Annotated in this window: 107 protein-coding genes (2 of these 107 cut by a window edge); 39 read left to right on the top strand and 68 right to left on the bottom strand. The window is 71.3% G+C overall.

Features of this window, described 5'->3' with window-relative positions; all coding sequences use genetic code 11:
- Positions 1 to 933, top strand: the end of a protein-coding gene (locus tag ACIQMX_RS22990; protein ID WP_402480646.1) for a carboxypeptidase regulatory-like domain-containing protein. Its footprint begins 3,075 nt before the window's first position; 933 of the gene's 4,008 nt are visible here — the last part of the coding sequence; its start codon lies off the left edge, out of view; the stop codon is at positions 931 to 933.
- 206 nt (positions 934 to 1,139) lie between these two features.
- Here ACIQMX_RS22990 and ACIQMX_RS22985 read toward each other — a convergent pair whose 3' ends face one another.
- Positions 1,140 to 2,210, bottom strand: coding sequence for an alkene reductase (locus ACIQMX_RS22985; protein ID WP_402480644.1), 1,071 nt, complete (start codon positions 2,208 to 2,210; stop codon positions 1,140 to 1,142).
- Positions 2,211 to 2,380: 170 nt separating this feature from the next.
- Between ACIQMX_RS22985 and ACIQMX_RS22980 the strand changes: the two genes are divergently transcribed.
- On the top strand, positions 2,381 to 2,866 hold the full coding sequence (locus tag ACIQMX_RS22980) for a MarR family winged helix-turn-helix transcriptional regulator (protein WP_363075589.1): 486 nt from the start codon (positions 2,381 to 2,383) through the stop codon (positions 2,864 to 2,866).
- A gap of 66 nt (positions 2,867 to 2,932) precedes the next feature.
- On the opposite strand, the gene ACIQMX_RS22975 is transcribed toward ACIQMX_RS22980, so the two are convergent.
- From ACIQMX_RS22975 to ACIQMX_RS22960, 4 genes are all read right to left on the bottom strand, one after another.
- The gene (locus ACIQMX_RS22975) at positions 2,933 to 3,994 is read right to left on the bottom strand and encodes an aminotransferase class V-fold PLP-dependent enzyme (protein WP_363075591.1); all 1,062 of its coding nucleotides are present in this window, start codon (positions 3,992 to 3,994) and stop codon (positions 2,933 to 2,935) included.
- 90 nt (positions 3,995 to 4,084) lie between these two features.
- The gene (locus ACIQMX_RS22970; protein ID WP_402480641.1) at positions 4,085 to 4,804 is read right to left on the bottom strand and encodes a DsbA family oxidoreductase; all 720 of its coding nucleotides are present in this window, start codon (positions 4,802 to 4,804) and stop codon (positions 4,085 to 4,087) included.
- Positions 4,805 to 5,006: 202 nt separating this feature from the next.
- Entirely contained in the window at positions 5,007 to 5,726 is a 720-nt protein-coding gene (locus ACIQMX_RS22965) for a hypothetical protein (protein ID WP_402480639.1), read from the bottom strand.
- Positions 5,723 to 6,718, bottom strand: coding sequence for an AraC family transcriptional regulator (locus ACIQMX_RS22960; RefSeq protein WP_402480636.1), 996 nt, complete (start codon positions 6,716 to 6,718; stop codon positions 5,723 to 5,725). The genes ACIQMX_RS22965 and ACIQMX_RS22960 overlap by 4 nt, the downstream gene beginning before the upstream one ends.
- A gap of 102 nt (positions 6,719 to 6,820) precedes the next feature.
- Between ACIQMX_RS22960 and ACIQMX_RS22955 the strand changes: the two genes are divergently transcribed.
- Positions 6,821 to 7,840, top strand: a complete 1,020-nt coding sequence (locus tag ACIQMX_RS22955) for a zinc-dependent alcohol dehydrogenase family protein (protein WP_402480633.1) — start codon at positions 6,821 to 6,823, stop codon at positions 7,838 to 7,840.
- A 151-nt stretch (positions 7,841 to 7,991) separates the two neighbouring features.
- On the opposite strand, the gene ACIQMX_RS22950 is transcribed toward ACIQMX_RS22955, so the two are convergent.
- Positions 7,992 to 8,717, bottom strand: coding sequence for an MBL fold metallo-hydrolase (locus ACIQMX_RS22950; protein WP_402480630.1), 726 nt, complete (start codon positions 8,715 to 8,717; stop codon positions 7,992 to 7,994).
- Between the two features lie 102 nt (positions 8,718 to 8,819).
- Entirely contained in the window at positions 8,820 to 9,347 is a 528-nt protein-coding gene (locus tag ACIQMX_RS22945) for an isochorismatase family protein (RefSeq protein WP_363075603.1), read from the bottom strand.
- 67 nt (positions 9,348 to 9,414) lie between these two features.
- Between ACIQMX_RS22945 and ACIQMX_RS22940 the strand changes: the two genes are divergently transcribed.
- Together ACIQMX_RS22940 and ACIQMX_RS22935 are read left to right on the top strand one after the other, a co-directional pair.
- Complete coding sequence (locus ACIQMX_RS22940; protein WP_402480627.1) at positions 9,415 to 9,867, top strand: MarR family winged helix-turn-helix transcriptional regulator; 453 nt, start codon at positions 9,415 to 9,417, stop codon at positions 9,865 to 9,867.
- Positions 9,868 to 10,189: 322 nt separating this feature from the next.
- On the top strand, positions 10,190 to 11,008 hold the full coding sequence (locus tag ACIQMX_RS22935; protein ID WP_402480624.1) for a hypothetical protein: 819 nt from the start codon (positions 10,190 to 10,192) through the stop codon (positions 11,006 to 11,008).
- Between the two features lie 121 nt (positions 11,009 to 11,129).
- On the opposite strand, the gene ACIQMX_RS22930 is transcribed toward ACIQMX_RS22935, so the two are convergent.
- Both ACIQMX_RS22930 and ACIQMX_RS22925 read right to left on the bottom strand, forming a co-directional pair.
- Complete coding sequence (locus ACIQMX_RS22930; protein ID WP_402480623.1) at positions 11,130 to 11,741, bottom strand: DUF1349 domain-containing protein; 612 nt, start codon at positions 11,739 to 11,741, stop codon at positions 11,130 to 11,132.
- Entirely contained in the window at positions 11,738 to 13,258 is a 1,521-nt protein-coding gene (locus tag ACIQMX_RS22925) for an aldehyde dehydrogenase (NADP(+)) (protein WP_402480620.1), read from the bottom strand. The genes ACIQMX_RS22930 and ACIQMX_RS22925 overlap by 4 nt, the downstream gene beginning before the upstream one ends.
- A 154-nt stretch (positions 13,259 to 13,412) precedes the next feature.
- On the opposite strand from ACIQMX_RS22925, the gene ACIQMX_RS22920 reads away from it, so the two are divergent.
- From ACIQMX_RS22920 to ACIQMX_RS22875, 10 genes are all read left to right on the top strand, one after another.
- Positions 13,413 to 14,183, top strand: coding sequence for an IclR family transcriptional regulator (locus ACIQMX_RS22920; protein ID WP_219569419.1), 771 nt, complete (start codon positions 13,413 to 13,415; stop codon positions 14,181 to 14,183).
- A gap of 202 nt (positions 14,184 to 14,385) precedes the next feature.
- Positions 14,386 to 14,553: a hypothetical protein gene (locus ACIQMX_RS22915; RefSeq protein WP_363075612.1), complete on the top strand. Its 168-nt coding sequence runs from the start codon at positions 14,386 to 14,388 to the stop codon at positions 14,551 to 14,553.
- Between the two features lie 92 nt (positions 14,554 to 14,645).
- A complete protein-coding gene (locus tag ACIQMX_RS22910) occupies positions 14,646 to 15,962 on the top strand; it encodes a phosphatase PAP2 family protein (protein ID WP_402480766.1) in 1,317 nt (438 codons plus the stop codon).
- A 144-nt stretch (positions 15,963 to 16,106) separates the two neighbouring features.
- Positions 16,107 to 17,129, top strand: coding sequence for a hypothetical protein (locus ACIQMX_RS22905; RefSeq protein ID WP_402480616.1), 1,023 nt, complete (start codon positions 16,107 to 16,109; stop codon positions 17,127 to 17,129).
- Entirely contained in the window at positions 17,129 to 18,391 is a 1,263-nt protein-coding gene (locus ACIQMX_RS22900; RefSeq protein ID WP_402480613.1) for a sensor histidine kinase, read from the top strand. Before ACIQMX_RS22905 ends, ACIQMX_RS22900 begins: the two co-directional genes overlap by 1 nt.
- Positions 18,388 to 19,047, top strand: coding sequence for a response regulator transcription factor (locus tag ACIQMX_RS22895; RefSeq protein WP_363075618.1), 660 nt, complete (start codon positions 18,388 to 18,390; stop codon positions 19,045 to 19,047). Before ACIQMX_RS22900 ends, ACIQMX_RS22895 begins: the two co-directional genes overlap by 4 nt.
- A 151-nt stretch (positions 19,048 to 19,198) precedes the next feature.
- Complete coding sequence (locus ACIQMX_RS22890) at positions 19,199 to 20,650, top strand: penicillin-binding transpeptidase domain-containing protein (RefSeq protein WP_363075620.1); 1,452 nt, start codon at positions 19,199 to 19,201, stop codon at positions 20,648 to 20,650.
- A gap of 235 nt (positions 20,651 to 20,885) precedes the next feature.
- On the top strand, positions 20,886 to 21,461 hold the full coding sequence (locus ACIQMX_RS22885) for a SigE family RNA polymerase sigma factor (RefSeq protein ID WP_363075622.1): 576 nt from the start codon (positions 20,886 to 20,888) through the stop codon (positions 21,459 to 21,461).
- Entirely contained in the window at positions 21,458 to 22,177 is a 720-nt protein-coding gene (locus tag ACIQMX_RS22880) for a hypothetical protein (RefSeq protein WP_363075624.1), read from the top strand. Before ACIQMX_RS22885 ends, ACIQMX_RS22880 begins: the two co-directional genes overlap by 4 nt.
- A gap of 110 nt (positions 22,178 to 22,287) precedes the next feature.
- Complete coding sequence (locus ACIQMX_RS22875) at positions 22,288 to 23,136, top strand: pectate lyase (protein ID WP_363075740.1); 849 nt, start codon at positions 22,288 to 22,290, stop codon at positions 23,134 to 23,136.
- Positions 23,137 to 23,208: 72 nt separating this feature from the next.
- On the opposite strand, the gene ACIQMX_RS22870 is transcribed toward ACIQMX_RS22875, so the two are convergent.
- The 12 genes from ACIQMX_RS22870 to ACIQMX_RS22815 all read right to left on the bottom strand — a co-directional run bounded on the left by ACIQMX_RS22870 (position 23,209) and on the right by ACIQMX_RS22815 (position 37,203).
- A complete protein-coding gene (locus ACIQMX_RS22870) occupies positions 23,209 to 24,318 on the bottom strand; it encodes a pectinesterase family protein (protein ID WP_402480609.1) in 1,110 nt (369 codons plus the stop codon).
- A 105-nt stretch (positions 24,319 to 24,423) separates the two neighbouring features.
- Complete coding sequence (locus ACIQMX_RS22865) at positions 24,424 to 25,767, bottom strand: polysaccharide lyase family 1 protein (RefSeq protein WP_402480606.1); 1,344 nt, start codon at positions 25,765 to 25,767, stop codon at positions 24,424 to 24,426.
- Positions 25,768 to 25,839: 72 nt separating this feature from the next.
- Positions 25,840 to 26,667: a rhamnogalacturonan acetylesterase gene (locus tag ACIQMX_RS22860; protein WP_402480604.1), complete on the bottom strand. Its 828-nt coding sequence runs from the start codon at positions 26,665 to 26,667 to the stop codon at positions 25,840 to 25,842.
- A 225-nt stretch (positions 26,668 to 26,892) separates the two neighbouring features.
- A complete protein-coding gene (locus tag ACIQMX_RS22855; RefSeq protein WP_363075632.1) occupies positions 26,893 to 28,227 on the bottom strand; it encodes a sugar ABC transporter substrate-binding protein in 1,335 nt (444 codons plus the stop codon).
- A 107-nt stretch (positions 28,228 to 28,334) separates the two neighbouring features.
- Entirely contained in the window at positions 28,335 to 29,894 is a 1,560-nt protein-coding gene (locus ACIQMX_RS22850) for a family 43 glycosylhydrolase (protein WP_402480600.1), read from the bottom strand.
- Positions 29,891 to 30,718, bottom strand: coding sequence for a PmoA family protein (locus ACIQMX_RS22845; protein WP_363075635.1), 828 nt, complete (start codon positions 30,716 to 30,718; stop codon positions 29,891 to 29,893). Before ACIQMX_RS22845 ends, ACIQMX_RS22850 begins: the two co-directional genes overlap by 4 nt.
- Positions 30,715 to 31,893 (bottom strand): Gfo/Idh/MocA family oxidoreductase, encoded by a 1,179-nt coding sequence (locus ACIQMX_RS22840; RefSeq protein WP_363075637.1) that lies wholly within the window; start codon positions 31,891 to 31,893, stop codon positions 30,715 to 30,717. The genes ACIQMX_RS22845 and ACIQMX_RS22840 overlap by 4 nt, the downstream gene beginning before the upstream one ends.
- Positions 31,894 to 31,898: 5 nt before the next feature.
- A complete protein-coding gene (locus ACIQMX_RS22835) occupies positions 31,899 to 32,819 on the bottom strand; it encodes a carbohydrate ABC transporter permease (protein WP_363075639.1) in 921 nt (306 codons plus the stop codon).
- Entirely contained in the window at positions 32,816 to 33,745 is a 930-nt protein-coding gene (locus ACIQMX_RS22830; RefSeq protein WP_363075641.1) for a sugar ABC transporter permease, read from the bottom strand. Before ACIQMX_RS22830 ends, ACIQMX_RS22835 begins: the two co-directional genes overlap by 4 nt.
- A gap of 142 nt (positions 33,746 to 33,887) precedes the next feature.
- A complete protein-coding gene (araD, locus tag ACIQMX_RS22825; protein WP_363075643.1) occupies positions 33,888 to 35,615 on the bottom strand; it encodes an L-arabinonate dehydratase in 1,728 nt (575 codons plus the stop codon).
- A complete protein-coding gene (locus ACIQMX_RS22820) occupies positions 35,612 to 36,514 on the bottom strand; it encodes a dihydrodipicolinate synthase family protein (RefSeq protein WP_363075741.1) in 903 nt (300 codons plus the stop codon). The genes araD and ACIQMX_RS22820 overlap by 4 nt, the downstream gene beginning before the upstream one ends.
- A gap of 32 nt (positions 36,515 to 36,546) precedes the next feature.
- On the bottom strand, positions 36,547 to 37,203 hold the full coding sequence (locus ACIQMX_RS22815; RefSeq protein ID WP_363075645.1) for a GntR family transcriptional regulator: 657 nt from the start codon (positions 37,201 to 37,203) through the stop codon (positions 36,547 to 36,549).
- A gap of 257 nt (positions 37,204 to 37,460) precedes the next feature.
- Between ACIQMX_RS22815 and ACIQMX_RS22810 the strand changes: the two genes are divergently transcribed.
- Complete coding sequence (locus ACIQMX_RS22810; protein ID WP_402480596.1) at positions 37,461 to 38,669, top strand: MFS transporter; 1,209 nt, start codon at positions 37,461 to 37,463, stop codon at positions 38,667 to 38,669.
- On the opposite strand, the gene ACIQMX_RS22805 is transcribed toward ACIQMX_RS22810, so the two are convergent.
- Both ACIQMX_RS22805 and ACIQMX_RS22800 read right to left on the bottom strand, forming a co-directional pair.
- The gene (locus ACIQMX_RS22805; protein ID WP_402480594.1) at positions 38,652 to 39,830 is read right to left on the bottom strand and encodes a hypothetical protein; all 1,179 of its coding nucleotides are present in this window, start codon (positions 39,828 to 39,830) and stop codon (positions 38,652 to 38,654) included. The two genes, ACIQMX_RS22810 and ACIQMX_RS22805, sit on opposite strands and share 18 nt — an antisense overlap.
- Complete coding sequence (locus tag ACIQMX_RS22800) at positions 39,827 to 40,780, bottom strand: 5-dehydro-4-deoxyglucarate dehydratase (RefSeq protein WP_363075651.1); 954 nt, start codon at positions 40,778 to 40,780, stop codon at positions 39,827 to 39,829. The genes ACIQMX_RS22805 and ACIQMX_RS22800 overlap by 4 nt, the downstream gene beginning before the upstream one ends.
- Before the next feature lie 941 nt (positions 40,781 to 41,721).
- Here ACIQMX_RS22800 and ACIQMX_RS22795 point away from each other — a divergent pair.
- Together ACIQMX_RS22795 and ACIQMX_RS22790 are read left to right on the top strand one after the other, a co-directional pair.
- On the top strand, positions 41,722 to 42,531 hold the full coding sequence (locus ACIQMX_RS22795; protein WP_402480592.1) for an NAD-dependent epimerase/dehydratase family protein: 810 nt from the start codon (positions 41,722 to 41,724) through the stop codon (positions 42,529 to 42,531).
- Between the two features lie 93 nt (positions 42,532 to 42,624).
- Positions 42,625 to 43,839 (top strand): TerD family protein, encoded by a 1,215-nt coding sequence (locus ACIQMX_RS22790; RefSeq protein WP_402480590.1) that lies wholly within the window; start codon positions 42,625 to 42,627, stop codon positions 43,837 to 43,839.
- Positions 43,840 to 43,966: 127 nt separating this feature from the next.
- Here ACIQMX_RS22790 and ACIQMX_RS22785 read toward each other — a convergent pair whose 3' ends face one another.
- The 4 genes from ACIQMX_RS22785 to ACIQMX_RS22770 all read right to left on the bottom strand — a co-directional run bounded on the left by ACIQMX_RS22785 (position 43,967) and on the right by ACIQMX_RS22770 (position 48,393).
- Positions 43,967 to 44,197, bottom strand: a complete 231-nt coding sequence (locus ACIQMX_RS22785; protein WP_037711258.1) for a hypothetical protein — start codon at positions 44,195 to 44,197, stop codon at positions 43,967 to 43,969.
- 145 nt (positions 44,198 to 44,342) lie between these two features.
- Positions 44,343 to 45,833, bottom strand: coding sequence for an alkaline phosphatase PhoX (locus ACIQMX_RS22780; protein WP_402480587.1), 1,491 nt, complete (start codon positions 45,831 to 45,833; stop codon positions 44,343 to 44,345).
- A gap of 165 nt (positions 45,834 to 45,998) precedes the next feature.
- The gene (locus tag ACIQMX_RS22775) at positions 45,999 to 47,471 is read right to left on the bottom strand and encodes a hypothetical protein (RefSeq protein ID WP_402480584.1); all 1,473 of its coding nucleotides are present in this window, start codon (positions 47,469 to 47,471) and stop codon (positions 45,999 to 46,001) included.
- Between the two features lie 217 nt (positions 47,472 to 47,688).
- A complete protein-coding gene (locus ACIQMX_RS22770; protein ID WP_363075661.1) occupies positions 47,689 to 48,393 on the bottom strand; it encodes an antibiotic biosynthesis monooxygenase in 705 nt (234 codons plus the stop codon).
- Positions 48,394 to 48,528: 135 nt separating this feature from the next.
- Here ACIQMX_RS22770 and ACIQMX_RS22765 point away from each other — a divergent pair, with 135 nt between their 5' ends.
- Positions 48,529 to 49,650 carry a lipid II:glycine glycyltransferase FemX gene (locus ACIQMX_RS22765; RefSeq protein ID WP_402480582.1) on the top strand — a complete coding sequence of 374 codons (1,122 nt, stop codon included), beginning with the start codon at positions 48,529 to 48,531 and terminating at the stop codon, positions 49,648 to 49,650.
- Positions 49,651 to 49,737: 87 nt separating this feature from the next.
- Here ACIQMX_RS22765 and ACIQMX_RS22760 read toward each other — a convergent pair whose 3' ends face one another.
- Positions 49,738 to 50,400 carry a DUF4232 domain-containing protein gene (locus ACIQMX_RS22760; RefSeq protein ID WP_402480580.1) on the bottom strand — a complete coding sequence of 221 codons (663 nt, stop codon included), beginning with the start codon at positions 50,398 to 50,400 and terminating at the stop codon, positions 49,738 to 49,740.
- Between the two features lie 136 nt (positions 50,401 to 50,536).
- Here ACIQMX_RS22760 and dapA point away from each other — a divergent pair, with 136 nt between their 5' ends.
- The gene (dapA, locus tag ACIQMX_RS22755; protein ID WP_402480578.1) at positions 50,537 to 51,427 is read left to right on the top strand and encodes a 4-hydroxy-tetrahydrodipicolinate synthase; all 891 of its coding nucleotides are present in this window, start codon (positions 50,537 to 50,539) and stop codon (positions 51,425 to 51,427) included.
- A gap of 72 nt (positions 51,428 to 51,499) precedes the next feature.
- On the opposite strand, the gene dapD is transcribed toward dapA, so the two are convergent.
- The 5 genes from dapD to ACIQMX_RS22730 form a co-directional block, all read right to left on the bottom strand.
- Positions 51,500 to 52,489: a 2,3,4,5-tetrahydropyridine-2,6-dicarboxylate N-succinyltransferase gene (gene dapD / locus ACIQMX_RS22750; RefSeq protein WP_363075669.1), complete on the bottom strand. Its 990-nt coding sequence runs from the start codon at positions 52,487 to 52,489 to the stop codon at positions 51,500 to 51,502.
- A 170-nt stretch (positions 52,490 to 52,659) separates the two neighbouring features.
- The gene (locus ACIQMX_RS22745; protein WP_402480576.1) at positions 52,660 to 53,604 is read right to left on the bottom strand and encodes a CU044_5270 family protein; all 945 of its coding nucleotides are present in this window, start codon (positions 53,602 to 53,604) and stop codon (positions 52,660 to 52,662) included.
- Positions 53,591 to 54,190, bottom strand: coding sequence for an RNA polymerase sigma factor (locus ACIQMX_RS22740; protein WP_363075673.1), 600 nt, complete (start codon positions 54,188 to 54,190; stop codon positions 53,591 to 53,593). The genes ACIQMX_RS22745 and ACIQMX_RS22740 overlap by 14 nt, the downstream gene beginning before the upstream one ends.
- An 86-nt stretch (positions 54,191 to 54,276) precedes the next feature.
- A complete protein-coding gene (locus tag ACIQMX_RS22735; protein WP_363075675.1) occupies positions 54,277 to 54,813 on the bottom strand; it encodes a TetR family transcriptional regulator in 537 nt (178 codons plus the stop codon).
- Entirely contained in the window at positions 54,813 to 55,133 is a 321-nt protein-coding gene (locus tag ACIQMX_RS22730) for a multidrug efflux SMR transporter (RefSeq protein WP_266777356.1), read from the bottom strand. The genes ACIQMX_RS22735 and ACIQMX_RS22730 overlap by 1 nt, the downstream gene beginning before the upstream one ends.
- A 138-nt stretch (positions 55,134 to 55,271) precedes the next feature.
- Here ACIQMX_RS22730 and ACIQMX_RS22725 point away from each other — a divergent pair, with 138 nt between their 5' ends.
- Positions 55,272 to 56,390, top strand: coding sequence for a hypothetical protein (locus ACIQMX_RS22725; protein ID WP_402480571.1), 1,119 nt, complete (start codon positions 55,272 to 55,274; stop codon positions 56,388 to 56,390).
- A 33-nt stretch (positions 56,391 to 56,423) separates the two neighbouring features.
- On the opposite strand, the gene ACIQMX_RS22720 is transcribed toward ACIQMX_RS22725, so the two are convergent.
- The 9 genes from ACIQMX_RS22720 to ACIQMX_RS22680 all read right to left on the bottom strand — a co-directional run bounded on the left by ACIQMX_RS22720 (position 56,424) and on the right by ACIQMX_RS22680 (position 63,434).
- Positions 56,424 to 56,789: a VOC family protein gene (locus ACIQMX_RS22720; protein ID WP_363075679.1), complete on the bottom strand. Its 366-nt coding sequence runs from the start codon at positions 56,787 to 56,789 to the stop codon at positions 56,424 to 56,426.
- A gap of 88 nt (positions 56,790 to 56,877) precedes the next feature.
- Positions 56,878 to 57,216, bottom strand: a complete 339-nt coding sequence (locus ACIQMX_RS22715) for a metal-sulfur cluster assembly factor (RefSeq protein WP_014156915.1) — start codon at positions 57,214 to 57,216, stop codon at positions 56,878 to 56,880.
- Entirely contained in the window at positions 57,213 to 57,668 is a 456-nt protein-coding gene (sufU, locus tag ACIQMX_RS22710; protein WP_024492621.1) for a Fe-S cluster assembly sulfur transfer protein SufU, read from the bottom strand. Before sufU ends, ACIQMX_RS22715 begins: the two co-directional genes overlap by 4 nt.
- 21 nt (positions 57,669 to 57,689) lie before the next feature.
- Complete coding sequence (locus ACIQMX_RS22705) at positions 57,690 to 58,946, bottom strand: cysteine desulfurase (RefSeq protein WP_363075681.1); 1,257 nt, start codon at positions 58,944 to 58,946, stop codon at positions 57,690 to 57,692.
- Positions 58,943 to 59,707 (bottom strand): Fe-S cluster assembly ATPase SufC, encoded by a 765-nt coding sequence (gene sufC, locus ACIQMX_RS22700; RefSeq protein WP_359132549.1) that lies wholly within the window; start codon positions 59,705 to 59,707, stop codon positions 58,943 to 58,945. Before sufC ends, ACIQMX_RS22705 begins: the two co-directional genes overlap by 4 nt.
- A 7-nt stretch (positions 59,708 to 59,714) precedes the next feature.
- On the bottom strand, positions 59,715 to 60,032 hold the full coding sequence (locus ACIQMX_RS22695) for a bifunctional 3-phenylpropionate/cinnamic acid dioxygenase ferredoxin subunit (protein ID WP_363075683.1): 318 nt from the start codon (positions 60,030 to 60,032) through the stop codon (positions 59,715 to 59,717).
- Positions 60,032 to 61,213, bottom strand: a complete 1,182-nt coding sequence (sufD, locus tag ACIQMX_RS22690) for a Fe-S cluster assembly protein SufD (RefSeq protein WP_363075685.1) — start codon at positions 61,211 to 61,213, stop codon at positions 60,032 to 60,034. The genes ACIQMX_RS22695 and sufD overlap by 1 nt, the downstream gene beginning before the upstream one ends.
- Before the next feature lie 62 nt (positions 61,214 to 61,275).
- Complete coding sequence (gene sufB, locus ACIQMX_RS22685; protein ID WP_031094525.1) at positions 61,276 to 62,697, bottom strand: Fe-S cluster assembly protein SufB; 1,422 nt, start codon at positions 62,695 to 62,697, stop codon at positions 61,276 to 61,278.
- Positions 62,694 to 63,434 carry a metalloregulator ArsR/SmtB family transcription factor gene (locus ACIQMX_RS22680; protein ID WP_363075688.1) on the bottom strand — a complete coding sequence of 247 codons (741 nt, stop codon included), beginning with the start codon at positions 63,432 to 63,434 and terminating at the stop codon, positions 62,694 to 62,696. Before ACIQMX_RS22680 ends, sufB begins: the two co-directional genes overlap by 4 nt.
- Positions 63,435 to 63,570: 136 nt before the next feature.
- Here ACIQMX_RS22680 and ACIQMX_RS22675 point away from each other — a divergent pair, with 136 nt between their 5' ends.
- From ACIQMX_RS22675 to ACIQMX_RS22665, 3 genes are all read left to right on the top strand, one after another.
- Positions 63,571 to 64,518, top strand: coding sequence for an ABC transporter ATP-binding protein (locus tag ACIQMX_RS22675; RefSeq protein WP_363075690.1), 948 nt, complete (start codon positions 63,571 to 63,573; stop codon positions 64,516 to 64,518).
- Positions 64,515 to 65,282, top strand: a complete 768-nt coding sequence (locus tag ACIQMX_RS22670; protein WP_402480565.1) for an ABC transporter permease — start codon at positions 64,515 to 64,517, stop codon at positions 65,280 to 65,282. The genes ACIQMX_RS22675 and ACIQMX_RS22670 overlap by 4 nt, the downstream gene beginning before the upstream one ends.
- Positions 65,283 to 65,357: 75 nt before the next feature.
- Positions 65,358 to 66,371 carry a heme A synthase gene (locus ACIQMX_RS22665; protein WP_402480563.1) on the top strand — a complete coding sequence of 338 codons (1,014 nt, stop codon included), beginning with the start codon at positions 65,358 to 65,360 and terminating at the stop codon, positions 66,369 to 66,371.
- A 100-nt stretch (positions 66,372 to 66,471) separates the two neighbouring features.
- Here the strand turns inward: ACIQMX_RS22665 and ACIQMX_RS22660 are convergent, their stop codons facing one another.
- The gene (locus ACIQMX_RS22660) at positions 66,472 to 66,828 is read right to left on the bottom strand and encodes a hypothetical protein (protein ID WP_363075696.1); all 357 of its coding nucleotides are present in this window, start codon (positions 66,826 to 66,828) and stop codon (positions 66,472 to 66,474) included.
- Between the two features lie 98 nt (positions 66,829 to 66,926).
- On the bottom strand, positions 66,927 to 67,874 hold the full coding sequence (locus ACIQMX_RS22655; protein ID WP_363075698.1) for a heme o synthase: 948 nt from the start codon (positions 67,872 to 67,874) through the stop codon (positions 66,927 to 66,929).
- Positions 67,875 to 68,349: 475 nt separating this feature from the next.
- On the opposite strand from ACIQMX_RS22655, the gene tkt reads away from it, so the two are divergent.
- The 6 genes from tkt (at position 68,350) to ACIQMX_RS22625 (ending at position 75,359) form a co-directional block, all read left to right on the top strand.
- Positions 68,350 to 70,437, top strand: a complete 2,088-nt coding sequence (gene tkt, locus ACIQMX_RS22650; RefSeq protein WP_402480559.1) for a transketolase — start codon at positions 68,350 to 68,352, stop codon at positions 70,435 to 70,437.
- A gap of 34 nt (positions 70,438 to 70,471) precedes the next feature.
- Entirely contained in the window at positions 70,472 to 71,590 is a 1,119-nt protein-coding gene (gene tal, locus ACIQMX_RS22645; RefSeq protein ID WP_219570168.1) for a transaldolase, read from the top strand.
- A gap of 5 nt (positions 71,591 to 71,595) precedes the next feature.
- Positions 71,596 to 73,128 (top strand): glucose-6-phosphate dehydrogenase, encoded by a 1,533-nt coding sequence (gene zwf / locus ACIQMX_RS22640; RefSeq protein ID WP_219570166.1) that lies wholly within the window; start codon positions 71,596 to 71,598, stop codon positions 73,126 to 73,128.
- Positions 73,125 to 74,141 carry a glucose-6-phosphate dehydrogenase assembly protein OpcA gene (opcA, locus tag ACIQMX_RS22635; RefSeq protein WP_363075703.1) on the top strand — a complete coding sequence of 339 codons (1,017 nt, stop codon included), beginning with the start codon at positions 73,125 to 73,127 and terminating at the stop codon, positions 74,139 to 74,141. Before zwf ends, opcA begins: the two co-directional genes overlap by 4 nt.
- Positions 74,138 to 74,923 (top strand): 6-phosphogluconolactonase, encoded by a 786-nt coding sequence (gene pgl, locus ACIQMX_RS22630; protein WP_402480556.1) that lies wholly within the window; start codon positions 74,138 to 74,140, stop codon positions 74,921 to 74,923. The genes opcA and pgl overlap by 4 nt, the downstream gene beginning before the upstream one ends.
- A 79-nt stretch (positions 74,924 to 75,002) precedes the next feature.
- A complete protein-coding gene (locus ACIQMX_RS22625) occupies positions 75,003 to 75,359 on the top strand; it encodes a VOC family protein (protein ID WP_402480553.1) in 357 nt (118 codons plus the stop codon).
- A gap of 53 nt (positions 75,360 to 75,412) precedes the next feature.
- Here ACIQMX_RS22625 and ACIQMX_RS22620 read toward each other — a convergent pair whose 3' ends face one another.
- The 14 genes from ACIQMX_RS22620 to ACIQMX_RS22555 form a co-directional block, all read right to left on the bottom strand.
- On the bottom strand, positions 75,413 to 76,930 hold the full coding sequence (locus ACIQMX_RS22620) for a PH domain-containing protein (protein WP_402480551.1): 1,518 nt from the start codon (positions 76,928 to 76,930) through the stop codon (positions 75,413 to 75,415).
- Positions 76,927 to 77,430 carry a PH domain-containing protein gene (locus ACIQMX_RS22615; protein WP_363075709.1) on the bottom strand — a complete coding sequence of 168 codons (504 nt, stop codon included), beginning with the start codon at positions 77,428 to 77,430 and terminating at the stop codon, positions 76,927 to 76,929. The genes ACIQMX_RS22620 and ACIQMX_RS22615 overlap by 4 nt, the downstream gene beginning before the upstream one ends.
- 4 nt (positions 77,431 to 77,434) lie before the next feature.
- Positions 77,435 to 79,087 (bottom strand): glucose-6-phosphate isomerase, encoded by a 1,653-nt coding sequence (gene pgi, locus ACIQMX_RS22610; RefSeq protein ID WP_363075745.1) that lies wholly within the window; start codon positions 79,085 to 79,087, stop codon positions 77,435 to 77,437.
- A 173-nt stretch (positions 79,088 to 79,260) separates the two neighbouring features.
- Positions 79,261 to 79,596 carry an RNA polymerase-binding protein RbpA gene (locus ACIQMX_RS22605; protein ID WP_363075711.1) on the bottom strand — a complete coding sequence of 112 codons (336 nt, stop codon included), beginning with the start codon at positions 79,594 to 79,596 and terminating at the stop codon, positions 79,261 to 79,263.
- Positions 79,597 to 79,704: 108 nt separating this feature from the next.
- Complete coding sequence (gene secG, locus ACIQMX_RS22600; protein ID WP_018104607.1) at positions 79,705 to 79,941, bottom strand: preprotein translocase subunit SecG; 237 nt, start codon at positions 79,939 to 79,941, stop codon at positions 79,705 to 79,707.
- Positions 79,942 to 80,051: 110 nt separating this feature from the next.
- Positions 80,052 to 80,828: a triose-phosphate isomerase gene (gene tpiA / locus ACIQMX_RS22595; protein ID WP_136328652.1), complete on the bottom strand. Its 777-nt coding sequence runs from the start codon at positions 80,826 to 80,828 to the stop codon at positions 80,052 to 80,054.
- A 6-nt stretch (positions 80,829 to 80,834) separates the two neighbouring features.
- Complete coding sequence (locus ACIQMX_RS22590; RefSeq protein ID WP_363075714.1) at positions 80,835 to 82,046, bottom strand: phosphoglycerate kinase; 1,212 nt, start codon at positions 82,044 to 82,046, stop codon at positions 80,835 to 80,837.
- A 108-nt stretch (positions 82,047 to 82,154) separates the two neighbouring features.
- Positions 82,155 to 83,165 (bottom strand): type I glyceraldehyde-3-phosphate dehydrogenase, encoded by a 1,011-nt coding sequence (gap, locus tag ACIQMX_RS22585; RefSeq protein WP_363075716.1) that lies wholly within the window; start codon positions 83,163 to 83,165, stop codon positions 82,155 to 82,157.
- Positions 83,166 to 83,446: 281 nt separating this feature from the next.
- A complete protein-coding gene (whiA, locus tag ACIQMX_RS22580) occupies positions 83,447 to 84,436 on the bottom strand; it encodes a DNA-binding protein WhiA (RefSeq protein WP_024494235.1) in 990 nt (329 codons plus the stop codon).
- Positions 84,427 to 85,458: a uridine diphosphate-N-acetylglucosamine-binding protein YvcK gene (gene yvcK, locus ACIQMX_RS22575; RefSeq protein ID WP_363075718.1), complete on the bottom strand. Its 1,032-nt coding sequence runs from the start codon at positions 85,456 to 85,458 to the stop codon at positions 84,427 to 84,429. Before yvcK ends, whiA begins: the two co-directional genes overlap by 10 nt.
- A complete protein-coding gene (gene rapZ / locus ACIQMX_RS22570) occupies positions 85,455 to 86,420 on the bottom strand; it encodes an RNase adapter RapZ (protein ID WP_363075720.1) in 966 nt (321 codons plus the stop codon). Before rapZ ends, yvcK begins: the two co-directional genes overlap by 4 nt.
- On the bottom strand, positions 86,417 to 88,495 hold the full coding sequence (gene uvrC / locus ACIQMX_RS22565) for an excinuclease ABC subunit UvrC (protein WP_402480544.1): 2,079 nt from the start codon (positions 88,493 to 88,495) through the stop codon (positions 86,417 to 86,419). Before uvrC ends, rapZ begins: the two co-directional genes overlap by 4 nt.
- A 125-nt stretch (positions 88,496 to 88,620) precedes the next feature.
- Positions 88,621 to 89,490 carry a hypothetical protein gene (locus tag ACIQMX_RS22560; RefSeq protein WP_402480542.1) on the bottom strand — a complete coding sequence of 290 codons (870 nt, stop codon included), beginning with the start codon at positions 89,488 to 89,490 and terminating at the stop codon, positions 88,621 to 88,623.
- A gap of 4 nt (positions 89,491 to 89,494) precedes the next feature.
- Positions 89,495 to 90,172: a papain-like cysteine protease family protein gene (locus tag ACIQMX_RS22555; RefSeq protein ID WP_402480540.1), complete on the bottom strand. Its 678-nt coding sequence runs from the start codon at positions 90,170 to 90,172 to the stop codon at positions 89,495 to 89,497.
- Positions 90,173 to 90,398: 226 nt separating this feature from the next.
- On the opposite strand from ACIQMX_RS22555, the gene ACIQMX_RS22550 reads away from it, so the two are divergent.
- Positions 90,399 to 91,325 (top strand): hypothetical protein, encoded by a 927-nt coding sequence (locus tag ACIQMX_RS22550; RefSeq protein WP_363075728.1) that lies wholly within the window; start codon positions 90,399 to 90,401, stop codon positions 91,323 to 91,325.
- A 147-nt stretch (positions 91,326 to 91,472) separates the two neighbouring features.
- Here ACIQMX_RS22550 and ACIQMX_RS22545 read toward each other — a convergent pair whose 3' ends face one another.
- Both ACIQMX_RS22545 and uvrA read right to left on the bottom strand, forming a co-directional pair.
- The gene (locus ACIQMX_RS22545; RefSeq protein WP_363075730.1) at positions 91,473 to 91,901 is read right to left on the bottom strand and encodes a Rieske 2Fe-2S domain-containing protein; all 429 of its coding nucleotides are present in this window, start codon (positions 91,899 to 91,901) and stop codon (positions 91,473 to 91,475) included.
- 327 nt (positions 91,902 to 92,228) lie between these two features.
- A complete protein-coding gene (uvrA, locus tag ACIQMX_RS22540) occupies positions 92,229 to 95,270 on the bottom strand; it encodes an excinuclease ABC subunit UvrA (RefSeq protein ID WP_402480536.1) in 3,042 nt (1,013 codons plus the stop codon).
- Between the two features lie 175 nt (positions 95,271 to 95,445).
- On the opposite strand from uvrA, the gene ACIQMX_RS22535 reads away from it, so the two are divergent.
- On the top strand, positions 95,446 to 96,135 hold the full coding sequence (locus ACIQMX_RS22535) for a maleylpyruvate isomerase family mycothiol-dependent enzyme (RefSeq protein ID WP_402480533.1): 690 nt from the start codon (positions 95,446 to 95,448) through the stop codon (positions 96,133 to 96,135).
- 10 nt (positions 96,136 to 96,145) lie between these two features.
- A complete protein-coding gene (locus tag ACIQMX_RS22530; protein WP_363075736.1) occupies positions 96,146 to 96,802 on the top strand; it encodes an MBL fold metallo-hydrolase in 657 nt (218 codons plus the stop codon).
- Positions 96,803 to 96,857: 55 nt separating this feature from the next.
- Here ACIQMX_RS22530 and ACIQMX_RS22525 read toward each other — a convergent pair whose 3' ends face one another.
- From ACIQMX_RS22525 to ACIQMX_RS22505, 5 genes are all read right to left on the bottom strand, one after another.
- Complete coding sequence (locus ACIQMX_RS22525; protein ID WP_402480530.1) at positions 96,858 to 97,871, bottom strand: TerC family protein; 1,014 nt, start codon at positions 97,869 to 97,871, stop codon at positions 96,858 to 96,860.
- Between the two features lie 261 nt (positions 97,872 to 98,132).
- Positions 98,133 to 100,097, bottom strand: a complete 1,965-nt coding sequence (locus ACIQMX_RS22520; RefSeq protein ID WP_402480527.1) for a TerD family protein — start codon at positions 100,095 to 100,097, stop codon at positions 98,133 to 98,135.
- A gap of 153 nt (positions 100,098 to 100,250) precedes the next feature.
- Complete coding sequence (locus tag ACIQMX_RS22515) at positions 100,251 to 100,829, bottom strand: TerD family protein (protein ID WP_363078580.1); 579 nt, start codon at positions 100,827 to 100,829, stop codon at positions 100,251 to 100,253.
- 131 nt (positions 100,830 to 100,960) lie between these two features.
- Positions 100,961 to 103,084, bottom strand: coding sequence for an excinuclease ABC subunit UvrB (gene uvrB, locus ACIQMX_RS22510; RefSeq protein ID WP_363078578.1), 2,124 nt, complete (start codon positions 103,082 to 103,084; stop codon positions 100,961 to 100,963).
- Positions 103,085 to 103,147: 63 nt separating this feature from the next.
- Positions 103,148 to 104,041 carry an MHYT domain-containing protein gene (locus ACIQMX_RS22505; protein ID WP_363078576.1) on the bottom strand — a complete coding sequence of 298 codons (894 nt, stop codon included), beginning with the start codon at positions 104,039 to 104,041 and terminating at the stop codon, positions 103,148 to 103,150.
- Between the two features lie 212 nt (positions 104,042 to 104,253).
- On the opposite strand from ACIQMX_RS22505, the gene ACIQMX_RS22500 reads away from it, so the two are divergent.
- The 3 genes from ACIQMX_RS22500 to ACIQMX_RS22490 all read left to right on the top strand — a co-directional run bounded on the left by ACIQMX_RS22500 (position 104,254) and on the right by ACIQMX_RS22490 (position 107,300).
- A complete protein-coding gene (locus ACIQMX_RS22500) occupies positions 104,254 to 105,240 on the top strand; it encodes a glycerophosphodiester phosphodiesterase family protein (protein WP_363078574.1) in 987 nt (328 codons plus the stop codon).
- Between the two features lie 59 nt (positions 105,241 to 105,299).
- Entirely contained in the window at positions 105,300 to 105,842 is a 543-nt protein-coding gene (locus tag ACIQMX_RS22495) for a methylated-DNA--[protein]-cysteine S-methyltransferase (RefSeq protein WP_402480523.1), read from the top strand.
- A 159-nt stretch (positions 105,843 to 106,001) separates the two neighbouring features.
- On the top strand, positions 106,002 to 107,300 hold the full coding sequence (locus tag ACIQMX_RS22490; protein WP_363078570.1) for an MFS transporter: 1,299 nt from the start codon (positions 106,002 to 106,004) through the stop codon (positions 107,298 to 107,300).
- A 157-nt stretch (positions 107,301 to 107,457) separates the two neighbouring features.
- Here ACIQMX_RS22490 and ACIQMX_RS22485 read toward each other — a convergent pair whose 3' ends face one another.
- Entirely contained in the window at positions 107,458 to 107,820 is a 363-nt protein-coding gene (locus tag ACIQMX_RS22485; protein WP_363078568.1) for a cupin domain-containing protein, read from the bottom strand.
- Positions 107,807 to 108,694, bottom strand: coding sequence for a class I SAM-dependent methyltransferase (locus ACIQMX_RS22480; RefSeq protein WP_402480520.1), 888 nt, complete (start codon positions 108,692 to 108,694; stop codon positions 107,807 to 107,809). Before ACIQMX_RS22480 ends, ACIQMX_RS22485 begins: the two co-directional genes overlap by 14 nt.
- An 88-nt stretch (positions 108,695 to 108,782) precedes the next feature.
- On the opposite strand from ACIQMX_RS22480, the gene ACIQMX_RS22475 reads away from it, so the two are divergent.
- Both ACIQMX_RS22475 and ACIQMX_RS22470 read left to right on the top strand, forming a co-directional pair.
- Positions 108,783 to 109,721 (top strand): pseudouridine-5'-phosphate glycosidase, encoded by a 939-nt coding sequence (locus ACIQMX_RS22475; RefSeq protein ID WP_363078564.1) that lies wholly within the window; start codon positions 108,783 to 108,785, stop codon positions 109,719 to 109,721.
- Positions 109,718 to 110,620, top strand: a complete 903-nt coding sequence (locus tag ACIQMX_RS22470; RefSeq protein WP_363078562.1) for a sugar kinase — start codon at positions 109,718 to 109,720, stop codon at positions 110,618 to 110,620. The genes ACIQMX_RS22475 and ACIQMX_RS22470 overlap by 4 nt, the downstream gene beginning before the upstream one ends.
- A gap of 9 nt (positions 110,621 to 110,629) precedes the next feature.
- On the opposite strand, the gene ACIQMX_RS22465 is transcribed toward ACIQMX_RS22470, so the two are convergent.
- Positions 110,630 to 111,280 (bottom strand): uridine kinase, encoded by a 651-nt coding sequence (locus ACIQMX_RS22465; protein ID WP_363078560.1) that lies wholly within the window; start codon positions 111,278 to 111,280, stop codon positions 110,630 to 110,632.
- 67 nt (positions 111,281 to 111,347) lie between these two features.
- Here ACIQMX_RS22465 and ACIQMX_RS22460 point away from each other — a divergent pair, with 67 nt between their 5' ends.
- Positions 111,348 to 111,560 carry the 5' portion of a nuclear transport factor 2 family protein gene (locus tag ACIQMX_RS22460; RefSeq protein ID WP_363078558.1) on the top strand. 153 nt of this gene lie beyond the right edge of the window, so the window shows 213 of its 366 coding nt (coding positions 1-213); its start codon is at positions 111,348 to 111,350; the stop codon falls past the right edge of the window.

Genomic DNA, 111,560 nt, shown 5'->3' with positions numbered 1-111,560 from the left:
TCCACCGCGGTGACGGTGTACGACCCGTCGGACGACTCGTGGTCCACCGCGGCCAACTACCCGGAGAACGTCGCCTGGGAATCCTGCGGCAGCATCAGCGGGCAGCTGTACTGCGCCGGCGGTACCAACAGTGCCGGCGAGCTGAAGTCCGCGTACGCCTACGACCCCGCCGCCGACGCCTGGTCGGCCCTGCCGGACATGCCGGAGACCGTGTGGGCCTCGTCCTACACGTCGGCCAACGGGCTGCTGCTGGTCTCCTCCGGTGTCAGCGGCGGCGCCCTCACCAATGCGGGGTACGCCTACGACCCGGACGCCGGGACCTGGTCGTCCCTGCCCAACGCCGACGTGGCGACCTACCGCGGCGGCGGTGCCCCCGGCTTCTACAAGGTCGGCGGGGCGGACGCTCCCAGCTCCCCGTCCACCGCGGTGGAACTGCTGGCCGGCTACGACCAGGCCGGTGGCTCGGACGTCAGCTGGCTGTCGCTGGACACCTCGGAGGTCAAACTCCACCCGGGTGACACCGTCTCGGTCGCGGTGGCGTTGAACGCCTCGGTCGAGGAGATCACCCAGCCCGGTGAGTTCACGGCCCAGATCGGCATCTCGGCCAGCACCCCCTACCCGGTGGCACCGGTCCCCGTCACCATGACGGTGGCCCCGCCGAACACCTGGGGCAAGATCACCGGAACGGTGCTCGGCAAATCGGCCACCGGCGCCGCGGCACCCCTCAAGGGGGCGACCGTCCAGATCGACTCATGGGCGTCCTCGTACACCCTGATCACGGACAAGGACGGCCACTACTCACTCTGGCTGGACGCCCGCAACAACCCCCTCACCGTGATCGCCGCCAAGGACGGTTACGCCCCGACGGTGGCCACCGTCAAGGTCGTCAGGAAGGGGACGGTGACCACCGACTTCACCCTGAAGAAGGCCTAGGGACCGCGGCGGGCCCGCCCTCGGGCCGGGCCCGCCGCGCACCGAGGTGCCGGAACCGGCAGCCGGCGGTCCACGCCGGCCCGCCGGGACATCGAGTCCGCAGGAACCGCTGGACGGCTGACGCGTCGGGGTGACGGGTCAGCCGTCCGGCGGTGAGGGCGCGCGCAGCGGAACCCGTACCTTCCCGGGGTCCCTGCCGCCCGGCCTCACGCTCCCAGAACCGGGTAGTCCGTGTACCCGCGGTGGTCGCCGCCGTAGAAGGTGGCGGCATCCGGCGTGTTGAACGGACCACCCGCGCGCAGCCGCTCGGGCAGGTCCGGGTTGGCCAGGAACAGCACGCCGTACGAGACGATGTCGGCCACTCCCTCCTCGATCAGGGCGAGCGCCTCGGGTCCGGTCGGGCCCTCGCTCGCCGGGTTGAGGACGAGGGTGCCGTTGAACTGCTTGCGCAGGGACTCGGTCAGCCCACGGTCACCGGCCGCGCCCTCGACGAGGTGGAGGTAGGCGAGCCCGAGCGGCTCGATCGCCTGTACCAGCGCGCTGTACGTGGCTTCGGGCGCGGGCTCGTCGATGTCGTTGTACGCGTTGCCGGGCGAGAGGCGGATCGCGGTGCGGGCGGCACCGATCTCGGCGGCGACGGCGCGCACGGTCTCCAGGGCGAACCGGATCCGGCCCTCCACGGAGCCGCCCCACGCGTCGGTGCGGAGGTTGGAGTTGGGCGCGAGGAACTGGTGGATCAGGTATCCGTTGGCGCCGTGCAGCTCCACCCCGTCGAAGCCGGCGTCCACCGCGTTGCGTGCCGCGGTCGCGAAGTCGGCGATCGTCGCCCGGACCTCGGCGTCGGTCAGCTCGCGCGGGGTGACGAAGTCCTTCGGGCCCTCGTGGGTGAAGACCTGCCCGGTGGCGGCGACCGCGGAGGCGCCGACGGGGACGAGCCCGTCGGGCAGCAGGACCGGGTGGCCGATGCGGCCGGTGTGCATGACCTGCGCGAATATCCTGCCGCCCCGGGCGTGCACGGCGTCGGTGACCTTGCGCCATGCGGCGATCTGCCCGGCGCTGTGCAGCCCGGGGGTGCTCGGGTATCCCTGGCCGACGGCCGACGGCTGGATGCCCTCGGTGATGAGGAGCCCGGCCGAGGCGCGCTGGGCGTAGTACTCCGCGGCCAGTTCGCCCGGCGCCCCGCCCTCTCCCGCCCGGCTTCGGGTCATCGGCGCCAGCGCGATGCGGTTGGCGAGCCGGGTGCCGGCCAGGTCGAACGCGTCGAATGCGGTGGTCATGAGGAGCCCCCAGAGAAGAGATATGTGGTCGGCCAACCAAAACTATGTGGTCGGCCAATCATCTGCGACGCGTGCCACTGTAGCTCATTACTTGGCCGACCAAGGTAAAGTTGGCGGAACCCCGCGCCCGGCGGCCGCGAAGCCGCCCCGCACCACCAGAGGAGCCCCCGATGACCTCCGATCCCGCCTGTACCGAGCTGCCCAGCGCCGCCCGCGGCGGCCCGGTCAGCCATGCCGTGTCCCGGGTCGCACGGCTCCACCGGATCGCGGCGGGCAAGCTGCTCAAAGGGGCCGGCCTCTACCCCGGCCAGGAGTTCCTGATGATGTACCTCTGGGACGCGGGGGCGGTCCGGCAGTCCGAGGTGATCAAGGCGGTCGACCTGGACCCCTCCACGGTCACCAAGATGCTCCAGCGCCTGGAGCAGTCCGGACACGTCCGCCGCAGCCCCGACCCGGCCGACCGCAGGGCCGTCCTGGTCGAGGCCACCGACAACAGCTGCGCACTGCTCTCCGAGGTGGAACGGGCCTGGACGAGCCTGGAGGAGCACACCCTCGCGGGCCTGGACACCGGAGAACGCAAGGAACTGGCCAGGCTGCTGGCCCGCGTCGAGGAGAACCTCTGCCGGGAGACGGCCGACTGCCCGGAGAACCGCTGACGGCGCACGCCGGGAGACGACGGACCGCCCCGGAACCGCTGACGGACTCAGCGGGACACGCCGGACTCAGCCGCCGAGCACGTCCAGCGCCCGGTCCACGTCGGCCTCGGTGTTGTAGAGGTGGAAGGCCGCCCGCAGGTTGCCGGCCCGGTCCGACACCATCACCCCGGCACGCTCCAGGTCCGCGGCCCGGCCGCCGAGGCCGGGCGCGCCGACGACGGCCGTGGACCCCGGCACCGGCTTGTGGCCCAGCCCTTCCAGCCCTTCCCTGAACCGGGCCGCGAGCCCGGTGGCGTGGTCGTGGAGGGCGTCGATGCCGATCTCGTCGAGCAGCGCGAGGGACTGCTCGGCGCCGTGGTACGGGAGGAACGCGGGGGGTTCGTCGTAGCGGCGGGCGTCGGGGGCGAGCGTCCCGACCGGTTCGTAGAGGCTGTTCCATGATTCCGCGGCCGCGACCCAGCCCGCGAAGACCGGCGGCAGCGAGCGCTGGGCGTCCTCGGTGACCGTGAGGAACGACGTGCCCCGCGGGCAGAGCAGGAACTTGAAGCCACCGGTGACCGTGTAGTCGTACGCCCCCGCGTCCAGCGGCAGCCAGCCCGCGGACTGGGTGGCGTCGAGCAGTGTCCGGGCCCCGTGGGCGGCGGCCGCGGCCCGTACCGCGTCCAGGGCGGCGAGCCGGCCGTCGGCGGACTGCACCGAGGAGAAGGCGACGAGCGCGGTCCCGGGGCGCACCGCTTCGGCCAGCTCGGCCAGCGGCACGTACCGCATCCGGAGGTCACCACGGACCGCGAACGGGCTGGTGACCGAGCTGAACTCCCCCTCGGGCGCCAGGACTTCGGCTCCGGCCGGCAGCGAACAGGCGATCAGTCCCACATGGACGGCGACCGAACTGCCGACCGCGACCCGGCCGGCGTCGACCCCGGCGAGCCGCGCGAAACCGGCCCTCGCCCGGTCCACGGCACCGAAGTCGCCCGCGCCGGCCCTGCGGCCGGTGGCGTTCTCCTCGGCGAGCGCCTTCACGGCGTCGACGGTTCGGCGGGGCAGCAGCCCGCAGGAGGAGGTGTTGAGGTAGGCGGTCTCCGGCGCGAACTCGGCGGCCACCGCACGGCTGAGCGAAGAGATCATCATGGGCCCAGCCTGAATCCCCCTTAACTCATAGTCAATCACCACGAGTTAAGGGGTCAATCCAAGCGAACCTTATGGATGCGGCTCACCGGCTCAGACGGTGGAGCCGCCCTGCGGAACCTCGCACGCCCCGTCGGCGTCGCAGGCGGCCGCGTCCCCGCCGACCACGGTCAGCGGGCGGTCCTTCCACGCCTGCTCCAGCGCCTGGGCGAAGACCTCGGCGGGCTGGCCGCCGGAGATGCCGTAGCGCCGGTCCAGCACGAAGAACGGCACCGCGTTGGCGCCCAGCTCGGACGCCTCCCGCTCGTCGGCCCGTACCTCGTCCGCGTATGCCTTGGGATCGGCGAGCACCGCGCGCGCCTCGTCCGCGTCGAGACCTGCCTCGACGGCCAGTTCGACCAGCACCTCGTCGTCGTAGACGGAACGCTCCTCGGCGAAGTTCGCCCGGTAGGCCAGGCTCAGCAGCTCGTCCTGAAGGCCGCGGGCCTTGGCCAGGTGCAGCAGCCGGTGGATGTCGAAGGTGCTGCCGTGGTCACGGCCCTCGGCACGGTAGCCGAGCCCTTCGGCCTGCGCGTTGGCCGCGACGTTCGCCTCCATGGAGCGCGCTTCCTCGGGGGTGCGCCCGTACTTCTGCGCCAGCATGTCGATGACCAGCGCGGTGTCGCCCTTGGCGCGCCCGGGGTCGAGCTCGAAGGAGCGGTGGACCACCTCGACCTCGTCGCGGTGGGCGAACCCTGCCAGGCCCTTCTCGAACCGGGCCTTGCCGATGTAGCACCACGGGCAGGCGATGTCGCTCCAGATCTCGACGCGCATGACTCTTCTTCTCTCCAGGCTCTCGTGCGGCTGCTCCCGCAGCACGGAGGGACCCTCCGCTCAGGGGGAAACGCGTATCGGGGTCCCGGCCATTCCCGGGACCGCGCCCCGCATCGGAGCATCGTTCCGGCCACCCCGCCGCCCGGCCACCCGGCTACCCGGCTACCCGGCTACCCGGCTACCCGGCTACCCGGCTACCCGGCTACAGGACGGTACGGCCCATCGGCCGGGGCAGCGGATCCAGCGCACCGGCGTCGCGGAGGCGCACATAGGCGTCCACGACGGCCTCGATGTCCCCCGGCGGCGCGATGTCGAGGAGCACGCCTGCCCCGCGCAGTTCCTCGCGGGCCACGCCCACCCCGGCGGGAGCCGCCGACGCACGCCCCGGGGAGAGGTAGGCGAGCCGGCCGGCGCTCACATGGTCGAGCGTGTAGTCGAAGCCGGCCCGGTCCTCCAGCGCGTCGAGCAGCTCGTCGTCCGTCGCCTCGCCGAAGTCCGGCTGCCAGATGTCCGCGAGCAGCGCGAGGAGCGCGGCTTCGGGGACCTCGGCACCGTCCGGGCAGACGATCGTCAGCACGACCGCCTGCGTCACGTACTCCGACTCCCCGCCGCCCCGCCCGGAGACCCCGGCCTCCCAGCCCGGCTCACCCCGGATCGCGAGACGCAGACCGGCCCCGTCCGAGGTCTGCGGGGAGTCGTGGTCGGCCTGGAGCGCGGCCGCCAGCTCCGCCTCGCCGGTCCGGAGCTCCGTGGGGCGGCCGGAGACGTGGAACCGGGTCCAGGTCCATGGCTGCCCCGCCGGCGCGGAGGAGGCCGCCGGAAGCAGCGCGGGCAGCGCGTCCAGCATCGCCCTCCAGCGCCCCGCCAGCTCCTGGGGGGTCTCCTTCCGGGGGCCCCAGAAGACCCGCACGATACGTCTCATGTCCTGCCTCCACCGTGGTGTGCCGGCGCGGGTCCGGGCTGCGCGTCGCCGGGCCGGCCCGTCTGGCGACGGTACTGCCCGGGCGCCATTCCGTACTCGCGCTTGAACGCCTTGGCGAAGGCGAACTCCGATGCGTAACCGGATCGTTGGGCGACGGAACGCAAGGGTGCGTCATCGGCCCGCAGCATCCGGCCCGCCGTGGCCATCCGCCACCAGGTCAGATAGGTCAGCGGCGGTTCGCCGACGAGGGTGGTGAACCGGCGGGCGAAGGCCGCCCTGGAGAGACCGCTCAGGGCTCCGAGTTCTCCGACGGTCCAGGGGCGGGCCGGGTCGTCGTGGACGGCGGACAGGGCCGCCGACACCGCCGGGTCGGCCAGCGCAGCCGCCCAGCCCGCCGGGTGCCCGCCGGTACGGGACGACGCCTGCTCGCCCAGCCACCAGGTGCGCAGAATGTACAGCAGCAGGGTGTCGAGCAGTGCGGGTATCACGGCGTCGGAGCCGGGCAGCGGGGTCCGGAGCTCGCTGCCGAGCAGGTCGATCGCCGCACGCAGGGCCGACTGGGTACCGACCCCGGCCGGGAGGTGAACCACGTCGGGCAGATGCGAGAGCAGCGGATGCGCTCGCGCCCGGTTCAACTGGTAAGCACCGCACAGCAGTTGCGTGACCGGAGCCGACGCGTCGGGGGGAGGCTCGTCGGCGGCCGTCGGCCAGGTGCCGTCCGGGCCGGGGAAGACGTCGACCAGGGGCGTGCCGGGGTCGTCGGCCAGTGCGTGCCCGCGGCCATGGGCCAGGAACACCACGTCGCCGACGCCCAGCCGCACCGCGGGCGCCTCGCCCGGCGGGATCAGCCAGGCCGAACCCTGGAGCACCACATGGAATCCGGCGCCCTCGGACGCGGGAAACCTCATGCCCCAGGGGGCGTATTTGCTGCGGCGGGACGAGTGCGGGCGCCCTGCCCGTACGGCCGTGATCACGTCGCTGAGGACATCCATGCCGTCACCCTATCCACGGACCCGGCAGCGGAAGACGATCGGGCATGAAGAAGCGCTTCTGGGATATGGATCGTCTCCGAAGAGCTTCGTACGGTGGGCGTCATGACCGAGACGAGCACTTCAACACCCGGCAGCACCAAGGCCGTTCTCTTCCACACCACCGGCGGTCCCGACGTCCTCACCGTCGAAGAAGTACCCCTGCCCGCACCCGGACCCGGCGAGGTACTCCTCCGGGTCGAGGCGCTGGGCCTCAACCGGGCCGAAGCACTCTTCCGCGCGGGCACGTACTTCTACCCGCCGACGCTGCCCGCCTCCCGCAACGGCTACGAGGCGGCCGGAGTCGTCGAAGCGGTCGGCGCGGGGGTGACCGAGCCTGCGCCCGGCGACCTCGTGATGGTCGCCACGGACGCGGAGCTGAGCGGGCACGGCCTCTACGCCGAGCGCGTGGTCGTACCGGCCGGGCAGGTACTCCCCCGGCCCGCAGGCGTCGACGCGGTGAACGCGGCCGCCGCCTGGCTGACGTACTCCACCGCCTACGGCGCTCTGCTGGAGAAGGGCGGGCTGCGCTCCGGCGACCATGTGCTGGTCACCGGGGCGTCGAGCGGGGTCGGCACGGCGGCGCTTCAGGTGGCCGGGCTGATCGGGGCGATCCCGATCGCCACCACCCGTACGGCTGCGAAGAAGCAGCGACTGCTGGACGCCGGGGCCGCCCATGTCATCACGACGGACGACGAGGACGTGGTGAAGGAGGTCCAGCGCATCACCGGCGGCCGGGGCGCCGAGGTGATCTTCGACGCGATCGGCGGACCGGGACTGGCCGCGTTGGGCGAGGCGGCGGCGCACGACGGGACGCTGATCGTGTACGGGTGGCTGGACGGGCGGCCGAGCGTGCTGCCGATGAACTGGCCCCTGACGGTGATCGGTTACAACAACCTCAGCCTGACGGGCGACCCGGCCGGCCGCCGCCGCGCCGCCCACTTCATCGGATCAGGGCTGCGCAGCGGCGCGCTGGCACCCGTGGTGGGTGCCACGTTCGACGGCCTGGAAAGGATGCCGGACGCGCACCGGCTGATGGAGTCCAACACCCACACCGGCAAGATCGTGGTGACGATCCGGCACTGAATCCGCATACGGCGACGAACCCGGCCCGGAACGTGGCCCCTTCCTCTCCCTCGTACCGGTCAGGCCGCCGGCGCCACCCCCGCCCGGAACGCGCGTTCTGACTGCAACGGCCGCAGAACTGCTCTGCTCTCCTCAGGCGGGTGTCGCAGGTTCACGCCCGGGTGCCGGCCGATGCCGACTGAACCGCTTCGCCCACTCGGTCCGGTGAGGTGCGCCAGGGGGCGCCGTGGCCGGGGAGCACCCAGGACGCCGACAGTCCGGCGATCCGGTCGAGGGAGGAGAGCGCTTCGGCCGGGTCGTCGGTGAAGGGGGCCGGCTGGGGGCCCTGGCGTCCGGTGAGGACGTGCCGCGTGGTCAGGGCGTCCCCGACGAAGACCGCGTCGGCGACAGCGACATGCACCGCCACGCTTCCCGGGGAGTGGCCCGGCATGCCCACGATCCGGGGGCTTCCCGGCAGGTCCAGGACGTCACCGTCGCCGATCTCGGTGACCTCACCCACATAGCGGGGGCGCAGGCCCTTCTTGCGGACGGAGTAGCCGAGGAACCGGAGCGCCGGGCCGGGTCGCATCGGACCGAGCGCGACCTTGGGCTTTTCGCCCGTGCGGGCACGGTCGGCGTCGGCGGCGTGCACGAAGACCGGGACGCCGTGGGCGCTGCGCAGGTGTTCGGCGAAACCGATGTGGTCGGAGTCGCCGTGGGTCAGCACGACTCCCCGGATGTCGTCGACGGACTTGTCCAGAGAGCGGAGTTCGCGCAGCAGATCCTGCCAGTGACCGGGCAGTCCGGCGTCGATGAGCGAGATGCCCCGGTCGGTGTCGACCAGGTAGCACGCCACGAGATCGTTGCCGAGGCGGTGCAGATGGGGTGCGAGTCTCATGGGGCTTCTTTCGCAGGTTCGGACAAAGCGTGGGCCTGGAGGGGCATGGCCGACAGCGGCGATCGCTGGTGCCGCGGCAGGCAGACGTTGCCTGCCACGGCACTAGCCCGTCAGGCCGTGCAGCGCCGTAATGACGTTGCGGCCGGCGGGGTCGGTGAAGTCGCGCACCATGCCGGTGACGAAGCCGGCCACCGAGGTCACCGTGCCGCCCGCCGCTTCTATCTGACGGAATGCCGCGTTCTCGGTCCGTTCCGACATGCCGCCGCATGCGTCGACCGGGACGATGACGTCGTAGCCGCCCGCCAGGGCGTCGAGCGCGGTGTGGAGGACCACGATCTCCGAAGTCACGCCACAGATGACCAGGGTTCCACGAGCCCGCGCGGCGACCGCTTCCCGCCACGCCCGGTCGTCCCAGCAGCACGGTCCGCCACGTACGAATGGCGTCGCTCGGGGAAGTTCGGCAATCACGCCGGGTCCGCCGGGACGGGGGGCGACCGACACGGTGAACGGGATGTTCAGCGTCTGCGTGACCCTGCCCAGCACTCCTGCCGAGCGCCTGATGGCCTCGGGACCGTTCGTGCTGCTCAGGCTCACGACGCTGTCCTGGAGGTCGGCGAAGACAACCTGCACGGTGCGATGATCAATCATCATTCTCATCTCGAATCATTCACAACCTGAATGGTTCGAGGAAGGTAGCATGCTGTTCGTGAACGATGTCAAGTGGAACGAGACCCTGAGCTTCCGGCTCGGCAGCCTGGGCGCGCTGGTCTCCGGTCTGTACGCGCAAGGTCTGGCCGTGCACGATCTGAAGCCCAAACACGTCGGCCTGCTGGGAGTCCTCGACGCGGGGCTGGCCGCGTCTCAGCTGGAGATCGCCGGACTGATGCGGGTGGCGCCCAGCCTCGTGGTGTCCCTCGCCGATCACCTCGAATCCATGGGCGCCGTCGAACGGCTCCGCGACCCGGCCGACCGTCGGCGCCAGATCCTGAGCCTCACCGGCAAGGGGCGCGAACTTCTGGCGGAATGCACTGCCGAGGCGCTCGCTCTCGACGCGAAGATCGCCGCCGGCCTCACGCCGTCCCAGCAGGCCGCGCTCGGTGAGGCGCTCGGCGTGCTGGCGGCGTCCCACGGTTTGCCCGTACGCGAATAGTCCGGACGCCTCGGCGCTGAGGGCGGCGGCCGCGCGTGTCGGTGCCATCGGTACGGCGGGGCGCGTCCGCAGGCGTGGGCCCCGGCTCAAGACAGGAGCGCGAACGGGCACCGGCCGCTGCGCCCGGCAGGCCGTGCGCCGGTGCGGTTCGCGATGCCCTTCCTATGGGTACCGCTCCCCCGCACCCACGGCACCTTCGCGTCGGGCTGCACGTCGCGCTCATGGCCGGTCGGCCTGCGGGGGACGGGAAGTCCACGCGCTGTACAGGTCATGGACCGGGCATCAGGGGCCGTCACAGGCCTGTACACGCTAGGTTTTCGCCGTGCATCCCCTCCGCTTCGAGAGTGTTCGGGCAAACGGTGTGAATCGCCATCACTACATGCCCGGCGAGCGGCCGGCCGTGACACGCCACTGGCCCGGTCTGTTCCAGGGCTGGCCGGAAGGCCCAACTCCGTTCACCGAGTACGCCGTCAACAACAACAACTTGGAGGAGGTCGCCGTCTACGTGGGCCTCATCTGGCGGCTCACCGAAGGGCTCGCCCGTTACGCTCTTCCCGCCTATTACCGCGACGAGGCGGGGCAGAGTCTGCAGCAAACGCCTGTCCTCGTCGACTGGGAGTACGAGGTCGATCCCGGGGAGCTCACGGCCGCATCTCGCGACAAGGGTTTCGTTCCAGGCTGCTCCACTCACGGCTTCCGTCCAGGGCTGGCCGGATGGCGCGCCGAGGACGCCGAACGTGCAGGTCTCTTCCACCTGGCCACACCGTACGACCTCGTCCGCACGCTGCATGCCGTGCTCCTGGACGCGTCATCGGAGATCGCCGTCTTCGCGGTTGCTCCCGGACCAGCACGTCATGCCGCTCTGGTCACTGATCTGCGTGGCGCGGACCGGCCGAGCCTGACCGACGTCATCAAGGGCCCCGAAGTATTCGTCGACCTGACCATCGGATCGGACGTCGGGAATCACGACTCGATCATGGTTGCCTCCCACGTCGATCTGCAGGCACGTATCGATGCCTTGTCCGCCGACTACGAGCGCAGGATCATCGCGTACGAAGAGCAGGCGGGCAGCCTCATCGACACCGCAGCGTTCCTTCGGGCGATGCCCGGCCTTTGCGGCGTCGCACTCCGAGATCGCTGAACGCGGTTGCCCGGCCGGCGGCTGAGCGGGGCGGTCCCGGCCGGGGACCGCACCGCCGGACACCGATGCCCCCGCCCTCCCGGCAAGGAAGGAGAGCGGGGGCATCGAGGCGTGGCTGCGGTCAGCTGCCGTCGCGCAGGTCCGCGAGGCCCGTCGGGCGGAACTCGATCCGGTCGAAGGAGACCTCGCAGCCCTCGCCCGTGGGCGACTGGGCGAGGAAGCCGATGGACGCGGCGGCGGCCGCTTCCGGCTCGCCCAGGGCGAAGACGCGGACGAAGGTCCACTTCTCGCCGTCGGGTGACGCGTGGTAGGCGAAGGCGTTGCCGGTGCGGCTCAGGCGGAGCCAGTAGGTGTCGCCGTCGACGACGAAGGAGTTGACGTCGTCGGAGTGGCCGCGGGTGACGACGGTGCAGATGGTGGGGCGGTCCGGGGAGAGCTCCAGGCAGATCTTGGCCCACTCCCGGTCGCCGACGTGGAGGTAGAGGACTCCCGCGTCGAACGCGGCGGCGAAGACGACGCGTACCCGGGCGATCAGCTGGAAGTCGCCTGCCGGGGCGGGGCCCAGGAGGCGGGGTGCGTCGCTCTCCGTGTCGAGGGCGGCGCCGCCGGGCGGCACGAAGCGGTCCTGCCGGGCGCCCGCGCGGGCGGTGAGTACACCGTCCTGGTGGTTCCAGCCGGTGGCGGGGCCGAACGGTTCCAGGGGGAAGGGGAGTTCGGGCAGGCTCAGGGTCATGCGGGGTGTCCGTTCACGCGGCGGGGCAGGCCCAGCGGGTTGTCCTCGCGGAGCTCCGGCGGGAGCAGCGCCTCGGGCGTGGTCTGGTAGGTGACCGGGCGCAGCCAGCGCTCGATCGCGGTGGCGCCGACCGAGGTGGACGTGGAGGTCGTGGCCGGGTACGGGCCGCCGTGGTGCTGGGCGGGCGCGACGGCGACACCGGTCGGCCAGCCGTTGACCAGGACGCGTCCGGCGAGCGGGGTGAGCGCGGCCAGGAGGGTGGCGGCGCTGTCGTCGGCTTCCTCGGTGGCGATCTGGAGGGTGGCGGTGAGGTTGCCGGAGAGCCGGGACAGGACCGCGGTGATCTCGTCCTCGGAGGTGTAGCGGGCGACGACGGTGACCGGGCCGAAGCACTCCTCCAGGAGCGCGTCGTGCGGTCCCTCGGTGGCGAGCAGCTGCGCCGGTACGGTCAGGAAGCCGGCCGCGACGGTGTGTTCACCACCGGCTCCGGGGGTGACCGGGACCTCCACGTCCGGGAGTCCGGCGCGCTCGCTCACTCCGGCGAGGAAGGCGTCGCGCATGCGGTGGTCGAGGAGGACTCCGGCCTCGGTGTCGCTGACCACTTCGGTGAGGGACTTCAGCAGCCGGTCGCCGCTCTCGCCCGCGGGGGCCAGGACGAATCCGGGCTTGGTGCAGAACTGGCCCGCGCCCATGGTGATCGAGCCCGCGAGCCCCGCGCCGATCTGCTCACCGCGCTCGGCGGCTGCCGCCTCGGTGATGACGACGGGGTTGAGGGAGCCGAGCTCACCGTGGAAGGGGATGGGGACCGGCCGCGCGGCCGCGGCGTCGAAGAGGGCGCGGCCGCCGCGGATGGAGCCGGTGAAGCCTGCGGCGCCGACGAGGGGGTGCTTGACCAGTTCGACGCCCGCCTCGAAGCCGTGCACCAGGGTGACGACGTCCTCGGGCAGTCCGTGCTGCGCCGCGGCCCGGCGCAGGAGCGAGGCGCACAGCTCGGAGGTCGCGGGGTGGTCGGGGTGTGCCTTGATCACGACCGGGCAGCCGGCCGCGAGCGCGCTGGCGGTGTCGCCGCCGGGCACGGAGAAGGCGAGCGGGAAGTTGCTGGCCGCGTAGACGGCGACGACGCCGAGCGGGATCTTGTAGCGCCGCAGGTCGGGCCACGGCGGGGTGCGGGTGGCGTCCTCGTGGTCGATGTGGATGTCGAGGTACGCGCCCTCGTCGACGACCTCCGCGAACGCCCGCAACTGGGCTGCTGTGCGGGCGAGTTCGCCGGTCAGCCGGGCAGGTCCGAGCGCCGTCTCGGCGTCGGCGGCCTCGATGACGTGCTCACCGGCCCCGGCGAGCAGATCGGCCGCGGTGCGCAGGAACGCGGCGCGCACGGCGCGGTCCGCGAGAGCGGCCCGTACGGCGTGGGCCGCCCGGACCACGCGGTCGACCTCCTCCGCTGTAGCCTCCACCGCAACCTGCTCACGCGGGTTCCCGGTGCGGGGGTCGACGCTCCAGACTGGTGCTGCTGCCACCGTGTTTCCTTCCGCTCCGCTGCCACACATCAGAAGTTGTTCGGTATTCTGAACAGAGTTCCTGATCGTGAATATGAAGCGACTCTATTTCCGGGCGTTCGGTGTTGGCAAGAAGTTGCAGGGTTTCCCAAGTGGGCTGGAAGGGGCGTTGGGCATGTCGGTTGCCGAGTCTGGTGGGGCACAGGTCAAGTCCGCGGTACGGACGGTGGAGTTGCTGGAGTACTTCGCCGGGCGGCCTGGCATGCACTCCCTCGCCGCGGTCCAGGAGGCTGTCGGCTACCCCAAGTCCAGCCTCTACATGCTGCTGCGCACGCTGGTCGAGCTGGGCTGGGTGGAGACGGACGCGACGGGGACGCGGTACGGGATCGGTGTGCGCGCGCTGCTGGTCGGCACCTCGTACATCGACGGCGACGAGGTCGTCGCGGCCGCCCGCCCGACCCTGGACCGGCTCTCCGACGACACCACGGAGACCATCCACCTCGCCCGGCTCGACGGCACGAACGTGGTCTACCTCGCCACCCGCCAGTCCCAGCACTACCTGCGCCCCTTCACCCGCGTCGGCCGCCGGCTGCCCGCGCACTCGACCTCGCTCGGCAAGGCGCTGCTGGCCACCCACAGCGACGAGCAGGTCCGCAAGATGCTGCCCGAGACGCTGCCCGCGCTGACCGAGCACACCCTGACCGACCGGGAGAAGCTCATCGAGGAGCTTCACCTGATCCGCGAGCAGGGATACGCGGTGGACCGCGAGGAGAACACGCTGGGGCTGCGCTGCTTCGGCGTCGCGGTCCCGTACCGCACCCCGGCCCGGGACGCGATCAGCTGCTCGGTACCGGTCGCCCGGCTCACACCGGCGCACGAGCAGATGGTCAAGGACGCGCTGTTCGACGCGCGGGACCGGCTGACCCTCGCGACCCGGCGGCTCTGAGCGCGGACGTCCCGCCGGTCCGGGCGGGACGCGGATCCGTCCGTGCCGGGCGGGGGACCGCGCCCCCGCACACACGCGCCCGGCAGAAGTCGTGACGGGTCAGAACCGCGACCCCGCACACACGCGCCCGGCAGAAGTCGTAACGGGCGAGGACCGCGCCCCCGCGCACATGCGCGGCCGAGCCGCTATTCACTCTGCCCTGGTGAGCGACGCCACCCCGCACCACGCGACAGGCAGGCCGGCCTGTCGCGGAATCCGCCATGACCATCGAGCCCTCGAACACCACTCCGATAACATGCTCGAATTCATGGCGATTGACCTCATCGTTCACACCGCACCGGCGACACGTGCCGCCCGGCGTGACAAGTGACCTACGGCGTGACGTACTCCACCAACATCTAACAAATCGGCCAAATCTTGATACCTATAGCATCGCGGTTGTTTTCGCGAATAACCAACGGAATCACGCCCGGTGCCTGGCGTCGGCCGAAGACCGTGTTGTGGACCGCGGCGGGCGTGGTGGGCCTCGGCTTCCTCGTCGCTCTGGAGATCGCCGCGCGTCACTACGGGCTGCCGGGCCCGATCGCCGCTCAGGCGCGCGAAGTGATATTCGCCCCCGCCTCGGGGTTCCTGCTCTACGCCAGCATGGGCCTGATGCTGGTGGTGCTCACCTGGCGGCAGCGGTTCATCGCGATCGGGACCGCGATCGGCATCGACCTCGTCATCCTCCTGGTGCGCTGGGTGGCCGACGCCCCGGTGACCCACGGCCACCCCTTCGGCAACGGCGCGCTGTGGGTGATCCTGGGGTGCGCGGTCATCGCCGTCACCCGCCGCACCGGCGCGGAACGCCTCCTGCTGCTCAAGGGTGTCGGGCTGGGCCTGCTACTGGTGACCGGCCGGAAGACCGGCGACACCTGGCTGCTGATCACCTCGAAGACCCGCCCGCTGGTGATCGACCAGTACGTGGCGACCGCCGATCACGCGCTGGGCAACCCTTCCTGGCTGGTGGGCCGGATGGTCAGGGCCACCGGTTCGTTCGGCGAGGTCTTCCTCAACTCCGTCTACACCCAGCTCGCCGTGGCCGCGGTCGTCGTCGCGCTGTACCAGTTGCGCAACGTGTCGGCCGAACGCCGCTTCCCGTCCCACCACCTGGTGCGCACCTTCCTGGTCATCGGCCTCCTCGGACCGGCCATCTACATGATCTACCCGGTGGTCGGGCCCGTCTTCGCCTTCGGCGCCGACGGCGGGCACTGGGCCGCGGCCAACCTGTGGCCCGACACCCTGCCGCCGCGCAGCGGTCCGCACCACATGCCGTTCGACGACTTCACCCCGCGCAACTGCATGCCCAGCCTGCACACGGCATGGGCCACGACGATCTTCATCCACTCCCGCAAGGGCCCCCGGTTCCTGCGGTACGCGGGCACGTTCTGGCTGATCGCCACCCTCGCCGCGACGCTGGGGTTCGGCTACCACTACGGCATCGACATCATCACCGGCGTGATCTTCACCATCACGATCGAGACGGCGCTGCGCTCGCTCGAACGCGGCTGGGACCGGTCCGGAATCCAGCTGGTCGCCTACGGCAGCACGGTCTTCGCCGCGATCCTGGTGGCCGCCCGCTGGATGCCGACGCAGATGGCCGCCCATGCCTGGCTGTTCGGCCCGCTGCTCATCGGGGCGCTGGTCTCCGTGATCTACGCGTACGTGCGGACCACCCGGCAGTGGGACCCGAAGCCCGCACCGGTGCGGCAGCCGGAACTTCAGCCCGAACTGGTCTGACCCGCCCCAACGGTTCACCGCGGCGGTCCGCCGCAATGATCCGGCACGACGATCCGGCACGACGATCCGTCTCCGCCGTCCGGCGGAGACGGATCGTCGCCGGGCAGGACGTGCCCCGCCCGGCCGCGCGGCAGCGTGGGTGCCATGACGCAGACACCGCTCGCACCCGACCCCGCCCCGGCCGCCGCCGCTCCGGTCACCGACCGCCTCCGCACCGCGCTGCGCTGCGTCGCGATCGTCTCCTGCCTGCCCTACATCGTCCTCAAGGCCGCCTGGATCTCGGGCAGTCACGTCGGCATCCCGGACGGCAGCCCGCTCCTCGACCACCGCGCCACGACAGCCGTGGGGAACGGCGCGTCGGTCCTCATGGACAGCGCGGTCGTGGTCATCGCCCTGCTGCTCACCCAGACCTGGGGCCGGCGGGTGCCCGCCTGGCTTCTCGTCCTGCCGATGTGGGTGGCCACCGGTCTGCTGCTGCCGATCATGACCGGCTATCCGCTCCAGCTCCTGGTCCGGCTTCTGGGCGGGAGGACGGCCGGCAAGGGTGACGCGGGCCGGCCCTTCCTGGACGAATGGGTCTTCGGTGTCGTCTACACCGGCTTCATCGTCCAGGGGCTGGCCCTCGGCACTCTGTTCGCGCTGTACGCCAGGGCCCGCTGGGGCCACCTCTGGCAGGGCACGCTGCGCGAGCTGCCGGACAGTCCCACCGCTCCCGTGCTGCGGGCCGCCGCCGTCGCCGCCTCGCTGATCGCCCTGGCGCCCGGCACCCTGCATCTGATCTGGGCCGCCGGTTCGACGGCGGGACTCAACGAGGGCCGGATCGAGGAGCGCACCAGCGGCTCCGCGGCGCTCGAAGCGGTCTTCGCCCTCTTCGTCGCCGTCGCCGTCGCCGGGGTCCTGCTCCTCGCCTTCCGCCGGGGCTCCGCGCTGCCGCTGCGGGTGCCGCTCGCCCTGGCCTGGGCGGGCTCCGCGGCGACGGCCTGCTGGGGCGGCTGGATGAGCATCGCCTCGCTGAGCGACCTCGGTGACATCGCCGATCGGCCCACCGCGACGATGGTGCTGATCTACGCTGTCCAGATGCTGGCCGGGACGCTCGTGATGACGCTGGGCGCCTACTTCCTGGCGGAGCGCGCGGCAGCGACCCGCCCGCCGGGCCCCCGGGCGTGATGCCGCTGCTCGGCCGACGGGCCCGGCAGCGCTGGCTGCACCTGATCATCGGCGGCGCCCTGCTGATGCCGTACTTCCTCGTCGGCACCGTGATCGTCGGCCTGTACCGTCCGGACGTCAACGTCTTCGGCTCGCCGGTCAGCCAGCTGATCGCGTTCGCCTACGCGCTGCCGATGGCCGCGGTCACCGCGCTCCTCCCGCTCGCCCGGCCGCTCTCGGTGGCCGTCGCCCGTGCGCTGTGCGGGCTGCCGCCTGACCTGCCGCTCGCGGACGGGCCCGCCAGGACCCGGCAGGCCAGGATCCGTTCGGCGGCCTGGTTCACCCTCCACGTGGGGCTCGGCGGCGTCATCAGCGGGATGACGCTGTCACTGGTGCCGTTCGCCGTGGGTGTCCTGGGAATGCCGTTCTTCTCGGGCCTGCGGGACCCCATGTCGCCGTATCTGCCCGAGGGCCCGGCCCTGACGTGGGTCCTGGCCCTGGCTCCCTTCGCCGGCATCGCGATGCTGGTGGCCCTGACGGGATGCGCGGCTGCGGCCGGAGCACTGCTGGCTAACCGGGCGCCGGTCCTGCTGGGCCCGACCCCGGACGACCGGCTGGCCGCCGCCGAACGCCGCGCGGCCGAACTGGCGGTCCGCAACCGTCTGGCCCGAGAACTGCACGACTCGGTCGGCCACGCGCTCAGCGCCGTCACCCTCCAGGCCGGCGCGGCCCGCAGGGTTCTGGACAGCGACCCGGAGTTCGTCCGGGCCGCGCTGACCGCGATCGAGGAGACGACCCGGCGTACGGTCGGCGAGCTCGACACCGTGCTGGGGCTGCTGCGCCGGGACGACCACGACGGGGCCGGGGCGCCGGGCCGGCCGGCCGGCCCGGGACTCGACGCGCTGGACCGGCTGCTCGCACACTGCGGGCTGCCCGTCGAGTACGTCGCCGAAGGCGATCCGGGCGCCGTCGCGGGGACGGTGTCCCGCGAGGCGTACCGGATCGTGCAGGAAGGACTGAGCAACGCGCTGCGGCACGGCGGGCGCGGTGAACCGGTGCGGCTGCGGATCACGGTGCACGCCGCCGGGGAGCTGGAGATCGTCCTGGCCAGTCCGCTGCCCGGACGGCCGGCGGTGGTGCGCCCCGGAGGTGGCCGCGGGCTGCGCGGCATCGCCGAACGGGCCGTCCTGCTCGGCGGCCGTACCGAGGCCGGCGAGCACGACGGCCACTGGCGGCTCACCGCCCGCCTCCCCCTCCGCACCCCCGCACAGGAGCAGCGATGAGCACACCGGTCCGGATCGTCCTCGCCGACGACGAACGCATGGTCCGCACAGCCCTGCGGGTCATCCTGGACGCCGAGCCCGGCCTGGAGGTCGTCGGCGAGGCGGCGACGGGCGCCGAGGCCGTCTCCGTGGTGCGCGAACTGCGCCCCGACGTGGTCCTGATGGATGTGCGGATGCCGGAGACCGACGGGATCCGGGCCACGGAGCAGATCCTGGCCACGCTCGACCCCGCCCCGCGCATCGTCGTCGTCACCACCTTCGAGAACGACTCCTACGTGTACGACGCGCTGCGCGTCGGAGCGGCGGGCTTCCTCCTCAAACGGGCGGCGGCCGAGGATCTCGTACAGGCGGTGCGGCTGGTCGCCCGCAGCGACTCGCTGCTCTTCCCGTCCGCGGTACGGGGTCTGGCTGCCGCGTACGGGAAGCGGCGGCCGTCCTCCGCGCCGCCGTGGGTGGCCAGGCTCACCGACCGGGAGGCGGACGTGCTGCGGCTGATGGCGAGCGGGCTCACCAATGCGGAGATCGCCGGCCGGCTGCGGGTGGGCCCGGCGACGGCGAAGAGCCATGTGGCGGCCGTCCTCGCGAAGACCGGCACCCGGGACCGTACCCAGGCGGTCATCGCCGCGTACGAGTCCGGGTTCATCACGCCCCGCTGACCCGGCGGCCGGGGTCTTCCGCCCGGACCGTGCCGGACGCCACGAGCCCGGCACGATCCGGACGAGGCCCTGGGGCCGCATTCATGAGGAATGGGTGAGAAGCGGCACAACCGGGAACGGAGCGCGTCGTCCCGCTCGTCCCTCCAGCGGGATGAACAAGACGATCAGGCGCGCCTCGGTCTTCTCCCTGCTGCTGGTCCTCGCCCTCCTGGGGCGGGCGACCTGGGTGCAGGCGTACCAGGCCCGGGCGCTCGCAGACGACGACCACAACCGGCGGAACACCATCGCGCAGTACGCGCAGCCGCTCGGCGACATCATCGTGGCCGGCTCCCCGGTCACCGGATCGAAGAGGACGGAGGGCGGTGATCTCGCGTACAAGCGCACGTACAAGGACGGCGGCCTGTACTCGGCCGTCACCGGATACGGCTCACAGGCCTACGGCTCCACCCAGCTCGAAGGGATCTACGGCGAGGTGCTGGACGGCACCGACACCAGGCTGAAGAATCCGCTGGACGCGCTGACCGGCAAGCGGAGCGCGCCCGGCAACGTGCTGACGACGATCGACCCGGCGGTACAGAAGGCGGCGTCCGAGGCGCTCGGCGACGACAAGGGTGCCGCCGTCGCGATCGACCCGAAGAGCGGGCAGATCCTCGGGATGGTCTCCTCCCCCTCCTACGACCCGTCCACCATCAGCGGGACGACGGACGGCGACGCCTGGCAGAAGCTGCTCGCCGACCCGGACAAGCCGCTGGTCAACCGCGCGCTGCGGCAGCCGCTGGCGCCCGGTTCGACCTTCAAGCTGGTGGTGGCCGCGGCCGCGCTGGAGAACGGGCTGTACGGCTCGGTCGACGAGCCCACGAAGAGCCCCGTCCCGTACACGCTGCCCGGGACCAGCACCGTACTGAAGAACGAGAGCGCCACCGCCCCCTGCGAGAACGCGACGCTGCGCGTGGCGCTGCAGTACTCCTGCAACAACGTCTTCGGCAAGGTCGCCGCGGATCTCGGCCAGGAGAAGGTCCGGGCGATGGCGGAGAAGTTCGGGTTCAACGCCGAGAAGCTCGATGTGCCGGTCCGGGCCTCGAAGAGCGTCTACCCGACCGGGATGGACAAGGCGCAGACGGCGCTGAGCGGCATCGGCCAGTTCGAGGTCACCGCGACGCCGCTCCAGATCGCCATGGTCTCCGCGGCCCTCGCCAACGACGGCGAGCTGGCCGCACCGCACATGGTCTCCAAGGTGACGGACGCGGACGGCGGCACCCTGGAGGACTTCGAGGACGGCGACATGAGGCGGATCGTCTCCTCGTCCACGGCCGCGCAGCTGCGCAGCGCGATGGTGACCGTCGTGGAGGAGGGCACCGGCACCAACGCCCGGATCGACGGGGCCGAGGTGGGCGGCAAGACGGGTACCGCGGAGAACGGGGTGGACAACAGCAACACCCCGTACGCCTGGTTCACCTCGTACGCGAAGGATGCCGGCGACGGCCGGGAGGTCGCGGTCGCCGTGATCGTGGAGGACTCGGGTTCGGCGGCCTCGGAGGTCAGCGGCAACGGTCTCGCGGCCCCGATCGCCCAGAAGATGATGAAAGCCGCGCTCCAGCGGTAAGCGGAACATGTCGAGCGTCCCGGCACCCCGATTCCGGTGTCCGGGACGCTCTCATGTCCCGGACCCCTTCAGGTTTTCGCCGGGTTACGTCTTACTTGGTTACGCCCCCACGTCGAAGCGCTTCCGTGGCGCGCTGGTACGCTCTCGCCCCGCCCACCCACTGGGAGCGGCGGCTGGGAACGTACACAGTCCGACCGTGCGGGCACCGGGATTCGAGCGCTGAGATGAGGTAGCTGTGGGCACATCCATCGACCATGCCGATGCCGCTGCCGCCGAGTTCCACGAGTTCTTCGAGGCCCATTACGCCGAACTCGCGCGGCTGGCGCATCTGCTGACCGGGGAGGCCGACGCCGCCGACGACCTGGCGGCCGACGCCCTGCTGGCGCTCTGGCACCGCTGGGACCGGGTCAGGGACGCCGACCATCCGGTGGCGTACGCGCGTGGTGTCGTCGCCAACATGGCGCGGACCCGGATCCGCAGCGCGGTGCGCGAGCGACGGCGGATCGCGCTGTTCTGGGCCCCGCGCGGTGCCGGGGACGCGGTCGACGATCCGGATGTGTCGGCGGTCGTCGACGTCCAGGGGGCTCTGCGCAGGCTGCCGTTCCGCAAGCGCGCGTGTGTGGTGCTGCGGCACGCCTTCGACCTCTCGGAGCGGGACACCTCGCTGGTGCTCGGGATCTCGGTGGGTACGGTGAAGAGCCAGACCTCGCGGGCCGTCGCGGAACTGCAGCGGCTGCTGGGTCCGGAGACGTCCGCCGCCTCGCAGGTCCAGGCGGCCGTCGCGGCGCAGCGCAGCGGAGGAGACCGGTGAAGGACGAGGAGCTGTCCGTGCGGCTGCGGGAGGCCGCCGAGGCGCACCGCCCCGACCGGGAGCGGATGCTGGCCCGGGTGGAGCGGGGCATGGCCGAGGGCCGTCCGCCGGCCCGGGTGGTGCGCCCGCGGCGTGCGGCGGCTCCATGGCTGCGGGTCGCGGGCGCCACGGCGGCGGTGTGCGGGGTGCTGGCGTTCGGTGCGGTCGCCGTCACGTCGGCCGGTGAGGACGGATCGCACGGGGAGCAGGTGGCGGCGCCCGTGACGTCCTCCCCCGCCCCGTCGGTGGCCCCGCCGGCGGGGCTCGGTCCGCTGCGGACCGAGGACGGACCGCTGTGGACCGACGGCACCGTCGATCCGCACTCCAACGCGTACTGGGCCCAGAGCGAGGTGACGCTGCGGACGTCCGAGCCGCTGACGTCGCTCACCGTGGAGCTGCGGATCGCCCTCACCGGCGGGGTGAACAGCACCGGTTCCTGGCGCTCGCTGCCGGCGAAGGACTTCACCGTGTCCGTGAGCGAGGACGGCGGCCATCTCGTCTACCGGTGGGCGCTGCGGCCGGGCCGGACCGTGCCCGCAGGCACCCACACCTTCGCCGGGCAGTACAACCACGCGGAGGGTGACCGGGACGCGACGGGCGACTACCTGACCGCGCACGCGGTCCGCGCCAACGGTGAACGGGCCTCGGTGGGCGACTACTTCGGGCCGGACCACTGACCGGCCGGTCCGGCGGGAAAGAAGACGGCGCAACCCGGCAACCCTTGTCCCCGGTGGTGGCGACCAAGAAGCGCAACGCTCCCCCCACCACCAAGGAACGGGACACCGACATGAAGAAACGAGCCTCACTGCACGGCAGCCACGCGCGGCGCACCGGCCGCCGCCGCACGATCGCCGCCTCGGCCACCGCGCTGGCCGTCACCGGCGCCGCGCTCACCACCGGCCTGCTGGTCCAGTCGGCCGGGGCGGCCCCCGCCGCCGCCGCGGCCGCCGCGTGGCCGACGCCCTCGGGTTCGCAGGCCGTCTCGGCGACCATCAAGGTCTCGGGGACGTACGACGGCAAGCTGAAGCGCTTCTACGGCAGCGGGGACCTGGGCGACGGCGGTCAGGACGAGGGCCAGGACCCGATCTTCGAACTGGCCGACGGGGCGGTCCTGAAGAACGTGGTGGTCGGGTCCCCGGGCGCCGACGGCATCCACTGCAAGGGCAGCTGCACGATCCAGAACGTGTGGTGGGAGGACGTCGGCGAGGACGCGGCGTCCTTCAAGGGCACCTCGTCGGGCGCCACGTACAAGGTGACCGGCGGCGGCGCCAGGAAGGCCGACGACAAGGTCTTCCAGTTCAACGGCGCGGGCACGCTGAGCATCAGCGGCTTCCAGGTCTCGGACTTCGGCAAGCTGGTGCGCTCCTGCGGCAACTGCTCCAAGCAGTACAAGCGCACGATCGCGGTCAGCGACGTCGATGTGACGGCGCCCGGCAAGGCCCTGGTCGGGATCAACACCAACTACGGCGACACCGCGACGCTGAAGTCGGTCCGGATCCACGGCGACAGCAGCAAGAAGATCAAGCCGTGCGTGCGCTACACGGGCAACGACGACGGTGACGAGCCGACGGAGACCGGCAGCGGGCCGGACGGCACGTACTGCAAGTACAGCAGCTCGGACATCAGTTACGGCTGAGCCGCACGCCACCGCGTGACGGGAGCCCCGCCGGACCGGTCCGGCGGGGCTCCCGTCACGCGGTGGCGCGTTCTACCGGTACGGACGCCAGTCGCCGAGCCAGGCGGCCGGGGTGTGCAGGCGTGCCTCGGCCGCGGTCAGCCGGGGGCGGTTGGCGGGCACGGTGACGCGGGCGCCGGGGCCCGTGTTGCGGTACTCGGCGAACCGCTGCTCCTGCCAGGGGAAGCCCGCGGACATGGTCCCGTACGGCTCGTCCGTGTCGGTCCCGGCGCCGAGGTGGCTGTCGCGCACGGTCAGCATCGGGTGTGCGGTGAGGTCGGAGGAGGGCACCCAGGGGCGGGCCAGCTTGAAGTACCCGTCCGGCGCGGTGCTGGTGACGCGGGAGCGCAGCACCAGGTAGCCGTGCGGGTTGGCTCCGGCGGTGCTGGGTGCGAAGACGAAGCCGTACGGCGCCGTCGCCAGGTCGGTGCGGGTCAGGGTGCGGAAGTGGCAGCGGTCCAGGACGGCGGTGGCGCGGCCGAAGACGAAGTCGACGTCGCCCTCGACGTAGCAGTCGCGGTAGTACTGGCGGGCGAAGTCGGTGAGGGCGGGCGAGTCGGCGTACAGGGTGTCCTGGTGTCCCAGGAAGCGGCAGCCGTAGAACGCCGAGCGGTCGCCCTGCACCTTGATGGCGACGGCCTGGGTGCCGGTGTATTCGGGGTGGTCGGCGCGCAGCCAGTCGTTGGCGAAGGTCAGGCCGTGGGCGGTGAGTCCGGCGGGCCGTGCGGTGACGGTGGCGGAGCCGCTGGTGCCGTAGGTCCCCGAACCGTCGGGCCTGGGGGTGCCGTTGGCGTTGGCGTACACGATGACCGTGTCGTGCGGGTCGTCGCTCGCGCCGATGAGGGTGAGGCCGGTCCGGTCGGCGGGGATGTCGACGGTCTCGCGGTAGGTGCCCGGGGCGATCACCAGGGTGCGGCCGGTGCCGGTCGCGGCGTCCACGGCGGCCTGGACGGCGGTGTGGTCGCCCCGGCCGCGTGCGTCGACGTACAGCGTGGCGGCGTCGAGGCGGCGGGCCGGTGATCCGTAGCGTCCGAAGGGGCGGGCGCCGGGCCGGCCGTGGGCGTGCGCGGTGGGGGCCGCACCGAGGGCGAGGGCGGCGCTGCCGCCCGCGAGCAGGGCCAGGGCGCTGCGTCTGCTGGGCATGGCGGTACTTCCTTAATCCTTGCGCGGGTGTGCGGCGGGGCCGGACGGGCCCGCAGGCGCCGGTGAAGGCGCCTGCGGGGACCGTCAGGTACGGACTGTCGGTGGTCAGGCGCCGGGAATCCGGCCGGCGCCCGCCTTGAGGCCGACGATCAGCGGCACCAGCAGCGGGTGGTCGACCCGGGTGCGCAGGGTCGGCGTCCAGCCGGCGCCCGCGGTGAGCTGCTCGGCGGGAACGCCCGCGTTGTGGACGGCGATGAGGTCCGTCCGGCGGCCGTTGACGTAGTTGTCCGCGGCGGTGACCGAGGACTCGGACCACTTCTTCAGGATCTTCGCCTTGTCGAACTCACCGCTGAGGCTGAACGCGTTGTGCTCGGCGACGAGCTGGGACTTCGCGCCGATGCCGTAGGTGTAGCCGTAGACGCTGCCCTTGGAGGCGACGAAGTGGTTGTTGTACGAGTCGACCTGTCCGAAGCGGACGCGGGGCGCGCGCTCGTTCACGTCCTTGAAGAGGTTGTGGTGCAGGGTGACCCGGAGCTTGCCGCTGTCGGTCGCGCCGGCACCGTCGCTGTTGCCGATGAGCATCGTCTTGTCGTGGTCCTTGAGGACGTTGTACGAGACGGTGACGAGGTCGGCGCCCTTGACGATGTCGAACAGCCCGTCGTGCTGCTGGTACAGCTCGTCGAAGTAGCGCGGCTGGGCGGAGTCGGGGCGGTCGCCGTCGCTGAAGGTGTTGTGGTCGACCCAGACGTGGTCGGAGCCGTAGACGACGAGGTTGTCGTACTCGGAGTTCCAGTGGCCGGTCTCGCCGTCCGTGGGGTCCCACTGGGGGAAGCAGTCGTAGGTGTCCTCGAACGAGATGTTCCGGACGATGACGTTGGAGACGTTCTGGATCTGGAGGCTGGCGCCGATGACCGTCGCGTCCTTGCCGACGCCGACGAGCGTGGTGTTGGACGGGACGTAGACGTTCACGGCGGCCTTCTGCAGCTTGGCCGAGGCCAGCCGGGCGTCCTCCAGGGGGCCGGAGGGCACCTCGGTGCGGCCCCAGGTGGCCGGGTCGTAGGCAGCGAGGTACTTGTCCAGGGTGTAGCCGTCGGTCTGGTAGGCCTCGCAGTCGATCGGGGTGCCCGCGGCATCGGAGTTGCCGTGGACGGTGCCGTCGATCCTGATGATCTTCGGGGCGTCGCCCGCGTCCTCGAAGGCGGCGATGAGTTCGGCCCGGTTGCTCACGGTGTAGATGTGGTCGGGGGTGGCGGCGGCGCCGCCGGTGGTGGAGCCGTCGGCGGCGGCCCAGCCGTCGCCCTCGGCGAGGACGGCGCGGTCGATGCCCTGGTGGCGGACGGGTCCGCCCGGGTGCCCGGTGGCCTGGGCGGGGACGGACACGGCGAGCGCCAGGGAGGCGCAGCCCATCACCAGGGCAATGGCGCGGGCATGACAGATGCGTGCGGGCATGGCGGATCCTTCGGTGGTGAGGTGAGGTGAAGTGAGGTGAGGTGAGCCGTGGGGAACGGGGGGCGGCCGGGGTCAGGCCTGCGGCCAGGTGATCCATTCGAGCGGGATCGCGGAATCGGTGCGCCGTACGTCGCGCGGGGCGAGCACCTTCCCGGCCACGAGGGCCCGGGCGACGAGCCGCGCGGCCTCGATGGCGCCGCGGGGCTGGAAGTGCGTGTTGTCCTGCCGCCCGTCGGGGTAGTTGGGCGACTGCCCCGGCTCCAGCCAGTTGAAGTACTCCAGCGTGCCGTCGGGGCCGAGCTCCTGCCAGCGCGCGAGCGTGAGCGCCTGGAGGTCGAGCAGGGGGACGTGCTCCTCGGCGGCCAGCGCGCGCATCGCGGCCGGGTACTCGCCGTGGCTGGGCCTGGCCGTACCGTCGTCGGCGAAGCGGCGGCGCTCCACCGGGGTGAGCAGGACCGGCCGCGCCCCGCGGGACCGTGCGCCGCGCACGTACTGGAGCAGGCAGTCCTGGTAGGTGGTGTACGGGTCGGTGCCGCGGGCCGGGTCCTCGGTCTTCTCGTCGTTGTGCCCGAACTGGATCAGCAGGAGGTCGCCCCCGCGCACCTGCTCCAGCAGGGCGGCGAGCCGGCCCTCGTCGATGAAGCTCTTCGAACTGCGGCCGTTCATCGCATAGTTGGCGACATTCAGAGGACGGCCGAGGAAGAACGGCAGGGCCATGCCCCAGCCGGTCTCCGGTGCCGCGTCGGCGTACTTCTGCGCGGCGGTCGAATCGCCGGCGATGTGCAGGGTGCGGGGGCGGGGACGGCCGCCGGGGCTGTGTGCCGCCGCGGTGGCGGCGGTGGCGAGTGCCAGGGGCAGCGCGGCGACGGCGGCCGCGGCCTGCCTGCGGGTGAGTGACACGGTGAAGCTGCCTCTCTCATGGATGCGTAGCGGTGCGCACGCGCGGGGCGTACGGCGGTACGGGGTGCAGGAGGAGAAGTGCAGGCGGAGAGGAAACCGGCGGCGGGACGCGACCCGGACCGCCGCCGGTCCCCGGTCACCGGGGTGTGCGGCCTGGCGAGGGTGTCGTCCGGATCGGGCCGGACAGGCCCGGCGTGATCCGGACGGGAGACCCTGGACGCCGGATCAGCCGTTGCCGATCTCCTTCCACTCCGTCTGGGCCTTGTTCAGCTCGTCGGCCATCTTGTCCAGGAAGTCCTTGGCCGTGACCTTGCCGAGCAGCAGCTTCTGGAACTCCGGCTCGTTGTCCGCCTTGCTGATGTTGTTCCAGTCCGGCAGGTAGTACGGCAGCTGCACGATCTTCGTGGAGCCGTCGGTGAGGGCCTTCGCGGCGAGCTCGGTCGACTCGGTGGCGCTGATCCACGGGTCCTTGGCGGCCTCGGTGTTGGCCGGGATGGCGCCCGCGGACTCGTTCCACTTGCTGTTCGACTCGTGCGAGGCGGCGAACTCGATGAACTTCCAGGCGGCCGTCTTGTTCTTGCTCGACCGGAACAGGCCGAGCCCGTCGACCGGGTTGGAGACCTGGACCCGGGTGCCGCCGTCGCCGATCGGGTTCGGTATACCGGCGAACTTCTCCTTGCCCAGCGCCTTCAGGTGGTCCTGGTAGGAGCCGAGGTTGTGGCTCAGCATGCCGATGGTGCCGGTGTCGAACTGGGCGACCATCTTGGTGAAGTCGTTGTTGACGTCGGCGGCGGGCGTCGCCTTCTTGTACAGCGCCACATACTTCTCCAGCGCGGCGACGTTCTTCGGGTCGTTGAGCGTCGTCTTGTCGCCGTTCCAGAAGTCCGTGATGCCGGACTGGCCGTACGCGGCGTCGATCGCCTGGGCGATGGAGCCGGCGCCGCCGCGGATCGTGTAGCCGAACTTGTTGTCCTTGGAGGCGGTGAGCTTGTCGGCGGCCTTGTAGAAGTTGGCCCAGGTGGTGGGCGCCTCGAGACCGGCGGCCTTGAACAGGTCGGTGCGGTACCAGATCGCACCGTTGTTGGCGGAGGTCGGCACGGAGTACATGTCGTCGCCCCGGCCGCCCGCGACCTTGACGCCGTCGACCATGCTCTCGACGAGCTTGCCGTTGAGGGTGGAGCCCTTGATCCGGTCGTTCAGCGGGTCGAGGGCCTCCTGCGAGACCATGTTGGCGAGGTAGGCGGTGCCGACGCCACCGACGTCCGGCAGTCCGCCGCCCGCGATGGCCGTGTCGTACTTGGACTGCACGTCGGCGATCGGGATCGGCACGTACTTGACCTTGATGTCCGGGTACTTCTTCTCGAAGTCCTTGATGATCTCGGTCCAGATGGCGGTACGCGGACCACCGTTGTTGTCCCAGAAGGTGATCTCGCCCTTGCCACTGCCCTCGGTGCCGGTCTCGCTGCCGTCGTCACCACAGGCGGTCGCGGTCAGTGCGAGCACCGCGGCAAGGGAGACAGCCGCCGCGGCACGCCCCCGCTGCGTCTTCGAGATGTTCATGATCGGCTCTTCTCTCTCGGTTCTCTCGGTTCGTGCGCATGAGTGGGGGGTTCGGTGGTCCGGTGCCGGCCGGCCGTCTCCCTTCGACGACCTGTCCGGTACGCGTTTCAGGGGGTGGTGCGGAATCCGGTGAAGCAGGCCGTCCCGGCCGGCCCCGTTCCCGGCGGTGCGGTGGCGAACAGGCCGAGCAGGGCGCCGACCCAGCGCCACGGGGTGGCGGCGAAGACCTGGCCCGATGCCCGGAATCCGGCCCCGTCCCCGGTGTCGGCGAAGAAGCGGCAGCGGGCGCCGGGGGCGACCTCGATCCGGAGCCGGGCCGTGCCGTCGGGGGCCGCCCGCGCGTGCTCGGCGTCGCGTTCGTGCTCGGCGACCGACTCGGCGTACCGGTGCACGAGCCGGATCCCGGCCGCACCGTCCGCCGGCCGCTCCAGGCCGATCCAGCTGAAGGCGTCCCCGAGCACCGTGAGACCGGCCTTGGCACCCGGCACCTCGCTGTTCAGGGCCAGCCCGGCCTCCACGGTGAACGTCTCGGCGGGCATCCGCTGGACCAGCACATTGGGCAGGGCCCGCAGATCGTGCGCGTACGCGGTCCGTACGCAGCTGAGCCGCAGCCCGTCCCCGCCGTGCTCGACGGTCCAGCCGGGGCGGGGATCGGCCGTCCACTGCCACTGCCTGCCGTAGCGGCCGCCCGGGAAGCTGTCGCCACTGGCCGGGGCCGCCGCGGACTGCTCGGGCGCGAGGGGCTTGGTGTGTACGGTGACGGGCTCGCCCTTGTCCCCGATGACCGGCCAGCCGCCGTCCGCCGCGTCCCAGCGCATCGGCTGGAGGTGTACCACCCGCCCGTACGCCCCGCGCTCCTGGAAGTGCAGGAACCAGTCCTCGCCGGCCGGGGTCGTGACCCAGCCGCCCTGGTGCGGTCCGTTGACCTCCGTACGGCCCTGGGACAGGACGACGCGCTCCTCGTACGGCCCGAAGAACTCCCGGGAGCGGAAGGCGCCCTGCCAGCCCGTGCTCACCCCGCCGGCCGGGGCGAGGATCCAGAACTCGCCGTCCCGGCGGTAGAGCTTGGGGCCCTCCAGGGTGAACCAGCCGGGGATCGTGTCGGCGTCGATCAGGGTCTTGCCCTCGTCGAGGAGCTCCCGTCCGTCGGGGCTCATCCGGTGGCCGGTGAGCCGGTTCTTGATCCCGGAGCGCGACTTGGCCCAGGCGTGCACGAGGTACGCCTCGCCGGTCTCCTCGTCCCACAGCGGGCAGGCGTCGATCAGTCCCTTGCCCGCCTTGACCAGATGGGGCGCGCTCCACGGTCCGCGGATGTCCTCGGCGTTGATCTGCTGGATGCCGTGGTCGGGGTCGCCCCAGAAGATCCAGAACCGTCCGGCGTGGTGCCGCAGCGACGGTGCCCACACCCCGCAGTCGTGCCGCGGCACGGCGAAGTCCGCGGCCGGTTCGAGGCGGTCCAGGGCGTGGCCGATCAGGGTCCAGTTGACGAGGTCGCGCGAGTGCAGCAGCGGCAGTCCGGGGACCCGGCCGAAGCTGGAGGCCGTGAGGTAGAAGTCCTCGCCGACGCGCACCACGTCGGGGTCGGACCAGTCGGCGTTCAGCACCGGGTTGCGGTAGGTGCCGTCGCCGAGGTCGGCGGTCCAGGGACGCCCGGCCGGGGCGCTCACGCGGTCACCGCCCGGCGGACGAGGGCTGCGGCCTCGTCCCGGTCGAGCCGGCCGTCCGCGATGACGGTGACGACCCGGCGCACGATCGTCGCACCCGCGGGAACGGGGAGCCGGCGGTCGGCGGCGAGGGAGGAGCCGACGCCCGGGTACTCGGTGGTCCGCACGAACCACGGGTCCCGGCGGGTCTCCTCGGTCGCCCCGGCGAAGACCAGGGTCCAGCCGTCGCCGCTCATCGCCACCCAGTCGGCGGCCTTCCCGTGCACCGCCTCCTCGCCTTCCGCGGAGCCGCTGAACACGGCGGGCGCCGAGGCCTCCTTGGGCGCCCGCCAGAAGAAGCCGCCGTAGCCGGCGCCCGGCCGCCCATTGGTCGCGGGGCTGCCGATCGACAGGTCCGAGGTGCCCCGGTTGGTGAGCGAGAAGGAGAAGTCCAGCGCCCAGGCGGACGGGGAGAGTTCCGCGGCGGCGACCGTGCGGTGCTCCCGCAGCAGTTCGGTGTCACCGGCCTCCCAGCTGAGCTCCTCGACGAACCCGTCCGGGTCGCGGAGCTTCCAGCCGAGGTGGCGCTGGACCCCGTGGTTGTCGAGCACGGTGGGGCCCTGGCCGCGGACGAAGGTGCGGCCGCCCCAGAAGTTGTGCCCGGCGACGTCCGGGACGGCGACGGAGGTGCCCAGGTGGTGCACGTGGTCGGCCGGACGTTCCTCGGTGACGGGGGTGCCGGCGAGGGTGGTGACCGGGTGCAGGTAGGGACGGCCGTCGGGAGCGGGGAGGTAGGTGTAGCGGCCGACCGGGCGGCCGGCGCAGCTCAGCAGTGCGGTGGACGTCACGATGAACTCACCTCGATGGGAAACGCCCAGGGGACGCCGAGTTCGGAGAAGAGCGTGAGGGTGTCGGCGCCCGCCGCGACCAGTCCGTCGATCCCGCGCACCACCCGGCGAGAGGCGGTGGAGGCGGTCGCGGGCACGGTGTACCAGGCGTCGGCAGGCAGGGCGCGCGGCTCGTCGGCGGTCCGTACGGCCTCGACGACCTCCATGAACGCCCCGGTGCGGTGCGGCGGTACGAGCAGTGCGGCATCCCGCACCAGGTGCTCGACGAGGTTCTCCAGGAGGTCGGTCCGCCGGTGCACGGACTCCTCGGGGCCGTGTCCCGCGCGCTGGACGAGGACCCGGTCCTGCTTGTACCAGAAGGTGATCCGGCCGTGGTCGCCGTGGACGATCACATAGGGTTCCCCGGCCTGTTCCGCGCAGAGGGTGACGGCGGCGGTGACCGGGACGCCCGAGGCGGTGGTGATGCGGACGCAGGAGGTGTCGTCGGCCTCGATGCCGTGGGCGCGGAAGAGCTCGGTCTCCACCGCCACCACGTCCTGGGCCGTGCCGCTGTCCGCCAGTTCGAGGGCGGTGGCGACGGCGTGGGCGAGCGGGTTGGTCAGGACCCCGTCGACGACGTCGGTGTCCCCGATCCGGCGCCGCCCGGCCCAGGGCGCCCGCCGGTAGTAGGCCTCGTCCCGGACCCAGGCGCCCGCGGCCCCGTAGCCCTGGACGGTGCCGATGGCGCCGCTGCGTACGAGCTCGCGGATGGCGGGCACGGCGTGCGAGCCGAACGACTGGAATCCCACCTGGCAGGCGATGCCGGCGTCCTGCACCCCGGCCAGGATCCGTTCGAAGTCGGCCCGCGTCGCGGCGGGCGGCTTCTCCAGGAGGAGGTGGACACCCCGGGCGGCGGCGGTGAGCGCCAGTTCGGCGTGGGTCTGGATCGGGGTGCAGATGACGGCGACGCGGGCCCCGGTGGAGTCCAGGAGCGCACCGAAGTCGGCAGACTGCTCGGGGAGTTCACCGGCGAAGGCGTCGAGTTCGCCGCCGTCGAGCTGATTCGGTTCGCAGACTCCGGCGAGCCGTACGAGGCCCTGGTGCTGGAGGCGGCGGATGTTGGCGAGGTGCCAGCGTCCATGGCCGCGGGCGCCCGCGAGGACGATCGGGACGGGTGTGCTGGGTATCGACGGCATGTCCGTCACCCCTTCACTGCGCCGGCGCTGAAGCCGGTGATGAGCCACTTCTGGATGAAGGCGAAGACGATCACCACGGGGACCGCGGCGATCACTCCGCCGGCGGCGAGCGCGCCCAGGTCGACGCTGTCCGCGCCGATGAGGGTGTTCAGGCCGACCGGGATCGTCTGCTTGTCCTGCTCGCTGAGGAACATCAGGGCGAACAGGAAGTGGTTCCAGCTGTGCACGAAGGCGAAGGAGCCGACGGCGATGAGGCCCGGCCGCAGCAGCGGCAGCACCACCGCGCAGAAGGCCCGGAAGCGCGAGCAGCCGTCCACCCAGGCGGCCTCCTCCAGGGTGACCGGCACGTTCTTGATGAATCCGCTGATCAGGATGATGGAGAGCGGCAGCTGGAACACCGTCTCGGCGATGACCACGCTCCCCAGGGAGTTGATCATCTGGAGGTTCTTGAAGATCTCGAAGAGCGGTACGAGCATCAGCGCGCCCGGGATGAACTGCGAGCAGAGCAGCGCCAGCATGAAGCCGTTCTTGATCCTGAAGTTGAACCGGGCGAGCGCGTAGCCGCCGGCCAGCGCGACGAGCGTCGTGCAGACCAGGGTGCAGACCCCGACGATCATGCTGTTCTGGAAGAAGACGGCGAAGCTGCGTTCGTTCCAGACCTTGGAGAAGTGCTCCCCGGTCATCGGCCAGGGCACCAGCGAGGTGGAGCCCGCGGGGCGCACGGCGAACAGGAACATCCAGTAGAACGGGATGAGGGTGAAGACGAGGTAGATGCCCAGCGGTACGTAGATCTGCCAGCGCGGTACGTCGTCGAAGGCGCGTTCGCGGCCGGGCTTGGAGCGCCGGTGCGCGGTCGGGGCGCGGTGGTCCTGGACGGGCGGTCGTGCGGCGTCGGTGCCGTTCTTCTCGGCCAGTGCGGCAGTCACTTGTGGTCGCCTCCGAACTTGCTCAGGCGCAGATAGACGATCGAGCAGAAGAGGAGGATCACGAAGGCGACGGTGGTGAGCGCGGAGGCGTACCCGAAGTCGTGGCCCTCAATGCCTGTGTTGGCGACGTAGAGCGGCAGGGTGGTGGTCTCGCCTGCGGGCCCGCCGCCGGTGAGGGTGTAGAGCAGGTCGACGTTGTTGAACTCCCAGACCCCGCGCAGCAGCGTGGACAGGATGATCGCGTCCCGCAGGTGGGGCAGGGTGATGTGGAAGAACTGGCGCAGCCGTCCGGCGCCGTCGACGGACGCCGCCTCGTACAGTTCCTTGGAGACGGACTGCAGGTCGGCGAGGATGAGGATGGCGAAGAAGGGGACTCCGCGCCAGAGTTCGGCGACGGTCGCGGCCCAGAACACCGTGCCGGTGTCGGAGAGCACCGAGGTCCCGTAGTCGCCGATTCCGGCGTCCGCGAGGTAGCGGCTGAATCCGGTCGAGGAGTTGTAGAGCAGGATCCAGATGGTGCTGGTCAGCACACCGGAGACGGCCCACGGCGAGAAGACCATGGCGCGGGAGATCCCGCGGCCGATGAAGCTCTGGTTGACGATCAGGGCGAGTGCGAGCCCGAGGGTGAGCTGGAGCGCCACCTGGACGACCACCCACTGGGCGCTGAAGCCAAGGGTCGTCCAGAACTGGTCGTCCTCGGTGAAGAGCCGGGTGAAGTTGTCGAAGCCCGCGAAGCCGTTCCGCCACGGCTTGGTGACGTTGTAGTTCTGCAGGCTGTAGTAGAAGACGCTGATCACCGGGTAGGCGATGAAGCCCAGCATCAGCAGCCCCGCGGGGGCGATCAGCAGATACGGCAGTCGGCGGGGGCTCGCGGAGCGGCGCTTGGGCACCTTGGGCGGTGTGGCCACAGCGGCGGCTTGGGCCATGACACGTCTCCGTTCTCTCTCAGGTACGGGTGCACGGTGGTGCTGAGGGTGCGTGCAGGGTGATGCGTGTAGTGCGCAAGCGCTTGCCGCATGTCGTTCGGTATACCGAACGGGACGGGGCGCTCGAATTCCGCGGGGCCGTTCAGCCGGCGTAGGGGTCGGGGACTTCTCCCGGCCGGGCCAGGAAGGCGAAGTCACAGCCGGTGTCGGCCTGGGTGATCTGGTCGTGGTACAGCGCCCCGTAGCCGCGCTCGTACCGGGTGGCGGGCGGCGTCCACTGGGCCCTGCGCCGCTCCAGCTCCTCCTCCGGCACGTCGAGATGGAGCAGGCGCGCCTCGACGTCCAGGGTGATCGGGTCACCGCTCCGCACGAGCGCGAGAGGCCCGCCCACATACGACTCGGGGGCGATGTGCAGGACGCAGGCGCCGTAACTGGTACCGCTCATCCGGGCGTCGGAGATCCGCACCATGTCCCGTACTCCCTGCTTCAGCAGGTAGTCGGGGATCGGCAGCATCCCGTACTCGGGCATCCCGGGGCCGCCCTTGGGGCCGGCGTTGCGGAGCACCAGAACGTGGTCCGGAGTCAGGGCCAGGGCCGGGTCGTTGATGGTGCGCTGCATCTCCTTGTAGTCGTCGAAGACGACCGCGGGGCCGGTGTGGCGCAGCAGATGCGGTTCGGCGGCGATGTGCTTGATGACCGCGCCGTCGGGGCAGAGGTTGCCGCGCAGCACCGCCACGCCGCCCTCCTCGGCCAGGGGGTTGTCGCGTTCGCGGATGACGTCGCTGTTGTGCACGAGTGCGCCGTCGAGCTGCTCGCGCAGGGTGTCGTGCGCGACCGTGGGCCGGTCCAGGTGCAGGACGTCGGTCAGCCGGGCCAGGAACCCGGGCAGTCCGCCGGCGAAGTGGAAGTCCTCCATGAGGTACTTCCCGCCGGGCCGCAGGTTGGCCAGCACGGGCACGGTGCGGGCGACGCGGTCGAAGTCGTCCAGGGTGAGCTTGATTCCGGAGCGGCCCGCCATGGCGATGAGATGGATGACGGCGTTGGTGGAGCCGCCGAGCGCGAGGACGGTGGCGACGGCGTCCTCGTACGCCTCCGCGGTGAGGATCGACGACAGCTTCCGCTGCTGCCACACCAGTTCGACGATCCGGAGTCCCGACTGCGCGGCCATCCGGTCGTGGCCGGAGTCGACGGCCGGGATGGAGGAGGCGCCGGGGACGGTGACACCGAGCGCCTCGGCGGCCGCGGTCAGGGTGGAGGCGGTGCCCATCGTCATGCAGTGGCCGGGCGAGCGGGCGAGCCCGTTCTCCAGTTCGCCCATCTCGCAGTCGCCGATGAGGCCGGCCCGCTTGTCGTCCCAGTACTTCCACATGTCGGTGCCGGAGCCGAGGACCTCGTTGCGCCAGTGCCCCGGCAGCATCGGCCCGGCCGGCACGAAGACGGCGGGCAGGTCGACGGAGGCGGCGCCCATCAGCAGCGCGGGCGTCGACTTGTCGCAGCCGCCGAGCAGCACGGCGCCGTCGACGGGGTAGGAGCGCAGCAGCTCCTCCGTCTCCATCGCCAGCATGTTGCGGTAGAGCATCGGGGTCGGCTTCTGGAAGGTCTCCGAGAGCGTGGAGACCGGGAATTCGAGCGGGAAGCCGCCGGCCTGCCAGACCCCGCGCTTGACCGCCTGCGCGCGGTCGCGGAGGTGGACGTGACAGGGGTTGATGTCGGACCAGGTGTTGAGGATCGCGATGACCGGCTTGCCCAGGTGCTCCTCGGGGAGGTAGCCCAGCTGGCGGGTGCGGGCCCGGTGGCTGAAGGAGCGCAGCCCGTCGGTGCCGTACCACTGGTGGCTGCGGAGCTCCTCCGGGGTGACGCGGCCGGTCATATGGACCACCCCGCGACCTGGTCGGCGACCTCGGCGCGCTGCGACTCGGGCAGCACCCGGCTGGGCGGGCGCACATCGCGGCCGCACAGGCCGAGCGAGGCCAGGGCCTCCTTGACGACCGTCACGTTGTTGGCGGACTGCCGGTCGGCGCGCAGTTCCTCGAAGCGGCGGATCTGCTCCCAGACCTTCATCGCGGCCGGGTGGTCACCGGCCCGCAGCGCCTCCAGCATGCCCAGCGAGACGCCGGGCGCGATGTTGACGAGGCCGGAGGTGAAGCCGGTGGCGCCCGCGGAGAAGTAGGAGGGTGCGTACAGCTCGGCGAGTCCGGCCACCCAGACGAAGCGGTCGAGGCCCGCGTCCCGGGCGAAGGCGGCGAAGCGTGCGGCGTCCGGGACCGCGTACTTGACGCCGATGACGTTGGGGCAGCTGTCGGCGAGCTCCACCAGGCACCCGCCGTCGAGGTGCGGGTTGCGGATGTAGGGGACGACACCGAGTCCGGGGACGGCCTCGGCGATGGCCCGGTGGTAGTCGATCCAGCCGTCCTGCGAGACGTACGGATGGACGGGCTGGTGCACCATCACCATCTCGGCGCCGGCGTCGCGGGCGTGCTCCGCGGCGGCGACGGCGGTCGGCACGTCGTGCCCGACGCCGACCAGGATCGTGGCGCGGCCGCCGGCCTCCGCGATGGTCAGCTCGGTGACGGTGCGCCGCTCCTCGGGGGTGAGCGCGTAGAACTCCCCGGTGTTGCCGTTCGGGGTGAGGATGCGCACGCCGCCGTCGAGCATCCTTCGCAGCAGCGCGCGGTGCGCCTGCGTGTCGATGGTGCCGTCCTCGGCGAACGGGGTCACCGGGATCGCCACGACGTCTGCGAGGGCCGCCTTCAGCGGTGTGAGGTCCATGCGGACAGGCCTTTCGTCGGTGTGCTGCTGGTTCACGCCGCGTCACCCCCGTCTTCGTCGTCGGGGAAGGCGCGGCGCACGAACGACGCGATGTGGTCGTGCAGAGCCCCGGCCGCCGCGTCCGCGTCGTCGGCGAGCGCGAGCCGCAGGATCTCCCAGTGCTCGGCCGCCTCCCGCTCCCAGGACGGGATGGCCGACCAGGCGACCGTCGAGACGAGGGCGGCCTGGTCGCGCAGCTCATCGAGCATCCGGGACAACAGCGGGTTGCCGCAGGGCAGGTACAGCGCCCGGTGGAAGTCCCGGTTGGCAAGCGACCTGTCCGCCTTGTCGCGCGCCGAGTCGGCGCGCTCCAGGGCCTCCTGGGCCGCGTCCAGCGAGACCTTGCGGGTGATCGAGCGGCGCAGCGCCTCCGGTTCCAGCAGCAGCCGCACGTCGTACACCTCCCGGGCCATGGTCGCGTCGACGAGCCGCACGATGGCGCCCTTGTACTGGCTCATGACGACCAGGCCGCTCCCGGCGAGGGTCTTGAGCGCCTCACGGACGGGGGTCTTGGACACCCCGAACTGTGCGGCGAGTTCGGTCTCGACGAGCGCCTGCCCTGGTCTCAGCTGCGCCGTGAGGATCGCGTGCTTGATCGCCTCCAGCACGTACTGGGTGCGGGACGGAATCGGGGTGGGCGCAAAGGTCATGAGTGAAGGGCTCTCGCATCTCGCGTATCGCGTCTCATATATGACGTACGAAGTACGACGCGATGAAGTTAGAGGCGCCACGAATGTTTCGTCAACGCTTCTGACAGAAGAACTTCGGCGGACCAGGACATGTGCCGTACACCGATCTCCGCGGTCGGCCCCCGCCCTCCCGCCGCCTGAGGCATCCTCCCGATGCGCCCCAACGGCCTTAGGGGCCAACGTGATCGCCTGACGGACGTGCAGGTCAGGGAGGTTCAATGGGTGCGACGGCAGGGCGGCGGGTACTCCGGGACCGGACGGCCGGGGTGTTCCTCGCGGCAGTAGTGGTGTCCGGTTTCGGCAGTTCCGCGATGTCACTGGCCGCCGGAATCTGGGTCAAGTCGCTGACGGGCTCGGACAGTCTGGCGGCGCTGGCCCTCTTCGCGGTCTGGCTGCCGGTGCTCTTCGGGCCGACTCTCGGAGCGGTGGCCGACCGGTGGCCCAGGAAGCCCCTGCTGGTGGGGACGAACGTCGTCATGGCACTGCTGCTGACGACACTGACCGCTGTGGACTCGGCAGGGCGGATCTGGATCCTGTTCGCCGTCCTCCTGCTGTACGGGGCCGGCTCGGTACTCATGGACGCGGCCGAGTCCGCGCTGGTGGCGCAGGCCGTGGACGCCCGCCTGCTGGGCGACTTCAACGGTCTGCGGATGGTGGCGAACGAGGGCATGAAGCTGGTGGCCCCGCTCACCGGCGCGGCGCTCTGCGCCCGCTTCGGCGGCGCCTCGGTGGCCCTGCTGGACGCGGTCTCCTTCGCCCTGGCCGCGGGCCTCGTCGGGTTGCTGCGGGTGCGGGGACCGGCACCGGCCGAGGTCCGCCGCGCCTCCGGGACGCGGCAGGTGTGGGGGTCGCCGGTGCTGCGGCCGCTGGTGCTCGCCGGATCCGTCACGATGCTGTGCGCCGGGCTCAACGGGGCGCTGCTGTACGCCGTCGTGGACGGTGTGCTCGGCCGCTCCCCCGCGTACGCCGGAGTGCTCTACGCGGCGCAGGGCATCGGGTCCGTCACGATCGGGCTGCTGGCCGGACCGCTGCTGCGACGGCTTCCGGAACGGGTGTTCGCGGCCGTGGGCATCACGGTGTTCGCGGCGGCGCTGGGTCTGCGGGCGCTGCCGTACGACACCGTGGCGCTGACGGCGTGCGCGCTGATCGGTCTGGGCCTGCCCTGCGTGCTGATCGCCGCGATGACGGCGGTGCAGCGGGAGACCCCGGACGCCGTGGCGGGCCGGACGTCCGCGGCCGCGGGCACGCTGATGATGGCACCCAACGCGGTGGGGCTGGCGTTCGGCGCGGGGGTGGTCGCGCTGGTGGACGCGCGGGTGCTGCTGCCGCTGGTGGGCGTGGTGGCGCTGCTGACGGCCGTCTCGCTGGTCGCCGGCCGGCGGAGATGCCCCCCGCCGGCCGGCGCGACGTCAGCGGCCGAGGCGTGAGAGCGCCGCGGCGACGGCTTCGAGGTCGGGACCCGAGGCCAGCCCCGCGTGGTACAGGCGCAGTTGGTTCGCACCGAGCGAGGCCGCGTGGGCGGCGTCGCGCTCCAGCGTGGCGGGGTCGCCGCCCATCCCGCGCACCACGGTGAGGTTGGCCGCGAGGACGCCTCCGCGTCCGGCGAACGGGCCGAGCACCGCCTCGCGCGCCGCGTCACCGCCCGTGCACGGCAGCACCACGCCGTCCGCCACGGACAGGATGTGCTCCGGGTCGACGCCCACGTTGGCGCCGGACCGGTACGACGCGGGGTCCGCGTGCAGCAGCACCTGGAACCCGGGGGCGGCCGCGGCGCGCACCGCGGCGACCACCGACTCCTGGAGCCCTCGGGCCACTTCGGTGCGGTACCGGAGCGTGGCCGCGGCCTGATCGGCGCCGAGCAGCTTCTCGACCCCGCCCCAGCCCGCCTCCGGCGCCCCGGAACCGGCCCAGACCGGCTCCAGCGCGCCCCGCACGGCACGGCTCAACTCCGCGTCGTCCAGCCCCTGCCCGCCGTATCCGGCCCGGCAGTCCGGGCAGAAGCACAACGACATCAGGTACTGCGCCGCGTCCCCGAGCTGCACGCCCCCGACCTTGTCGTGGGCGTGCAGATGCGCGAAGCCGTACCAGCCGCACGACTCCAGCTCGGTCCCGCGCGCCCCGTCCCGCACCGCCGCCTCCGCGGCCAGGTCCACCAGATACGCGCGGACCGCGGGCTGCGCGATGCACGGGGCCCACGGGTAGCGGTCACCGTAGGCGTTGACCACGGAGGTCTCCGGATGCTCCGCGCCCAGCCGGGAGCTGTGCGCGAGCACGACCCAGCTGTGCACGTCGAGCCCGGCACCGGCCAGCGCCTCGGCTGCCTCCGCGTAGGCGTCCTCCGAGTCCACCCAGGACTGCGTGTACGGCCGCAGTTCGCGCCCCGCCCACCGGTCGGCGTCCGGCGGGTACAGCACCGCGGCGTGCCCGGCCGTCACGATGCGGTGCGAGGGATGGCGCGGGGTCAGGGCCCGGGTGGAGTGGTAGGCGGCGGCGAGCGTCACCTGCCGGACGCCGAGGTCCGCGACGCGGGCGGCCGCGCCGGGGTCCCCGACGACGTCCCACGGGTACAGGAAGGCGGAGGCCCTCATCCGCGCTCCCCCGCGCTCTCCAGCAGCGCGCGGCCGGCCGCGATGATCTCCGTCAGCTCCTTGATGTGCGCGGCCGGCGGCTCGGTCAGCGGGCTGCGCACCTCGCCGACGTCCAGGCCCTGGAGGCGGACGGCCGCCTTGACCAGCGAGACGGCGTAGCCGCGGCCCTTGGCGCGCAGTTCGACGAGCGGCCGGTAGAACGAGTCGAGCAGCGCGTTGACGCGGGCGTCGTCGCCGGACTCCAGAGCGCGGTAGAACGCCAGCGCGATGTCGGGCGCGAAGGCGAACACGGCGGAGGAGTAGAGCGTGACGCCGATACCCCGGTAGGCGAGGCCCGTCAGCTCGGCGGTGGGCAGCCCGTTGAAGTACAGGAAGTCCTGGCCGGGCAGTCCGGTGCGCACGGCGCTCACGATGCGCTGCATCAGGTCCAGATCGCCGTAGCCGTCCTTGAGGCCGATGATCCCCGGCGTCTTCGCCAGCGCGACCACGGTCTCGGGGGTGAAGACGGCGTTGTCGCGCTGGTAGACGATCGTCTCCAGGCGGGTGGCGGCGGCCAGCGCCGTGTAGTGGGCCAGCAACCCCTCCTGGCCGGCGACAACCAGGTACGGCGGCATGGCGAGAAGCCCGTCCGCGCCGGCCTCCTCCGCGAGCTTCGCGAACTGGACCGCGAGGGCGGTGCCGTATCCGGCGCCCGCCACGACGGGCACCGCGCCGGCGGTCTCCTCGACGGCCGCGGCGACGACGAGGCGGAACTCCTCGGGCGTCAGGGCGTGGAACTCGCCCGTGCCGCAGCAGGCGAAGACCGCCGCCGCACCGGCGTCGACGCCCGCGCGCACGTGCGCGCGGAAGGCGTCGAGGTCGACGGAGCCGTCCGGCCCGTAGGCGGTGACGGGGAAGAAGAGCGGCCCGGCGACAGCGGTGAGTCGGGCGGCAAGTGGGGCTGAGGTCACGGGCGCTCCCTGAGCGGTTTCAGGCGTGCACAATTCTGATTGACGTCCATATTCATGAACGCCCTTACGCTAAGGCAGCAGCTCGGCACGGGTCAAGGCGGGGCCCTCGGGCGGGCGGCAACGGGGTTCCTCGGTCCTGCCCCGATCCGGGGTGCGGGTTGATCCGGCGGGCCGGTTCCGTCCTCAAGCGCCGGACGGGCTTGAGATGTGCGGGTTTCCCGTCGGGTGCGGCCGCCCACGCCCGGTGGGTGGCGGTGGGGTCCCTCCGGGGAGATCTCCTCGGAACTGGCGTGTTCACCCGGGTACGCGATTGACCCGGGTCGTACGCCAGTCCCTGCGGGGACTCCCCTGCACGCCCCCACCCACCCGTCGCGCGCCTGCACACCGGCGACACGACCGCCGCAGACGCGGGACGGCCGGTCCGGGGCCGTGCAGGGGAGTCCCCGCAGGACGACGCACACCGACCCGGGTCCTTCGCGTACCGGCGGAACGTGCGGCGTCCGAGGAGATCTCCCCGGAGGGGCCCCGGACCCCCACCACCGGACAGAGGCGTGCCGCACCCCACGGGGCGACCCGCGCAATTCAAGCCCGTCCGGCGCTTGAGGACGGAACCCTCAGCCCCGGACCGGGGCAAGGGCAGGACCGCCACTGCCGCCCGCCCAAGGGCCCCGCACCACATCAAGCCCGTCCGGCACTTGAGGACGGAACCCTCAACCCCGGACCGGGGGCAGGACCAAGGAACCCCGCACCCCGGACCGGGGCAAGGCCAGGACCCCCACTGCCGCCCGCCCAAGGGCCCCGCACCCCCCTTGACGCAACCGCACACGCTCCGTAACTTGTCCACGCATGTGAATGCCATCCACACATCGGGCGAGCCCGCGCTCACCACGCACCGGGCGAGCGCCGGCTCGCCACGCGCCGACCACCGAGGAGACCCACGTATGTCCGCTCCCCGCACCGTCCTGCTCACCGGTGCCGCCGGTGGTCTCGGCACCCTGATGCGCGGACTGCTGCCCGCCCACGGCTACGCGCTCCGCCTGTTCGACATGGTCCCCGTCGAGGGCGAGCCGGACGCGATCACCGCGGACCTCGGCGACAAGGAGGCGCTGCGCGAGGCCGTGCGGGGCGTCGATGCGATCATCCACCTTGCGGGCATCTCCCTGGAAGCCTCTTTCGACAAGATCCTCCGGGCGAACATCGAGGGCACGTACAACCTCTACGAGGCCGCCCTCGCGGAAGGTGTCCGGCGGATCGTCTTCGCGTCCTCCAACCACGCGGTCGGCTTCACCCCCCGACCGCTCCCCGGCGACCCGCTCATCACCATCGACACCCCGCGCCGACCGGACACCTTCTACGGGCTGTCCAAGTCCTTCGGCGAGGACCTCGCCCAGCTGTACTGGGACCGGCACGGCCTGGAGACCGTCTCCGTACGCATCGGGTCCTGCTTCCCCGAGCCGACATCCGTGCGGATGCTGTCCGTCTGGATGAGCCCCGCCGACGGCGCGCGCCTCTTCGACGCCGCGCTCACCGCCGAGAACGTGGGCCACACCGTGATCCACGGCTCCTCGGACAACACCCGCCTGTGGTGGGACCTGACGACGGCCCGCTCCCTCGGCTACGCACCGCAGGACGACTCGGAGGAGTACGCGGCGAAGCTCATCGCCGAACACGGCGAGCTCGACCCGGACAACCCGGACCACGCCCACCTCGGCGGCCACTTCTGCACCAACCCGCCGATCTGGCCGTACTGAGCGGAGACCGGCGGCAGCGGTCGCTGCCGCCGTACGGGCGAAGCCGCCCGAAGGTAAGGGAACGGCAAAGCCGGGTCGGTCGTTACCCCTTGCATGACCGCTATGACACCCGGCTCGAACATCCCCCTCTCCGCCCCCCGCGTGGCGGTGGACGTCGCCGCGCCCGTGCGGCTCGACGTATCGGGCCTGCTGCTCACCGCCGACGGCAAGGTGCGCTCCGACGACGACTTCATCTTCTACAACCAGCCCGTCGGCCCGGGTGTGACCTACCGCTCCGGCGGCGGCACCGCACCCGACGCGATCGTGGTGGACACCGCGGCCGTGCCGCCCGGCATCGAGAAGATCGTCGTCACCGCGAGCCCGGACGGAGCGGGTCAGACCTTCCAGGGCATCGAGCCCACCGCCACCGTGCGCAACGCCGACGACGGCAGCGCGCTCGCCACGTTCACCCCGCCCCGGCTGGGCGCCGAGACCGCGCTCGTGGTCATCGAGGTCTACCGCCGGGGCGGCGCCTGGAAGGCCCGCGCTGTCGGCCAGGGCTATGCCGACGGGCTGGCCGGCATCGCCACCGACTTCGGCGTCTCGGTCGAGGAGGAGCCCGCCGTCGCGCCCGTCGCCGTCACTCCCCCGGCCCCCGTCGCCGCGCCGGTCGACCCCCGGATCGCCGCTCCCCCGGTCGCACCCCCGGCGCCCCCGGCACCCCCCGCGCCTCCGGCACCCCCCGCCTCCGGGAAGATCAATCTCGACAAGGGCCGGGTCAGCCTGCAGAAGAACCAGACGGTGTCGCTGGTCAAGGGCGGCCGCCCGCTGCTCTCCCAGGTCAAGATGGGCCTCGGCTGGGAGCCCGCCTTCCGGGGCAAGGACATCGACCTCGACGCCTCGGTGATCGCCTACGGCCCCAACCGCAATCATCTGGAGAGCTGCTACTTCGGCAAGCTGTCCATCCTGAACGGCGCCATCAAGCACTCGGGCGACAACCTCACCGGCGAGGGCGCCGGCGACGACGAGGTGATCGTCGTCGACCTGGGCCGTATCCCCCCGGAGGCGACCGGCCTGGTGTTCACGGTCAACTCGTTCACCGGCCAGAAGTTCACCGAGGTGGCCAAGGCCTACTGCCGGCTGATCGACGGCACCACCGGCGAGGAACTGGTCCGCTTCGATCTGACCGGCGCCGAGCCGCAGACCGGCGTGATGATGGCGAAGCTGATCAAGCAGTTCTCCGGCGAGTGGGAGATGACCGCGATGGGCGACTTCGTGAAGTCGCGCACCGTCCGCGGCATGGTCAAGCCCGCCGCGCAGTCCCTGTAGGGACCGCAGCCCCTGGAGGGACCGGGCGACGCCACAACGTCTTCAGGGGCACCCGGCTGGCTGCGGGTGCCCCTGAAGGCGGTCGGCGAACGAGGCTGGCGTACGCGGCGCGTGCTCGGCGCTTCTCTCAGAGCTTGGTCAGCTTGGAGTACGGGCTCAGGATCCTCCCCTGCCGCCCCGAGAAGTCGATGAGCACTGCGTCGTTGTCGCCCTCGACAGCAAGGACTCGACCGAGTCCGAACTGGTCATGCGACACCCTGTCGCCCACATCGAACAATTCGACCGGTGGGGCCGCCTGGGCCGGGCGGTTGAAGGGACTGGAAGGCAGGTGACGCCGGGATCCGGCTGACTGTTTCATTACCTTGAGTATGCGCCCTGGAAACGCCCGACGCCATGCCCGACCGCTCCTGGGGCCCCACTGATGCCGGATTCGTAATCAGCGGTTCCGGTGCCGGCGGGTGCCCGGACCCGCTTCCGGCCGGGCACCGACTGGCCGAAAGGCCTTACTTGTCGCGTCCCGGCTGACGCTTCCACGGACCGGTGATGGCCAGCATGATGCCGGGTGTCTGGATGTTGGCGAAGAGCGTCCTGCCGTCGGGCGAGAACGTCACACCGGTGAACTCGCTGTACTCGGGATCGGCCTCCGTGCCGAGGTTCAGCTCGTTGCGGGCGATGGGGTAGGTGCGGCCGCTCTCGGTCGCGCCGAAGAGGTGCTGGACGCCCTCGCCGTCCTCGGCGATGACCAGGCCGCCGTAGGGCGAGACCGTGATGTTGTCCGGACCGTCGAAGGCGCCGTCCTTGGACGGGTCGGCGTTGACGCCGAGGAGCACCTTCAGCGTCAGCGTGCGGCGCTTCGGGTCGTAGAACCAGACCTGGCCGTCGTGCGGGACGGGGCTCTCCGCGCGGGCGAACGAGGAGACGATGTAGGCGCCGCCGTCACCCCACCACATGCCTTCGAGCTTGCGGGCGCGGGTGATGGCCTTGTCGCCGAACTGCTTGCGCACCGAGACGCTCTTGGCATCACGGTCGGGCACGTCGACCCAGTCCACGCCGTACACGGTGCCGATCTTCGTGGCACGCGAGAGGTCGTCGACGAACGCTCCGCTCTTGTCGAAGCACTTGGTGGCCTGCAGCACACCGGCGTCGTCGGCGAGGGTGCGGAGCTTGCCGCGGCCGTGCTTGAAACCGTGCGGCGGGACCCAGCGGTAGAGCAGTCCGTTGGGGCCGGACGCGTCCTCGGTGAGGTAGGCGTGGCCACGCTTGGGGTCGATCACGACGGCCTCGTGGGCGTACCGGCCGAACGCCTTGATGGGACGCGGGTCACGGTTGGCGCGCTTGTCGTACGGGTCGACCTCGAAGACGTAGCCGTGGTCCTTGAGCAGGCCGTTCTTCCCGGCCTTGTCCTCGGTCTCCTCGCAGGTCAGCCAGGTGCCCCACGGCGTGGAGCCGCCGGCGCAGTTGGTGGAGGTGCCGGCGATGCCGACCCACTCGGCGGTGCGGCCGTCGCGGCGGGTCTCCACCACGGTGCAGCCGCCCGCCGCGACCGGGTCGTAGACGAGGCCGTCGGTGAGCGGGACCGGGTGCTCCCAGCCGGCCCGGGTACCGCTCAGCTCGTGGTTGTTCACCAGCAGGGTCACACCGCGCGCGCCCTCGAAGGCGGCGGTGCCGTCGTGGTTGGAGGGGGTGGACTCGCCGGTCTCCAGCTTGGTGACGCCACTGTGCGTGATGACCTTGTACGAGAATCCGGCCGGCAGCGCGAGTATGCCCTTCGGGTCGGAGTGCAGCGGCCCGTAGCCGGGCTCGTGGCCGTGGCCGTGGCCGTGTCCGTCGTGGTCGTGGTCGTGACCGTGGCCGTGGTCGTCGTGGCCGTGCTGCGAGTCCCCGGCGGCGAGGGCGCCGGGTGCGGTGGCCAGCGCGGCGACGGTTCCGGTGAGGGCGATGCCGGCACCGGTGAGGGCGGACTGTCTGGTGAATTCCCTGCGCGTGAAGGCCATCACGTACTCCTGGTGCAGCTGGGCGGGTTGTTGGTGCGCTCACCGTCCCGCCCTTGCGCCAACATCAGTTGAACTGAGGACGACTTCGAGGGAATTCCTTCCGTGAACATCCTCGACGGCCGGTGGCCGGACCCGCTGGTCCGGCCACCCGCCCCATCAGGTTCCTCAGCTGTCCGAACCGCTCCGGGAGCGGGCCTTGAACGCGGCCTTGCGGGCGTCCTTCGCCTGCTTCTTGTCGCTGTGCAGCCGTCCCATCGCCTCCAGGACGTCTCCCGTCGCCGGGTGGTCCACCCGCCATGCCTCGTCGAAGAAGCCGCTGTGCTGGCCGGACAGCCCTTCGACCAGGCCCTGGAGCTCGTCCAGATCGCCGTCCGCCTCGAGCTGCGCCGCGATCGTGTCGATGGCGAGCCAGAAGATCATCGCCTCCGAGGGAGGCGGTACGTCGGCGGCGCCCCGCTCGGCGAGCCAGACCCGGGCGAGTCCGCCCAGTTCCGGGTCGCCCAGCACCGCGCGCACCGCCGGTTCGGCGTCCGCGCCGACCAGGGCGAGCGCCTGCTGACAGTGCAGCCGGCGCAGGGGTGCCTGCGGGTCCTCGCCACGTGCGGCGTCCAGGAGTTCACCGGCGGCCCCGTCGGCGCCGTGGCGCGCGAGCCACAGCTCGATCTCACCGCGGGCCGCCGCCTCGGGGTAGTACGCGATGCCGCCGAGCAGCACATCGGCGCCCTTGTCGGCCAGGTCTCCGATGGCCGGGGCGTCCACACCGGCGTCGAGCATCCGGGCCCGGATGCCGTAGATGCCCAGCGGGGTCAGCTTGACCATGCCGTACCGGGTGACGTCGTCGTCGTCGGCGGGCGGCACGGACTCCTCGCCCTCCTCGGCCAGCAACGCCTCGTCCACCGGCCGGTACTCGACGATGCCGATGGGTTCGAGCACCCGGAACTGGTCGTCCAGGCGCATCATCGCGTCCGACACCTGTTCCAGGACGTCGTCGGTGGGCTCGCCCATGTCGTCGGGGACGATCATCGAGGCGGCCAGCGCGGGCAGCGGCACGGCCTCGTCCCCCGCGCCTTCGCCGACCGTGAGCAGGTAGAGGTTGCCGAGGACCCCGTCGAGGAACTCCGCCTCGGTCTCCGGGTCCCAGTCCAGCGCGTCGAAGTCGATCGAGCCGTCGTCTCCGACGAGGTCGGCGAAGTCGTCGAAGACCGGGGCGGTGGCGTCGGCGTGGGCGGCCTCCAGGCCGTCGAGCCAGATCGACAGCACGTCCTGCGGCGAACCGCCGGTCAACAGCGCCAGGTTCTCCCCGGCGGTGACGCTTCCCTCGGCGTCGTCGGCGAAGCCCTCTGCGCCGGGATCCGTATCCGGCTCCTCGACCTCGACCAGGCCGGTGTCGACCGCGAGCCGCCAGGCCTCGCTGGCCTCCGCCGCGCCGTCCTCGTCGGCGGCGAGGCCCAGGTGCTCGGCCGCCGCGGGCAGCTGTGCGTCGACGAGTTCGCCGCCGGCGCCGACTCTCGTGTCGGGGCCGGCCCAGCGGGCGAGCCGGACGGCGCGGGCGAGCAGCGGTGCCGCGAGCGCGTCCCGTGCCAGCTCCGCCTCGGTGTGCAGCCGTACCGGCGGCAGGATGGGGCGCTCTGCGGACATCAGGGGGTCTCCTCGAAAACGTGCGGGCGCACACGTCGCCGGGGCCGCGGCTCCGGTCGCGTACGGGGTCAGGCGGCCCAAGCCTAGACGTATCGCACCCATGGCCGCCCGGTGCACGGGACAGAAGGCGGCCCGCCGTCCGCGGTGCCCGGACAACTGATCTCCGTGCACGGGCGATTGCCGTCCCCGGCAGCCGCTCGGCACCCGTGCCGGCGGGCTATCCGCCCTCGCCCGGCCGCAGGCTGAGCGCCGGGGTGTAGCGGTGCACACCACCGCCGGTGACCCCCGGGTAGGTCTGCACCCGTTCCCACTGCGGCGTCCGCGAGCCGATGCCGTTGCCGGGCGCGGCCAGTGCGTCGATGTGGGCCTGCGCGCTCTCCCACTCCGCGTAGTTGAGCACCCGGGTCCCGTCGGTGCTCACATGGAAGTGGCCGGCGAGTCCGCCGGGCGCCGGGGCCGGATCCGTACCCAGCGCTTCGAACACGCCGTCCACCCAGTCGCGTTGGCGGGCCTTGTCGGCGCCGTCGAACTCGACGTCGACCACCACCACACAACCGGGCGCGCGACCTCCGGGCGAGGAGGACCGGTAGAGCTCGTAGGTGTGCAGTCCGAGCCTTTCGATGCCCGGCACGGCCGCGTCGATCTCGGCGTTGCGCACGTCCCGGCCGTCCCGGACGAAGTCCCGGTAGCTCTCCTCACCGGTCCACTGCGAATAGTGGAAGAGCGTCCCGCCGTCCTCCCCCGTGTAGACGCTGTACGAGAGCAGGCCCGGGTGCGGCCACCGCCTGGACCCCCACGCGGCACGGATGGCCTCGACGGTCCGCCGCCGGCGGTCCGGCGTGCCGGCGTCCCAGGTACTGGCCTTGACGAGTCCCGCATCCGCACGGGTGACATCGGGCCGGGACACGAACTCCACTGTCATCGCTGCTCCCCTCACCGGCGCACCCTTGCGGTGCGTCCGTGACAGCCACCCTGATACGTCAAGCGCGCTTGAGGTCAACCGCGGCTCGCGTGCCTCTCCCCACGCTGACGCATCGGACAACGAACGGAGTACCGCATGACGCTGCGGGTCGAGGAGATCACGCGCGAGCAGCACCTGGCGTTCGTCGCCGGCCGGGGCGCCGCCAGCCATATGCAGGTCCCGTCGTGGGGCGATGTGAAGCCCGACTGGCGCGCGGAGAGCATCGGCTGGCTGGACGAGGACGGCCGGATCGCCGGCGCGGGGCTGGTGCTGTACCGCCCGGTCCCCCGGCTGAAGCGGTATCTGGCCTATCTCCCGGAGGGCCCGGTCATCCCGTGGCACGAGGGCGAGCTGCGCCCCTGGCTGGATCCGCTGGTGGCCCATGCCAGGGCCCGGGGCGCGTTCACGGTACGGATGGGCCCGCCCGTGGTCGCCCGCCGCTGGGACGCCCCGACGGTCAAGGCCGCCGTCGCGGACCCGGCGGCGGCCCGGCTGCGCGACGTGCGGGCGGACGAGACCGAGCCCCGGGCCGCCGAGGTCGTGGAGCAGCTGCGCCGGCTGGGCTGGCGGCAGGGCGCGGACGGGGACACGGACGGCTTCAGCGCCGGGCAGCCCCGGTACGTGTTCCAGGTGCCGTTCGCCGGAAGGTCGCTGGAGGAGGTCCGGGACGGCCTGAACCAGCAGTGGCGGCGCAACATCAAGAAGGCGGAGAAGGCGGGCGTGAAGGTCGTCGAGGGAGGCTTCGACGACCTTCCGGTCTTCTACGAGCTGTACCGGGAGACCGCCGAGCGGGACCGCTTCATCCCCCGGCCGCTCGGCTACTTCCAGCGCATGTGGACCGCTCTGCGGGCCGAGGACCCGGACCGGATGCGGCTCTATCTCGCGCACCACGACGGGGAGGTCCTCTCCGCGGCGACGATGCTGACCGTGGGGACCCATGTCTGGTACTCGTACGGTGCCTCGACGAACCGCCGGCGCGAGGTGCAGCCCAGCAACGCGATCCAGTGGCGGATGATGAGCGACGCGCACGAGCGGGGCGCCGCCGTGTACGACCTGCGGGGCATCACCGACACGCTCGACGAGGGAAACCATCTGCTGGGGCTGCTGCGGTTCAAGGCGGGCACCGGAGGGCGTGCCGCCGAGTACGTCGGCGAGTGGGACTACCCGGTGAACAGGCTGCTGCACAAGGCGTTCGGCCTGTACATGGCCCGGCGCTGAACCGCCCGGGTCACCGGGGCGTGGCGCTGAACCGCGTGGGTCGACACGGTGTCCGGCCGTACATGGCCCGGCGCTGGACCGCCCGGGTCACCGGGGCGTGACGGTGCGCCAGCCCGTCATGTTGAACTCGTCGAGCAGCCGCACGTCGCTGCCCTCCAGCGGAAAGGTGCGGGGCTCCAGGCCGGGGGCGGGGGCGATCTCCAGGGCGTCGCCCTCGATCAGGTCGCCGCCGGTGGGGGTGGAGACCCAGACCAGGAGCGAGCGCATGGTCTTCCCGGGCGCCAGCATGACCTCTTCGGGCCCCTTGTCGTTCCCGAAGTACGACGAGCCCGGGTTCACCTTGACCGGCAGCGCGTCGCCGTTCTCGTCGAGGGCCTGGACCGAGGGGTAGCCGTGGACCCGGTGGGGCTCGGCGCCGCAGTTGGTCAGGGTCAGCCCGACGGCCCGGTGCCCCAGCGCGGCCTCCACGGGTCCCATGTCCACCACGAGGCCCGAGGCCGGGCAGCCTTGGGTGGCGGTGGGTGTGGGGGTCGGCCGGACGACGGGCGCGGACGCGAGGGCCGGCGGCGAGGGCGTCGTCGCCCGCACTCCCCCGGCGGAGGTGCGCGAGGGGCTCGGCCCCGGCTCCCCCTCACCGGCCGGCACGAGGAACCCGGAGCACCCCGTCAGGGCGAGCGTCCCCGCGAGGACGAGGGCCGCTGCCGGGACCGGCCCGCGTATACCCGTGCCCGTCGTCGTCCGCATCCTCATGCACCCCGCCCCGTGTCGCCCCGCCCGCCTGTGCGGCCGATCATGCCAGAACAGGCCCACAGTTGAGCGTTTCTTCACCTTCACCCGAAGAAGAACTAAGTGGACCTTCACGGTCCGGCCGGTCGACACTGCGGGCATGACGCCGCCCGCATCCTCCCGCCCCCGCCCCTTCGGCCGCGCCCTCTGCGCCATGATCACGCCGTTCACCCCGGCCGGTGCCCTCGATACGGGCGCGGCCGCCGCACATGCCGTGACGCTGGTCGCCGGCGGCTGCGACGGTCTGGTGCTCAGCGGCACCACGGGTGAGTCCCCGACCACCTCGGACGCCGAGAAGGCGGCCCTGGTGCGTTCCGTGCGGGAGGCGGTCGGCCCGGACGTGCCGCTGGTCGCCGGAATCGGGACGGCCGACACACGGCACACCGTGGAGCTGGGCAGACAGGCAAAGGAGGCGGGCGCCGACGGACTGCTGGTCGTCGCCCCGTACTACAGCCGGCCCCCGCAGGCCGCCGTCGAGGCGCACTTCCTGCGGGTCGCCGAGTCGGCCGGCCTCCCGCTGATGCTGTACGACATCCCCGGCCGCACCGGCACCCGTATCGAGCCGGCGACCATGCTGCGGCTGGCGGAACACCCGCGCGTCGTGGCGGTGAAGGACTGTTCGTACGACCTGCTGGGGGCGACCGGGGTGATCGCCGCCACCGGGCTGGCGTACTACTCGGGCTGCGAGGAGCTGAATCTGCCGCTGTACGCGGTGGGCGGCGCCGGGTACGTCAGCACGGTGGCCAACGTGGCGCCGCGTCGGCTGCGTGCCGTGCTGGACGCGTTCGACTCCGGGGACACGGCCGGGGCGGCCCGGCTGAACGGTCTCCTGGCCCCGCTCACGGAGCTGATGATGGCGTCCGGGCTGCCGGGTACGGTGACGGCGAAGGCCCTGCTGGACGCGGGCCCGGTCCGTGAACCACTGCAGCCCGCCGGGCGCGAGGCTGCCGACGGGCTGCGCAGGGCGTACGAGGAACTCCTCGCCGCTTAGAGGGTCGGGCAGTTGGGGGCGGAAGAAGGAGGAGCCCTCCAACGCCGCCCACCCGTTGCCGGACCCTCTTTCTCAGTCGTTGCTGTGCAGGACGTCGTTGAGGCCGCCCCAGACCGCGTTGTTCGGGCGGGCCTCGACGGTGCCGCTCACCGAGTTGCGCCGGAAGAGGATGTTCGAGGCGCCGGAGAGCTCGCGCGCCTTGACGACCTGACCGTCCGGCAGGGTGACGCGGGTGCCGGCGGTGACGTACAGGCCGGCCTCCACGACGCACTCGTCACCGAGCGCGATCCCGACACCGGCCTCCGCGCCCACCAGGCAGCGCTCGCCGATCACGATGCGCTCCTTGCCGCCGCCGGAGAGCGTGCCCATGGTGGACGCGCCGCCGCCGATGTCGGAGCCGTCGCCGACGACGACACCGGCCGAGATGCGGCCCTCGACCATGGAGGTTCCGAGGGTGCCGGCGTTGAAGTTGACGAAGCCCTCGTGCATGACCGTGGTGCCGGCGGCGAGGTGCGCGCCGAGGCGTACCCGGTCGGCGTCGGCGATGCGGACACCCTTCGGCGCGACGTAGTCCGTCATGCGGGGGAACTTGTCGACGGAGGTGACCTGGAGGTGCAGGCCCTCGGCGCGGGCGTTCAGCCGCACCTTCTCCACGTCGTCCACGGCGACCGGACCCAGCGAGGTCCAGGCCACGTTCGTGAGGAGGCCGAACAGGCCGTCCAGGTTCTGCCCGTGCGGCCGGACGAGACGGTGCGAGAGCAGGTGCAGGCGCAGGTACGCGTCGTGCGCGTCGAGCGGCTTGTCGTCGAGCGAGGCGATGACCGTGCGGACGGCGACGACCTCGACCCCGCGGCGGGCGTCCACGCCGATGGCCTTGGCGGCGCCCTCACCGAGCAGGTTGACCGCGCGGTCGGGGGTGAGCCGCTCGGTTCCGGCCGGTCCGGGCTCGGCGGTGAGCTCGGGAGCGGGGAACCAGGTGTCGAGAACGGAACCGTCGCCGGCGATGGTGGCGAGGCCGGCGGCGACGGCGCCGGTGGTACGGGGGGAAGTCGTGTCGGTCATGCCCCGAACCTAACCGGCCGGGGGCGGCCCGGGCCAACCGGTCTCAGCGTCCGGGCGTCGCGGACACGGCGCCGGAAGGGCCGGCCCCGTCCTCCTCGCACCGGCCCGCCCGCCGCCGTGCGGGAGCCACCCCCGTGGACTCCCGTACGACGGCCGGTCCGGACCCGGCGTCAGAAGCGCTGCCCCTTCTCGTCGACCACGGCGGCCTGCGCCCGGGCGGTCACGACGAAGGCCGCGGGCGAGTCCAGCGAGCCCTCGCCGGCGTACAGCGAGGTCCGCGCGTTCAGGAGCAGCAGGTCGCGCTCGCCCGGCAGATGGAGGCCGATGGCCGGCCGGTTCAGCACGTCCTGGGTCTGAACGGCCTTGAGCCCGGGGATGGTGGCCATCGCCCGGTAGACCGAGGCGAGCCCCTTCGGATCGGCGGGGTAGGACATCGCCAGCATGGACAGCGCCCGGAAGTCGTGCTCGGCGGTGGTCTCGCCCTCGCCCGGGTAGAACGCGCGGGCCTGCTTCTTCACCTGCTCCAGGTCGGACGGGAGCTGCGCGAGGAACGTGAACCGCTCACGTGGAGAGTGGTCGTCGCCCGACTTCCCGTTCTCGAACTCCGGGTCCGCGTAGCGGTACCAGTGCTCTATCACCCGCAGGCCGTCCGCCTCGTCCCCCGACCTGCCTTCCTTCGCCAGATCCATCAGTTCGCGTTGCACGTCCTCGATGTCTGCGCCCCCGTCCCCGCCCAGCGGTGAGCCGTCCTTCGTGTCCGCCACCAGTTCCTTCGTGTAGACCCACTGCCCGTCCCCCGGCGCCGGCACCGGATCGTCCGCGACCTCACCGGCCGCGTCCCTCAGCACCTGCGCGGCGCTGCCCAGCTCTGATACGACGACGGGGGCGGCGCCCTGGGGCGCGGCCCGGTCGCCGCCGATGACCTGGGTGCTGATGACGGCCCCCATGACGACCGCCGCCGCGGTCGCCACGGCGGCGATCCGCCAGTCGGCGCGCAGGCGGCGTCGTCCCGCCGCCCGGGTCAGCCGCTGCCGGCCCCCGGCCAGGGCCGCCCGGTCCGGTACCGGTGCTTCGGCGCGCAGTTCCCGCAGCAGTGACATCTCATCCGTGTCCATGGGCCACCTCCAGGCCTTCGGTAACGACTGTGGGATCTGTGCCGAGGGTCTGGCGGACCTTGCGGCGGGCCCGGTTGAGCCGGGAGCGGACCGTGCCGACGGGCACGGAGAGCGCGTCGGCCACCTCCTGGTAGCTGAGATCGGCCCAGGCGATCAGCAGGAGAACGTGCCGGTCGCCGGTGGACAGCGCGGCGAGGGCGCCCGCGAGCCGGCTGTGGGCCGCCTGGGCGCTGACCCGGTGGTCGGCGCGCTCGCTCCAGGACTCGGCCACCGGGTCGGTTCCGGTGCGGGCCAGCGCGCGCAGCGCCCTGACCTCGCTGCGGCGGTGCTTGCCGATGAGATTGGCCGCGATGCCGTACAGCCAGGGCCGTGCGCTGTCCCGGCCGGTGTCGAAGCGGGCGCGGGAGCGGAAGGCGGCCAGGAAGGTGTCGGCGGTGATGTCGTCGGCCGCGCTTTCGCCGAGGCGGCGGGCGGCGTAGCGGTGGATGTCGGCGGCGTACCGGTCGTAGAGCAGCGCGAAGGTCTCGGGCCGCTCCAGCGACTGGCTGACCACGGCCGCGTCGTCGTCTCTCGGTGGTCCGGTCACGGTGTCTCCGTCTTCTTCAGCAGTTCCGCACGAGGCGGGTCATCTGCTGTTGCCCGAAGCGGCCATCCGGGTTCACGGAGGCGGGTTCACCCGCAGATCCGGCCCAGCATCTCCCGCGCGTACGCCTCGTCATAGACCCCGTCGGTGAGCAGAACCTGCAGACAGATCCCGTCCATCAGGGCGATCAGTGCGCGTGCCGTGGCCGGGCCGGTGCACGGTGCCAGGAGCGCGGCCGTGTCGTCGGCCCACTCCGCGGCGACGGGACGCAGCGCGGGCCGGCGCAGGGCGGCGAGGTAGAGCTCGTACTCCAGCTCCGGCCGGCTGCGTCCGTCGCCGAAGAACTCACCGAGCAGCCGGGCGAGTTCGCCCGCGAGGTCCGCGTCCGGGTCGGCGAGGGCGGGGCTCTGCCGCATGAGCGTGGCGAAGTTCTCGTTCGTGCGGCGCAGGGCGGCGATCAGCAGCTCGTCCAGCGAGGCGAAGTGGTACGTCGTCGAGCCGAGCGGCACATCGGCCTCGGCGGCGACGGAGCGGTGGCTGAGCCCGGCGATGCCCTTGGCACCGACCACCCGGATCGCCGCGTCGATGATCCGCTCCCGCCGCTCGGGGTCGTACCTGCGCGCCATCAGTGCGCGCCGCCCAGGTTGAGGACCACCACACCGGCGATGACCAGGGCGATGCCCGCCGCTTTGACCGGGCTGCCGGACTCCCCCATGAACAGCATGCCGATGACGGCGACGGCGGCCGTCCCGATACCGGCCCAGATCGCGTAGGCCGTGCCCATCGACATCGTCTTGAGGGTCTGGGCGAGGAGCGAGAAGGCCAGCAGGTATCCGGCGACGGTGATCAGAGAGGGCCACAGGCGGGTGAATCCCTCGCTGTACTTCATGGCGGTCGTCCCCGCCACCTCTGCCGCTATGGCCGCGGCCAGCAGTCCGTATCCCATGTGTACGAGTGTACGCATGATGTGTACGCACGTACGCAAAGGATCCGCGGGAGCCCTTGGTCCGAATGGGTGACAAGGGCGCTACCGTGGTCCGTCCAGTACATGCCAGATCATGATCGACTGACCGACGGAGCAGCAGTGGCGCAGGACGCAGGGTGGGGTGGCGGTGCGTACGGGGGTGCGCCGTACGGGGGACCTCCGGGCCCGCCCGGCTGGGGCGGCTGGGGCGGTGGCTGGATGCCGCCGAAGCCCGGGGTGGTCCCGCTGGGGCCGATGAGGCTCGGGGACGTCATGGGCGGCGCGTTCGCCACCGTCGGCCGCTACGGCAAGCAGTTGCTCGGCGTCGGCGGCGCCGCGTACGGCGGCGCGCTGGCCGTGGTGCTGACGGCCGCCGCGATCGCCTATTCGGCGGTGGCGGACCATCTGGACCGGATCATGGCGCTCGGCTCGGACGAGGACCCCCGTGCCGAGGACTGGGTGCCGCTGCTCATCGCCTTCAGCGCGGTCGCGCTGGTGGGCCTGATCGTCACCGTGCTCTCCACGGCCCTGATGTACACGGCGGTGCCCGCGGTTCTCCAGGAGGCGGTCCTGGGCCGCCCGACGACGTTCTCCGACATCTGGCGGCGGGCCTGGAGCCGGATGCCCGCCGTGGTCGGGACGGTGCTGCTGACCTGGCTGATCGTGATGGTCCCGATCCTGCTCGCCTGGGTCGGCTTCGTCGCCATCGTGATCGCCGCGGTCAGCTCGGACGGCGGCGGCGGGCAGATCGCGGTGATCCTGACCGGCGTCCTGGGCGCCCTGGCGACGGCCCCGCTGGCGGCCTGGCTCTGGGTGAAGTTCAGCCTGGCCCCCTCGGCCGTCGTCTTCGAGGGCCAGGGCCCGATCGGGGCGCTGCGCCGCTCGTCCCGGCTGGTGCGCGGCGACTGGTGGCGGATCTTCGGGATCACGCTGCTGGCCGGGGCCGTCGCCGGGTTCGCCGGCTATCTGATCCAGATCCCGTTCTCGCTGCTCGGCACGTTCTCGGGCATGCTCGGCACGGTGAACCTGGGCGACGACCCGAACCCGACGGCGGTCATCGCCGCCGTCAGCGGCTATGTGCTGTCGATACTCGTCGGCCAGCTGGTCTCCCAGCTGGTCGTGGCCACCTTCCCGCCGCTGGTGACCGGGCTGCTGTACGTCGACCGCCGGATCCGCACCGAGGAGCTCGGGCCCGTACTCGCCGAGGCCGCCGCGGTGCCGCCGCAGTACACGGAGTAACGGCTCCCGGAGGGCCGCCCGTCGGTGGGACGCTCAGTCGATGAGCGAGTTCTTCGGGGACAGCACACAGAACTCGTTGCCCTCGGGGTCCTCCAGCACCACGAAGGTCGCGCTGCCCGGCTGCCCGACGTCGGTGCGCCGGGCACCGAGCCCGATGATGCGCTCGACCTCGGCGTCCTGGTCGTCGGGGGCCAGGTCGATGTGCAGCCGGTTCTTGATCTCCTTCGTCTCGGGCACGGGGACGAAGGTGATGCCCGGCAGCGCGTCCTTGTCCGCGCCGATGACGATCTCGTCCTCGGCCTCGAAGAGGACCTCCCAGTCGAGCACCCCGCACCAGAACCGGGCGAGCGAGGGAAGGTCGCGGGTGTCGACGACGATGCTGTAAAAGGAAACGGCCATGCCCGCCAGTCTGCCTGGCGGGCATGGCCGTTCGGGTAAGAACCCGCGGAAGGGCCCCGGAAGGCCCAGCCGTTCGTGTACGGAGTGCTCAGACGTTGAAGCCCAGCGCGCGCAGCTGCTCGCGGCCGTCGTCCGTGATCTTGTCCGGGCCCCACGGCGGCATCCAGACCCAGTTGATCCGGAGTTCGTTGACGATGCCGTCGGTGGCGGACTTCGCCTGGTCCTCGATGACATCGGTCAGCGGGCAGGCCGCGGACGTCAGGGTCATGTCGAGGGTCGCGATGTTGGCGTCGTCGATGTGGATGCCGTAGATGAGGCCCAGGTTGACGACGTCGATGCCCAGCTCGGGGTCGACGACGTCGTACAGCGCCTCGCGGACCTCCTCCTCGGAGGCCGGCTTCGTCGTGAGAGTCTCGTTCTCGCTCATGCGGTCTTCCCTTCGGACAGCGCCTTCGCCGTCGCGTCCTTCCACGCCATCCAGCTCAGCAGCGCGCACTTGACCCGGGCCGGGTACTTGGAGACACCGGCGAACGCGACCGCGTCCTCCAGCACCTCCTCCATCGCGTCGTCCGGCTCCAGCTGTCCCTTGGACTGCATCAGCTCCAGGAACGCGGCCTGGATCTTCTGGGCCTCGCCCAGTTCCTTGCCGACCAGCAGCTCGTTCAGCACGGAGGCGCTGGCCTGGCTGATGGAGCAGCCCTGGCCCTCGTAACTCACATCGGCGATCGTCTCGCCGTCGTACCGCACCCGCAACGTGATCTCGTCACCACACGTCGGATTGACGTGGTGCACCTCGGCGTCGCCGTCCCGCAGGCCACGCCCGTGGGGGTGCTTGTAGTGGTCCAGGATCACTTCCTGGTACATGGAATCAAGCTTCACCAGTCAACCCTCAGCCGCTGTCTAACCGAAAAAGTTCCGGACGTGGTTCAGACCGTCCACCAGGGCGTCGACCTCGGCGGGCGTGGAGTACAGATAGAACGACGCTCGCGTCGTCGCAGGAATTCCGTACCGCAGGCAGACCGGCCGTGCGCAGTGGTGTCCGACCCGGACCGCGATGCCCTCCTCGTCGAGGACCTGGCCCACATCGTGCGGGTGGATGTCGCCGAGCGTGAAGGAGATCGTGGCGCCTCGGTCCTCCGCGGTGGCCGGACCGATGATCCTGAGGTCCGGGACCTCCAGCAGCCGCTTCACCGCGTACGCGGTGATGGCCTGCTCATGGCGGTGGATGTTCTCCATGCCGACCGCCGAGAGGTAGTCCACGGCCGCACCGAGGCCGACGGCCTGGGCGATCGGGGGCGTACCGGCCTCGAACTTGTGCGGCGCGGGGGCGTAGGTCGACGAGTGCATCGACACGGTCTCGATCATCTCGCCGCCACCGAGGAACGGCGGCAGGTCCTCCAGGAGTTCCTGCCGTCCCCAGAGCACGCCGATGCCGGTCGGGCCGACCATCTTGTGACCGGTGAAGGCCACGAAGTCGGCCTGCAGCGCCTGCACGTCGAGCACCATGTGCGGGGCGGCCTGCGAGGCGTCGATGCAGACCAGCGCACCGACCTCCTGGGCGCGCCGGACGATCTGCTCGACCGGGTTGATCGTGCCCATGATGTTCGAGACCAGCGTGAAGGAGACGATCTTCGTCTTCTCGGTGATGATCTCGTTGATGTTGGACAGGTCGAGCCGGCCGTCGTCCGTGATGCCGAACCACTTCAGCTTCGCGCCGGTGCGCTGCGAGAGCAGCTGCCACGGCACGATGTTGGAGTGGTGCTCCATCTCCGTGGTGACGATCTCGGTCTCGTGATCGACCCGGTAGGGCTCCTCGGCCCAGCCGAGCATGTTGGCCACGAGGTTGAGCGACTCCGAGGCGTTCTTGGTGAAGATCACCTCGTTGCGGCTGGGCGCGTTGATGAAGGCGGCGACCTTGTCACGGGCGCCCTCGTACAGCGCCGTGGCCTCCTCCGCGATCGTGTACACGCCGCGGTGCACATTGGCGTTGTGCCGCTCGTAGTACTCATTGAGGGCGTCGAGCACCTGGCGCGGCTTCTGCGAGGTCGCAGCGCTGTCCAGGTAAACGACCTTCTTCCCGTCGTGGACCGTACGATCCAGCAGGGGGAAGTCCTTGCGGATCGCCTCGGTGTCGAGGAGGCCCGGCAGCTGTGTCACGCGGAAGCGCCACCCTTCACATATGCCTCGTAGCCCTCGTTCTCCAGCTTGTCGGCGAGCTCGGCGCCGCCGGACTCGGCGATCCGGCCGTTGGCGAACACGTGCACGAAGTCGGGCTTGATGTAGCGGAGGATCCGGGTGTAGTGCGTGATCAGCAGGGTGCCGACCTCACCGGTCTCCCGGACCCGGTTGACGCCCTCGGAGACGATGCGCAGGGCGTCGACGTCCAGGCCGGAGTCGGTCTCGTCGAGGATCGCGACCTTCGGCTTGAGGAGCTCCAGCTGAAGGATCTCGTGGCGCTTCTTCTCGCCACCGGAGAAGCCCTCGTTGACGTTGCGCTCGGCGAAGGACGGGTCCATCTGGAGCCCGGCCATCGTCTCCTTGACCTCCTTGACCCAGGTACGCAGCTTGGGCGCCTCGCCGCGGACGGCGGTGGCGGAGGTACGCAGGAAGTTGGAGACCGAGACGCCGGGGATCTCGACCGGGTACTGCATGGCGAGGAACAGGCCGGCACGGGCGCGCTCGTCGACGGTCATGTCCAGGACGTTCTCGCCGTCCAGGGTCACCGTTCCACTGGTGATCGTGTACTTGGGGTGACCCGCGAGCGAGTACGCGAGGGTGGACTTGCCGGACCCGTTGGGGCCCATGATGGCGTGGGTCTCGCCCTGCTTCACGGTCAGGTCGACGCCCTTGAGGATCTCCTTCGTGGCGTTGTCGGCCTCGACGGTGACGTGCAGGTCGCGGATTTCAAGCGTTGCCATGGGTGACTCAGGACTCCTGGGTGACGGAGACGAGCACATCGTCCCCTTCGATCTTGACGGGGTATACGGGGACGGGGCGCGTCGCGGGGAGGCCGGACGGCTTGCCGGTGCGCAGGTCGAAGCTCGATCCGTGCAGCCAGCACTCGATCATGCAGTCCTCGACCTCACCCTCGGACAGCGACACGTTCGCGTGCGAGCAGATGTCGTTGATCGCGAACACCTCGCCCTCGGTGCGGACGACGGACACCGGCGTGCCGGCGAGTTCGACCCTTTTCGGGGTGTCGTCCTCCAGCTCGCTCAGCGCGCACGCCTTGACGAAGGCCATCAGACCGACGCCTTCAGCTCGGTCTCGATCTTGTCGAGGAGACGGGCTTCGACGTCCGGCAGACCGATCTGCTGGACCAGCTCGGCGAAGAAGCCGCGCACGACGAGACGGCGGGCCTCCTCGGCCGGGATGCCGCGGGACTGGAGGTAGAACAGCTGCTCGTCGTCGAAGCGGCCGGTCGCGGAGGCGTGACCGGCGCCGACGATCTCGCCGGTCTCGATCTCCAGGTTCGGCACCGAGTCGACCCGCGCGCCGTCCGTCAGGACCAGGTTGCGGTTCATCTCGTAGGTGTCGGTGCCCTCGGCCGCGGCCTGGATGAGGACGTCACCGATCCATACGGCGTGGGCGCCGTCGCCCTGCAGCGCGCCCTTGTAGGCCACGTTGGACTTGCAGTGCGGGGTGTTGTGGTCGACCAGGAGGCGGTGCTCCTGGTGCTGACCCTTGTCGGTGAAGTACAGACCGAAGAGCTCGGCCTCGCCCCCGGGGCCCGCGTAGGCGATCCGGGGGTGGAGCCGGACGAGGTCGCCGCCGAAGGTGACGACGATGGACTTGAAGGAGGCGTCGCGGCCGACCAGCGCGTTGTGCTGGCCGACGTGGACGGCCTGCTCGTCCCAGTCCTGGACGGAGACGACGGTCAGCTTCGCACCGTCGCCCAGGACGTAGTCGACGTTGGCGGCGAGCACCGCGTCACCGGTGTGGTCGATGACGACGACGGCCTCGGCGAAGGCACCCAGCTCGATGACCTGGTGGCCGTAGGCCACACCGCCCTCGCCGTGCACGGCGATCCGGATCGGCTCGGTGAGCACGGCCTCCTTGCCGACGGTGACGACGGAGGCCTGCTCGAAGGACGAGTACGCCTGCGCGGCGACCCGGTCCACCGGCGTACCGGCCTTGCCGAGGCGCGCGTCGTCGCGGCCGACGGTCTCGACCGTGACGCCCGCGGGCGCCTCGATCGCGACCTTCACACCGCTGCCGGTGGCGACGGCCGTGCCGTCGTGCAGCCCGCGCAGCCGCTCCAGCGGCGTGAACCGCCACTCCTCCTCGCGACCGTGCGGGACCGGGAAGTCCGCGACGTCGAAGGACGGGGGCGCGCTCATGCGCGTGGCGACGGTCGACTCTGCGGCCACCGCGATGGACCCGGCGGTCGTGGAGCCCGCAGGGATGTTCTGAGCCTCAGCCATGGCTGTCGTGGTGCTCTCTTTCTCAGTCGGACAGATATCGGGGGATCCGGGCGATCGGCGTACTAGCCGACCGAACCCTCCATCTGCAGCTCGATCAGCCGGTTGAGTTCGAGGGCGTACTCCATCGGGAGCTCCTTCGCGATCGGCTCGACGAAGCCGCGCACGATCATCGCCATCGCCTCGAACTCGGTCATGCCGCGGCTCATCAGGTAGAAGAGCTGGTCCTCGGAGACCTTGGAGACGGTCGCCTCGTGACCCATCGACACGTCGTCCTCGCGGACGTCGACGTACGGGTAGGTGTCGGAGCGCGAGATGGTGTCGACCAGCAGCGCGTCGCACAGCACGTTGGACTTCGCGCCGGGCGCGCCCTCGCCGATCTCGATCAGACCGCGGTAGGAGGTGCGGCCGCCGCCTCGCGCCACCGACTTGGAGACGATGTTGGACGAGGTGTTCGGAGCCATGTGGACCATCTTGGCGCCGGCGTCCTGGTGCTGGCCCTCGCCCGCGAAGGCGATGGACAGCGTCTCGCCCTTGGCGTGCTCGCCCATGAGGTAGACGGCCGGGTACTTCATGGTGACCTTGGAGCCGATGTTGCCGTCGACCCACTCCATCGTCGCGCCCTCGTAGGCGACGGCGCGCTTGGTGACCAGGTTGTAGACGTTGTTCGACCAGTTCTGGATCGTCGTGTAGCGGCAGCGGCCGCCCTTCTTCACGATGATCTCGACGACCGCGGAGTGCAGGGAGTCCGAGGAGTAGATCGGTGCGGTGCAGCCCTCGACGTAGTGGACGTAGGCGTCCTCGTCGACGATGATCAGCGTCCGCTCGAACTGACCCATGTTCTCCGTGTTGATACGGAAGTAGGCCTGGAGCGGGATCTCCACGTGCACGCCCTTCGGCACGTAGATGAACGAGCCACCGGACCAGACGGCCGAGTTCAGCGAGGCGAACTTGTTGTCACCGACGGGGATGACGGTGCCGAAGTACTCCTTGAAGAGCTCCGGGTGCTCCTTCAGCGCGGTGTCGGTGTCCATGAAGATGACACCCTGCGCCTCCAGCTCCTCGTTGATCTGGTGGTAGACGACCTCGGACTCGTACTGCGCGGCGACACCGGCGACGAGGCGCTGCTTCTCCGCCTCGGGGATACCGAGCTTGTCGTACGTGTTCTTGATGTCCTCGGGCAGGTCCTCCCAGGACTCCGCCTGCTTCTCCGTCGACCGCACGAAGTACTTGATGTTGTCGAAGTCGATGCCCGACAGGTCCGAGCCCCAGTTCGGCATGGGCTTCTTGCCGAAGAGCTTGAGGCCCTTGAGCCGCAGCTTCAGCATCCACTCCGGCTCGTTCTTCTTCTCCGAGATGTCGCGGACGACGGCCTCGGAGAGGCCGCGCTTGGCCGCTGCGCCTGCCGCGTCGGAGTCGGCCCAGCCGAATTCGTACGTGCCCAGGCCATCGAGCTCAGGGTGGGCAGTCTCCGTAGGGAGCGTCATGCGGGGTTCCTCCCGGCCGTGCTTGCAGATGCTGAATCGGTGGTCTGTGGGGTGGGGTGACCACTGCGCGGAATGTACGTCGTGCACACCCCGTCGCCGTGGGCGATGGTGGCCAGACGCTGCACATGGGTCCCCAGGAGGCTGGAGAAGATCTCCGTCTCCGCCTCGCACAGCTGCGGGTACTGCTCGGCGACATGTGCGACCGGGCAGTGGTGCTGGCACAGCTGCTCGCCCTGCTGCGGGCCCGGCGCGCTGCGCGCCGTAGCAGCGTACCCGTCGGCGGACAAGGCCTTGGCCAGCGCCTCCGTACGGGCTTCGGGTCCGGCGGCCTCGACGGCCGCGCGATAGGCCGCCGACTGGTCGGCGACCCTGGCCCGGGCGAAGGCCATGACCGCTTCGTCGCCCGATGTCTCGGCGATCCAGCGCAGGGCGTCCGCCGCGAGCGTGTCGTACGACTGGTCGAAGGCGTCCCGGCCGCAGTCGGTCAGGGCGAACACCTTGGCCGGGCGGCCACGGGTCCGCGCCCCGTACACCCGCTGTTCGCGGGCGGCCACGACGTCGTCCGTGACGAGGGCGTCGAGGTGACGGCGGACGGCGGCCTGGGTGAGTCCCAGGCGCTTCGCCAGGTCGGCCACGGTGGACGGTCCGTGGTCCAGGATGGAGCGCGCGACCCGGTTGCGCGTCGAGCGCTCACCGGTCGCGAGTTCCTCCTGCGGAGCCTCGCCCATGTATTTCACAACGCCATTGTTGCGTAATTCATCCGGCCCTGACAACCACGGTCCGGAACGATCAAGGGTGTAATCCATCACTTAGGGTTACCTAATCAAGCCCCCGGACCGGGCCCCCGCGGGCGGCTGCCTAGACTTACCGCCCATGAAGAGCGAGACCGTCCCACCCTCCACCGGCCCGGCTGTCCAGGTCCGCGGCCTGGTGAAGCGGTACGGCAGCAAAGCCGCGGTGGACGGCCTCGACCTGGACGTCCGGGCCGGCGCGGTCACCGCCGTACTGGGCCCCAACGGCGCGGGCAAGACCACGACGATCGAGACCTGTGAGGGATACCGCCGCCCCGATGCCGGGACGGTCCGGGTCCTCGGCCTCGACCCGGTCACCGACGCCGCGCGACTGCGCCCCCGCATCGGCGTGATGCTCCAGTCGGGCGGCGTCTACTCCGGCGCACGCGCCGACGAGATGCTGCGCCACATGGCGAAACTGCACGCCCACCCCCTGGACGTCGACGCCCTCATCGAGCGCCTGGGCCTCGGCGGCTGCGGCCGCACCACCTACCGCAGGCTCTCCGGCGGCCAGCAGCAGCGGCTCGCCCTGGCGATGGCCGTCGTCGGCCGCCCCGAGCTGGTCTTCCTGGACGAGCCGACCGCCGGCCTCGACCCGCAGGCCCGCCGCTCCACCTGGGACCTCGTACGCGAGCTGCGCACCGACGGGGTCGGTGTCGTCCTGACCACCCACTTCATGGACGAGGCCGAGGAGCTCGCCGACGACGTCGCCATCATCGACGCCGGCCGGCTCCTCGCCCAGGGCAGCCCCGAGGCCCTGTGCCGCGGCGGCGCCGAGAACACCCTGCGCTTCACCGGCCGTCCCGGCCTCGACCTCGGCTCGCTGCTGAAGGCGCTGCCCGACGGCACGGAGGCCGCGGAACTCGCCACCGGCGCGTACCGCATCACGGGCGACGTCGATCCGCAGCTGCTGGCCACCGTGACCTCCTGGTGCGCCCAGCACGGCGTGATGCCCTCCGGCATCTCGGTCGAGCGCCACACCCTGGAGGACGTGTTCCTCGAACTGACCGGCAAGGAGCTGCGCGCATGAGCGCCGGTACGTACGTCCCCCGGCCCGGCGCGGCCCCGCTGCCCCGCATGATCGCCGCGCAGACCGCGCTGGAGACCCGGATGCTGCTGCGCAACGGCGAGCAGCTGCTGCTGACGGTGATCATCCCGACACTGCTGCTCGTGCTGTTCAGCGCGGTCGACATCGTGGACACCGGCTCGGGCGAGCCGGTCGACTTCCTGACGCCCGGCATCCTCGCCCTCGCCGTGATGTCCACGGCGTTCACCGGCCAGGCCATCGCCACCGGCTTCGAGCGGCGCTACGGCGTACTCAAGCGGCTCGCCGCCTCGCCGCTGCCCCGGTGGGCGCTGATGACCGCCAAGACGCTCGCGGTCCTGGTCACCGAGGTGCTCCAGGTCGTGCTGCTGACGGTGATCGCCTTCGCGCTGGGCTGGTCGCCGCACGGCAACCCGTTCGCCGTGCTGCTGCTCCTGGTCCTCGGCACCGCCGCGTTCTCCGGGCTCGGCCTGCTGATGGCCGGGACGCTGAAGGCGGAGGCGACGCTGGCCGCCGCCAACCTGGTCTTCCTGCTGCTGCTGGTCGGCGGCGGGGTCGTCGTGCCGCTGGACAAGTTCCCGGACGCGGCGCAGTCGGCTCTAAGCCTGCTGCCGATCGCGGCCCTCTCGGACGGGCTGCGGGACGTGCTGCAGCACGGCGCCGCGATGCCGTGGGGCGACCTGGGGATCCTCGCGGTGTGGACGGTGCTGGGGCTGGGCGCGGCGGCGAAGTTCTTCCGCTGGGAGTGAGCCCGCGGATGCGTTGCGTTGCCCTTTGGCGCAACTCGTCCCCCTCGTGAAAGCTTGCACAAGCGGCCGCCTACGATGGTGCGCGTGCCCAAGCTGACCCGAGCCGAAGTCGCTCAAGCCGTGCGGAACCCGCTCCTCTACATCGCCGAGCGCTGGACGCCGTCCCCCCGGACCGTCCGCCGTGCGGCGATGTCGGCCGTCGTCATGACCGTCGTCATCGTCGTCACCGGCGGTGCCGTGCGGCTGACCGGTTCCGGCCTCGGCTGCCCGACCTGGCCCAAGTGCACGGACGACAGCCTGACGGCCACCAGCGCGATGGGCTTCCACGGCGCCATCGAGTTCGGCAACCGGATGCTCACGTACGTCCTGTGCGCGGCTGTCGGGTGGGCGATCATCGCCGCCCGGTCCGCCAAGCCGTGGCGGCGCAGCCTCACCCGGCTCGGCTGGACGCAGTTCTGGGTGGTCATGGGCAACGCCGTACTCGGCGGCATCGTGGTGCTCGTCGGCCTGAACCCGTACACCGTCGCGGCGCACTTCCTGCTCTCCACCGCACTGCTCACGATCGCCCTGGTGACCTGGCAGCGGGTCGGGGAGGGCGACGGGGCGCCACGTCCCCTGGTGGGCAAGGCCGTCGCGCAGCTCACCTGGCTGCTGGCGGTCGCCGCCGGGCTGCTGATCGCGGTCGGCACGGTGGTCACGGGGGCCGGGCGGCACGCCGGTGACTCCAGCGACGTCCACCGCATCCCGATCGACTGGAAGATGATCAGCCAGCTGCACGCCGACCTGGCCTGGGTCGTGGTCGCGCTGACCGTCGCGCTCTGGTTCGTCCTGAAGGCCGTCGACGCGCCCGTGGGACCGCTGCACCGCGCCCGGGACCTGTTCGTGATCCTGATGGCGCAGGGCGTGATCGGGTACGTGCAGTACTTCAACGACACCCCCGAGATCCTGGTCGGGGTGCACATGTTCGGCTCGTGCCTGGTCTGGATCGGCGTGGTCCGCGTTCTGCTGTCGCTGCGGGAGCGGCCGGTGGACGTCGCCCCGGTGCCCGGCCCGGCCGCCGAGCGGCCCGAGCCGGCCACGGCGGGCTGAGGACCGCCCGACCGCTCGGCACACGTCAGGGGCTCCCCCGCGGGACGGCTTGGATGCCGTTCTGCGGGGGAGCCCCTGTTCTTGCGTCGCGTGCCGTTGTTCAGGCCTTGTTCGCCGGGCCGCCGATCTGGATGCCGGCCATGCGGGTCCACTCGTACGGGCCCGTGTGGACCTTCGCCGCGAACTCGCCGTCGAAGGACTCGTGCATCGTGATCCCGGACTTCTGCGCGGCGCTCTCGGCGACCGCGTACGAAGGGGCGACGAGGTCGCCCCAGCCGCCGTCCTCGCCGACGAGGACGATGCGGGTGCCCATCTGCCCGATGTAGGCGAGCTGCCCCTCGGCGCCGCCGTGCGCCTTCGCGAACGCACCGATCTGCTTGGCCAGCCTGGCCGCCCTGCGCTCCGCGCGCGCCGCCTGCCTGCCGTCCACCTGCTGGGTCTCAGCCGTCTCTGCCATGCACCAGATGCTACCGATGGGTAGATCAACGTGCGACGGGCGGGGAGCGTGGCGTGGGCCACGCTCCCCGCCCGTCGGCAGGTCGTACGCAGGAGGTGCTACCTCAGGAAGGGATCCACCGCCACGGCGACGAACAGCAGGGACACATAGGTGATCGACCAGTGGAACAGCCGCATCTCCTTGAGCTTCCCACCGGTCACGCCGGACTTGGCCCGGCTCAGCAGGGCGTGCGCCTCCCAGAGCCAGAAGCCGCCCGTCAGCACCGCCACCGCCGTGTAGAACCAGCCGGTGTAGCCCAGCGGGGTCAGCAGCAGCGATACGGCGACCATCACCCAGCTGTAGAGGACGATCTGGCGGGCCACCACCCGATTGGAGGCAATGACCGGCAGCATGGGAACGCCGACCCGCGCGTAGTCGTCCTTCACCTTCATGGACAGCGGCCAGTAGTGCGGCGGCGTCCAGAAGAAGATGACGGCGAAGAGGATCACCGCGGCCCAGGACATCGAGTTCGTCACGGCGGACCAGCCGATGAGGACCGGCATGCAGCCCGCGATGCCGCCCCAGACGATGTTCTGCGCGGTACGGCGCTTCAGGATCATCGTGTACACGACGACGTAGAAGAGCAGGGCGCCGAGCGACAGTGCCGCCGACAGCCAGTTCACCAGCAGGCCGAACCAGACCGTCGAGATCACCGCGAGGGCGATACCAAAGGCCAGGCACTCGCGCGGGCTCACCATTCCGGTGACCAGCGGGCGCTGCGACGTACGGTCCATCAACGCGTCGATGTCGCGGTCGATGAACATGTTCAGTGCGTTGGCACCGCCGGCGGACAGGTATCCGCCGATCGTGGTCGTGAGCACGAGCCACAGGTCGGGTACACCCTGAGCGGCCAGGAACATCACCGGAACAGTGGTGATCAGCAACAGCTCGATGATCCGAGGCTTGGTCAGCGCCACGAATGCCTTGACACGGGCCCCGAACGGGCGATGGCCCCCCGGGCTCGGAGTCAAGGCGACCCCTGCGGGTCGGGACTCGACGGCCGTCACGCACACCCCTGACAGAGAAATCCCAGCAAGCTCCGGGCGTGAAGGCCCGGTAAAGACTTGCGCGAACCAGACCACTGTAGACGTTGGGGACAGGCCGCCCTTCGCGGGGGTGGGGTCGTGTTGATGTGGCGCGTGGCGTTGCCCCGGCACACGTGCGAACGGCCGCCCGGCCCCTTGCGGACCGCGGGGCGGCCGCGGCGCGCGGGCCGCTCGCACAGATGTGCTCCAGACCACTCGGCAAGGGGGTCTCAGGAGTGGCTCCGGCCGCTCATCGGAGGCCTCAGGAGTGAGCCCCGACGCTCATCGGAGAGGGCCCATCGGTGAGGCTCCGCGCTCATACGGGAGGCGGATTCGACGGGCCGCCCGCACCCTGGAAGGAGCCGGAAATCGCGGGTGCCGACGGGGGTAGGCTCGGCAATGCCCGGTGCGGTCAAAGCCACCGGTTTACGACAGTGGAGAGGAGCCCTGACTCAGGGTGAGCACCAAGCCGACCACCACAGACCTCCAGTGGACCGAATTGGACCAGCGGGCCGTGGACACCGTCCGCGTCCTCGCCGCGGACGCCGTACAGAAGGTCGGAAACGGCCACCCGGGTACGGCCATGAGCCTGGCTCCCGCCGCGTACACCATCTTCCAGAAGGTGATGCGGCACGACCCCGCCGACGCGGAGTGGACCGGCCGCGACCGGTTCGTGCTCTCGGCGGGCCACAGCAGCCTGACCCTCTACATCCAGCTCTACCTGGCCGGGTACGGCCTGGAGCTCGATGACCTGAAGGCCTTCCGCACCTGGGGCTCGAAGACCCCGGGGCACCCGGAGTACGGCCACACCACCGGCGTGGAGACGACGACCGGCCCGCTGGGCCAGGGTGTCGCCAACGCCGTGGGCATGGCCATGGCCACCCGCTACGAGCGCGGCCTGTTCGACCCGGAGGCGGCCCCCGGCACCTCCCCGTTCGACCACATGGTGTGGGTCGTCGCCGGTGACGGCTGCCTCCAGGAGGGCATCTCCGCGGAGGCGTCCTCGCTGGCCGGGCACCAGAAGCTGGGCAACCTGGTCCTGCTGTGGGACGACAACCACATCTCCATCGAGGGCGACACGGAGACCGCGGTCTCCGAGGACACCCTGAAGCGCTACGAGGCGTACGGCTGGCACGTCCAGCGCGTCGCCCAGCTGCCCAGCGGCGACCTGGACCCGGCGGGTCTGTACAAGGCGCTGCTGGCCGCGAAGGCCGAGACCGAGCGCCCGTCGTTCATCGCGGCCCGTTCGATCATCGCCTGGCCCGCACCGCACGCCCAGAACACCGAGGCCTCGCACGGCTCCGCGCTCGGCGACGACGAGGTCGCCGCGACCAAGCGGGTCCTGGGCTTCGACCCGGAGAAGACCTTCGAGGTCGCCGACGAGGTCATCGCCCACACCCGTGAGGCCCTGGACCGCGGCCGCGAGGCCAAGGGCGAGTGGGAGAAGTCGTTCGCCGCGTGGCGCACCGCCAACCCGGAGCGCGCCGCCGAGTTCGACCGGATCTCCGCCGGCGAGCTGCCCGAGGGCTGGGAGGACAAGCTCCCCGTCTTCGAGCCGGGCAAGGGTGTCGCCACCCGCGCCGCCTCCGGCAAGGTGCTCCAGGCGCTCGGTGAGTTCGTGCCCGAGCTGTGGGGCGGCTCCGCCGACCTCGCGGGCTCGAACAACACCACGATCGACAAGACGTCGTCGTTCCTCCCGGCCGGCAACCCGCTGCCGGAGGCCGACCCGTACGGCCGCACGATCCACTTCGGCATCCGCGAGCACGCCATGGCCGCGGCCATGAACGGCATCGCGCTGCACGGCAACACCCGCATCTACGGCGGCACCTTCCTGGTGTTCTCCGACTACATGCGCAACGCCGTGCGGCTTTCCGCGCTGATGCACCTGCCGGTGACGTACGTGTGGACGCACGACTCGATCGGTCTCGGCGAGGACGGCCCGACCCACCAGCCGGTGGAACACCTGGCCTCGCTGCGCGCCATCCCGGGCCTGAACGTGGTCCGTCCGGCCGACGCCAACGAGACCTCCCTCACCTGGCGCGAGATCCTGCGCCGCTACACCAAGGTGTTCGGCAAGGGTGCTCCGCACGGCCTGGCGCTGACCCGCCAGGGTGTGCCGACGTACGAGGCGAACGAGAACGCGGTCAAGGGCGGCTACGTCCTCTTCGAGGCCGAGGGCGGCGAGCCCCAGGTCCTGCTGATCGGTACGGGCTCCGAGGTGCACCTCGCCGTCGAGGCGCGCGAGGAGCTCCAGGCCGCCGGCATCCCGACCCGCGTGGTGTCGATGCCGTGCGTCGAGTGGTTCGAGGAGCAGGACCAGGCGTACAAGGACAGCGTCCTGCCGCCGTCCGTGAAGGCCCGCGTGGCCGTCGAGGCGGGCATCGGCCTGACCTGGTACCGGTACGTCGGGGACGCCGGCAAGATCATCTCGCTGGAGCACTTCGGTGCCTCGGCCGACGCCAAGGTCCTCTTCCGCGAGTTCGGCTTCACCGGCGAGGCCGTCGCGGCCGCCGCCCGGGAATCTCTCGCCGCCGTCACGCGCTGACGCCGTTATACGACTAGTAGGAGATGCAATTCTCATGACAGACGCACTCAAGCGCCTCTCCGACGAGGGCGTGGCGATCTGGCTCGATGACCTGTCCCGCACACGGATCACCTCCGGCAACCTCGCCGAGCTGATCGACCAGAGTCACGTCGTGGGTGTCACGACCAACCCGTCGATCTTCCAGAAGGCGATCTCCCAGGGCCACGGTTACGACCAGCAGCTCACGGACCTCGCCACCCGCAAGGTCACCGTGGACGAGGCCATCCGCATGATCACGACGGCGGACGTCCGTGACGCCGCCGACATCCTTCGTCCGGTCTTCGACAGCACGGACGGCCAGGACGGCCGGGTCTCCATCGAGGTCGACCCGCGCCTGGCGCACCACACGGCGGCCACGGTCGCCGAGGCCAAGCAGCTGGCCTGGCTGGTGGACCGGCCGAACACGCTCATCAAGATCCCGGCGACGAAGGCCGGCCTGCCGGCGATCACCGAGGTCATCGGCAAGGGCATCAGCGTCAACGTCACGCTGATCTTCTCGCTGGAGCGCTACCGCGAGGTCATGGACGCCTACCTGGCGGGTCTGGAGAAGGCGAAGGCCGCGGGCCTGGACCTCTCCAAGATCCACTCGGTGGCCTCCTTCTTCGTGTCCCGCGTGGACTCCGAGATCGACAAGCGGCTCGACGCCGTCGGCACCGACGAGGCCAAGGCGCTCAAGGGCAAGGCGGCTCTCGCCAACGCCCGGCTCGCCTACCAGGCGTTCGAGGAGGTCTTCTCCTCGGACCGCTGGGCCGCGCTCGACAAGGCGCACGCCAACAAGCAGCGTCCGCTGTGGGCCTCCACCGGTGTGAAGGACCCCGCGTACAAGGACACGCTGTACGTGGACGACCTGGTCGCCCCCGGCACGGTGAACACCATGCCCGAGGCCACCCTGGAAGCGACCGCGGACCACGGGCAGATCACGGGCAACACCATCGCCGGCACCTACGAGCAGGCGCGTGCCGAGCTCGACGCCGTCGAGAAGCTGGGTGTCTCGTACGACGACGTCGTCCAGCTCCTGGAGGACGAAGGCGTCGAGAAGTTCGAGGCCGCCTGGATCGACCTGCTCAACTCGACCGAGGCAGAGCTCAAGCGCCTCGCCCCTTCGGAGGGCTGACCACTTTGTCTGGTGTTCCCGGAGCCAACCCGCTCCGTGACGCCCAGGACCGACGGCTCCCGCGCATCGCGGGGCCGTCGGGCCTGGTCATCTTTGGCGTCACGGGCGATTTGTCCCGTAAAAAGCTGATGCCCGCCGTCTACGACCTGGCCAATCGCGGCCTGCTGCCGCCGGGCTTCTCGCTCATCGGTTTCGCGCGCCGCGAGTGGCAGGACGAGGACTTCGCACAGGAGGTCCACGACGCCGTCAAGCAGCACGCCCGTACCCCGTTCCGTGAAGAGGTCTGGCAGCAGCTCATCCAGGGGATGCGCTTCGTCCAGGGCAACTTCGACGACGACGAGGCCTTCGAGACCCTGAAGGCGACCATCCAGGAGCTCGACCAGGCGCAGGGGACGGGCGGCAACTTCGCCTTCTACCTCTCCGTGCCGCCGAAGTTCTTCCCCAAGGTCGTCCAGCAGCTCAAGAAGCACGGGCTCGCCGACCAGAAGGAGGGTTCCTGGCGGCGTGCCGTCATCGAGAAGCCCTTCGGTCACGACCTGAAGAGCGCGCAGGAGCTCAACCAGCTCGTGCACGACGTGTTCCCGCCCAACGAGGTCTTCCGGATCGACCACTACCTGGGCAAGGAGACGGTCCAGAACATCCTGGCGCTGCGGTTCGCCAACACGATGTTCGAGCCGATCTGGAACCGGAGCTACGTCGACCACATCCAGATCACGATGGCCGAGGACATCGGCATCGGCGGCCGGGCCGGGTACTACGACGGCATCGGCGCCGCCCGTGACGTCATCCAGAACCACCTGCTCCAGCTGCTGGCGCTGACGGCGATGGAGGAGCCCGGCTCCTTCCACCCGAAGGCCCTGGTCGCCGAGAAGCTCAAGGTCCTCACGGCCGTCGAGCTGCCGGACGACCTGGGCAAGCACACCGTGCGCGGTCAGTACGCGCACGCGTGGCAGGGCGGCGAGGAGGTCCTCGGCTACCTGGAGGAGGACGGTATCGACCCCAAGTCGAAGACCGACACCTTCGCCGCGATCAAGCTGACGATCAACAACCGCCGCTGGGCGGGCGTGCCGTTCTATCTCCGTACCGGAAAGCGGCTCGGCCGCCGGGTCACCGAGATCGCGGTCGTCTTCAAGCGCGCCCCGTACCTCCCGTTCGAGTCCGGGGCGACGGAGGAGCTGGGCGGCAACGCCCTGGTCATCCGGGTCCAGCCGGACGAGGGCGTGACGGTGCGGTTCGGCTCCAAGGTGCCGGGCACCTCGATGGAGGTCCGGGACGTGACGATGGACTTCGCCTACGGCGAGTCCTTCACCGAGTCCAGCCCGGAGGCCTACGAGCGGCTCATCCTCGATGTGCTGCTCGGCGACGCCAACCTCTTCCCCCGCCACCAGGAAGTCGAACTCTCCTGGAACATCCTCGACCCGATCGAGCAGTACTGGGACAAGCACGGCAAGCCCGCGCAGTACCCGGCGGGCACCTGGGGCCCGGCCGAGGCGGACGAGATGCTCGCACGAGACGGACGGAGCTGGCGCCGGCCATGAAGATCGATCTCACGGAAACCACTTCCAGCAAGATCAACCAGGCGCTGGTGTCGGCCCGCCGTGCCATCGGCACCCCGGCGATCGGCATGGTGCTCACGCTGGTCATCGTCACCGACGAGGAGAACGCCTACGACGCTCTCAAGTCGGCGGGCGACGCCTCGCGCGAGCACCCCTCGCGGATCATCGCGGTGATCAAGCGGGTCAGCCGTTCGCCGCGCAGCCGGCGTGACGCCCGCCTGGACGCCGAGGTCCGGGTCGGCTCCGACGCGGGTACCGGGGAGACCGTGGTGCTGCGTCTCCACGGCGAACTGGCCAACCACGCCCAGTCGGTGGTCCTGCCGCTGCTGCTGCCGGACGCCCCGGTCGTGGTCTGGTGGCCCGAGGCGGCGCCCGCCGATCCGGCGAAGGACCCGCTGGGCGCGCTCGCCCAGCGCCGGATCACGGACGCGTACTCGGCCGAGCAGCCGGGCGCCGAACTGTCGGTGCGCGCGAAGTCGTACACCCCCGGGGACACGGACCTGTCCTGGACCCGGATCACACCCTGGCGCTCGATGCTGGCCGCCGCACTCGACCAGCAGGCCGTGGACGTCGTCTCGGCGACGGTCGAGGGCGAGTCCGAGAACCCGAGCTGCGAGCTGCTGGCCATGTGGCTCGCGGACCGGCTGCAGGTCCCGGTCGAGCGCACCATGTCCGGCGGCCCCGGTCTGACGGCCGTCCGGATGGAGACCGAGTCCGGCACGATCGTGCTGGACCGGGCCGACGGTTCGCTGGCGACCCTCTCCATGGTGGGTCAGCCGGACCGTGCGGTGGCGCTCAAGCGCCGGGAGACCGCGGAGCTGCTCGCCGAGGAGCTGCGCCGGCTCGACCCGGACAACACGTACGAGTCCGCCGTGAAGTTCGGCGTGGAGCGGCTCGGGGAGGCGGCGAAGCCCAAGGCCGCCGCGTCCGCGTCGCCGGCGGCGCCCGCTGCCAAGAAGACGGCCGCGCCGGCGAAGAAGGCGGCGTCGAAGTGAGCGTCGTCCCGCAGCTCGTCGTGCACCGCGACAAGGAACTGATGGCGCAGGCCGCGGCGGCCCGGCTGATCACGAAGATCGTGGACGCCCAGGCCGCACGCGGTTACGCCTCGGTGGTGCTCACGGGCGGCCGCAACGGCAACGGCCTGCTGGCCGCGCTCGCCGGCGCGCCCGCCCGGGACGCGATCGACTGGTCGCGGCTCGACCTGTGGTGGGGCGACGAGCGGTTCCTTCCGGACGGCGATCCGGAGCGCAACGTCACGCAGGCCCGCGAGGCCCTGCTGGACTCGGTGCCGCTGGATCCGGCCCGGGTGCACGCGATGCCCGCCTCGGACGGGCCCTGGGGCCCGGACGCCGACGCGGCGGCCGCCGCGTACGCCGCCGAACTGGCCGCCGCGGCCGGTCCGGAGGACCACGGTCCGGTGCCGGTGTTCGATGTGCTGATGCTGGGGGTCGGTCCCGACACCCATGTCGCCTCGCTCTTCCCGGAGCTGCCCGCGGTACGGGAGACCGAGCGCACCGTCGTCGGTGTGCACGGCGCGCCCAAGCCGCCGCCCGTCCGCGTCTCGCTGACGCTGCCCGCCATCCGGGCGGCACGCGAGGTGTGGCTGCTCGCCGCGGGCGAGGACAAGGCGGAGGCCGCGGCCATCGCCCTGTCGGGTGCCGGGGAGATCCAGGCCCCGGCGGCGGGTGCCTACGGTCGCAGCCGCACGCTGTGGCTGCTGGACACGGCGGCGGCCTCGCAGCTGCCGCGTGCGCTGTACCCGCCGGCGTCCGCCTGATCGGCCGTCAGCGGTATGCCTCGCAGGCCCGGTTCGCTCCTCGGAGCGGACCGGGCCTGCGGCGTGAAAGGCTCGGCCCATGCATATCGGAAGCGTGGTGATGGGCGCGTCGGACGTACGGCGTGCGGCGGGGTTCTGGAAGGCGGCGCTCGGTTACGTCGAGCGCGAACCGCTCACCGGGGACTGGGTCGTGCTGGTCCCGGCCGAGGGGCCGGGGCCTGGGGTGTCGCTGGGCCGGAGCGATGTCCCGGTGCAGGAGGTCCCCCGGATCCACCTCGACCTGTACACCGAGGAGCAGGACGCCGAGGTGGCCCGGCTGCTCGCGCTCGGCGCCGTCCGGGCCGACTGGAAGCTGTACCCGCCGGACCCTGACTTCGTGGTCCTCGCGGACACCGAGGGCAACCGTTTCTGCGTCATCGACACGACGCACGGCTGACCGGCCTCGCTCCCCGGCCCGCCCCTTCGCCGCCTGCGCGGCGGGAACACGTCTCACTCCCCCGGCGGGAGCCGCTCCAGGAAGGGCTCCAGCAGCCCCGGGACGGCCTCGGAGGCGAAGGCGAGCCCTTCGGGCGCGGCCGCGTCGTACACCGTGTACGCGCCCGCCCCGGCCGCCGTCGTCGCCGTGATGTTCAGCAGCCCGGCCCGTCGCTGGAAGTACGACTGCCGGACCGTCCAGCCGATCACCCCGGCCCGTTCCAGCGCGGCGGTGGAGCGGCGCAGGGAGCCCGAGCGGGTCACCAGGTAGCCGCCGCTGAGCGCGTGGCCGAGACCGCGGTAGGCGTCACGGGCCAGGAGCAATCCGGCGGGCAGTCCGACGGCCGCGCAGCCGAGCGCGGTCCAGAGCAGGACAGGCGTCAGCAGGACTCCGAGCAGGGCCTGGACCAGGACGGGCACGCCGACCGCCCAGCAGGCCCGCCGCAGGCGCCGGCCACGGGCGGCGGGCGGGTGCGGGGTCAGCGGGGCGGCGGTCGGGGACACCGTCTCGCGCAGCACGGCGGCGGCGGCCCCGTCGGCGACCGGCCGGGGCGCGGCGGGCAGCAGGGTGTTGTGGTCGCCGTGCTGTTCCTCGTCGTCCTTGGCCAGTCCGGTGGTGATGGCGTCGACCCTGGCGGCGCCCAGGAGCCGGACGCCGAGCGGCTCGACGAGATCGACGCCGCGCAGCCGCCGCTCCTCGATGGAGACGGACCGGGAGGTCAGCAGTCCGCGCCGGACGCGCAGGGTGCCGCCCGGTTCGCGTTCGAGGCGGTAGTTCCACCACATCTCGACCCAGAGACCGAGTGCGCCGACGGCGCCGGCGAGTGTCGCGGCGACGGCGAGGAGCACGATCACGGAGGGCAGGGAGAAGTCCCGGAACCGGTCGCTCGCCCACTCGATCACCTGGCCCTGCGCCCCGAACCAGTCGCTGACCTGCAGTACGGCGCCGGCCGCGGCGCCGCCGAGTGCCGGTGCGACGAACGAGACCGGTGCGTAACGGATCCAGCGCGCGTCGAACGTGACGAGATCGCCCTCGCGGTGGCTGCCGGACGCCCCGGTGAGGCCGCGTTCCAGGAGCGCGCGGCGCAGCCGTTCGCCCTCGGCACGCAGGACCGGGTCGAGCTCCAGGGTGGAGTCGTCGCCGTGGTGCTCGCCGGTGCCGATCCGGACGGTGACGAGGCCCAGGACGCGCTGGAGCGGGTGGGCGGTGAGGTCGACACTGCGGATGCGTTCGCGCGCGAGGGAGCGCTTCCTGATGAGCAGGAGGCCGGTGTGGAGATCGACCCGGTCGGCTCCGATCCGGTAGCGGGTGCGGCGCCAGCGTACGTAGTCGGCACCGGCGCTGCCCGCGATCAGCAGGGCCGCCCCCGCCGCCACCCAGGCGACGGCGGTGGCGAACCCGAACCGTCCGGAGAGCCCGAGCGTGGTCGGTACGGCGGCTCCGGCCGCCACGCCCGCCGTGACGAGCGCGGTGGCCAGGACCGTGCGCCGGTCGAGCCGGCGCCAGTCCCCGGCCGGGGCGGCGGTGCTCATGTGGCGTCGCCGGGGGTGTCCTGGGTGATGCGGGTCAGCCGCTCGGCGAGCTCGGCCGCCAGTTCGTGGTCGAGGCCCTCGATCCGGACGGCGCCCTTGGACGAGGCGGTGGTGACGGTGACCGTGGCGAGCCGGAAGAGCTGTTCGAGCGGGCCGCGCACGGTGTCCACGGTCTGGATCCGGGACATCGGCGCGATCCGCCACTCCTGCCACAGCACCCCCGTCCGGACGTACACCGCCTCGTCGGTGACCTCCCAGCGGTGCGTACGGAACCACCAGAGCGGGACGAGGACGGCGCAGCCGGTACCGAGGACCGCGAGCGCGGCGGCGGACAGCAGCAGCCAGAACCGGGCGGACGGGATGAACCCGCCCAGCACGGCCAGGATCACCACGGGCAACGCCGTGAGCAGCAGCCACTGCGCCCGCCACCAGCCGACGGCCCGCGGGTCCAGCGTGTGCGCCGGAGCCCTGAGACCGACCGCCCCCTCCCCCGCGGCCATGGGCTCAGCGCCCCCGGAGCTCGCGGTAGGCGGCGACGAGCGCGGCGGTCGAACTGTCCAGCTCTTCCGCGCCCTTGCCCTCGGTCAGCACCGGCTCGATCTTCTTGGCGAGGACCTTGCCGAGCTCGACGCCCCACTGGTCGAAGGAGTCGATGTTCCAGACGGCGCCCTGGACGAAGACCTTGTGCTCGTACAGCGCGATGAGCTGGCCGAGCACGGACGGGGTCAGCCGGTCGGCGAGGATCGTCGTCGTCGGGTGGTTGCCGAGGAACGTCTTGTGCGGCACCAGCTCCTCGGGGACGCCCTCGGCGCGCACTTCCTGCGGTGTCTTGCCGAAGGCCAGGGCCTGGGTCTGGGCGAAGAAGTTGGCCATCAGCAGGTCGTGCTGGGCGACCAGGCCGGGCAGCAGGGCGTCCACCGGCTCGGCGAAGCCGATGAAGTCGGCCGGGATGACCTTGGTGCCCTGGTGGATCAGCTGGTAGTAGGCGTGCTGCCCGTTGGTGCCGGGGGTGCCCCAGACGACCGGGCCGGTCTGCCAGTCGACCGGATTGCCGTCCCGGTCCACGGACTTGCCGTTGGACTCCATGTCCAGCTGCTGCAAGTACGCCGTGAACTTGGACAGATAGTGGCTGTAGGGCAGCACGGCATGCGACTGGGCGTCGAAGAACGCGCCGTACCAGACGCCCAGCAGGCCGAGCAGCAGCGGGACGTTCTCCTCGGCCGGGGCGGTACGGAAGTGCTCGTCGACGAGGTGGAAGCCGTCGAGCATCTCGCGGAACCGGTCCGGGCCGATGGCGATCATCAGCGAGAGGCCGATGGCCGAGTCGTACGAGTAGCGGCCGCCGACCCAGTCCCAGAACTCGAACATGTTGGCGGTGTCGATACCGAAGTCGGAGACCTTCTCCGCGTTCGTCGACAGAGCCACGAAGTGCTTGGCCACCGCGTCCTGACCGGCCCTCAGACCGGTCAGCAGCCAGTCGCGGGCCGAGGTGGCGTTGGTGATCGTCTCGATCGTGGTGAAGGTCTTCGACGCGATGACGAAGAGCGTCTCGGCCGGGTCGAGGTCGTGCACGGCCTCGTGCAGGTCGGCGCCGTCGACGTTGGAGACGAAGCGGAGGGTGAGCGAGCGGTCCGTGAAGGAGCGCAGCACCTCGTACGCCATGGCGGGGCCGAGGTCGGAGCCGCCGATGCCGATGTTGACGATGTTCTTGATCGGCTTGCCGGTGTGACCGGTCCACTCGCCGGACCTGACGCGGTCGGAGAAGGCCGCCATCTTGTCGAGCACCGCGTGCACGGCCGGGACCACGTTCTCGCCGTCGGCCTCGATCACGGCGTCGCGCGGGGCGCGGAGCGCGGTGTGCAGGACGGCGCGGTCCTCGGTCGTGTTGATCTTGTCGCCGCGGAACATCGCGTCGCGCAGTTCGGCGACCCCGGTGGCCCCGGCGAGCTCACGGAGCAGCCGGAGCGTCTCGTCGGTGACCAGCTGCTTGGAGTAGTCGACGTACAGGTCACCGACGCGCAGGCTGTATGCCGTGCCGCGCTCGGGGTCGTCCGCGAACAGCTGTCGCAGATGCGTCTTCCCGAGCTGCTCACGGTGCTTGCCCAGCGCGGTCCATTCCGGCGTCTGGTTGAGCCTGGTTCGGCTTTGTGCGTTCATCCCGGACATCAGCCCACTTCTTCTCGTAACCGCAGTTCCCCGCTGCCCCTCCAACCTAATTGATCAGGGCGGCGGACGGGACAACGGCGGGCTGCGGCACGGCAGAAGCGTTCCGGCCGGGCACCCTGGGGGTGTCCGGCCGGTGAACAACTTCTACTGAGGCACGAGAGGTGTCAGATCTCGCCGCGGAGTTTGGCGAGGGCCTCGGCGAGGATCGCCTCACCGTCCGCGTCACTGCGCCGCTCGCGCACGTACGCGAGATGCGTCTTGTACGGCTCGGTGCGCGGCGGGTCCGGCGGGCTGTCCCGGTCCTGGCCGGCCGGGAATCCGCAGCGCGGGCAGTCCCACGTCTCCGGAATCTGCGCGTCATGGGCGAAGCTCGGCTGCGTCTCGTGCCCGTTCGAGCACCAGAAGGAGATGCGGGCCCGTGGCGCGGACTCGCCGCGCTCGGCCTCCCCCATCGGCCCCGCTCCGACCCGGCTTCCCCGGATCGCGTTGCCACTTGCCACGGTCGTAACTCCCTGCGTGATGGTGCTCGAGGATGCCCCAGTCTACGTAAGGCCCAACGCGCGTCCAGTGGTTGGAGTTACACCCTCACCGGAATCGCGTACGACGGGTCAGTTGTCCAGCTTGATGAGCAGGCCGAGCACCACGATGCACGCGAACCAGCCCAGACCGACCACGACGGTGATCCGGTCGAGGTTGCGCTCGGCGACCGAGGAACCGCCGACGGACGACTGCATTCCGCCACCGAACATGTCGGAAAGACCGCCGCCCTTCCCCTTGTGCATCAGCACCAGCAGCATCAGCAGCAGGCTGAAGACGATCAGGGCGATCTCGAACCCCAAAATCACGGCTGGTCCCTACTTTCCGAAAATTCCTGACTGCATGTGCGAACAACGGGGGCCGGGAGGCTGCCCTCCTGGCCCCCGCAAGGGTACGACGGATCCGCGCTAGCGCATACTCACTGGTCGCGGAAGCGGACGATCTTGACGAACTCGTCGGCGTCCAGTGCGGCGCCGCCGATCAGCGCGCCGTCCACATCGGGCTGCGCCATGATCGCGGCCACGTTGCCGGACTTCACCGAGCCGCCGTACTGGATGCGGACCGCGTCGGCCAGCTCCTGCGAGTACAGCTCGGCGAGGCGGACGCGGATCGCACCGCAGACCTCCTGCGCGTCCTCGGGGGTGGCGACCTCGCCGGTGCCGATGGCCCAGACCGGCTCGTAGGCGATCACGATGGTCTCGGCCTGCTCGGCCGGGATGTCCTTCAGCGCGCCGTCGAGCTGGGCGAGCGTGTACGCGACCTGGTCACCGGCCTTGCGGATGTCCAGGCCTTCACCGACGCAGAGGATCGGGGTCAGGCCGTGCTTGTAGGCGGCCTTCACCTTGGCGTTGCAGACCTCGTCGGTCTCCGCGTGGTACTGGCGGCGCTCGCTGTGGCCGACGGCGACGAAGGTGCACTTCAGCTTGGCGAGCATGGGGCCGGAGATCTCACCGGTGTACGCGCCGGAGTCGTGCGCCGAGATGTCCTGGGCGCCGTACTTGATCTTCAGCTTGTCGCCGTCGACCAGCGTCTGCACGGAGCGCAGGTCGGTGAAGGGCGGCAGGACGGCGACCTCGACGGCGTCGTAGTCCTTGTCGGCCAGGGCGAAGGCGAGCTTCTGGACGTGGGCGATGGCCTCGAGGTGGTTGAGGTTCATCTTCCAGTTGCCCGCCATCAGCGGGGTGCGAGTGGTCATGAAAGGTCAGTCCTCCAGAGCGGCGAGGCCGGGAAGCGTCTTGCCCTCGAGGTATTCGAGGCTGGCACCGCCACCGGTCGAGATGTGTCCGAACGCGTTCTCGTCGAAGCCCAGGATGCGGACCGCGGCGGCGGAGTCGCCACCGCCGACCACGCTGAAGCCCGAGGAGTCGACGAGTGCCTGGGCGACGGCCCGGGTGCCCTCGGCGAAATCGGGGTGCTCGAAGACGCCCATCGGGCCGTTCCAGAAGACGGTGGCCGCGTCGGCGAGCTTCGATGCGTAGAGCTTGTTGGTCTCCGGGCCGTTGTCCAGTCCCATCTGACCGGCCGGCATGGCGTCGGCGGCGACGGTGGTGGGGTGGGCCGGGGCCTTGGTCTTGAGGTCGGGGAACGCCGGGGCGACCACGACGTCGACGGGGAGCACGAACTCCACGCCCTTCTCCGCGGCGCGCTTGAGGTACTCCTGCACCGCCGGGATCTGATCCTCCTGCAGCAGCGAGCTGCCGACCTCGTGGCCCTGGGCCTTGAGGAAGGTGTACGCCATGCCGCCGCCGATGAGGATGCGGTCGGCGCGCTCCAGGAGGTGGTCGATGACGCCGAGCTTGTCGGAGACCTTGGCGCCGCCGAGCACGACCGCGTAGGGCCGCTGCACGTCGTCGGTGAGCTTCTTCAGGACACCGACCTCGGTGGCGATCAGGTCGCCCGCGGCGTGCGGGAGCCGGGCCGGGAGGTCGAAGACGGAGGCGTGCTTGCGGTGGACCGCGCCGAAGCCGTCGCCCACGTACAGATCGGCGAGCTCGGCCAGCTGGTCGGCGAAGGCGCCGCGCTCGGCGTCGTCCTTCGAGGTCTCGCCGGCGTTGAAGCGGAGGTTCTCGATGACCGCGACCTGGCCGTCGGTGAGCGCGGCGACGGTGGCGCGGGCGGACTCGCCCACCGTGTCCGTCGCGAACGCCACGTCGGTCCCGAGCAGCTCGCCGAGGCGGGCGGCGGCGGGGGCCAGCGAGAACGCCGGGTCCGGGGCACCCTTGGGGCGGCCCAGGTGCGAGGCGACGACGACCCGGGCGCCGGCGCCGGCCAGCTTCGCCACGGTCGGCTGGACGGCGCGGATGCGGCCGTCGTCGGTGATGGTGGTGCCGCTGAGCGGCACGTTGAGGTCGGCGCGGACGAATACGCGCTTGCCGGTGACCCCTTCGGCGAGAAGTTCGTCGATCGTCTTCATCTGTCTGGACTCCTTGGAGGACGAGGGAGCATGCAGCGGGGCCCGAACGGCGCTGCGTTGCGCTGTTCGAGCCCCGTGCTCACATCGAGGTGCCTGCCGATCCGAGGATCAGAGCTGGCCGCCGACGAAGACGGTCAGGTCGACGAGGCGGTTGGAGTAACCCCACTCGTTGTCGTACCAGCCGAGGATCTTCACCGTGTTGCCCTCCTGGACCATGGTCAGGGAGGAGTCGAAGGTGCAGGACGACGGGTCGCTGACGATGTCCGAGGACACGATCGGGTCCTCGGTGTACGTCAGGAAGCCCTTGAGGTCGCCGTCGTCGGACGCCTTCTTGAACGCGGCGTTGACCTCGTCCTTGGTGACCTCGCGCTGCAGCGTCACGACGAGGTCGGTGGCGGAACCGGTCGGGACCGGAACACGCATGGCGATACCGTCGAGCTTGCCCTTGAGCTGCGGCAGGACCAGGGCGGTGGCCTTGGCGGCACCCGTCGTGGTCGGAATGATGTTCTCCGCGGCGGCGCGGGCGCGACGCAGGTCGGAGTGCGGGAAGTCCAGGATGCGCTGGTCGTTCGTGTACGCGTGGACCGTCGTCATCAGGCCCTTGACGATGCCGAAGTTCTCGTCGAGAACCTTGGCCATCGGCGCCACACAGTTGGTGGTGCAGGAGGCGTTGGAGATGACGTGGTGGTTGGCCGCGTCGTACTTGTCCTGGTTGACGCCCATCACGATGGTGATGTCCTCGTCCTTGGCCGGAGCCGAGATGAGGACCTTCTTCGCGCCGCCCGCGATGTGCTTGGCGGCGTCGGCCTTCTTGGTGAAGATGCCGGTCGACTCGATCACGATGTCGACGCCCAGCTGGCCCCAGGGGATGTCAGCCGGGTTGCGCTCCGAGAGCACCTTGATGGTGTGACCGTCGACGGTGATGGTGTCGGCGGTGTGGCTCACCTCTGCCTTGAGACGACCCAGGATGGTGTCGTACTTCAGCAGGTGGGCCGTGGTCGCAGTGTCACCCAGGTCGTTGACAGCCACGATCTCGATGTCCGCACCCTGCTCCAGCAGCGCGCGGAAGTAGTTACGACCGATGCGGCCAAAGCCGTTGATGCCTACGCGGATCGTCACGAACCGATCTCCTCGTTAGGTACGCCGGTTTTCGACGCCGGCGAGTTGTATGGGATGTCCCCGACCGCCTCCGACCCTACCTCTCCGAAGCCCTCGGGGTGACATCGAGCGGGGCCGCGGGAACGGCGGAAGCCCGTACTCCCCAGTAGGAGTACGGGCTTCCGGTTGCTCTCCCCCGCTCGCTGCGGCGATTACGCAGCGTCAACACCCGCGGGTGCGCGGCGCGTTCCCGCCCCGGGTACGTGGCGCGTCCCGCCGCACCTCGTCGCCGGGGGCGCGGATCAGCCGACCAGACCGTCGGCCAGCTCTTCGCTGAGAGTGGATTCCGTGCTCGGGATCCCGAGGTCCTGGGCCCGCTTGTCGGCCATCGCCAGGAGACGGCGGATCCGTCCGGCGACGGCGTCCTTGGTCAGCGGCGGGTCGGCGAGCGCGCCCAGCTCCTCCAGGGAGGCCTGCTTGTGCTCCATGCGCAGCCGTCCGGCGGCCGCGAGGTGCTCGGGGACCTCCTCGCCGAGGATCTCCAGCGCGCGGCCCACCCGGGCGCCCGCGGCGACCGCGGCCCGGGCGGACCGGCGCAGGTTCGCGTCGTCGAAGTTGGCGAGCCGGTTGGCGGTGGCGCGTACCTCGCGCCGCATCCGCCGCTCCTCCCAGGCCAGCACCGATTCATGGGCGCCGAGCCGGGTGAGCAGCGCGCCGATGGCGTCGCCGTCCCGGACGACGACGCGGTCCACGCCGCGCACCTCACGGGCCTTCGCGGCGATGGAGAGCCTGCGGGCGGCGCCGACCAGCGCGAGCGCGGCCTCCGGCCCCGGGCAGGTGACCTCCAGGGAGGAGGAGCGGCCCGGCTCGGTGAGCGAGCCGTGGGCCAGGAACGCCCCGCGCCAGGCGGCCTCGGCATCGCAGGTGGCCCCCGAGACCACCTGCGGCGGAAGTCCGCGGATCGGACGGCCTCGGCCGTCGACCAGACCGGTCTGACGGGCCAGCTGGTCGCCGCCCGCCACCACCCGCACGACGTAGCGCGAGCCGCGCCGCAGCCCGCCGGGCGCCATCACGATCAGTTCCGAGCTGTGCCCGAAGATCTCGAGAATGTCCCGCTTCAGCCGGCGCGCCGCCATCGCGGTGTCCAGCTCCGCCTCGATCACAATCCGGCCGCTCACCAGGTGCAGCCCACCCGCGAACCGAAGAATCGCCGAGACTTCTGCCTTCCTGCAGCAGGTCCGGGTTACGGGAAGCCGAGAGATTTCGTCCTTCACCGCTGGCGTCATCGCCATGGGCCGATCCTTCCATGCATCCGAAAAATACGGTCGTACGCGGCGGCCAACAGCTCCGGGTCATGAATCGGATCGCCGTCGGGTGAGGCCACGGGCGCCAGCTCGACCGCGGCGCCGAGCCGTTTTGCGGCGTCGGCGAGGGACTCGCGGTCGGGCACGGCGGCCTCGTCGGCCAGCACCACGTCCAGGGCGAGTTTAGGGGCGTGTCGTCCCAAAACCTCCAAATGACGCTGCGGAGAGAAGCCATCTGTTTCACCGGGTTGCGGTGCGAGGTTCAGCGAGAGGACCTTCCGGGCCTTCGTTTCGATCAGTGCGTCCAGCAGATCGGGCACGAGCAGATGCGGAATGACCGAGGAGAACCAGGACCCGGGACCGAGGACCACCCAGTCCGCGTCCAGGACCGCCGCGACCGCCTCGGGCACGGCCGGCGGGTCGTGCGGGACCACGTGCACGGACTGGACCTCGCCCGGGGTGAGAGCCACGGTGGCCTGGCCGCGCACCGTGTCCACCCGGTCAGGATGGTCCGGGTCGTGCCCCTTGACGAGGGCCTGGAGCTCCAGCGGCACGGCCGACATGGGCAGCACCCGGCCGTGTGCGCCGAGGAGCCTGCCGACCAGGTCCAGGGCCTGGACGTGGTCACCGAGCTGCTCCCACAGGGCGACGATCAGCAGATTGCCGACCGCGTGTTCGTGCAGGTCGCCCTTGGACTGGAAGCGGTGCTGGATGACCTGGGCCCAGGTCTGGCCCCAGTCGTCGTCACCGCACAGGGCGGCCAGCGCCTTGCGCAGATCGCCGGGTGGCAGCACGCCCAGCTCCTCGCGGAGCCGGCCGCTGGATCCGCCGTCGTCGGCGACCGTGACCACGGCGGTCAGGTCGCCGGTGATCCGCCGCAGCGCGGTGAGCGAGGCGGACAGGCCCATGCCGCCGCCGAGCGCGACGACCTTGGGTTGTGCCCCGCGCTTGCGGCCCGACAGCGGAGCGCCTCTGCGCAGTCTGCGCAGACGCATGTTGCGACTGGTCACTCGCGCCCCATGTCCCGGTGCACGAGCACGGTCTCGATGCCCTCGGTGGCGAGCCGGGCGGCCAGCTTCTCCGACATGGCCACGGAGCGGTGCTTGCCGCCCGTGCAGCCGACGGCGATGGTCACGTACCGCTTGCCCTCACGGCGGTAGCCCGCGGCGACGAGCTGGAGCAGCTCCGTGTACTGGTTGAGGAACTCCTTGGCGCCCGGCTGGTCGAAGACGTACGCGGACACCTCCTCGTTGAGCCCGGTGAAGGGGCGCAGCTCGGGGACCCAGTGCGGGTTGGGCAGGAAGCGGCAGTCCACCACCAGGTCGGCGTCGACGGGCAGCCCGTACTTGAAGCCGAAGGACATCACGGTGGCGCGGAGCTCCGGCTCCTCGTCGCCCGCGAACTGGGCGTCCATCTTGGCGCGCAGTTCGTGCACGTTGAGGCTGGAGGTGTCGATCACCAGGTCGGCGTCGCCGCGCAGCTCGCGCAGCAGGTCGCGCTCGGCGGCGATCCCGTCGACGATGCGGCCGTCGCCCTGGAGCGGGTGCGGCCTGCGGACCGACTCGAAGCGGCGGACCAGGGCGTCGTCGGACGACTCCAGGAAGACGATCCGGCGGGTGACGCCCTTGGACTCCAGGTCGGCGAGGGACTCCCGCAGGTTGTCGAAGAAGCGGCGGCCCCGGACGTCGACGACGACGGCGATCCGTGCCACGTTGCCCTGCGAGCGGGCGCCGAGCTCCACCATGGTGGGGATCAGCGCGGGCGGCAGGTTGTCCACGACGAACCAGCCGAGGTCCTCCAGGCACTTCGCCGCCGTGCTGCGGCCCGCGCCCGACATTCCGGAGATGATCACCAGCTCCGGGATGGCCACCGTGCTGTCGCCCGTCTCGATCGGGGTGCCCGTACTCACGTCTGCTGCTCCGTCTGCTCGGTCTGTGCGGTCGTGCCCGTGTTCATTCTCGTGCTCGGTCATGTCGTGCTGCCCCCGTCGTCCTCTTCAATGATCTCTCCTGTGGCCGTGTTCACGGCGGGCGTGGCCGGGGCGGCCGCGGCGAGGGCGACAGCCACTGATTCCGCCGTCCTGCGGCCTATCCCCGGAACCTCGCAGATCTCGTCGATTGTCGCCTGCTTCAGCTTCTTCACGGAGCCGAAATGCTTGATCAACGCCTGTTTCCGGGTCTCTCCCAGGCCGGCGACCGCGTCCAGGGGGCTGGACCGGATGCGCTTGGCCCGTTTGGCGCGCTGGTAGGTGATGGCGAAGCGGTGTGCCTCGTCCCGGACGCGCTGGAGGAGGTAGAGGCCCTCGCTGGAACGGGGCAGGACCACCGGGTCGTCGTCGTCGGGCAGCCAGACCTCTTCCAGGCGCTTGGCCAGACCGCAGACGGCGATGTCGTCGATCCCCAGCTCGTCCAGCGCACGCTTGGCCGCGGCGACCTGGGGCTGCCCGCCGTCCACCACCAGGAGCTGCGGCGGGTAGGCGAACCTCTTGGGCCGGCCGTCGTCCTCACGGGGCTCGGCGGCCGGGTCCTGGCCGGGGCCGGCGGGCACGGGGCCCGTGGGAGCGGGACCGTCGGCGGCGGGGGCGGCTCCGGTGGGGGTGGCGGTGGCTCCGGTGGGAGCGGGGCCCTCCTCCCACTCCCCCGTGCGTTCCTTCTCCTGGAGGTAGCGCCGGAAGCGCCGGCTGATCACCTCGTGCATCGAGCGGACGTCGTCCTGTCCCTCGAAGCCCTTGATCTGGAAGCGGCGGTACTCCCCCTTGCGGGCCAGGCCGTCCTCGAAGACCACCATGGAGGCCACCACGTCGTCGCCCTGGAGGTGGGAGATGTCGAAGCACTCGATGCGCAGCGGGGCCGTGTCGAGGCCGAGCGCCTCGGCGATCTCCTCCAGGGCCCGGGACCGGGTGGTCAGGTCGGAGGCGCGCTTGGTCTTGTGCAGCCCGAGGGCCTGCTGGGCGTTGCGCTGGACCGTCGCCATCAGGTCCTTCTTGTCGCCGCGCTGCGGGATGCGCAGGCTGACCTGGGAGCCCCGGCGGCCGGCCAGCCACGCGGAGACCGCTTCGGGGTCCTCGGGCAGGGCCGGGACGAGGACCTCCTTGGGCACGGAGTCGCCGGTCTCCTCGCCGTACAGCTGCTGCAGGGCGTGCTCGACGAGGCCCGCGGTGTCGACGTTCTCCACCTTGTCGGTGACCCAGCCGCGCTGGCCGCGCACCCGGCCGCCGCGGACGTGGAAGATCTGGACGGCGGCCTCCAGCTCGTCCTCCGCGACCGCGATCAGGTCGGCGTCGGTGGCGTCGGCGAGGACGACCGCGCTCTTCTCCATGGCGCGCTTGAGTGCCTCCACGTCGTCGCGCAGGCGGGCCGCGCGCTCGTACTCCATCTCCTCGGCCGCCGCCATCATGTCCTTCTCCAGGCGGCGGATGTACGTGCCGGTGCGGCCGGCCATGAAGTCGCAGAAGTCGTCTGCCAGTTCCCGGTGCTCCTCGGGGGTCACCCGGCCGACGCACGGGGCCGAGCACTTGCCGATGTAGCCGAGGAGACAGGGGCGCCCGGTCCTGGCGGCGTTCTTGAAGACGCCGGCGGAGCAGGTCCGCACCGGGAAGACCCGGAGCATCAGGTCGACCGTCTCGCGGATCGCCCACGCGTGCCCGTACGGACCGAAGTAACGCACACCCTTCTTCTTGGCGCCGCGCATGACCTGGACGCGCGGGAACTCCTCGTTGAGCGTGACGGCGAGATACGGATAGCTCTTGTCGTCGCGGTACTTGACGTTGAACCGGGGGTCGAACTCCTTGATCCAGGAGTACTCGAGCTGGAGCGCCTCGACCTCCGTGGAGACGACGGTCCACTCCACGGACGCGGCGGTGGTCACCATCGTGCGCGTGCGCGGATGGAGGCCGGACAGGTCCTGGAAGTAATTGGCCAGGCGCTGGCGCAGGCTCTTCGCCTTCCCGACGTAGATCACCCGGCGGTGTTCGTCGCGGAATTTGTAGACCCCCGGGGAGTCGGGGATCTGTCCCGGCTTGGGGCGGTAGCTGGAGGGGTCTGCCATGGCTCCCACCCTACTGGCGGGCAGTGACAGCACGGCGTGCTCCTGGATGGTGCCGCGCTCCGGGACACGGGGTGGGGGCACGTGTCCCGGAGTGCGGGGTCATCGGGCGCGCACGGGTGGCGCGCTCACGCGGTCCTGCGGCGGTGGCGGGTGCGCAGGACGGTGACGCCGCCGAGGGCGAGTACGGCGACCGCGCCCGCGGCAACTGCGCCGGAGGCCGCGGTCACGGAGGTGCCCGTGGTGGTCACCGCGGTGGCGTCCGCGGCGATGGCGGGCCCTTCGGCGGTGGGCCCGTAGCCCCCGGCACGGCCGGCGCGGGCGTAGCCGGAACCGGGGAGCTTGTCCGCGTACGCGGCCCGTACCCGGGTGCGGTAGGCGGCCAGCGTGGTGCCGCCCGCTCCGACCGCACGCACGGCGTCCCCGTCCAGCGGCAGCACCCGGCTGCCCTTCTGTACGTACCAGGCGTCGATCTGCGGTTCCCGGAAGACGATGCCGCCGGGCAGTCTGCGGGCACCGGCGGCCGCGTACCGGGTCTCGTCGTCGCCGGTGGCGATGTTCACGACCTGCCAGCTCCCGTCCTTCCCCGGTTCGGGAAGCGTCCAGAGGGATGCTTTCCGGCCGTCCGAGGAGACCGCCGTACTGGCCAGGTAGTCCAGTGCGGCGACGGGCGCCCCGGGTTCTCCGGCGACGAAGGCCGCCGACAGGGTGCGGACCGGCACGGCCGCACCCTCGATCCGGGGCGCGGCCGCCGCCCTGGTGACGGCGCCCTCACGGGCGAAGAACCGGGACAGCGTGTTCAGGGTCGTGGCGTCGGTGGCCGCCTCGTGAGCCGCCGCCAGGGCCGCGGGGCCGGCCGAGGGTCCGGTGGCGGCGGCCGCCTGCGGGGCGACGGTCAGCAGAGCCGCACCGGCCAGCACGCCGGCCGCGGCCAGGGCCGCGGCCAGAGAACGTGCGGTACGGGTGGCGGAACGGGTCGCGGAACTGGTGGAGGTCATGCCGTCACGCCCCTATCCGGTAGAGCGAGTGGGTCCAGGAGAACTCGCTGTTGTTCACGTACCAGGCGTGCGAGGCCCAGTTGTAGCGGTTGCTGGAGGGCCAGGGATCGCCCCAGTAGACCCAGCTGTTCGCGTCGTCGTACCCGTACAGGACATGCATGTGGCCGCCGCCCGAGGACCACTGGATGCGGGTCTCCACCGGACGTCCGGCAGTGATCTCGGCCTGCACGGTCGGGTAGCGAAGCCAGCCGGTGACATACGAGCCGGGGTTGATGCCGGCCCAGTACAGACCGTCCTGGACGTTGCCGAGCGAGGCCTGCGAGTTGGGGCACTCGTAGCCCTGGGCGCGGCCGAACGCGGCGTTGCAGAACTGGTTCTGGCTGTAGTTCCGGCCGAACCAGGTGGCGATGGTGTTGCCGGCGGCGGCCCAGCACCAGTTCGACTTCTGCTGGGCCTGCATGCTGATGTTCAGCCTCTGGGCGGCGGCGAGGGTGCCTGTCGCGGTGGTGGTGGCGGCGGGGGACTGACCGGTGGCGGAGGCCGCACGGAACGGGTCGGCGGCGGTGGCGGCGTGGTGCTGCTGATCGGCGGCGGTGGCGGCCGCCGTGGGTGCGGCGAGCAGTACGGCGGCGAGTACGGCTGTCACCGACAGCCGTCCCGGCCGGACCCTTCGGTTGCGCATGGCGTTCCTCCCGTGGCGGGGGTGGGGGGTTCAAGGAGCGCGTCCGGACGCTGACGAGGAGCATCAACCGTTGTCGGGAACGGGTCAACACGCTTCAATGCGGGGGAACAGCGCGGTGTGAACGCCGGTGACGGGTGCGTGAACGCTCTCGCCCAGCCACCTGCGGCACCGCACCCGCCGGCACCGCCCGGCCGCCGCCCGTCGTGAACGTTCACCTGGAGGACGCATGCGGCACACCGAGGCCGAACTGGCGCAGGTGCTGCACACCGGCCCGTTCCATCTGGCGCTGCGCACCGCGCTCTCGGTGCGCGGACTGCCGCTCCAGCGGGTGCAGCACCATCTGGCGCATCGCGGTGTCAAGGTCGGCGTGACCAGCCTCAGTTACTGGCAGCAGGGCGCCCGCCGTCCGCAGCGGCCGGAGTCCCTGCGGGCCGTGAAGGCGCTGGAGGAGGTGCTGGAGCTGCCGGGGAACTCGCTGCTCGGGCTGCTCGGGCCCGGAGAGTCCGGCACCGAGACCGACCGCCCGCCGGCCCGCTCGTACCGCGCCCTGATGGAGGCCTCCGGGGCGGTGGAACGGCTGCTGGCGGCGATGGAGTCACCCTCGGACGGCGGGCTGCACACGGTGGGACATCAGGAGCGGGTACGGATCGGACCGGGCCGCCGGATGGAGTTCCGGAGCTCGCAGCACGTCGTGCGCGCCCATCGCGACGGCGTCGACCGCTATCTCGCCGTGTACCGCGGCGACCCCGGCTGCGATCCGTCCCGGGTCGCGGTGAGCGCACGGGAGAACTGCCGGACGGGGCGGGTCCGCTGGGATGCGGAGACGGGGGTGCTGGTCGCGGAGCTGCTCTTCGACACCCGGCTGCGGGCGGGTGAGACGTACCTCTTCGGCTACGGCTTCGAGGACGGTACGGGAGGGCCGTGCGGCGAGTACGTGCGCGGTTTCAGCTTCGGCGGCGGGCAGTACGTGCTGCAGGTCCGGTTCGACGAGGAGGCGCTGCCGGTACGGTGCCGGCGGTTCGCTCAGGTCTCGGCGGGAGCGCCGCGCGGGGCCCGGACCGACCTCACGCTCACCGGCCGGCACCGGACCGTGCATCTGGTGGAGCAGGGGGTGCGGCCCGGCCTGGTCGGCATCGACTGGGACTGGGACTGAGCCGGGCCCGCCGCGGGCGCCCGCTCGGGGGCGGGTCCGGCTGCCTGGTCCGGCTGGTCCGGTCCGGGTCACCCTGGCCCTCTGCGGGCGCCCGCTCGGGGGCGGGTCCGGCTGTCGGGTCCGGCTGGTCCGGTCCGGGGCCCGCGGTCAGGCGTCGGGGCCCGCGATGAGCTTTCCGCCCTCGACCTTGACGGGGACCGAGGGCAGCGGCACGGTCGCAGGGCCGTGGAGGGCCTTGCCGGTCGTGGTGTCGAAGAGGCTGCCGTGGCAGGGGCAGTGCCCCTCGTTCTTCTCGACCTTGTCCAGCAGACAGCCCGCGTGGGTGCACTGGGCGCTGAACGCCTTGTACTGCCCCTTGGCCGGGCAGCTGACGATGACGCGCTGCTCGCGGTAGAGCTTGGACTCGCCGACCGGGACCTCTTCGGGGGCGCCGAGCTCGACGGGCGCGGTCGGGGTCGGCGTCTCGGCGTGCCCGAGCTTCGACTCGGTCGAGCAGGCGGCCACTCCCAGCCCGGCGACGCCTGCGAGAGCGGCGCCCTTCAGCACGGTGCGGCGGGCGGTGGGCTGGCCGGACATGCGGTCTCCACGGGTCAGAGGGGTAGAGGTGCCAGGGCTGCCCGGGGCGCCTGGGCGGCGGGAGCGGCGGTGACGTATCCGACGATACCGGCGGAGCCGGACGCCCTCGCGCGCGGGCCGGTCACCCGCGGTCGTGCCTGGTCAGGGCGGTACGGGACGCGGCGGGCCGAGCGTGGCGCGGACGCGCGCCACGGGCGGGGCCGGTCGCGGGTGGGGCCGGTCGCGGGTGGGCGGGCCCGCGTCGGGCGCGGGCGGGCAGGGCGGGACGCAGTGAGGTGGCGGTCCCCCGGGAGGGGCCGCCACCTCGCACCGCGTGATCGCGGTGTGTCAGGCCTTGCGCGCGCGGGTCGCCTTCTTGGCCGCGGGCTTCTTCGCCGCTGCCGTCCCGGTGGACTTCGCCTTGGCCGTGGTGGCCTTCGCCGTCGCCGTCTTCCGCGCGGGGGCGGACTTCGCGGCGACCGCCTTCTTCGCGGCCGCCTTACGCACCGGCTTGCGCGCCGTGGGCACGGCCGCCTCGCTGACCCGGTCCGCGTCCAGGATGCCCTGGAGGAACTTCCCGGTGTGGCTGGCGGGCACGCCCGCCACGAACTCCGGGGTGCCCTCGGCGATGACCAGGCCGCCGCCGTTGCCCCCCTCGGGGCCCATGTCGATGACCCAGTCGGCGGTCTTGATGACATCGAGGTTGTGCTCGATGACGATCACCGAGTTCCCCTTGTCGACCAGGCCGGACAGCACCTTGATCAGCTTGGAGATGTCCTCGAAGTGCAGACCGGTGGTCGGTTCGTCCAGGACGTAGACCGTGCGTCCGGTGGACCGCTTCTGGAGCTCGCTGGCGAGCTTCACCCGCTGCGCCTCGCCGCCCGAGAGCGTCGGCGCGGACTGGCCGAGCCTGACGTATCCGAGACCGACCTCGTTGAGCGTCCGCAGGTGGCGCGCGATGGTCGGGACGGCCTCGAAGAACTCCAGGCCCTCCTCGATCGGCATGTCCAGCACCTCGGCGATGGACTTGCCCTTGTAGTGGACCTCCAGGGTCTCCCGGTTGTAGCGCGCTCCGTGGCAGACCTCGCACGGGACGTACACGTCCGGCAGGAAGTTCATCTCGATCTTGATGGTGCCGTCGCCGGAGCAGTTCTCGCAGCGGCCGCCCTTCACGTTGAAGGAGAACCGGCCCGGCAGATAGCCGCGGACCTTGGCCTCCATCGTCTCCGCGAACAGCCGGCGGACGTGGTCGAACACGCCCGTGTACGTCGCCGGGTTGGACCGGGGCGTCCGGCCGATGGGCGACTGGTCGACGTGCACCACCTTGTCGACGAGGTCGTCCCCGTCGACCCGGGTGTGCCGGCCGGGCACCGACTTGGCGCCGTTCAGCTCGCGGGCCAGGTGGGTGTAGAGGATGTCGTTGACCAGGGTCGACTTCCCGGAGCCGGAGACGCCGGTCACGGCGGTCAGCACGCCGAGCGGGAAGGCGACGTCGATGTCCTGGAGGTTGTTCTCCCGGGCGCCGTGGACCGTGAGCAGGCGCGAGGGGTCGACGGGGCGCCGGATCTCGGGCATCGCGATCGACTTCTTGCCGGTCAGATACTGACCGGTGATCGACTTGTCGTTGGCCAGCAGCTCCTTGAGCGATCCGGAGTGGACCACCTTGCCGCCGTGCTCGCCCGCGCCGGGGCCGATGTCGACGACCCAGTCGGCGACCTTGATGGTGTCCTCGTCGTGCTCGACGACGATGAGCGTGTTGCCCATGTCGCGGAGCCGGACCAGGGTCTCGATCAGCCGGTGGTTGTCGCGCTGGTGCAGGCCGATGGACGGCTCGTCCAGCACGTACAGCACGCCGACCAGACCGGAACCGATCTGGGTGGCGAGCCGGATGCGCTGCGCCTCACCGCCGGACAGGGTGCCGGCCGCACGGTTCAGCGAGAGGTAGTCCAGGCCGACGTCGACCAGGAACCTCAGCCGCTCGTTGACCTCCTTGAGCACCCGCTCGGCGATCTTCTTGTCGCGGGCGTTCAGCTTCATCCGGCCGAGGAACTCGGCGCACTCGCTGATCGACATCGCGGCGACCTGCGCGATGGACTTCTCCATCACCGTGACCGCGAGGACGATCGGCTTGAGCCGGGTGCCCTCACAGGTCGGGCACGGCACCTCGCGCATGTAGCCCTCGAAGCGCTCCCGGCTGGAGTCGCTCTCGGCCTCGGAGTGCCGCCTCTTGACGAACTGGACCGCGCCTTCGAAGGAGGGCGTGGTGTAGGCGCGCTCGCGCCCGTACCGGTTGCGGTAGCGGACCTCGGTCTGGATCTTGTGGCCGAAGAGCAGGGCCTTCTTGGCGCGCTGCGGGAGTCCGGCCCACGGAATGTCCGTACGGAATCCGAGGGCCTCGGCCAGGGCGTTGATCTGGCGGCCGAAGTACTCCTTGGTGTGACCGTGCGACCAGGGGTGGATGGCGCCCTCGTCGAGGGACTTCTCCTCGTCCGGGACGATCAGCTCCGGGTCGACCTCCATCCTGGTGCCGATGCCCGTGCAGTCGGGGCAGGCGCCGAAGGGGCTGTTGAAGGAGAAGGAGCGCGGCTCCAGCTCCTCGAAGGAGAGGTCGTCGTACGGGCAGTAGAGGTGCTCGGAGTACATCCGCTCACGCTCCGGGTCGTCCTCAGGGAGGTCGACGAAGTCGAGCACGACCATGCCGCCGGAGAGGCCCAGCGCGGTCTCGACCGAGTCGGTCAGCCGGCGCTTGGCGCTGTCCTTCACCGTGAGGCGGTCGATGACCACCTCGATGGTGTGCTTCTCCTGCTTCTTGAGCGTGGGCGGCTCGGAGAGCTGGATGGTCGCGCCGTCGACCCTGGCCCTGCTGTACCCCTTGGTCTGCAGGTCGGCGAAGAGGTCGACGAACTCGCCCTTGCGCTCACGGACCAGCGGCGAGAGCACCTGGAAGCGGCTGCCCTCGGGCAGGCCGAGGACCTTGTCCACGATGGCCTGCGGCGACTGGCGCGAGATGGGACGGCCGCACTCGGGGCAGTGCGGCTTGCCGATCCTGGCGAAGAGCAGCCGGAGGTAGTCGTAGACCTCGGTGATCGTGCCGACCGTCGAGCGCGGGTTGCGCGAGGTCGACTTCTGGTCGATGGAGACGGCCGGCGACAGACCCTCGATGAAGTCGACGTCCGGCTTGTCCATCTGGCCGAGGAACTGCCGTGCGTACGAGGAGAGGGACTCCACGTAGCGCCGCTGCCCCTCGGCGAAGATCGTGTCGAACGCGAGCGACGACTTGCCCGACCCGGAGAGCCCGGTGAAGACGATGAGGGAGTCGCGGGGGAGGTCGAGCGAGACGTTCTTGAGGTTGTGCTCGCGAGCGCCACGGACGATGAGACGGTCGGCCACGCCGGTCCGCACCTTTCTAGAGAGAAGCGGGGGAACTGAGCCCCTGCCCCAGGGTATGGGGGGTGCTACAGCGATGTACGAAGCTTTCGACTTCGAGCGTATAGCACGCGCATTCGATTTACGGACGGCTGAGGACTCCTTCACCCGAATGAGTGGCCGACGCTAGGCTCGGGCCATGACTGATCATGTGCACGACCTGGCCGCATTGCGGCAAGCGACCGACCGACTGCTCAGCGCCACGGAGAAACTGGACGACGCGGCGCTCGCCGAACCGTCGCTTCTCCCGGGCTGGAGCCGGGGTCATGTCGTCGCGCACCTCTCACGTAACGCCGACGCGCTGGTAAATGTTCTCCAGGGCCGGCCCATGTACGCAGACAGCGAAACCCGCGACGGCGACATCGAGCGCGACGCGCCCCGGGCGCAGGCGGAACAGCTCGCCGACCTGGCCGCGAGCGCGGACCGCTTCGTGACGGCCGCCGCGGCCCCCGCCGACTGGTCGCGCACCGTCGAACTGCGCAACGGTGTGACGGACTCGGCCTCCCGGATCCCCTTCCGCCGCCGCGTCGAGGTCGAGCTGCACCACGTCGACCTGGGGATCGGCTACGAGCTGGAGGACCTGCCGGACGATTTCACCGCCCGCGAGATCGACTTCCTGGCGGAGCGCTTCGCCGGGCACGCCGCGGTCGTGTCGACGGGCCTGGCCGACGACCGGGGCCGGACCTGGACCACCGGCGGCGGCGCGGAGGGCGGCCCCGTGGCCGTCCGCGGCACGGCTTCCGAGCTGCTCGCATGGCTCAGCGGCCGGCGTGACGGATCCGCTCTGACCGTCAACGGCGGGCCCCTTCCCGCACTGCCCCCGCTATAGGCTGAGAGACATGACGTACAGCGGAACGGTCAAGGTCGGCGGGCGTGCGGACGTACACGAGCTGACGGATCTGATGATCTCCAAGGTCGCCGTCGGCCCGATGAACAACAACGCCTATCTCCTGCGCTGCCGGGCGACCGGCGAACAGCTCCTGATCGACGCGGCGAACGAGGCCGCGACCCTGCTGACGCTGATCGGCGACGACTCGATCGCCTCGGTCGTCACCACCCACCGGCACGGCGACCACTGGCAGGCGCTGGGCGAGGTGGTCGCGGCCACCGGTGCGCGTACGTACGCCGGGCGGTTCGACGCCGAGGGGATTGCGGTCCCGACGGATGTGCTCGTCGAGGACGGCGACACGATCAGGGTCGGGCAGGTCGCGCTGACCGCCCGCCATCTGACCGGCCACACCCCGGGCTCGATCGCGCTCGTCTACGACGACCCGCACGGCGCTCCGCACCTGTTCACCGGGGACTGCCTCTTCCCCGGCGGGGTCGGCAACACGTTCGGCGACGCGGAGGCGTTCGTGAGCCTGCTGCACGACGTGGAGACCAGGCTCTTCGACCCCCTCCCCGACGAGACGTGGGTCTACCCCGGACACGGGCACGACACCACACTCGGCGACGAGCGCCCGCGGCTGCCCGAATGGCGCGCGCGGGGCTGGTGACGACGGCGGGGGGGTGTGGGCGCGCGATCCGCGCGCCCACACCCCCCGCCCCCGCTCAGGCGTCTATGCCGGCGCCCTTGTCCGCGGGATCCGCGGCCTTGCCCGCCTCCGCGGCGGCGTCCGCCCTTTCCTGCTTCTTGTTGGCGATCAGGCTGGTGATGGTGGTGATCACCAGCACCCCGCAGATGACGCCGAGCGAGACCGGGATGGAGATCTCGGGGACGTGCACCCCGGACTCGTGCAGCGCGTGCAGGACCAGCTTGACGCCGATGAAGCCGAGGATGACCGACAGCCCGTAGCTGAGGTGGACCAGCTTCTTGAGCAGACCGCCGATCAGGAAGTACAGCTGCCGCAGCCCCATCAGCGCGAAGGCGTTGGCGGTGAACACGATGTACGGGTCCTGGGTCAGGCCGAAGATCGCGGGGATGGAGTCCAGCGCGAACAGCACATCGGTGGTGCCGATGGCGAGCATGACGACCATCAGAGGGGTCAGGACGCGCTTGCCGTTGACCCGGATGAAGAGCTTGGTGCCGTGGTACCGGTCGGCGACACCGAAGCGGCGCTCGATGGTCTTGAGGAGGCGGTTCTCCTCGAACTCGTCCTCCTCCTCGCCGGCCCGCGCCTCCTGGATGAGCTTCCAGGCGGTGTAGATCAGGAACGCGCCGAAGATGTAGAAGACCCACGAGAAGTTGGCGATGACCGCGGCGCCGGCGGCGATGAAGACCGCCCGGAGAACCAGCGCGATCATCACACCGACGAGCAGCACCCGCTGCTGGAGGTGGGAGGGCACCGAGAACTTCGCCATGATCAGCACGAAGACGAAGAGATTGTCGACGCTCAGCGACTTCTCGGTGATGTAGCCGGCGAAGAACTCGCCCGAGGCCTGGGTCTCACCGAAGGCGAGCAGCCCGAGCCCGAAGAGTACGGCCAGCGCGATCCAGACGATCGTCCAGATTCCGGCTTCCTTGGTCGACACGTCATGAGGCTTGCGCCCGATGAAGAAGTCGACGGCGATGAGGGCGCACAGACCAAGAATGGTCAGCGCCCAGAGGGTCCATGAAACGTCCACTGCGCCTCCGGCAGTTCGCTACGGCTACTGATCAGCGTCGTCGCTGCCGGAGGTCTCTTCCACCCGGGCGCACGGGATGCGCGCTGGGCCGGCGCCCCGGGACCGGTCACAGTCCGTACTGACGGGCACGCCGCGATCGGGAGTACTCCCCTCCGCCCAATGAACAGTACAGGGAATACCAAGGAAAGGTAAAGAGAAGGGTAAAGATGCTCCAAAACACCAGGTGGGAGTGGGTGTGGACAATCGGCCCAGGTCGGCGGTTCAGCGATGTCCGGTGCGCCGCGCGGCGGCCACACGTTCCAGAACCTGCTCCAGCACACGGCTGCCGGGCGGCGTCCCGGGCGGCTCGTACGTCCAGGCGTGACCGACCCAGGGGTCGGCCAGATGGTCGTCGGCGACCGGGGTGACGCGGAGCAGCGACCGCCACAGAGGGTCGAGCACCGGACCGTACGCCGAGGCGTCCTCCCGGTCCGCGACCATCATGAGATGCACGCCGACGGCAGGCCCCTCGTCGGCGAGGTAGCGCAGTTGCGTGACGGCACGGTCGTCGAAGCCGTGCGGGAAGTCGTTGACGATCAGCAGCTGCTCGGCCGGGTCCAGGTCGGGCGGCAGCGAATCGGCGGCTCCGGCCCTGATCGCCATCTGCACGAGGTCGACGCGCCGGGTGAGGTGGGCGAGGACCGAGGACACTCCCCCGGGGCCGGAAGCGGGCGGGCTCGCCAGTACCCCGGCACCGACCAGCGGGGCCAGCGCCGCGGCACCGGAGCCCGCCGGATCGATGACATGGACCGAGAACTCGTTCGGCGGGTAGACGGCGAGCATCCGCGCCGCGTGCAGGACGGCGCTCTCCATGGCCAGCCGGCGCAGCTGGTGGGCATCGGTCAGGGCGGCGGCCTCGGACGCCGTGCGTCCGCTGTCGATCCACATCCCGCGCTCCAGCGGCAGCCGGACGAGCAGCGGAATGCTCAGCCCGCTGCTCTCCGGCAGATGGAGGTCGCCGATCCGCAGGGCCATGGGGATCTCCATCGGGACGCGGTAGGCGTGCCAGACGGGGTTGTCCCAGCCCGCGTACGCGGCGGGCAGCGCGGGCTCCACCACGGCCGACTCGGCGGCGAGCTGAGCGAGGTCGCGGTCCAGGGCCTCGCGGGCCCGGCCGGTCAGTTCGTCGCGCTTGGCCCGGGCCTGCTCGCGGGCCCGGTCGCCCGCGCCGCCGATCCGGCTGCGCGGATCCGACAGGGTCCGCTCCAGCTCCTGGTCCATCCGGGACTCGGCGAAGTCGACGGCGCTGCGGTACGCGGCGGTGGCCCGGGCCAGGTCCTCGAACATGCCCCAGACCTGGTTGTAGAGGCGCTCGTCCATCGACCAGCCGGTCGCGTCCCCGGCGACGGGGGTGGCGGGCCTGCCGGGCTGGGCGGGCGGCGCGGCGGGCGGAGGCGGCGGGGGTGCGGTCGCCTGGCGGCGGGGGTGCGCGTAGTCGATGGGGCCCCCGGCGGAGGGCGCTGCGGGGGTGATCGGGGTGGCGGGCGCGGAGGACGGCGAGGAGGGCTCGTCCAGGGGCTCGGGCTGCGGGGCCGCCTGGGGCCGTCCGGCGCCCTGGGGCGACGCGGGATCTCCTGCGTGTCGGACCCGGCCGCCCTCCGGGGTCCGGGGCGGGGGCGGGGTCACCGAGCGGGCCAGACCGCGGGCGACGGCTTCCTGGATCGCCCTCGCCAGTTCGGCCGCTCCGGCGACGCCCTGGTCGGCGAGCATCGCGGCGAGACCGCCGGCGTAGCCCTGACCGACCGCGCGGACCTTCCAGGCCCCCTGCCTGCGGTAGAGCTCCAGAGCGGCGACGGCCGACTCGCTGTCCAGACCGGTCAGGGTGAAGGTGGCGATCTCCGTGCCGTCGAGTCCGGTGACCGCGACGAAGGGCGAGGCCACGGTCCCGAACCGGGTCGGGCCGCCCGCCTCCAGCGGCAGCGCCAGCAGCACGGTGACCCGGTGCACCGCATCGGGCAGGGCGTCGAGGTCGACCGCGAGCCGGTGCTCGGCCGCGGCCTGCCTGGACACCTCCAGGCCCGGCAGCTGCGGGGAACCGGGGTGGGCTATCCACTCGACGCCGTGCACGGTGCCTTGCTCGTCCCCGAGCGTGGCACCGGCCACGACGGGCGCGCCGGCCGAAACCCGGATCTCCAGACGGGTCTGGGGCAACGTGTGGTTCTGCCCCCGGACCAGCTCGGCCGTCATTGCCCTGTCCCCTCGACGAGTTGCTGCTGCGCGATGCGATGTCGTGCGTGGTGCGGCACCCGCGGTGCCGGTGCCGCGATGCGGTGCAGCTCCCGGCGGCCGGTGCCGCCGGGAGCTGCGCGTCGTGCTGCGGACCCGTGGGTCCGGCCGTGCCTACAGGTGCGGCAGGATCGCCGGCATGAGGTCCTGGAAGGTGCGGCCGTTGGCCGGGGTGCCGATGGCGGTCATCGCCCACCCGCTCCCCGAACGGCTGACCTTCGCCATGATCTGGGCGGTGTACTGCCCGCCGCCGTCCAGCGTGTAGCGGGCGAGCTCCTGGCCGTTGGTCTCGTCCACGATGCGGCAGAAGGCGTTCTGCACCTCCTGGAACGTCTGGCCGGTGAAGGAGTTCACCGTGAAGACGATCTGGTCGATGTGGACCGGCACCCGCTGGAGGTCGACCAGGATCGCCTCGTCGTCGCCGCCCGAGCCGGCGCCGCCGACGAGGTTGTCCCCGGTGTGCTTGACCGAACCGTCGTCGCTGACGAGGTGCCGGAAGAACACGACGTCGACCGGCTGCTTGTCGGCGAACAGGACCGCCGAGGCGTCCAGGTCGATCTCCCGGGTGCGCGAGCCGAACAGACCGCGGCGCGGAGCCGCCTGCCAGCCGAGCCCCATCCGTACCGCGGTCAGGGTCCCCCCGTCGCTCTTCTGCAGGCTGATGGCCTGACCCTTGGTCATATTGACCGTCACGCGCTGTCCCCTCTCCGCTGTCCCCGCAACCGTCCTTGCGCGGTTTTCCAGCACCCTACGCATTCGCGCCACGGGCACAGCCCCCCAGGGCCGTTTTGTGTCGGTCCTGCAACACATCGGGCGGCGAGAGGTCAGGCCAGACCCGCCTCCCGCATCTGGCGCAACTCCTTCTTCAACTCCCCCACCTCGTCACGCAGCCGGGCAGCCACCTCGAACTGCAGGTCGGCGGCGGCCGCACGCATCCGGTCGGTCATCTCCTCGATGATCCCGGCGAGCTCGGCGGCCGGGCGGTCGGTGACCGCCGCCTCGTCCTTTCCGGACTTCCCCTTCGCGCCACCGGCCTTGATGCCCAGCGTGGGCACCGGCGCCTTGGTCCCCTTGGTCTGGCGGTAGCCCGTGCCGAGGAGCTGCTCGGTGTCGACCTCCTCGCGGGCGATCGTCGCGACGATGTCGTTGATCTTCTTGCGCAGCGGCTGCGGGTCGAGTCCGCGCTCGGTGTTGTACGCGATCTGCTTCTCGCGGCGCCGGTTGGTCTCGTCGATGGCCTGCGCCATCGCCGGGGTGACCTTGTCCGCGTACATGTGGACCTGCCCCGAGACGTTGCGGGCCGCGCGTCCGACGGTCTGGATCAGCGAGGTGGCCGAGCGCAGGAAGCCCTGCTTGTCGGCGTCGAGGATGGCCACGAGCGACACCTCGGGCAGGTCGAGCCCCTCGCGCAGGAGGTTGATCCCCACCAGGACGTCGTACTCGCCCGAGCGCAGCTCCCGCAGCAGCTCGATACGGCGCAGGGTGTCGACGTCGCTGTGCAGATAGCGGACCTGGATGCCCAGCTCCAGGAAGTAGTCGGTGAGGTCCTCCGACATCTTCTTGGTGAGGGTGGTGACCAGGACCCGCTCGTCCTTCTCGGTGCGCTTGCGGATCTCGTGCACCAGGTCGTCGATCTGGCCCTCGGTGGGCTTGACGACGATCTCCGGGTCGACGAGGCCGGTGGGCCGGATGATCTGCTCCACGAAGCCGTCGCCCCGGGAGAGCTCGTACTTGCCGGGGGTCGCGGAGAGGTAGACCGTCTGGTTGATCCGTCCGAGGAACTCCTCCCACTTCAGCGGGCGGTTGTCCAGGGCCGAGGGCAGCCGGAATCCGTGGTCGACGAGGGTCCGCTTGCGGGAGGCGTCGCCCTCGTACATCGCGCCGATCTGCGGGACCGTCACGTGCGACTCGTCGAGGACGAGGAGGAAGTCCTCGGGGAAGTAGTCGAGAAGGGTGTGGGGGGCGGTGCCGGGGTCGCGGTCGTCGAAGTGCAGCGAGTAGTTCTCGACACCGGAGCAGGTGCCGATCTGGCGGAGCATCTCGATGTCGTACGTCGTACGCATGCGGAGCCGCTGGGCCTCCAGCATCTTGCCCTGCTTCTCCAGCTCGGCGAGGCGCTGCTCCAGCTCACGCTCGATGCGGCCGACCGCCTTCTCCATGCGCTCGGGGCCCGCCACGTAGTGGCTGGCGGGGAAGACGTGGAGCGACCGGTCCTCGCTGATGATCTCGCCGGTGAGCGGATGGAGCGTGGAGAGGGCCTCGATCTCGTCACCGAACATCTCGATGCGGACGGCGAGCTCCTCGTAGACCGGGAAGATCTCGATGGTGTCCCCGCGCACCCGGAAGGTGCCGCGGGTGAACGCCAGGTCGTTGCGGGTGTACTGCATCTCGACGAAGCGGCGCAGCAGCTGGTCGCGGTCGAATTCGTCGCCCACCTTGAGCTGGACCATCCGGTCCACGTACTCCTGCGGGGTGCCGAGACCGTAGATGCAGGACACGGAGGCGACCACGACGACGTCGCGCCGGGTGAGCAGCGAATTCGTGGCGGAGTGGCGGAGCCGCTCGACCTCCTCGTTGATCGAGGAGTCCTTCTCGATGTAGGTGTCCGACTGCGGGACGTAGGCCTCGGGCTGGTAGTAGTCGTAGTACGAGACGAAGTACTCGACCGCGTTGTTCGGCAGGAGCTCGCGGAACTCGTTGGCCAGCTGGGCGGCGAGGGTCTTGTTGGGCGCCATCACCAGGGTGGGGCGCTGGAGCTTCTCGATCATCCAGGCGGTGGTCGCCGATTTGCCGGTGCCGGTCGCGCCGAGCAGCACGACGTCCTTCTCACCTGCCCGGACACGCCGCTCCAGCTCGGCGATGGCCGCCGGCTGGTCGCCGCTGGGCTGGTAGGGACTGACGACCTCGAAAGGCGCCACCGAACGTTCGATCTTCGAAACGGGCCGCATGCAACCACCGTACGACCCCCCACTGACAACGGGGCCGGGTCGGCGCTCGCGGCGGCCCCGCGGTCACCAGTCCTGCGGCTGCGTGGAGTCCTGGCGCTGCTGCGAGTGGAACGAGGCCGGGTCGGCGTGCGTACCGAACCGGGGGACCTGGCGCTGGGCCGGGATGCCGGGCATCCGGTCTCCCCGGACGGCCGCGGGGTCGTTCCAGTCGGGGGTGCCCATGACCACCAGGGGGTCGAACATCACGACGACGGCGGCCAGCAGCAGGAAGCAGGCCGGGCCCAGCAGCATGGGGACGAGCAGCGCGGTCGCGCTGTCGCCGGAGCCGGCGGAGGAGGCGGTGACGGCGGCGGGGTGGAGATGGACCCTGAGGGCGGCCATGCCCGTGTAGTGCATGCCGCTCACCGCGACGCCCATCACGACGCTGGCGCCGAGGCTGGGCAGGAAGCCGTGGATGGAGACCGCGGCCCAGAGCGCGGCGGTCGAGGCGACCACGGCGATGACGACCGAGAGCGACACGGTGATCGTGTCGTACTCGAACTGCCCATCAAGTCGCATACCGGCCATGCCGAGGTAATGCATGGAGGCCACACCGAGTCCGGTGATCGTTCCTCCCGTCACCAGCGCCATGCGGGTGGCGCCGCGGTACCCGACCAGGAAGATCCCGATACCGACCATGACGATCGCGACGGCGAGGCTGGCGAAGGTGATCGGTTTGTCGTAGCCGATCGGCGCCTCTTCGACGGTGAACCCCACCATCGCGATGAAGTGCATCGTCCAGATCCCGGACCCTATGGAGGTCGCGCCCAGAGCCAGCCAGCCGGCCTTGAAGGAACGCTCGGTACGCAGTGACCGGGTGGTACAGCGCAGGCCCAGGGCCGCGCCGAGACAGGCCATGAGGAATGCGGCCACGGGAGTGACCGCCCCGTAGCCGAAACCGTCGATTGTGCCCTGCATGCTCGTACGCCCTTCGCAGAAGCCCGGGTTCGGATGACCCTAAGGCGCAAGGCCCGGCAAACAAACAGAAGAGCTGCATTTTATCGACAGGGACGGCGGCCCGTGACCCGGTCCCCGAGGTGCGTTCACGTCGTGGCCATCCGTCGCCCCTTCCCTGTTCGGGGACGGCTGGGACCCTCGGGCCGTCCGTCACTCTGACGCAAGGAGTCCACGTGTACGCAGGCACCGCAACCGCCTCCGCCACCGCCGTCGCCCTGCTCGGCGCCGGCGCGTTGTTGATGTCGAGCACGAGCGCCGGGACACCGGGCACGGACGCCACCGCGGCCGGCCGCACCGTGGCGGTGGCCCGCACCGTCGCCGCCCCTTCCGCGACCGCCGCCGGCACCGGCGTCCTGCCGCTGGGTGACGTGACCCGGGGCCGGACGGACGACCCGCTCGTCATCGCCCACCGGGGTGCGTCGGCGTACGCGCCGGAGAACACCCTGGCGGCCGTGGACAAGGCGGACGTCCTGGGCTTCGACTGGGTGGAGAACGACGTCCAGCTGACCCGGGACGGCGTGCTCGTCGTCATCCACGACACCAGTCTGAAGCGGACCACGGATGCCGAGGAGGTCTTCCCGGGCCGTGCTCCCTGGGCGGTCAAGGACTTCACGGCGGCGGAGATCGCCCGGCTGGACGCGGGCAGCTGGTTCGGTCCGCTCCACGCCGGGGCCCGCGTGCCCACACTGCGGCAGTATCTGCACCGGATCGGGCGCAACGGCCAGAACCTGCTCCTGGAGATCAAGAGCCCCGAGACCTATCCCGGAATCGAGCGGGAGACCCTGCGGGTCCTGCGCCAGGAGGGGTGGCTCGACCGCGAGCACGTCCGCGGCCGTCTGGTGATCCAGAGCTTCGGCGCCGGCAGTGTGCGCAGGGTGCACGAGCAGCGTCCGGACGTCGTCACGGGTTTCCTCGGCACTCCGGCCGTCGCGGATCTGCCGTCGTACGCGGCGTTCACCGACCAGATCAACCCGGCGTACACCTCGCTCTCGGGCGAGTACGTGGCTGCGGTGCACGCGCTGAAGGGCCCGCACGACAAACGGCTCAGGGTCAGCGCCTGGACGGTCAACGACGCCGGGCACGCCCGACAGGTCGCCGGCTACGGCGTGGACGGCATCATCACCAACACCCCCGACGTGGTGCGTGAGGCCACCGGCTGACCGCTCTGGGCACCGTGATCCGGCCTCCGTTGTCAGTGGGCGGTCGTACGGTGGTGGGCATGAACAGCGACGGGGTTGTCGAGTGGGCCGTGGTCGACAGTGACATCGGCCCGCTCCTGCTGGCCGCGACCGGGGCCGGGCTGGTGACCGTGGTCTTCCACGCCCGGCCGGCGGTCCGGGACAGGGTGCTGGACCGGTTGCGCAGCCGACTGGGCGCCGAGCCCGTGGAGTCGCCCGGCTCCGCACGCCTCGCCGAGCCGATACGCCAGCTCACGGCCTACTTCGCGGGCACGCTGCGGGAGTTCTCGCTCGACCTGGACTGGTCGCTGACGAGCGGCTTCAACCGCCAGGTGCTCCGCGAACTGGCGACGGGCGTGCCGTACGGCGCGGTCGCGGGGTACGGAGACCTCGCCGACCGGGTGGGCCAGCCCGGAGCGGCCCAGGCGGTCGGCGCCGCGATGGGGTCCAATCCGCTGCCCGTGGTGGTGCCCTGCCACCGGGTGGTGGAGAGCGGCGGCGGCCTCGGCGGCTTCGGCGGCGGGCTGGAGACCAAGCGGCAGCTGCTGGCTATGGAGGGTGTGCTGCCGCAGCCGTTGTTCTGAGCCGGCGGGGCCGCCTGCGGGGTCGTGCCCTGATCCGGCATGACGGCATGACCTGCGAGACCCGGACGCGAGAGTCGGGCTCGGGGTTCGGACGCGGGGGCGGCGCGGGGTTCGGACGCGGGGGTCCGGGCCCTGCGTGCGGCCTGGCACACTGCGTCGGTGCCCCACACCATCGATGCTCCCGACACCCCCGACGGACCGCGTCCCGCCGGACCGGTCACCGCGGCGGACCTGCCCGCACTCCGGCGCAGGACGACCGGCGTGCTCATCGCCAGTCAGATACTCGGCGGCCTCGGCGTGCCCATCGGCATCGCCCTGGCCCCGGTGCTGGCGACGCGCGTCAGCGGCTCCGAGGCGCTGTCGGGTCTCGCGCCCACCGCGTCGGTGACCGGCACGGCCCTGCTCTCGCTGCCACTGGCCGCGCTGATGACCTCGCGGGGCCGCCGACCCGGACTCGTGCTGGCGTATCTGATCGGCGCGCTCGGCGCGGGCCTCGTGGTCCTGGCGACCGTCGTGGAGAGCTTCCCCCTGCTGCTGCTCGGCATGGCCGGGTTCGGCGCGGGTTCCTCGGCCAACCTCCAGGCCAGGTTCGCCGCCGCCGATCTCGCCGAACCCGACCGCCGCGGCCGGGCGATCTCGACCGTCATCTGGGCCACCACCATCGGCTCGGTACTCGGGCCGAACATCGCGGCCCCGGCGGGCCGGGTGTTCCGGGGCACCGCCGTGTCGGAGACGGCCGGCCCGTTCGTCTGGGCGGCCGGCATCTTCCTGCTCGCCGCCGTCGTGGTCGCGGTGCTGCTGCGGCCCGACCCCCTCCTCACCGCACGCGCCCTGGCCCCGCAGGAGAACCGGTCCGCCGGGGGCCGTTCGCTGCGCGCGGGTGTCGCGGCCGTGCGGGCGTCGCCCATGGCCCGGCTCGCCCTGGTGACGGTGGCCGTCTCGCACACCGCGATGGTCTCGATCATGGTGATGACTCCGGTCGACCTCGGTCACCACGGTGCCGGCCTGCAGCTGATCGGCCTGGTGATCAGCGGCCACATCGCCGGGATGTACGCGTTCTCGCCGGTGATGGGCTGGCTGGCGGACCGCTTCGGCCGCCTCACCGTCATCGGTCTGGCGGCCGGGCTGCTCGCCCTGGCCGCTCTGCTGGCAGGCACCGCGGGCGCCGCGCACGGCAGGACCGCGGCCGGCCTGTTCGTACTCGGCCTCGGCTGGTCCGCGGGTCTGGTGGCGGGTTCGGCGCTGCTCACCGACTCCGTACCGCAGGCGGCACGCGCCGCGGTGCAGGGACTGTCGGACCTCACCATGAACGCCTCGGCGGGCATCGGCGGCGCGGTCGCCGGGGTGATCGTCTCCCAGGCCGGCTACGGCTGGCTCAACCTGGCCGGGGCCTGCCTGCTGCTCCCGATGGCCGCACTGACACTGCGCCGGACCCTCGTTCGTCGCGCCACGGCCTGATACGGGAACGATGCGGCCGGATCCGGGCCTCTGCCTGATCCGGGACAGAGCCTGATCCGGGAGGCGTCCGCCCGACCGGGCGGCAGGATCCGGGCCCTCGCCGCTCAGCGGGCCGGGATCGGGCCCCGGCTGCTCAGAGGCCCGGGGCCCGGGCTGCTCAGAGGCTGATGTGGTACGCCTTGCGCAGCGTCTCGTGCACGGTCCATGTCGTCCGGTCGCCCTCACGCAGCACACAGGCGTCGCCGGGCCCGATCTCCAGCGTGGCGCCGCCCTCGACCGCCACGGTCGCTCGCCCGCTGACGACGACGAACAGTTCGTCGGCCTCGGTGTCCGTGACCACGCCGGGTGTGATCTGCCAGATTCCGCGTACCTGCTTGCCGTCGGCCGACTCCCACAGCACCTTGCCGGTGACTTCGGGCTCACCCGAGACGATCTGCCCGGGGTCGAGCGGTTCCGGTTCGAGCGCGGCGTCGGGAATGTGCACGGCGAAAGAGGCAGGAGCTTGATCAAATGTGGTCATGGCCGGTCACCTTAGCCACCGCCTCCGGACGTCGCGCCACCAGGACGGGCTGAAAGAACCCCGACTCGTCGGGCTCGTGCCACACCGGCTCCCGCAGTCCGGCCCGCGTCGTGAACTCGACGAGCTGATCCTGTGACAGCGCCCAGTACGAGGTGCGCCGCCTGCGCACGTTCCAGCCGTCCCCCGCCGCCGTCTCCGTCTCCGTGGCGGCGGCCGTCTCATGGTCCGCCGGCGCGGTGGGCAGCAGCTGGAAGTGCTCCAGGTCGTAGCGCTCGCCGTCCGGCTTCCAGTGCCACAGCTGGAAGGTGACCACCCGGCCTCCTTCCCCCTCCCTGACCTGCGCAGGCGTGGACACCGGCCGTTCGCGGCGCAGCCGGTCGTACGGCCGGGTGGACAGCAGCAGCACCCCGCCGGGCCTCAGCACTCTGCGCATCTCGCCGAGCGCGGCCAGCACCGCCTTCGGAGTGAGCAGATGCGGCAGGGAGTTGTCGGCGCACACGACGACGTCGAACGAGCCGTCGCGAAACGGGAGCTTCGCCATGTCGGCGGCGGTGACCGGCAGTGTCAGCCCGCGCGAGGCCGCCTCCTGCGCGGCACGGAGCACCGCGACGGGGCTCAGGTCGCTGCCGGTGACCCGGTATCCCCGTGCGGCCAGCCCCAGTGCCTGGGTCCCGATGCCGCAGGAGCAGTCCAGCACGTCGAGCGCGACGGCCTTGTCGCCGCAGTCGACCGTTCCGCCGATGAGCGCCGAGAGAGCGGCCGCCTGCCGCGCGATGCTCGCCTCCCAGTCCGCGTACATGAGGTCGTAGTCCGCGGCCAGGTCATCGTAGAAATGGCGAACCGTGGACGATGGGCGGTCGGTCGGAGGGTTCATGGCCCGACGTTAGCGGGGCGGCAGCGACTTCCGGCCGCCGGGGCGGGTCCACGTTTGAGTGCGCACCGTCCGCGACAGGGATGTGAACATGTCACTGACCGAGCCGTCCGCCGCCCCCCGCTCCCCCGTTCTCTCCGCGGAGGTACGGGCCGCTCTCGCCGAGCACCGGCCCGTCGTCGCCCTGGAGTCGACGATCATCGCGCACGGTCTGCCCCGCCCGCGCAATCTGCGGGTCGCCGAGGAGCTGGAGGCGATCGTGCGGTCGGCCGGTGCCGTGCCCGCCACCGTCGCCGTACTGGACGGCAGCGCCCGGGTCGGCCTGGACAAGGCCCAGTTGGAGCGGGTCGCCGAGGACCCCGCGATGCGCAAGCTGGGGCACCGGGACCTCGCACCGGCACTGGCGACGGGCGCGAGCGGTGCCACGACGGTCTCGGCGACCGCGTTCCTCGCGGCACGGGCGGGCCTGCGTGTCTTCGCGACCGGCGGTCTCGGAGGCGTGCACCGGGGCTGGACCGAGACCCAGGACGAGTCCGCGGATCTGCGGCTGCTGGCCCGGACGGGCATCACCGTGGTCTGCGCGGGAGTGAAGTCGATCCTGGACGTGCCCGCGACTCTGCAGCGTCTGGAAACGCTCGGGGTTGGGGTGCTCGGATACGGCACCGACCGGTTCCCCGGCTTCTATCTGAGCAGTTCCGGCGAGCCGGTCGACTGGACCGTCCGGTCGCCCGGGGAGGTGGCCGAGGTGATGGCAGCACAGGACGCGCTGGGCGGCCCCGAGGCCGCGCTGATCGTGGCCAACCCCGTACCGCGGGACGAACAGCTGGATCCCGGTCTGCACGACCGGGTGCTGGCCGAGGCGCTGGACGCGTGCCGGGAGCGCGGCATCACCGGCCAGGCCGTCACGCCGTATCTGCTCGGTCATCTGATGCGGGGCACCGGCGGGGCGTCGCTGGAGGCCAACCTGGCGGCCGTCCGCGGCAATGCGGCGCTCGCGGCACGGATCGCCACGGCCTGGGCCGCCCGGTGACCGGCGGCCTTCTGATCGTGGGGGACGTGGTCACGGACGTGGTGGCGCGGCACGGTCCGGAGCTGCTCCACGGCACGGACACGACGGCCAGGATCCGGACACGGGCCGGCGGCGCGGGGGCCAACGTGGCCTGCTGGGCCGTTCGTTCGGGCTGCCGCGACGTGCGGCTGGTGGCGCGTGTCGGCGCCGACTCCGCGGACTGGCACCGGGACCGGCTCCGGCGCGCGGGCGTACGCGACCTGCTGGCCGTGGACGAGGACGCGCCGACCGGCACCGTCGTCGCCCTGGTCGACCCCTCCGCCGAGCGCACCTTCCTCACCGACAGCGGGGCCGTGCTGCGGCTCTCCCCCGACGACTGGTCACCCGCGATGCTCGACGGCATCGCCCACCTCCATCTTTCCGGCTACCTCCTTTTCGCCTCGACCAGCCGTGCGACGGCCCTGCTCGCCCTGCGGGAGGCCGGACGACGGAACATTCCGGTGAGCATCGACCCGGCGTCGGCGGGGTTCCTCGCCGAGCTGGGCGTCGACCGCTTCCTGGCACTGGCCGAGGGCGCGGATCTCCTGCTGCCCAACGCGGACGAGGCACGGCTGCTCACCGGGCTCCCCGAACCGTCGGACGCCGCCGCCAAGCTGAGCCTGCTGGTCCGCCAGGTCGCGGTCACCCTGGGCGGGGGCGGCGCGCTGCTCGCCACCGAGGGAGCGGTGACCGCTCGCGTTCCGGCCGCGCCCGTGCCCGCGGCCGTGGACTCCACGGGGGCCGGTGACGCGTTCACGGGAGGCTTCCTGGCGGCGCGGCTGGCAGGGGCCGATGACGCGTCGGCCGTGGCGGCGGGGTGCCGGGCGGGGGCGGAGGCCGTCACGACCGTCGGCGGGCGGCCACCGCTGCCCGCCGGGTGACGGCTCCCGCTACCCGTCCCGCCGCCGCAGCCCGGTCCAGGCGGGACGGTGCGGATCGTCGGCCCTGACGATCGCGTCCGCGTGCGCGGAGGGCGCCACCTCGTCCTCGTACCGGGCGAACGCGGGCAGGGTCCACTGCTCGTCCTGCGGCGTGCGCCGCCGCAGCGCACCGGCCGACAGCCGCAGATGGACACTCAGGTCGAACGGGAACCAGTGCCCCAGCAGCAACGGCCCGTGCAGGACCAGCACTCCTCCTTCCGGCAGGTGTCGGTACGGGCTCCGCGTGGCACGGTCCGTGACCGGATCCCACAGGTCGGGCAGCACCCGCCCGCTCCCGCCCGGCTCCAGCGGCCCGAACACCTCGCGCCACAGGGCCCCGGTGTCGAACCAGCTGCCGTAGTACGAGTCGGGGTCCCGCCTGCCGTACTCGTACCGCAGACTGGCGGGCCGCAGGAACCCCGCGGTGGACACCGGCAGCACCGCCCGGCCCCGCAGCCGCAGCCTCTGGGCGACGGACTCGGCCGGCCCGGCGGTACCGGCCGCCGGAGCGCCGTCGACCGCGATCCTGAGCCAGGGGCCGCCGTCGGCGGGCTTCAGCGCGTCGGCGTGCGCGGCCAGCTCGTCCGCCAGCCGCTCCCAGGTGATCGCTTCGAATCGCACGGGTCCATCCTGCACCCCTGCCGAAATTCGGCGGCACCCACCGGCCCCGCCCGTTACGGTCCTGCTCATGGATCTCGAATTCGCCCGCACGTTCGCCACGCGGTGGCAGGACGACTGGAACTCCCACGACCTGGACCGCATCCTGGCGCACTACCACGAGGACGTGACGTTCAGCTCGCCCATGATCGCCAGGTTCACCGGCGACGCCTCCGGCACGGTCCGCGGCAAGAGCGCGCTGCGCGCGTACTGGACCCGGGGCCTGGAGCTCATTCCCGACCTC

Origin of the sequence: Streptomyces sp. NPDC091416 (assembly GCF_044756845.1) — a bacterium.
GTDB lineage: Bacteria > Actinomycetota > Actinomycetes > Streptomycetales > Streptomycetaceae > Streptomyces.
The sequence above is the reverse complement of the archived record's forward strand: the minus strand, read 5'-3'. Positions and strand labels throughout refer to the sequence as shown.

What these genes read in the sequence shown, in the direction of transcription:
- ACIQMX_RS22985 (WP_402480644.1), bottom strand. Translation starts at nt 2,210, where the DNA reads ATGACCACCGCATTCGACGCGTTCGACCTGGCCGGCACCCGGCTCGCC.
- ACIQMX_RS22980 (WP_363075589.1), top strand. Translation starts at nt 2,381, where the DNA reads ATGACCTCCGATCCCGCCTGTACCGAGCTGCCCAGCGCCGCCCGCGGC.
- ACIQMX_RS22975 (WP_363075591.1), bottom strand. Translation starts at nt 3,994, where the DNA reads ATGATGATCTCTTCGCTCAGCCGTGCGGTGGCCGCCGAGTTCGCGCCG.
- ACIQMX_RS22970 (WP_402480641.1), bottom strand. Translation starts at nt 4,804, where the DNA reads ATGCGCGTCGAGATCTGGAGCGACATCGCCTGCCCGTGGTGCTACATC.
- ACIQMX_RS22965 (WP_402480639.1), bottom strand. Translation starts at nt 5,726, where the DNA reads ATGAGACGTATCGTGCGGGTCTTCTGGGGCCCCCGGAAGGAGACCCCC.
- ACIQMX_RS22960 (WP_402480636.1), bottom strand. Translation starts at nt 6,718, where the DNA reads ATGGATGTCCTCAGCGACGTGATCACGGCCGTACGGGCAGGGCGCCCG.
- ACIQMX_RS22955 (WP_402480633.1), top strand. Translation starts at nt 6,821, where the DNA reads ATGACCGAGACGAGCACTTCAACACCCGGCAGCACCAAGGCCGTTCTC.
- ACIQMX_RS22950 (WP_402480630.1), bottom strand. Translation starts at nt 8,717, where the DNA reads ATGAGACTCGCACCCCATCTGCACCGCCTCGGCAACGATCTCGTGGCG.
- ACIQMX_RS22940 (WP_402480627.1), top strand. Translation starts at nt 9,415, where the DNA reads ATGCTGTTCGTGAACGATGTCAAGTGGAACGAGACCCTGAGCTTCCGG.
- ACIQMX_RS22930 (WP_402480623.1), bottom strand. Translation starts at nt 11,741, where the DNA reads ATGACCCTGAGCCTGCCCGAACTCCCCTTCCCCCTGGAACCGTTCGGC.
- ACIQMX_RS22920 (WP_219569419.1), top strand. Translation starts at nt 13,413, where the DNA reads ATGTCGGTTGCCGAGTCTGGTGGGGCACAGGTCAAGTCCGCGGTACGG.
- ACIQMX_RS22905 (WP_402480616.1), top strand. Translation starts at nt 16,107, where the DNA reads ATGACGCAGACACCGCTCGCACCCGACCCCGCCCCGGCCGCCGCCGCT.
- ACIQMX_RS22900 (WP_402480613.1), top strand. Translation starts at nt 17,129, where the DNA reads ATGCCGCTGCTCGGCCGACGGGCCCGGCAGCGCTGGCTGCACCTGATC.
- ACIQMX_RS22895 (WP_363075618.1), top strand. Translation starts at nt 18,388, where the DNA reads ATGAGCACACCGGTCCGGATCGTCCTCGCCGACGACGAACGCATGGTC.
- ACIQMX_RS22890 (WP_363075620.1), top strand. Translation starts at nt 19,199, where the DNA reads ATGAACAAGACGATCAGGCGCGCCTCGGTCTTCTCCCTGCTGCTGGTC.
- ACIQMX_RS22875 (WP_363075740.1), top strand. Translation starts at nt 22,288, where the DNA reads ATGAAGAAACGAGCCTCACTGCACGGCAGCCACGCGCGGCGCACCGGC.
- ACIQMX_RS22870 (WP_402480609.1), bottom strand. Translation starts at nt 24,318, where the DNA reads ATGCCCAGCAGACGCAGCGCCCTGGCCCTGCTCGCGGGCGGCAGCGCC.
- ACIQMX_RS22865 (WP_402480606.1), bottom strand. Translation starts at nt 25,767, where the DNA reads ATGCCCGCACGCATCTGTCATGCCCGCGCCATTGCCCTGGTGATGGGC.
- ACIQMX_RS22855 (WP_363075632.1), bottom strand. Translation starts at nt 28,227, where the DNA reads ATGAACATCTCGAAGACGCAGCGGGGGCGTGCCGCGGCGGCTGTCTCC.
- ACIQMX_RS22840 (WP_363075637.1), bottom strand. Translation starts at nt 31,893, where the DNA reads ATGCCGTCGATACCCAGCACACCCGTCCCGATCGTCCTCGCGGGCGCC.
- ACIQMX_RS22830 (WP_363075641.1), bottom strand. Translation starts at nt 33,745, where the DNA reads ATGGCCCAAGCCGCCGCTGTGGCCACACCGCCCAAGGTGCCCAAGCGC.
- araD (WP_363075643.1), bottom strand. Translation starts at nt 35,615, where the DNA reads ATGACCGGCCGCGTCACCCCGGAGGAGCTCCGCAGCCACCAGTGGTAC.
- ACIQMX_RS22820 (WP_363075741.1), bottom strand. Translation starts at nt 36,514, where the DNA reads ATGGACCTCACACCGCTGAAGGCGGCCCTCGCAGACGTCGTGGCGATC.
- ACIQMX_RS22815 (WP_363075645.1), bottom strand. Translation starts at nt 37,203, where the DNA reads ATGACCTTTGCGCCCACCCCGATTCCGTCCCGCACCCAGTACGTGCTG.
- ACIQMX_RS22810 (WP_402480596.1), top strand. Translation starts at nt 37,461, where the DNA reads ATGGGTGCGACGGCAGGGCGGCGGGTACTCCGGGACCGGACGGCCGGG.
- ACIQMX_RS22805 (WP_402480594.1), bottom strand. Translation starts at nt 39,830, where the DNA reads ATGAGGGCCTCCGCCTTCCTGTACCCGTGGGACGTCGTCGGGGACCCC.
- ACIQMX_RS22795 (WP_402480592.1), top strand. Translation starts at nt 41,722, where the DNA reads ATGTCCGCTCCCCGCACCGTCCTGCTCACCGGTGCCGCCGGTGGTCTC.
- ACIQMX_RS22790 (WP_402480590.1), top strand. Translation starts at nt 42,625, where the DNA reads ATGACCGCTATGACACCCGGCTCGAACATCCCCCTCTCCGCCCCCCGC.
- ACIQMX_RS22785 (WP_037711258.1), bottom strand. Translation starts at nt 44,197, where the DNA reads ATGAAACAGTCAGCCGGATCCCGGCGTCACCTGCCTTCCAGTCCCTTC.
- ACIQMX_RS22780 (WP_402480587.1), bottom strand. Translation starts at nt 45,833, where the DNA reads ATGGCCTTCACGCGCAGGGAATTCACCAGACAGTCCGCCCTCACCGGT.
- ACIQMX_RS22775 (WP_402480584.1), bottom strand. Translation starts at nt 47,471, where the DNA reads ATGTCCGCAGAGCGCCCCATCCTGCCGCCGGTACGGCTGCACACCGAG.
- ACIQMX_RS22770 (WP_363075661.1), bottom strand. Translation starts at nt 48,393, where the DNA reads ATGACAGTGGAGTTCGTGTCCCGGCCCGATGTCACCCGTGCGGATGCG.
- ACIQMX_RS22765 (WP_402480582.1), top strand. Translation starts at nt 48,529, where the DNA reads ATGACGCTGCGGGTCGAGGAGATCACGCGCGAGCAGCACCTGGCGTTC.
- ACIQMX_RS22760 (WP_402480580.1), bottom strand. Translation starts at nt 50,400, where the DNA reads ATGAGGATGCGGACGACGACGGGCACGGGTATACGCGGGCCGGTCCCG.
- dapA (WP_402480578.1), top strand. Translation starts at nt 50,537, where the DNA reads ATGACGCCGCCCGCATCCTCCCGCCCCCGCCCCTTCGGCCGCGCCCTC.
- dapD (WP_363075669.1), bottom strand. Translation starts at nt 52,489, where the DNA reads ATGACCGACACGACTTCCCCCCGTACCACCGGCGCCGTCGCCGCCGGC.
- ACIQMX_RS22745 (WP_402480576.1), bottom strand. Translation starts at nt 53,604, where the DNA reads ATGGACACGGATGAGATGTCACTGCTGCGGGAACTGCGCGCCGAAGCA.
- ACIQMX_RS22735 (WP_363075675.1), bottom strand. Translation starts at nt 54,813, where the DNA reads ATGGCGCGCAGGTACGACCCCGAGCGGCGGGAGCGGATCATCGACGCG.
- ACIQMX_RS22730 (WP_266777356.1), bottom strand. Translation starts at nt 55,133, where the DNA reads ATGGGATACGGACTGCTGGCCGCGGCCATAGCGGCAGAGGTGGCGGGG.
- ACIQMX_RS22720 (WP_363075679.1), bottom strand. Translation starts at nt 56,789, where the DNA reads ATGGCCGTTTCCTTTTACAGCATCGTCGTCGACACCCGCGACCTTCCC.
- ACIQMX_RS22715 (WP_014156915.1), bottom strand. Translation starts at nt 57,216, where the DNA reads ATGAGCGAGAACGAGACTCTCACGACGAAGCCGGCCTCCGAGGAGGAG.
- sufC (WP_359132549.1), bottom strand. Translation starts at nt 59,707, where the DNA reads ATGGCAACGCTTGAAATCCGCGACCTGCACGTCACCGTCGAGGCCGAC.
- ACIQMX_RS22695 (WP_363075683.1), bottom strand. Translation starts at nt 60,032, where the DNA reads ATGGCCTTCGTCAAGGCGTGCGCGCTGAGCGAGCTGGAGGACGACACC.
- sufD (WP_363075685.1), bottom strand. Translation starts at nt 61,213, where the DNA reads ATGGCTGAGGCTCAGAACATCCCTGCGGGCTCCACGACCGCCGGGTCC.
- sufB (WP_031094525.1), bottom strand. Translation starts at nt 62,697, where the DNA reads ATGACGCTCCCTACGGAGACTGCCCACCCTGAGCTCGATGGCCTGGGC.
- ACIQMX_RS22675 (WP_363075690.1), top strand. Translation starts at nt 63,571, where the DNA reads ATGAAGAGCGAGACCGTCCCACCCTCCACCGGCCCGGCTGTCCAGGTC.
- ACIQMX_RS22670 (WP_402480565.1), top strand. Translation starts at nt 64,515, where the DNA reads ATGAGCGCCGGTACGTACGTCCCCCGGCCCGGCGCGGCCCCGCTGCCC.
- ACIQMX_RS22665 (WP_402480563.1), top strand. Translation starts at nt 65,358, where the DNA reads ATGGTGCGCGTGCCCAAGCTGACCCGAGCCGAAGTCGCTCAAGCCGTG.
- ACIQMX_RS22660 (WP_363075696.1), bottom strand. Translation starts at nt 66,828, where the DNA reads ATGGCAGAGACGGCTGAGACCCAGCAGGTGGACGGCAGGCAGGCGGCG.
- tal (WP_219570168.1), top strand. Translation starts at nt 70,472, where the DNA reads ATGACAGACGCACTCAAGCGCCTCTCCGACGAGGGCGTGGCGATCTGG.
- opcA (WP_363075703.1), top strand. Translation starts at nt 73,125, where the DNA reads ATGAAGATCGATCTCACGGAAACCACTTCCAGCAAGATCAACCAGGCG.
- ACIQMX_RS22625 (WP_402480553.1), top strand. Translation starts at nt 75,003, where the DNA reads ATGCATATCGGAAGCGTGGTGATGGGCGCGTCGGACGTACGGCGTGCG.
- ACIQMX_RS22620 (WP_402480551.1), bottom strand. Translation starts at nt 76,930, where the DNA reads ATGAGCACCGCCGCCCCGGCCGGGGACTGGCGCCGGCTCGACCGGCGC.
- ACIQMX_RS22615 (WP_363075709.1), bottom strand. Translation starts at nt 77,430, where the DNA reads ATGGCCGCGGGGGAGGGGGCGGTCGGTCTCAGGGCTCCGGCGCACACG.
- pgi (WP_363075745.1), bottom strand. Translation starts at nt 79,087, where the DNA reads ATGAACGCACAAAGCCGAACCAGGCTCAACCAGACGCCGGAATGGACC.
- tpiA (WP_136328652.1), bottom strand. Translation starts at nt 80,828, where the DNA reads ATGACCACTCGCACCCCGCTGATGGCGGGCAACTGGAAGATGAACCTC.
- ACIQMX_RS22590 (WP_363075714.1), bottom strand. Translation starts at nt 82,046, where the DNA reads ATGAAGACGATCGACGAACTTCTCGCCGAAGGGGTCACCGGCAAGCGC.
- whiA (WP_024494235.1), bottom strand. Translation starts at nt 84,436, where the DNA reads ATGGCGATGACGCCAGCGGTGAAGGACGAAATCTCTCGGCTTCCCGTA.
- rapZ (WP_363075720.1), bottom strand. Translation starts at nt 86,420, where the DNA reads ATGACCGAGCACGAGAATGAACACGGGCACGACCGCACAGACCGAGCA.
- uvrC (WP_402480544.1), bottom strand. Translation starts at nt 88,495, where the DNA reads ATGGCAGACCCCTCCAGCTACCGCCCCAAGCCGGGACAGATCCCCGAC.
- ACIQMX_RS22560 (WP_402480542.1), bottom strand. Translation starts at nt 89,490, where the DNA reads ATGACCTCCACCAGTTCCGCGACCCGTTCCGCCACCCGTACCGCACGT.
- ACIQMX_RS22555 (WP_402480540.1), bottom strand. Translation starts at nt 90,172, where the DNA reads ATGCGCAACCGAAGGGTCCGGCCGGGACGGCTGTCGGTGACAGCCGTA.
- ACIQMX_RS22550 (WP_363075728.1), top strand. Translation starts at nt 90,399, where the DNA reads ATGCGGCACACCGAGGCCGAACTGGCGCAGGTGCTGCACACCGGCCCG.
- ACIQMX_RS22545 (WP_363075730.1), bottom strand. Translation starts at nt 91,901, where the DNA reads ATGTCCGGCCAGCCCACCGCCCGCCGCACCGTGCTGAAGGGCGCCGCT.
- ACIQMX_RS22535 (WP_402480533.1), top strand. Translation starts at nt 95,446, where the DNA reads ATGACTGATCATGTGCACGACCTGGCCGCATTGCGGCAAGCGACCGAC.
- ACIQMX_RS22530 (WP_363075736.1), top strand. Translation starts at nt 96,146, where the DNA reads ATGACGTACAGCGGAACGGTCAAGGTCGGCGGGCGTGCGGACGTACAC.
- ACIQMX_RS22520 (WP_402480527.1), bottom strand. Translation starts at nt 100,097, where the DNA reads ATGACGGCCGAGCTGGTCCGGGGGCAGAACCACACGTTGCCCCAGACC.
- uvrB (WP_363078578.1), bottom strand. Translation starts at nt 103,084, where the DNA reads ATGCGGCCCGTTTCGAAGATCGAACGTTCGGTGGCGCCTTTCGAGGTC.
- ACIQMX_RS22505 (WP_363078576.1), bottom strand. Translation starts at nt 104,041, where the DNA reads ATGCAGGGCACAATCGACGGTTTCGGCTACGGGGCGGTCACTCCCGTG.
- ACIQMX_RS22495 (WP_402480523.1), top strand. Translation starts at nt 105,300, where the DNA reads ATGAACAGCGACGGGGTTGTCGAGTGGGCCGTGGTCGACAGTGACATC.
- ACIQMX_RS22485 (WP_363078568.1), bottom strand. Translation starts at nt 107,820, where the DNA reads ATGACCACATTTGATCAAGCTCCTGCCTCTTTCGCCGTGCACATTCCC.
- ACIQMX_RS22480 (WP_402480520.1), bottom strand. Translation starts at nt 108,694, where the DNA reads ATGAACCCTCCGACCGACCGCCCATCGTCCACGGTTCGCCATTTCTAC.
- ACIQMX_RS22475 (WP_363078564.1), top strand. Translation starts at nt 108,783, where the DNA reads ATGTCACTGACCGAGCCGTCCGCCGCCCCCCGCTCCCCCGTTCTCTCC.